At 32.2% G+C, this 101,591-nt stretch carries 84 protein-coding genes and 2 tRNA genes (1 of these 86 running past the window's edge); 61 read left to right on the plus strand and 25 right to left on the minus strand.

Going from position 1 to position 101,591, the window contains the following annotated elements:
- The 3 genes in view from ACEQT4_RS03300 to odhB are tightly spaced (at most 33 nt apart) and all read left to right on the plus strand, a layout consistent with a single transcriptional unit that may run on beyond the window.
- Positions 1–1,183: the 3' end of a 2-oxoglutarate dehydrogenase E1 component gene (locus ACEQT4_RS03300; protein ID WP_370226001.1), read on the plus strand. 1,574 nt of this gene lie to the left of the window's left edge; 1,183 of the gene's 2,757 nt are visible here — the last part of the coding sequence; the start codon falls outside the window, past its left edge; the stop codon is at positions 1,181–1,183.
- 18 nt (positions 1,184–1,201) lie between these two features.
- Positions 1,202–1,573: a DUF3887 domain-containing protein gene (locus ACEQT4_RS03305; RefSeq protein WP_370226003.1), complete on the plus strand. Its 372-nt coding sequence runs from the start codon at positions 1,202–1,204 to the stop codon at positions 1,571–1,573.
- Between the two features lie 33 nt (positions 1,574–1,606).
- Positions 1,607–2,854 (plus strand): 2-oxoglutarate dehydrogenase complex dihydrolipoyllysine-residue succinyltransferase, encoded by a 1,248-nt coding sequence (odhB, locus tag ACEQT4_RS03310; protein WP_106677385.1) that lies wholly within the window; start codon positions 1,607–1,609, stop codon positions 2,852–2,854.
- Between the two features lie 706 nt (positions 2,855–3,560).
- Here the strand turns inward: odhB and ACEQT4_RS03315 are convergent.
- From ACEQT4_RS03315 to ACEQT4_RS03340, 6 genes are all read right to left on the minus strand, one after another.
- Positions 3,561–4,202 carry a response regulator transcription factor gene (locus tag ACEQT4_RS03315; RefSeq protein ID WP_027879502.1) on the minus strand — a complete coding sequence of 214 codons (642 nt, stop codon included), beginning with the start codon at positions 4,200–4,202 and terminating at the stop codon, positions 3,561–3,563.
- Between the two features lie 39 nt (positions 4,203–4,241).
- A complete protein-coding gene (locus tag ACEQT4_RS03320; protein WP_106677388.1) occupies positions 4,242–4,694 on the minus strand; it encodes a retropepsin-like aspartic protease in 453 nt (150 codons plus the stop codon).
- Positions 4,678–7,233, minus strand: coding sequence for a CHAT domain-containing protein (locus ACEQT4_RS03325; RefSeq protein WP_370226004.1), 2,556 nt, complete (start codon positions 7,231–7,233; stop codon positions 4,678–4,680). The genes ACEQT4_RS03320 and ACEQT4_RS03325 overlap by 17 nt, the downstream gene beginning before the upstream one ends.
- A 22-nt stretch (positions 7,234–7,255) precedes the next feature.
- The gene (locus ACEQT4_RS03330) at positions 7,256–9,214 is read right to left on the minus strand and encodes a PKD domain-containing protein (protein WP_370226006.1); all 1,959 of its coding nucleotides are present in this window, start codon (positions 9,212–9,214) and stop codon (positions 7,256–7,258) included.
- Between the two features lie 105 nt (positions 9,215–9,319).
- Positions 9,320–10,309 (minus strand): hypothetical protein, encoded by a 990-nt coding sequence (locus tag ACEQT4_RS03335; RefSeq protein ID WP_370226007.1) that lies wholly within the window; start codon positions 10,307–10,309, stop codon positions 9,320–9,322.
- A gap of 74 nt (positions 10,310–10,383) precedes the next feature.
- Positions 10,384–10,824, minus strand: a complete 441-nt coding sequence (locus tag ACEQT4_RS03340) for a hypothetical protein (RefSeq protein ID WP_370226009.1) — start codon at positions 10,822–10,824, stop codon at positions 10,384–10,386.
- A gap of 138 nt (positions 10,825–10,962) precedes the next feature.
- Here ACEQT4_RS03340 and ACEQT4_RS03345 point away from each other — a divergent pair, with 138 nt between their 5' ends.
- The 10 genes from ACEQT4_RS03345 (at position 10,963) to ACEQT4_RS03390 (ending at position 17,541) form a co-directional block, all read left to right on the plus strand.
- Positions 10,963–11,544, plus strand: coding sequence for an RNA polymerase sigma factor (locus tag ACEQT4_RS03345; protein WP_106677396.1), 582 nt, complete (start codon positions 10,963–10,965; stop codon positions 11,542–11,544).
- A gap of 4 nt (positions 11,545–11,548) precedes the next feature.
- Positions 11,549–12,298 carry a tetratricopeptide repeat protein gene (locus ACEQT4_RS03350; protein ID WP_370226010.1) on the plus strand — a complete coding sequence of 250 codons (750 nt, stop codon included), beginning with the start codon at positions 11,549–11,551 and terminating at the stop codon, positions 12,296–12,298.
- A 64-nt stretch (positions 12,299–12,362) separates the two neighbouring features.
- Positions 12,363–13,130, plus strand: a complete 768-nt coding sequence (locus ACEQT4_RS03355) for a TatD family hydrolase (protein ID WP_370226012.1) — start codon at positions 12,363–12,365, stop codon at positions 13,128–13,130.
- 20 nt (positions 13,131–13,150) lie between these two features.
- On the plus strand, positions 13,151–14,182 hold the full coding sequence (locus ACEQT4_RS03360) for an asparaginase (RefSeq protein ID WP_370226013.1): 1,032 nt from the start codon (positions 13,151–13,153) through the stop codon (positions 14,180–14,182).
- Positions 14,183–14,257: 75 nt separating this feature from the next.
- A tRNA-Ser gene (locus ACEQT4_RS03365) sits at positions 14,258–14,345 on the plus strand.
- A gap of 73 nt (positions 14,346–14,418) precedes the next feature.
- Positions 14,419–15,198, plus strand: coding sequence for a MotA/TolQ/ExbB proton channel family protein (locus ACEQT4_RS03370; RefSeq protein WP_027879492.1), 780 nt, complete (start codon positions 14,419–14,421; stop codon positions 15,196–15,198).
- A 34-nt stretch (positions 15,199–15,232) separates the two neighbouring features.
- Complete coding sequence (locus tag ACEQT4_RS03375) at positions 15,233–15,664, plus strand: hypothetical protein (protein ID WP_027879491.1); 432 nt, start codon at positions 15,233–15,235, stop codon at positions 15,662–15,664.
- Between the two features lie 3 nt (positions 15,665–15,667).
- Positions 15,668–16,279 (plus strand): ExbD/TolR family protein, encoded by a 612-nt coding sequence (locus tag ACEQT4_RS03380; RefSeq protein WP_370226014.1) that lies wholly within the window; start codon positions 15,668–15,670, stop codon positions 16,277–16,279.
- 9 nt (positions 16,280–16,288) lie between these two features.
- On the plus strand, positions 16,289–16,762 hold the full coding sequence (locus ACEQT4_RS03385) for an ExbD/TolR family protein (RefSeq protein WP_370226016.1): 474 nt from the start codon (positions 16,289–16,291) through the stop codon (positions 16,760–16,762).
- Between the two features lie 86 nt (positions 16,763–16,848).
- A complete protein-coding gene (locus ACEQT4_RS03390) occupies positions 16,849–17,541 on the plus strand; it encodes a porin family protein (RefSeq protein ID WP_370226017.1) in 693 nt (230 codons plus the stop codon).
- A gap of 2 nt (positions 17,542–17,543) precedes the next feature.
- On the opposite strand, the gene ACEQT4_RS03395 is transcribed toward ACEQT4_RS03390, so the two are convergent.
- From ACEQT4_RS03395 to rplM, 11 genes are all read right to left on the minus strand, one after another.
- Complete coding sequence (locus ACEQT4_RS03395) at positions 17,544–18,149, minus strand: hypothetical protein (protein WP_027879487.1); 606 nt, start codon at positions 18,147–18,149, stop codon at positions 17,544–17,546.
- Positions 18,149–19,609 (minus strand): RNA polymerase factor sigma-54, encoded by a 1,461-nt coding sequence (gene rpoN / locus ACEQT4_RS03400; RefSeq protein ID WP_370226018.1) that lies wholly within the window; start codon positions 19,607–19,609, stop codon positions 18,149–18,151. Before rpoN ends, ACEQT4_RS03395 begins: the two co-directional genes overlap by 1 nt.
- Before the next feature lie 74 nt (positions 19,610–19,683).
- Positions 19,684–21,114, minus strand: a complete 1,431-nt coding sequence (gene asnS / locus ACEQT4_RS03405) for an asparagine--tRNA ligase (RefSeq protein WP_370226020.1) — start codon at positions 21,112–21,114, stop codon at positions 19,684–19,686.
- 36 nt (positions 21,115–21,150) lie between these two features.
- A complete protein-coding gene (locus tag ACEQT4_RS03410; protein ID WP_370226022.1) occupies positions 21,151–23,559 on the minus strand; it encodes an RND family transporter in 2,409 nt (802 codons plus the stop codon).
- 144 nt (positions 23,560–23,703) lie between these two features.
- Positions 23,704–24,993: a DUF5686 family protein gene (locus tag ACEQT4_RS03415; RefSeq protein WP_370226024.1), complete on the minus strand. Its 1,290-nt coding sequence runs from the start codon at positions 24,991–24,993 to the stop codon at positions 23,704–23,706.
- A 79-nt stretch (positions 24,994–25,072) separates the two neighbouring features.
- On the minus strand, positions 25,073–25,627 hold the full coding sequence (frr, locus tag ACEQT4_RS03420) for a ribosome recycling factor (protein ID WP_106677414.1): 555 nt from the start codon (positions 25,625–25,627) through the stop codon (positions 25,073–25,075).
- A 65-nt stretch (positions 25,628–25,692) separates the two neighbouring features.
- Positions 25,693–26,400 (minus strand): UMP kinase, encoded by a 708-nt coding sequence (gene pyrH, locus ACEQT4_RS03425; RefSeq protein ID WP_027879481.1) that lies wholly within the window; start codon positions 26,398–26,400, stop codon positions 25,693–25,695.
- Positions 26,401–26,556: 156 nt separating this feature from the next.
- Positions 26,557–27,528 carry a translation elongation factor Ts gene (gene tsf / locus ACEQT4_RS03430; RefSeq protein WP_036227106.1) on the minus strand — a complete coding sequence of 324 codons (972 nt, stop codon included), beginning with the start codon at positions 27,526–27,528 and terminating at the stop codon, positions 26,557–26,559.
- A gap of 89 nt (positions 27,529–27,617) precedes the next feature.
- A complete protein-coding gene (rpsB, locus tag ACEQT4_RS03435; RefSeq protein ID WP_106677418.1) occupies positions 27,618–28,388 on the minus strand; it encodes a 30S ribosomal protein S2 in 771 nt (256 codons plus the stop codon).
- 161 nt (positions 28,389–28,549) lie between these two features.
- Positions 28,550–28,936, minus strand: coding sequence for a 30S ribosomal protein S9 (rpsI, locus tag ACEQT4_RS03440; RefSeq protein ID WP_027879478.1), 387 nt, complete (start codon positions 28,934–28,936; stop codon positions 28,550–28,552).
- A complete protein-coding gene (gene rplM, locus ACEQT4_RS03445; protein ID WP_027879477.1) occupies positions 28,936–29,391 on the minus strand; it encodes a 50S ribosomal protein L13 in 456 nt (151 codons plus the stop codon). Before rplM ends, rpsI begins: the two co-directional genes overlap by 1 nt.
- A 265-nt stretch (positions 29,392–29,656) precedes the next feature.
- Here rplM and msrB point away from each other — a divergent pair, with 265 nt between their 5' ends.
- From msrB to ACEQT4_RS03460, 3 genes are all read left to right on the plus strand, one after another.
- A complete protein-coding gene (msrB, locus tag ACEQT4_RS03450) occupies positions 29,657–30,106 on the plus strand; it encodes a peptide-methionine (R)-S-oxide reductase MsrB (RefSeq protein ID WP_370226026.1) in 450 nt (149 codons plus the stop codon).
- A 4-nt stretch (positions 30,107–30,110) separates the two neighbouring features.
- Positions 30,111–30,650: a peptide-methionine (S)-S-oxide reductase MsrA gene (gene msrA, locus ACEQT4_RS03455; RefSeq protein ID WP_370226028.1), complete on the plus strand. Its 540-nt coding sequence runs from the start codon at positions 30,111–30,113 to the stop codon at positions 30,648–30,650.
- Between the two features lie 119 nt (positions 30,651–30,769).
- A complete protein-coding gene (locus tag ACEQT4_RS03460) occupies positions 30,770–32,719 on the plus strand; it encodes a YgiQ family radical SAM protein (RefSeq protein ID WP_370226030.1) in 1,950 nt (649 codons plus the stop codon).
- Between the two features lie 11 nt (positions 32,720–32,730).
- Here the strand turns inward: ACEQT4_RS03460 and ACEQT4_RS03465 are convergent, their stop codons facing one another.
- Positions 32,731–33,687 (minus strand): bile acid:sodium symporter family protein, encoded by a 957-nt coding sequence (locus ACEQT4_RS03465; protein WP_370226032.1) that lies wholly within the window; start codon positions 33,685–33,687, stop codon positions 32,731–32,733.
- A gap of 21 nt (positions 33,688–33,708) precedes the next feature.
- Positions 33,709–36,570, minus strand: coding sequence for a DNA polymerase I (gene polA / locus ACEQT4_RS03470; protein WP_370226034.1), 2,862 nt, complete (start codon positions 36,568–36,570; stop codon positions 33,709–33,711).
- Between the two features lie 208 nt (positions 36,571–36,778).
- Here polA and ACEQT4_RS03475 point away from each other — a divergent pair, with 208 nt between their 5' ends.
- Both ACEQT4_RS03475 and ACEQT4_RS03480 read left to right on the plus strand, forming a co-directional pair.
- Entirely contained in the window at positions 36,779–38,005 is a 1,227-nt protein-coding gene (locus ACEQT4_RS03475; protein ID WP_106677430.1) for a metallophosphoesterase, read from the plus strand.
- Positions 38,006–38,059: 54 nt separating this feature from the next.
- Complete coding sequence (locus ACEQT4_RS03480; RefSeq protein WP_106677433.1) at positions 38,060–38,356, plus strand: co-chaperone YbbN; 297 nt, start codon at positions 38,060–38,062, stop codon at positions 38,354–38,356.
- Here ACEQT4_RS03480 and ACEQT4_RS03485 read toward each other — a convergent pair.
- Positions 38,353–39,000 (minus strand): polysaccharide deacetylase family protein, encoded by a 648-nt coding sequence (locus tag ACEQT4_RS03485; protein ID WP_106677435.1) that lies wholly within the window; start codon positions 38,998–39,000, stop codon positions 38,353–38,355. The genes ACEQT4_RS03480 and ACEQT4_RS03485 overlap by 4 nt on opposite strands.
- A complete protein-coding gene (locus ACEQT4_RS03490; RefSeq protein ID WP_370226036.1) occupies positions 39,001–42,297 on the minus strand; it encodes a protein O-mannosyl-transferase family in 3,297 nt (1,098 codons plus the stop codon).
- 151 nt (positions 42,298–42,448) lie between these two features.
- On the opposite strand from ACEQT4_RS03490, the gene ACEQT4_RS03495 reads away from it, so the two are divergent.
- Positions 42,449–42,521, plus strand: a tRNA-Gln gene (locus ACEQT4_RS03495).
- Positions 42,522–42,575: 54 nt separating this feature from the next.
- On the opposite strand, the gene ACEQT4_RS03500 is transcribed toward ACEQT4_RS03495, so the two are convergent.
- Positions 42,576–43,400, minus strand: coding sequence for a universal stress protein (locus tag ACEQT4_RS03500; RefSeq protein WP_370226037.1), 825 nt, complete (start codon positions 43,398–43,400; stop codon positions 42,576–42,578).
- Between the two features lie 159 nt (positions 43,401–43,559).
- On the opposite strand from ACEQT4_RS03500, the gene rimP reads away from it, so the two are divergent.
- From rimP to infB, 3 genes are read left to right on the plus strand one after another with little or no spacing between them, the layout of a single operon-like run.
- Positions 43,560–44,021: a ribosome assembly cofactor RimP gene (gene rimP / locus ACEQT4_RS03505; protein WP_027879465.1), complete on the plus strand. Its 462-nt coding sequence runs from the start codon at positions 43,560–43,562 to the stop codon at positions 44,019–44,021.
- Between the two features lie 15 nt (positions 44,022–44,036).
- Positions 44,037–45,269 (plus strand): transcription termination factor NusA, encoded by a 1,233-nt coding sequence (gene nusA, locus ACEQT4_RS03510; protein ID WP_106677443.1) that lies wholly within the window; start codon positions 44,037–44,039, stop codon positions 45,267–45,269.
- Positions 45,270–45,305: 36 nt separating this feature from the next.
- Positions 45,306–48,092 (plus strand): translation initiation factor IF-2, encoded by a 2,787-nt coding sequence (infB, locus tag ACEQT4_RS03515; protein WP_370226039.1) that lies wholly within the window; start codon positions 45,306–45,308, stop codon positions 48,090–48,092.
- Positions 48,093–48,168: 76 nt separating this feature from the next.
- Here the strand turns inward: infB and ACEQT4_RS03520 are convergent, their stop codons facing one another.
- Entirely contained in the window at positions 48,169–48,567 is a 399-nt protein-coding gene (locus ACEQT4_RS03520; RefSeq protein WP_370226040.1) for an SPOR domain-containing protein, read from the minus strand.
- A 213-nt stretch (positions 48,568–48,780) separates the two neighbouring features.
- Between ACEQT4_RS03520 and ACEQT4_RS03525 the strand changes: the two genes are divergently transcribed.
- From ACEQT4_RS03525 to queG, 11 genes are all read left to right on the plus strand, one after another.
- Positions 48,781–50,076 carry a c-type cytochrome gene (locus ACEQT4_RS03525; protein ID WP_027879461.1) on the plus strand — a complete coding sequence of 432 codons (1,296 nt, stop codon included), beginning with the start codon at positions 48,781–48,783 and terminating at the stop codon, positions 50,074–50,076.
- Positions 50,077–50,108: 32 nt separating this feature from the next.
- On the plus strand, positions 50,109–53,213 hold the full coding sequence (locus ACEQT4_RS03530; RefSeq protein ID WP_370226041.1) for a TAT-variant-translocated molybdopterin oxidoreductase: 3,105 nt from the start codon (positions 50,109–50,111) through the stop codon (positions 53,211–53,213).
- Positions 53,214–53,242: 29 nt separating this feature from the next.
- On the plus strand, positions 53,243–54,994 hold the full coding sequence (gene nrfD, locus ACEQT4_RS03535) for an NrfD/PsrC family molybdoenzyme membrane anchor subunit (RefSeq protein WP_106677451.1): 1,752 nt from the start codon (positions 53,243–53,245) through the stop codon (positions 54,992–54,994).
- A 9-nt stretch (positions 54,995–55,003) separates the two neighbouring features.
- The gene (locus ACEQT4_RS03540; protein WP_027879459.1) at positions 55,004–55,534 is read left to right on the plus strand and encodes a DUF3341 domain-containing protein; all 531 of its coding nucleotides are present in this window, start codon (positions 55,004–55,006) and stop codon (positions 55,532–55,534) included.
- A 9-nt stretch (positions 55,535–55,543) separates the two neighbouring features.
- A complete protein-coding gene (locus ACEQT4_RS03545) occupies positions 55,544–56,101 on the plus strand; it encodes a cytochrome c (protein ID WP_223075984.1) in 558 nt (185 codons plus the stop codon).
- Positions 56,102–56,127: 26 nt separating this feature from the next.
- Positions 56,128–57,528 (plus strand): quinol:cytochrome C oxidoreductase, encoded by a 1,401-nt coding sequence (locus ACEQT4_RS03550; protein WP_370226043.1) that lies wholly within the window; start codon positions 56,128–56,130, stop codon positions 57,526–57,528.
- Positions 57,529–57,558: 30 nt separating this feature from the next.
- Positions 57,559–58,632 (plus strand): cytochrome c oxidase subunit II, encoded by a 1,074-nt coding sequence (locus ACEQT4_RS03555; protein WP_027879456.1) that lies wholly within the window; start codon positions 57,559–57,561, stop codon positions 58,630–58,632.
- A 45-nt stretch (positions 58,633–58,677) separates the two neighbouring features.
- A complete protein-coding gene (locus ACEQT4_RS03560; protein ID WP_027879455.1) occupies positions 58,678–60,468 on the plus strand; it encodes a cbb3-type cytochrome c oxidase subunit I in 1,791 nt (596 codons plus the stop codon).
- Between the two features lie 67 nt (positions 60,469–60,535).
- Positions 60,536–61,558, plus strand: a complete 1,023-nt coding sequence (gene ruvB / locus ACEQT4_RS03565) for a Holliday junction branch migration DNA helicase RuvB (RefSeq protein ID WP_027879454.1) — start codon at positions 60,536–60,538, stop codon at positions 61,556–61,558.
- Between the two features lie 16 nt (positions 61,559–61,574).
- A complete protein-coding gene (locus tag ACEQT4_RS03570; RefSeq protein ID WP_370226045.1) occupies positions 61,575–62,903 on the plus strand; it encodes a cytochrome P450 in 1,329 nt (442 codons plus the stop codon).
- 2 nt (positions 62,904–62,905) lie between these two features.
- Positions 62,906–63,826, plus strand: a complete 921-nt coding sequence (gene queG / locus ACEQT4_RS03575; protein WP_370226046.1) for a tRNA epoxyqueuosine(34) reductase QueG — start codon at positions 62,906–62,908, stop codon at positions 63,824–63,826.
- Here queG and ACEQT4_RS03580 read toward each other — a convergent pair.
- On the minus strand, positions 63,810–64,841 hold the full coding sequence (locus ACEQT4_RS03580) for a LacI family DNA-binding transcriptional regulator (protein WP_336068237.1): 1,032 nt from the start codon (positions 64,839–64,841) through the stop codon (positions 63,810–63,812). The two genes, queG and ACEQT4_RS03580, sit on opposite strands and share 17 nt — an antisense overlap.
- A gap of 155 nt (positions 64,842–64,996) precedes the next feature.
- Between ACEQT4_RS03580 and ACEQT4_RS03585 the strand changes: the two genes are divergently transcribed.
- From ACEQT4_RS03585 to tsaB, 27 genes are all read left to right on the plus strand, one after another.
- Complete coding sequence (locus ACEQT4_RS03585; RefSeq protein WP_370226047.1) at positions 64,997–67,612, plus strand: TonB-dependent receptor domain-containing protein; 2,616 nt, start codon at positions 64,997–64,999, stop codon at positions 67,610–67,612.
- A 75-nt stretch (positions 67,613–67,687) separates the two neighbouring features.
- On the plus strand, positions 67,688–68,041 hold the full coding sequence (locus ACEQT4_RS03590; protein ID WP_370226048.1) for a glutaredoxin family protein: 354 nt from the start codon (positions 67,688–67,690) through the stop codon (positions 68,039–68,041).
- A 5-nt stretch (positions 68,042–68,046) separates the two neighbouring features.
- Positions 68,047–69,345, plus strand: a complete 1,299-nt coding sequence (locus ACEQT4_RS03595) for an MFS transporter (RefSeq protein WP_027879449.1) — start codon at positions 68,047–68,049, stop codon at positions 69,343–69,345.
- 3 nt (positions 69,346–69,348) lie between these two features.
- Positions 69,349–70,512 carry a glycoside hydrolase 100 family protein gene (locus ACEQT4_RS03600; protein WP_027879448.1) on the plus strand — a complete coding sequence of 388 codons (1,164 nt, stop codon included), beginning with the start codon at positions 69,349–69,351 and terminating at the stop codon, positions 70,510–70,512.
- 1 nt (position 70,513) lies between these two features.
- Positions 70,514–71,425 carry a carbohydrate kinase family protein gene (locus ACEQT4_RS03605; protein ID WP_027879447.1) on the plus strand — a complete coding sequence of 304 codons (912 nt, stop codon included), beginning with the start codon at positions 70,514–70,516 and terminating at the stop codon, positions 71,423–71,425.
- Positions 71,426–71,571: 146 nt separating this feature from the next.
- A complete protein-coding gene (locus tag ACEQT4_RS03610) occupies positions 71,572–73,869 on the plus strand; it encodes an NADP-dependent malic enzyme (RefSeq protein WP_106677469.1) in 2,298 nt (765 codons plus the stop codon).
- Positions 73,870–73,920: 51 nt separating this feature from the next.
- Positions 73,921–74,502, plus strand: a complete 582-nt coding sequence (ruvA, locus tag ACEQT4_RS03615; RefSeq protein ID WP_027879445.1) for a Holliday junction branch migration protein RuvA — start codon at positions 73,921–73,923, stop codon at positions 74,500–74,502.
- 6 nt (positions 74,503–74,508) lie between these two features.
- On the plus strand, positions 74,509–81,741 hold the full coding sequence (gene sprA / locus ACEQT4_RS03620) for a cell surface protein SprA (RefSeq protein WP_370226050.1): 7,233 nt from the start codon (positions 74,509–74,511) through the stop codon (positions 81,739–81,741).
- A 62-nt stretch (positions 81,742–81,803) separates the two neighbouring features.
- Positions 81,804–82,184, plus strand: coding sequence for a glycine cleavage system protein GcvH (gene gcvH, locus ACEQT4_RS03625; RefSeq protein WP_304141888.1), 381 nt, complete (start codon positions 81,804–81,806; stop codon positions 82,182–82,184).
- A complete protein-coding gene (locus ACEQT4_RS03630; protein WP_146131293.1) occupies positions 82,177–82,542 on the plus strand; it encodes a VanZ family protein in 366 nt (121 codons plus the stop codon). Before gcvH ends, ACEQT4_RS03630 begins: the two co-directional genes overlap by 8 nt.
- 57 nt (positions 82,543–82,599) lie before the next feature.
- A complete protein-coding gene (locus tag ACEQT4_RS03635) occupies positions 82,600–83,322 on the plus strand; it encodes an energy transducer TonB (protein WP_027879441.1) in 723 nt (240 codons plus the stop codon).
- A 110-nt stretch (positions 83,323–83,432) separates the two neighbouring features.
- Entirely contained in the window at positions 83,433–84,245 is an 813-nt protein-coding gene (locus tag ACEQT4_RS03640) for an energy transducer TonB (RefSeq protein WP_370226052.1), read from the plus strand.
- Between the two features lie 114 nt (positions 84,246–84,359).
- The gene (locus tag ACEQT4_RS03645; protein WP_370226053.1) at positions 84,360–86,492 is read left to right on the plus strand and encodes a gliding motility protein RemB; all 2,133 of its coding nucleotides are present in this window, start codon (positions 84,360–84,362) and stop codon (positions 86,490–86,492) included.
- Between the two features lie 108 nt (positions 86,493–86,600).
- Positions 86,601–87,494, plus strand: coding sequence for a heme o synthase (gene cyoE / locus ACEQT4_RS03650; RefSeq protein ID WP_370226065.1), 894 nt, complete (start codon positions 86,601–86,603; stop codon positions 87,492–87,494).
- 3 nt (positions 87,495–87,497) lie between these two features.
- Entirely contained in the window at positions 87,498–88,082 is a 585-nt protein-coding gene (locus ACEQT4_RS03655) for a cytochrome c oxidase subunit 3 (RefSeq protein WP_027879437.1), read from the plus strand.
- Between the two features lie 109 nt (positions 88,083–88,191).
- Positions 88,192–89,196, plus strand: coding sequence for a cytochrome c oxidase subunit 3 (locus tag ACEQT4_RS03660; protein WP_370226054.1), 1,005 nt, complete (start codon positions 88,192–88,194; stop codon positions 89,194–89,196).
- A 21-nt stretch (positions 89,197–89,217) separates the two neighbouring features.
- A complete protein-coding gene (locus ACEQT4_RS03665; RefSeq protein ID WP_027879435.1) occupies positions 89,218–89,598 on the plus strand; it encodes a cytochrome C oxidase subunit IV family protein in 381 nt (126 codons plus the stop codon).
- A gap of 90 nt (positions 89,599–89,688) precedes the next feature.
- Positions 89,689–90,408: a hypothetical protein gene (locus ACEQT4_RS03670; protein WP_370226056.1), complete on the plus strand. Its 720-nt coding sequence runs from the start codon at positions 89,689–89,691 to the stop codon at positions 90,406–90,408.
- The gene (locus tag ACEQT4_RS03675) at positions 90,401–91,147 is read left to right on the plus strand and encodes an SCO family protein (protein ID WP_370226057.1); all 747 of its coding nucleotides are present in this window, start codon (positions 90,401–90,403) and stop codon (positions 91,145–91,147) included. Before ACEQT4_RS03670 ends, ACEQT4_RS03675 begins: the two co-directional genes overlap by 8 nt.
- 55 nt (positions 91,148–91,202) lie before the next feature.
- Positions 91,203–91,748 (plus strand): DUF420 domain-containing protein, encoded by a 546-nt coding sequence (locus ACEQT4_RS03680; protein WP_370226058.1) that lies wholly within the window; start codon positions 91,203–91,205, stop codon positions 91,746–91,748.
- Positions 91,749–91,784: 36 nt separating this feature from the next.
- Entirely contained in the window at positions 91,785–92,012 is a 228-nt protein-coding gene (locus tag ACEQT4_RS03685) for a hypothetical protein (protein WP_027879431.1), read from the plus strand.
- A gap of 110 nt (positions 92,013–92,122) precedes the next feature.
- Positions 92,123–92,824, plus strand: coding sequence for an ABC transporter ATP-binding protein (locus ACEQT4_RS03690; protein WP_027879430.1), 702 nt, complete (start codon positions 92,123–92,125; stop codon positions 92,822–92,824).
- The gene (locus tag ACEQT4_RS03695) at positions 92,817–94,046 is read left to right on the plus strand and encodes an ABC transporter permease (RefSeq protein ID WP_027879429.1); all 1,230 of its coding nucleotides are present in this window, start codon (positions 92,817–92,819) and stop codon (positions 94,044–94,046) included. The genes ACEQT4_RS03690 and ACEQT4_RS03695 overlap by 8 nt, the downstream gene beginning before the upstream one ends.
- A 1-nt stretch (position 94,047) precedes the next feature.
- Positions 94,048–95,289, plus strand: coding sequence for an ABC transporter permease (locus ACEQT4_RS03700; RefSeq protein WP_027879428.1), 1,242 nt, complete (start codon positions 94,048–94,050; stop codon positions 95,287–95,289).
- 30 nt (positions 95,290–95,319) lie between these two features.
- Entirely contained in the window at positions 95,320–96,441 is a 1,122-nt protein-coding gene (locus tag ACEQT4_RS03705; protein ID WP_304141863.1) for an efflux RND transporter periplasmic adaptor subunit, read from the plus strand.
- Positions 96,425–97,762: a TolC family protein gene (locus tag ACEQT4_RS03710; RefSeq protein WP_370226060.1), complete on the plus strand. Its 1,338-nt coding sequence runs from the start codon at positions 96,425–96,427 to the stop codon at positions 97,760–97,762. The genes ACEQT4_RS03705 and ACEQT4_RS03710 overlap by 17 nt, the downstream gene beginning before the upstream one ends.
- A gap of 4 nt (positions 97,763–97,766) precedes the next feature.
- Entirely contained in the window at positions 97,767–98,438 is a 672-nt protein-coding gene (gene tsaB / locus ACEQT4_RS03715; RefSeq protein ID WP_370226061.1) for a tRNA (adenosine(37)-N6)-threonylcarbamoyltransferase complex dimerization subunit type 1 TsaB, read from the plus strand.
- Here the strand turns inward: tsaB and ACEQT4_RS03720 are convergent, their stop codons facing one another.
- Positions 98,439–99,248 (minus strand): mechanosensitive ion channel family protein, encoded by an 810-nt coding sequence (locus tag ACEQT4_RS03720; RefSeq protein WP_370226062.1) that lies wholly within the window; start codon positions 99,246–99,248, stop codon positions 98,439–98,441. It abuts the gene before it with no gap.
- A gap of 199 nt (positions 99,249–99,447) precedes the next feature.
- Between ACEQT4_RS03720 and ACEQT4_RS03725 the strand changes: the two genes are divergently transcribed.
- Positions 99,448–101,591, plus strand: a 2,144-nt coding sequence (locus ACEQT4_RS03725) for a choice-of-anchor L domain-containing protein (protein ID WP_370226064.1), incomplete at its 3' end; no start/stop codon positions are given.

Raw genomic sequence — 101,591 nt, forward strand, 5'->3', positions numbered from 1 at the left:
AGTAATGATGCAAACTGTAGATACAACTACAAGTAAAGAGAAGCTTGCAGATATAACCAAAGTAATATCAAACTTGCCAGAAGATAAAAAGTTTATCAGAAAAATAGAAAGATTAATCCAATCTAGACAAACCATGTTTGACGAGAACAGGTTGGATTGGGCTATGGCAGAGCATTTAGCTTATGGTACTTTACTAGCCGAAGGTTACGATGTACGCATAACAGGACAAGATGTAGAACGTGGTACTTTCTCTCACAGACATGCAGTTGTAAAAGTAGAAGATAGCGAAGAAGAAATAGTATTACTAAATAATTTAGATAATAATCAAGGTCATTTTTATATTTATAACTCATTATTATCAGAGTATGGAGTTGTAGGTTTTGACTATGGTTATGCTATGGCTAGCCCAAAAACATTAACCATATGGGAAGCTCAGTTTGGAGACTTTAGTAACGGAGCGCAAATAATGTTAGACCAATATATATCTTCAGGAGAAGATAAATGGAAAACACAAAACGGACTAGTAATGCTTTTACCTCATGGTTATGAAGGTCAAGGAGCAGAGCACTCCTCAGCTCGTATGGAGCGTTACTTACAATTATGTGCAAAAGACAATATGTTTGTTGCCGATTGTACTACACCTGCAAATATGTTCCATTTGTTAAGACGTCAAATGTTATCTAATTACCGTAAACCATTAATAGTGTTTACACCAAAAAGTTTGTTACGTCATCCAAAATGTGTTAGTACGGTAGAAGAGTTTGCTAACGGAAGTTTCCAAACGGTAATCGAAGATACTTCAGTAAAAACCGAAGATGTAAAAACATTAGTATTTGTAACAGGAAAGTTCTATTACGATTTAGATGAAGAAAGAGAAAATCTAAACCGAAACGATGTAGCTATAGTAAGGATAGAACAGTTGTTCCCGTTACCTGTAGAAAAAATAAGAGAAATTTTAGATAAATATAAGCATGTAGAAGATGTGGTTTGGGCACAAGAAGAGCCAAGAAACATGGGCGCATACATGCATATGATGATGCACTTAGAAGAGGCTAAAAACTTTAGAGCAGCATCTAGAAGACCTTACGGTGCACCAGCAGCAGGAAGTTCTGTAAGATCTAAAAAACGTCATAAAGAAGTTATAGATTTCGTTTTTGACAAAACAAAAAATAACCAGCGATAAGCTTTTAATTCAATAAAGATGAAAAAAGGAATAGTATTAATTGTAGCTATGTTAAGTTTTGCAATAGGGTTTTCTCAAGATACAGAAAAGACTAATTATAAAACAACGGTAGATATCTTTACAAAACATTACAATAATGATAATTACAGAGCTATTTATAACATGTTAGATGATAATTTTAAAAAAACGTTTACTTTAGAAAAAGTAAACACTTTTTTTAAAAATGAAATTAATGCTGAAGCTTTAGGTAAAATAAAAAGTAGAGAGTTAAAAGATATAGTACGAACAGGACATACCTATATAGTAACATTTGAAAACGGAACTGGCGAAGCGTTTTTTCTTCTAGATGAAGTAAACAAAATCAAAGGATTCCAACTTAGTAAAAAATAAAAAAACAAAACACAAGCATAAAATTATATTACAATGATTTTAGAAATGAAAGTGCCTTCTCCAGGCGAATCAATCACAGAAGTTGAAATAGCAGAATGGTTAGTTCAAGATGGTGATTATGTAGAAAAAGACCAAGCAATTGCAGAGGTAGATAGCGATAAAGCTACCTTAGAACTACCAGCAGAAGCAAGTGGTATTATTACCTTAAAAGCTGAAGAAGGAGACGCTGTAGAGGTAGGACAAGTTGTTTGTTTAATCGATACTAGTGCAGAAGCGCCAGAAAGTACAACCTTTAAAGGTGGTGACGAAGGTGGAAATAGTAATGCAGAAAAAGATGTAGCACAAGATCAAAAATCTACACCTAATACAGAAGAAAAAGCACCAAACCCAGCAAAAGAAACTTATGCATCTGGTACAGCAAGTCCTGCTGCAAAGAAAATTTTAGCAGAAAAAGGTATAGAAGCAAGTGCTGTGCAAGGTACAGGTAAAGATGGTCGTGTTACAAAAGATGATGCAGTAAAAGCAGTTCCATCTATGGGTACTCCAACAGGAGGAAATAGAGGACAATCTCGTAGCAAAATGTCTATGTTACGTCGTAAAGTAGCAGAACGTTTAGTAGAAGCTAAAAACACAACAGCAATGTTAACTACATTTAACGAGGTTAACATGACACCAATTTTTGAATTACGTAAACAATACAAAGAAGAATTTAAATCTAAACACGGAGTTAGTTTAGGGTTTATGTCTTTCTTTACATTAGCAGTTGTAAGAGCATTAAAAATGTATCCTGCTGTTAACTCTATGATAGATGGTAAAGAAATGATTTCTTACGATTTTGTAGATGTAAGTATTGCAGTATCAGGTCCAAAAGGACTAATGGTACCAGTAATAAGAAATGCAGAAAACCTTTCCTTTAGAGGTGTAGAAGCAGAAGTAAAACGTTTAGCTTTACGCGCTAGAGATGGACAAATTACTGTTGATGAAATGACAGGTGGTACATTTACAATTTCTAATGGAGGTGTATTTGGAAGCATGTTATCGACACCAATTATTAATCCGCCTCAAAGTGGTATTTTAGGAATGCATAATATTATTGAGCGTCCAATAGCTGTAGATGGAAAAGTAGAAATTCATCCAATGATGTACGTTGCATTATCTTACGATCATAGAATTATTGATGGTAAAGAAAGTGTTGGTTTCTTAGTAGCTGTAAAAGAAGCTTTAGAAAATCCTTCTGAGTTATTAATGGATAACGATATTAAGAAAGCATTAGAACTTTAAAAAAGTAAATAGGTTATAAAAAAAAGAGCTACTATTTAGTAGCTCTTTTTTTATGCTTTAAAGGCAGTATAAGTTAAATGCAACCACTGCAACTGCTAGTAATATGATACATAATATAAACATACTACTGTATTTTGATCTGCTTGTGTCCATTTTGTTGTTTTTTTAATTTAAAATTAAAACCCTGCACCATTATATGATGCAGAGTTAAAAATATAATTCTCCCTAAGAACTAATTAATAGCATTGTAAAGGTAATTGTAATGTTTATTAAATAAAATACGTACTACTACGTATATTTACGAAAAAATAACGAAACTTCTAGTTGTAATAAGTAGAAAAGCCCTAAACAAAGAGGCATGAATAGGGCTTTTAATCAATTCTCCCAAAATTGATTTTAATAGCGAGGCTAAATTATATGATATAAAATTCTTACAAAATACGTAGGTCTACGTATATTTACGAAAACATTACGAAAACCTTTTTTAATAAAAAAGCCCCAAACCTTGGTTAAGTGGTTTAGAGCCTTTTTCAGTTTTCCCAAAATTGATTAATAGCAATGCTAAAGTAATGCATAAATACATTCTGTGAAATACGTAGGTCTACGTATATTTACGAAAATGTTACGAAAACTCTTAAAAAATAAACCCAAAATAATTGTATTACTTTGGGTTTGCTTAGTTTCTTTTAAATATTTAGACATTGTATTAAGTGTTTTTTATAAACTCTTTGTTTAACTGTGCCCAAATGGCTAGTGCGTTTTGAGAAGCTTTTAAATCTAGTTTTTTTACAATATTGCTTCTGTGCTTTTCAACTGTCCTAATAGAAGAGTTAAGTGTTTCAGAGATTTCTAAGCTTGACATTTCATTAGAAACCAATTTTAAAATTTTTAATTCTGTCGGCGTTAAAAGTTTATTTAAGTTTTTGCTAGAATAATTAATTTTTGAATTTAAATATGAAGCAATTTCTTGGCTAAAATAAGGTTCACCTTTTATAGCGCTATTTATGCATTGTTCAATTTCTTCTATAGCAAATTCTTTTAGTATATAACCATAGACATTGTATTCTTTAGCTTGATCAAAAAGGTGTTCTTCATTATCAAAAGTTATAAGTATTACCTTTGTAGGTAAATTGTTTTTATAACATGCTTTTGCAACTTCTAGTCCAGTCATACCTGGCATTCTTATATCTAAAAGCGCTAAATCTGGCTTAAGTTTTACAATATGGTTGTAGGCTGTTTTTCCGTCTTCTGCACTACCTATTATATTAAATCCTTTTGAAGAAATATAATCGGATAAACCTCTTAACATTAAAGGATGGTCATCTGCTATGACAATAGAAACACTCATTTATTGTAGATTTAGTTAATTTAAAGTTATAAAAAATGTTTACTTAAACTTCTTCAGGTAAAGATATTTTTTATTGTAGTCTATAATGGCTTTTATTTTTTTTAAAATATCTGCACCGATAATTCCATCAACAGGTTTAGAGTTATGATTTGTTAAAGCTATATTTACATGACTTAAATCAAATAGAACAAGAGATACTTTGTCTATTTTAAGTCGTCCAATTTTTATTTTATTTTTTTTTGAAATTTGAGTAGCCATATCTATTGCTCCCGCACCTGCAGCTAATATTTTGGAATCTTTAACTTTTTTTAAGTCAAATTTTTCTGCAGCTTCAAATCCTACACAGCTATTAGAAGCACCAGTATCAAGAATAAACAATCCTTTAACTCCGTTTATGGTAGCTTTAATTTCAAAGTGATTAGTTTTAGTAAGTTTTAACTTTACACGAACATAATCTTGTCCTAATAAAAAATCTTTAAGCTTGTCTTCCATGTTTTTGTTTTCTAATAACAGACCATAAAAGTAATGTAATAGCTAAACCAATAAAAGTAAAAAGTAAGTAAATTAATATAGATGATTTTCCTTTAAACGTGGTTGTTCCATAATAGACAAAAGCACTCCAATAATAAGGCGATTTTTTTGCGTTAGTTATTGACTTATCATCTAAATATTGCTGTTTAGATTTTTGATTTGCTATAGCTACAGATTCAAATTTGTTATAGTTTTTGTAAAAGTTATGCATAATTTGGGATGTAGATTTGTCATTAACTTTCCAAAGAGAAAATATTAATTGATCAATGCCTGCATATTGAAATCCTCTGGCTAAACTCATACTGCCTTCACCCTTGTTTAGTTTACCAATGCCAGTCTCGCATGCACTTAAAACAACTAAATTATTATCTAATTGTTTTGTGTATAATTCATTTAAGTACAGATTGTCGTCTGCAAACTGGATATTTGCGGGTATACTAAAGCTACCTGCATCTGCATGTGTAGAAAAATGTAAAATCCCATAATTATCCGCTTGTATAAAAGCGTCTTTTTTAGTTGCATTAGTGTACATTAAAAACTTGGCATCTGTAAATTGATCTATACTTTTTGCTTCGTCTTCAGAAAAAGTTAATGCCTTTTTAGTGTTTTTAAACACAGGAAATATTCCTAATACATGATCATCAAATTCTGGTTGCTTTCCTTTTAAGAATATTTCTGCGCTTGTGTTATAAACAATGCATTGTTTTTTTATTAAAAAAGGCATTTTGCTATAATTGGTTGTCTTTGTTTCTTTTGAAAGCAAACTTTCAAAAGGAATAAAATTTAAAAAACCATCTGGTATTACTATAAGGTCATTAGAAGCTTTTACACGATTTAATTTTAATTGTTGATACATGTTAAATGAATCTATTGTAAACTTAGATACATCATTGTTTATGGCGTTTGGCGAATTAAAATAACCTATAAAATTAGAAATTGAAGTATCAAAAGATTTGTCTCTTTTTAGTTTGAAAAACTGCAAAGATTTATCTGAAATGATGAAGGTGTAAATATCATTTTCACCATAAAAATATTCGACTAAAGACGCTTTTTCTTTTTTTAGTTTTTGTTTTAAATCATCAATAAAGTTTTCATTTTTATCGTTGGGGTAACTTAAGTCAATTTTGTTTTTTAGTACTTTTAAGTCGTTGCTTATTTTGGATAATTTATAGCTTAGGTCATTAACTGTTTCAGATTTTTTTTCAAATTCAGCTTTTATAAGTTGATTGGTTAAATCTGCTTGTTTCGTTAATAAAACTTGTTCTCTTAATAGCAAAGTATCTTTTGGGTGAAGTTGTAAAAGACTTTTTTTAGCAATAGTTTCTTTTAAAATTGATGCTTTGTTTTTTTCGGCATAAGCCAAAGCTTTTACAATAATATTTGGCGTTTTTAAGGTTTTAAAATCTTGATAAAGTATGGCTATACAAGCCTCACTTCGTTTTCTGTTTTTATCTGCATGACGCAATTTTGCTTCTTGAGAAGTAATATTTTCTGTTAATAAATTGGAGACATAAAAACTACGGTCGTAACAATCTAAAGCATTTATACTGCTAATTTGAATATTGCCAAGTAAATCAAAAATATCAATAAACGTATTTTCTGCATATAAATCTTCGTATTTGGGTAAGATATTTGCGTCATGGTTTGGTAATAAAACGTTTAAAGCATTTTTTAGCTCTAAAGCACAAGCATTTTTATGGTCTAATTTTAAATGAAGTTGCGCATTAAGCACGTGTAATTTGGCAATTGCTCTGGCAGAGAATTCAGGCTTACTATATTCCTCTGTAATTATTTCGCGTAAGTGCAATAATGCCTGTTTGTAGTCTTTGTTTTTTAGGGCTAGATTATATTTTACTTCTGGATTTTTGGTATTTATGGTAGTGACTTCAGATTTGTTTAAAGCAATCTGACTGTTGTTTTTTATGGCTAATAATTTTTCTTTTTTAGAAGAAGTTAAGCCAGAAACTTGAAGTACGTTTTCTGAAGTTTTTATGGCTTCATCAAATTTTCCTGCTGTAAAATATAATTGTGCTAAATTGATGGCGCCTGCAATACGTTGTGGATTATTTTTGTTTTTTTCAGCGATAAAAATGTATTGCTTTATTGTGTTTTCTGCATTGGTGTAATCGCCAACTTTATTATATAAAATACCTAATGGTTTTAGACAATAGTCTATTACGTCATAGTTTGTAATAGTGCTTAATTGGTATTTGTTGTAAATATTCCAAGCAGTTTGATAAGCCAAAATAGCTTGTGGTTGTTTGTTTATATTGTCTAAATAATGTCCTTTATTAATCAATAAAAAGAAATACGCTAACTGCTCATCAATAGTTTTGATTTTTGGTCTAAAATCTGTTTCTTTTTTTAGTAAAGTTGAAAAACTTTCAGCAGTTCTATTAGTATTAAAATTTTCTGTAGCCACATAAATAGCCTCTTCTAAATCTTGAGAAAAAGCAGTAGAAAAGCAAAATAGAAGAAGGAAAATGAGGCTGTATTTCATTTATAAGTTAATTCGTTTTTTATCAAAATTTCCAAATCGCATAAAACTGCATATAGTTGTAATTGTCTTTAAAATTAAAAATGTATCTAGCACCAATGCTTGGTCCGATTCTGGCAAAACCAGCTGTAGCTTCAACTAAAAAACCACTTCTAAAATTGGTAAAAGATGCTTTGTTTTCAGTAGATATAGTTTCGCTACTAATCAAAGCTCCAGGAACCGTATTTATGTTTTCGTAATCTTCTATGGTTGTTGTTGTGCTTTCTTTTTGACTTACCGAAATCATACCTTGTAAACCAGCACCCAAACCAATGTAATTATTAACGTTATACCTTAATAAAACAGGAACTTCCCAATCTATATTGTTATAGCTGGTAGATGTTGTTGTGCGTCTAAAAAGTAATTCGCCAGTAGCACCATTATCTGTAAACTGCTCTGAAATTTGAGTGCTACCATCAAACTCATGCAAACTATTTAATAACTCGACTTGCCAATAAAATCGATACGATTTGTAAGGTGAAAGTGTTGCGCCAACAAAATAACTTTTAGAATTGTCTAAATCAAAAAAGTAATTATAACCAGCTTTTGCACCAATAGAAATACCAGGCATAAATCGAGTAGTGGAGTAGTTGGTTATTATAGGTTCGTTTTTATCAAATATGATTGCTGTTCTTGATTTGGTTTTAATTTTATGAAAGTTTTTACCAAACTTAATTCTGTATTTTACAAAACCTTTTGTCGAGTCGTATTCTTTGACATTTTTTTGCTCGCTACCAGGTAAGTAAATGTTTTTAAAGGTGAAAATGGCTTGTTTTTGCGTATACGTAGTATCTAAACAACTGTATTCTACATCGTATTTTGGGCAAATTTTAACCTTAGGGTACATGTCTAAAACCTCAATAGTTGATTTGTCGAAAATCTCTGGAATATCAGTTTCTAAACGGATTGTTCTTGCAGGTCCTTCGCCATTATTTTGAAATTTGATTTTAAATTTTGGCTTTTTATAACGTACCAATCTATAATTCATTAAAAAAGCGCTGGTAGACATTTTGTTTGGATCATGAGAAGTGACTATTTCCATTTCCATGTCTTTAACGTTGTGATTATCGTAATTTTCATCTGGTACGTAAATACCTCTAACGCTAACAATAGCGCTAGTATCTTTAATCATTTCTGGTGTTGTTTTTATGGTGTAAAATACGTTGCGCTCTTCGTTTGGTTGCATGTTTTTAAAGGTAAACGCAGTGCTGTTGTTGTATTTAGCTTTAGATTCTTCCAAGGTTAATGGTAGGTTTTGTTTTTCGGTAGAATCTTGAAGTTTAGATTGTAGTTTAAGTATTTTGTTTTCCGCGGAAGCGTAATAATTATCTGTATCTAATTTGGAAGTGAATACTAAATCTTCGGTGCTAATTTCATTTTCATTATGGTACATTCTGCTTTCTGAAATTTCAAAATTGTCTGCTTTAAATTGTTTTTCGTTATAAAACAGAAAAACTTTACCGTTGGTTACATAATCTTTGGTGTTTTTGTACTTAACAATAATGACAAATTCTTCTTCTGGCACAGGCTCGCGATTGCGTTGTAAATCAAAATTTGTAGTCATACTAGCTTCCTCATTATAGCTTTTATCTACATTGGTAACTTTTATTTTTTTAGGTCTTGAGGTTGGTGTTTTGCCAGTGTCGTAATTGTTGGTTGCCCATAAACGGACTTCGTACTCACCTGGCTTTTTATAGGTTTTTGTAGGGTTGTTTTCTTTGCTGTAGGTGCCATCACCAAATTCCCAGTAATTAGTATAAAACGCTTTAGGTGCTCCAGCAATTTGATTTAATTCTGGCGCGTTTGGTGTAAACTTTACTTGGTTTCCTTCAAATTTATGCTCTATTGTAGCTATGCGTTGCGTGGTGTCTTTTGCAATATTTTCTTGAGAATAGCACAAAACAACAGCAAAGACAGATAGGATTATAGCGATTAAATGTTTCATGACTCTGTGAATTAAGTAATTAAATGTAACGATAATTATTTTGATTTGGTAAAACACAAAAACCAGAAACGTAAATTTCTGGTTTTTGCTAAGTAGGTAAATTGATTATGGTAGCGCATTTATGATTGAAATTAAACTAGCTTCTGAGGTTACTGAAGTGTCTTCAAAACTAAATGTGATTATATCATTTTCTGCAATCGTAACTGCTTTAATAGCATACCTCCATTGACCATTATCTTCGGTTACAAAAATAACATGACACTCTAAACCAATTGGGATTTGTCCATAATGCTCACTGAATAAATTTAGTTCGCCATCATAAGTGTCTAAGGCTGCAAGACCAGTATCTTCTCCGTCATACGATAAATATATAGCACTGTTTGTAAAGTTATATCCTACTGGTGCTTGTGCTTGTATTTGAGTTTTTGGTCTAGGATCACTATAAAAACGATCTACGTTAGACCATCCAAAGTTGTTTAAAAAGGCATAATATTGTCCACCTTCTACAAAAACGCCACCTTGTCCAGTTGCATCTTCAACTTCATCCCAAGTTAGATTATCATCTTCATCAATTGTACCTTCCCAAAGTACCATTTCTGGGTCTGCTCCACCAGTTAAACTTGCTGGTATTGATAAGTTAAATGCGCAGTTTGTATCTAAAATTTGACCGTTTTGAGTCGCTTCGATAAAAAATTCGCCACCAGTTAAAAGCATAGCTTTATCGCCATTAGGCATTGTACCCATTGTAGGTTTGTTAGTGGTTAGCATGTTACCTTTTTCAAAAATTTCAACATACTCAATATCTACGTTACCTGTAATTTCGTTTCCGTTAAGGGTTAAACAATCTCCGTTTATTCCTAATTGCACACCGTTTTCTGAAGTTAATGTAATATATCCGTCGTCAGAATTAAAACTGAAGTTTTGAGTAATATCTGCTAACGCTTCATCTTTAATGTTTTTAAACTCTTGTGCAGTTGCTGGATTTGCTTCAAACGGAGGTAAATCGTTGTCGTCTGTTGTTTTACAACTACTAAATAATAATGTAGTTAATAATAAAGATCCTAAAATTTGTTTTGTGTTAATTAAAGTTTTCATGATTTCTAATTTTTATGTGTTACACGTTTATATAAACAGGGTAATGATTTTGTTACCCTGTTTTTTTATTAATTTTATTTTAATCGTTTACTAGCTATGATTTTATAAGAGATTACGTCTCCTTTGGCAACTAATTGAATCATCTTTTTTGCTGAAACTTCTGAAGTTGAAAATCCTTTAGCTTCACCTTTTTCGCTCTTTACTTCCCAGAAGTACAGTCTGCTTTCTTTTTTATTTAATTCACTTTTTAAAATGAAATAGTTGCTGATTTTTTGTTCTAATACTACTTCGTTTTGTCCAACTAAATTGGCGCGTCTTTTAGCGTCAAATAATGTTTTTGCTGTGCCTCTAAATTCACCAGTAGTTGTTTTTACATACCAATCATAGACTTTTACTAAATCGTCTTTGGTCATTGTTGCAGTTGTTACACTGTTAGGCTCTGTTGTTATTGTTGTAGCGTTAAGGTTTAATAATCCAAATACTACTGTTGCGATAATTAAAATTGTACGTTTCATAATTTCTAATTTTTAAATTGTTGTTTTGTTTTAAGTTGTGTTGCCTTTTTGGCTTATTCACCTTTATATCAAATCCATTTAAAAATTGTTACCCTATTTTGTTCAACTTTTTTTAAATTCGTTTAAAACAAAGGGCTTATGAGTAATAAAAAAGTACACGAAGACCAGAAGTATATAGATGGATTGGTCAATAATAATTCCTTTATCATACAGACTATATATGACAAGTTTGTGCCTAAAGTAATTAACTATGTGAAGCAAAATAGTGGTGACGAAGAGTATGCGCAAGACGTAGTACAAGACACCATTATTACCATTTATAACCAAGCAATACAGAAAAACTTACAGTTAACTTGTCCTTTTGATGCGTACTTTTTTTTATTGTGTAAGCGTAAATGGTTAAATACTTTAAAAAAAATTAATAATAAGGAGGTAACAATTAACGAAGAGGTGTTATCTAAAGATGACGATGCAGCTCAATTTGTGTTTGAAACGTCCATTTTTGAAAACAAGCAAAACCTATTTAATCAAATGTTTGACCAATTAGGAAAAGCTTGTAAAGACTTACTTAATGCAACTTTTAAAATAAAATCTATGGAAGAAGTCGCAGCAAGTCTTAATGTAAGTTACGCTTATGCGCGAAAGAAAAAATCGTTATGCATAGGACAACTAACAAAAATGGTCCAAGAGTCGCCAACGTTTAATCAGCTAAATTATTAATTTTATGGAAGAACAAGATTACATCCTTTTTGAAGATTATTTGTCAGGCAATTTAGATGAAAATGCTACAAATGCATTTGAAACTAGATTAGAAACCGACAAAGCTTTTAAGAAGTCTTTTAGTATATATAAAGATATTTCTGCGCACTTAGATCACGAAATTGGTAACGAAGAAAAAACAATGGATTTTAGAGCTAATTTAGACAGTATATCTCATAATTATTTTTCAAAACTAAATGCGCAACAAGAAGAAGTAAACGTGAAAAAATCATCTGGTTTTTACAAGTTTGCAATAGCTGCAAGTGTTGTGTTGTTACTTGGTTTCTTTGTGTTTAATCAATTTTCGGGCGATCCAAGTTATTCAGATTTTGCTAATTACGATCAAATTAGTTTAACGGTAAGAGGCGATAATGATGCAGTATTAAAAGAAGCTGAAACTGCATTTAATACTAAAAACTATGAAGAGGCAGAGTTGCTTTTTAATCAAATTTTAGAAGAAGATTCTGGTAATACCGAAATTCAACTTTATAAAAGCATCACGTTAATAGAAACCAATCAATTTAGTGAAGCAGATGAATTATTAAAAGGATTATCAGAAGGTAATTCAATCTATAAAAATAAAGCGATGTGGTATTTAGCCTTAAGCAAATTAAAACAAGATAATTTAGAAGCTTGTAAAAACATTTTGAAAAGCGTTCCTAAAGATGCCGAAGATTATAAGCAAGCACAAAAATTACTCAATAAGCTAGATTAAAAATCAATTTTAAATAAGCCTTAAAAAGTCATCTTAAACAAGATGACTTTTTTACTTTTGCAACATGATAATTACAGATACCCATACACATTTATATAGTGAAGCTTTTGACGAAGACAGAGATCAAATGATGCAACGTGCTTTGGACGTAGGAGTGACACGTTTTTTTGTGCCAGCAATAGATAGCACTTACACAGAAGGTATGTTAGCTTTAGAAAAAGATTATCCTAACAATGTGTTTTTAATGACAGGTTTGCATCCAACACATGTAAAAGATAATTATAATAAAGAATTAGAGCATGTAGTAGACATGTTGGATAAGCACAAGTTTTATGCAATTGGCGAAATAGGAATAGATTTATATTGGGATAAATCTACATTATCAATTCAGCAAGATGCCTTTAGACAGCAAATACAATTGGCAAAACAGCACGAGTTACCAATAGTAATCCATTGTCGTGATGCATTTGATGAGGTGTTTGAAATTTTAGAAGAAGAAAAAGCAGATAAATTATACGGTATTTTTCATTGCTTTACAGGTAATTTTGAACAAGCAAAACAAGCGATTAGCTATAATATGAAGTTAGGAATTGGTGGCGTAGCAACGTTTAAAAACGGAAAAATAGATCAGTTTTTAAATCAAATCGATTTAAAACATATCGTCTTAGAAACCGATGCTCCTTATCTAGCGCCAACACCATTTAGAGGTAAACGTAATGAAAGCAGTTACATTACCAAAGTATTAGAAAAATTATCGGATATTTATCAAGTTTCAGAAGAAAAAATAGCAGAGATTACTACAGAAAATTCAAAAGACGTTTTTGGTATTTAATCTAAAAATCATAAATCGAAATGACTAAAACCATACCTAACATACTTTTAATCTACACCGGTGGAACCATTGGTATGATAAAAGACCCAGAAACTGGAGCGTTACGAGCTTTCGATTTTAACAATCTTCTTAAACGCATTCCAGAGTTAAAGCTATTAGACTGTAATATAGAAACCATATCGTTTAAAGATCCAATAGATTCTAGTAACATGCAACCAAAATATTGGACGCAAATTGCTGAAATTATTGAAGACAAATACGAAGATTTTGATGGTTTTGTCGTGCTTCATGGTAGTGATACCATGAGCTATACAGCATCAGCTTTAAGTTTTATGTTAGAGCATTTAGCAAAACCAGTCATTTTTACTGGATCACAATTGCCAATAGGAGATTTACGCACAGATGCTAAAGAAAATTTAATTACATCCATTCAAATTGCATCCCTTCAATATTATAATAAACCCATAATTAAAGAAGTGTGTTTGTATTTTGAATATAAATTGTATCGTGCCAACCGTACTACAAAAATTAACGCAGAACATTTTGAAGCTTTTGCAAGCCTAAATTATCCAGATTTAGCAGAAAGCGGTGTACATCTTAAAATTAATAATGAATACTTGTGGAAGCCAAACCCAAGAAAAGACTTAATTGTACATAAAAATTTAGATGAAAATATTGCGCTTGTAAAACTATTTCCAGGTATCACAAAACAAGTTTTAGAGTCAATTTTTAAAAGTGAAGGGTTAAAAGGTGTCATATTAGAAACTTATGGGGCAGGAAACTGCTCTACAGAACCATGGTTTTTAGATTTATTAAGAGAAACCACAAAAAAAGGAATACATATAGTTAATGTTACCCAATGTTCTGGAGGAAGTGTAATTATGGGAAGATACGAAACTAGCGAAAACCTTAAAAGAATAGGTTTAATCTCTGGAAAAGACATTACTACAGAAGCTGCTTTAGTAAAAATGATGTATTTATTGGGGCAAAATATTTCTCCTAACTTATTCAAAACCATATTTGAAACGTCCTTAAGAGGTGAAATGACCTAAAATTAACGTCTAAAATTTCAGCTTTAGAATATTTTTTTGTTATTTGCCGTGCTGTAAGAACAAATAAGTAATTACAGAGAGGTGGCCGAGTGGTTTAAGGCGCACGCCTGGAAAGTGTGTATATGTTAATAGCGTATCGAGGGTTCGAATCCCTTCCTCTCTGCGTAGTTTTTATTTCAGATTACATAATTTTTTATATCTTTAACACTTTAACTAATAAAATTAAGAAGAACAAAATGAAAAGATTATTTTCTATCCTAGCTATAGCATGTATTATGGCTTTCGGAACAGCTAACGCAACTGCAAATGCTGCAATGACAACTGCAACAACTGTAGTCTTAACTCAAGAAGATTCTAATGAAGCTGCAGATGCGCCAGCTGAAGAATTAGGATTCCACCAAGAACTTAAAAAACGTTTTATAGAAGGTGGACCAGGATTTATGGGGATTGTATTATTATGTTTAATTCTTGGTTTAGCAATTGCTATTGAAAGAATTATCTTTTTAAACTTATCTACTACAAATTCTAAAAAATTAACTCAAGATGTAGAAGACGCTTTACAATCTGGAGGAATTGAAGCTGCAAAAGAAGTTTGTCGTAATACAAAAGGACCTGTTGCTTCTATCTTTTACCAAGGTTTAGATAGAGCAGATGGAGACTTAGAAGCTGCAGAAAAAGCAGTAGTAGCTTACGGAGGAGTACAAATGGGACAATTAGAGAAAAACGTTTCTTGGATTTCTTTATTTATCGCATTAGCACCAATGTTAGGATTCATGGGTACGGTAATTGGTATGATCCAAGCTTTTGATAAAATTGAAGCAGCTGGAGATATGCAACCATCATTAGTGGCAGGAGGTATTAAAGTAGCCTTATTAACTACAGTATTTGGTCTTATCGTAGCAATTATCTTACAAATTTTTTATAACTACATTATTGCAAAAATTGATAGCATCGTTAATGACATGGAAGATTCTTCTATCACTTTAATCGATATGTTATCTAAGTACAAGAAATAATTCACTCAATTACTAACTTTAAAAATTAAAGATTATGCACAAGATTTTAAAAATAGTTGCTTTAGTATTGAGTTTAGCTGGTATAGGTTTATTAATTGGTATTTTAGCAACAGGAGACGAAGCTATTAAAGCAGGAGACAATGCTGTTGTAGACTACATGTCTTATGTAGCATACATAGTACTTTTTATTATCCTTTTATCAGTAATCATTTTTGTATTTAAAAATTTATTTTCAAATACTGGATCTCTAAAAAATACGTTAATAGGTGTAGGAGCATTCTTAGCAGTGCTAATTGTATCTTATGCTGTATCAGGAGGAGATACGATGGTTTACAAGTACGGAGGTAACCCAGCTACAGAAGGAGAATCTCATATGGTTGGAGCAGGATTAATCGCATTTTATGTGTTAATACTAACTGCAGCAGGAGCAATGTTATTCTCAGGTATCAAAAAATTAATAAAATAAATTATGGCAAAAAGATCAGCACCAGAAGTTAATGCAGGCTCTATGGCTGACATTGCCTTCTTATTATTAATATTCTTCTTAGTAACAACGACTATAGAAGTGGATTCTGGTATTAACTCTAAGTTACCACCAGATATTCCGCCACCAGAAGTTAAAATTAAGCAGAAGAATATCTTTACAGTTGAGCTTAACAAGAGCAACCAGATGTTGGTTGAAGGAGATTTAATGGAGATTAAAGATCTTAAAGCTGCTGCATTAAAGTTTATTGATAACGGAGGCGGGCAAAGCGCAGAAGGAGAGAGATGTGATTACTGTAGTGGAGAACGTAATCCAGAATCATCAGATCATCCTACAAAAGCGATTATTTCGATAACTCACTCTAGAGCTACAGATTATGAGACGTTTATTACAGTTTATGATCAACTAGTAAGCGCTTATTCTGAGTTAAGAGAAAGATTATCTCAAAAGCTTTACAACCGTTCTTTTAAAGAAATGGAAGCAACTTATGATGACTCTAAGTCTTCAGAGTTTAAAAGCGAGAAACTAAAAGATAAGATAGAGAATATTAAGAAAAAATATCCTAGAATCATATCTAAAGCAGAACCACAATTTTAATTTAAAACTATGTCAAAATTTAAAAAGAAAGGTAGTAATGAGCTACCAGCAATTTCTACAGCATCTTTACCGGATATTGTATTCATGCTATTATTCTTTTTCATGGTAGCAACCGTAATGAGAGACAGTAGTTTGAAGATAAAAAACAATTTGCCGTCTGCTGCAGATACTGAAAAATTAGGTCAGAAAAATTTAATCATGTTTATTTATGCAGGTCCACCTAGTGACAGTTATAAAGACAGATATGGTACAGAAGCAAGAATTCAGTTAAATGACAAGCTTGCCAATATAAACGATATAGGTGTTTTTGTTGCTGCAGAACGTGCTAGTAAACGTGAAGAAGAAATTCCTAAGTTAATTACTGCTTTAAAAGTAGATAAATCAACAAATATGGGATTAGTTTCTGATATAGAACAAGCTTTACGTAAAGCTGGACAACTTAAAATTAATTACACTACTAAAAAAGGTAGTGCACTTAAATAAGAATACTCTTAATTTTATAACAAAAGGTGTTTTGATTTTCAAAACACCTTTTGTTTTTTATACCTTTATACTTATTAGTTTTAAAAATGAAGTTTAGGTTAATATTATTTTTTATACTTAGTTATACGTCTCTTTTGGCACAAGAAGAAGAATCTCCATTTCCTAACGTAACAGATTCGCTTTATAGAGAAGATCAGTTTTATTTAGGTGTTACTTATAACCTACTAAACAATAAACCCAATGGAGTTAATCAAAATAAGTTTTCAAGCGGGTTTCACTTTGGTTTTATAAGGGATATGCCAATTAATAAAAAACGAAACAAATCAATAGGAGTTGGTTTAGGTTTATCTTTTAATAGTTATAACCAAAATCTGTTAATCACTGAAAATAATAAGGAGATAAATTTTTCTGTAATTAATGATGATGTTAATTACTCTAAAAATAAGTTTTACACTTCAATAGTTGAATTACCGATCGAGTTTAGATGGCGAACATCTACAGCAAAAGAATATAATTTCTGGAGAATTTATACTGGAGTTAAATTTGGTTATGTTTTTTCTAACTCTTCTAAGTACGAAGGAGAGCCTGAAAACATAAGAATAAAGCAAATAGATAGCTTTAATACGCTTCAATATGGGTTAACCTTAAGTGCAGGTTATAGTACTTGGAATTTTCATTTATACTACGGATTAAACCCAATTTTTGACAATAGTAATGTCAATAACAATCCTATTGATATGACTGATATCAAAATAGGTTTGATGTTTTATATTCTTTAAATTTATAGCCAATAATTTTCTACTATAATTTGTGGTATAGCGCCTATCATTAAGCCTATTATAAGTTCTTTAAGAGTATGAGCTTTTAAATATAGCCTAGAAGTAGCAATAGCGCCTGTAATAATAGCCATTAGTGCCAACGTGCCATTTATATTTTTGCTAAAGTGAATAGCAAATCCAATAAAAAACATAAAAACACCACCAACAGCAGTCATGTGTAAACTAACTTTAAATTTAGTTATGTTTAAAACTAAAGCGGTAATATTAGATATTAATACACCAATAAAGAAGTAGTATAATTCTATTATTTGATACGATGGAAATACACGGTATATAATTAAACCTATTATAAAGATATTAATTAGTAAAGGGAAAATTCTTTCTTCAGTACTTTTAAGATAAATACTTTCTGCTTTTCCTAAGGTTTTTAATAGATAATAAATTAATATAGGTAAAAATACAGAAAGAATAGTAAGGGAAATAATTTTAGCATCAACCCATTGTTCTGGTATAAATCTTGGTGTTTTATGAAAGTAAAATACTACTGCAATTAAAGGCATTACAATAGGATGGAAAATAAATGATATGCTTTTTATTAACCACTTCATTAAATGGTCTTTCTTAACCTTGCTACAGGTATATCAAGCTGTTCTCTATATTTTGCTACAGTACGTCTTGCTATAGGGTATCCTTTTTCTTTTAAAATTTTAGATAAAGCTGCATCTGTTAAAGGTTTTTTCTTGTCTTCTTCTTCAATAACAGTTTCTAATATTTTTTTAATTTCTCTAGTAGATACTTCTTCACCTTGATCATTAGTCATTGATTCTGAGAAAAATTCTTTAATCAATTTGGTACCATAAGGTGTATCTACATATTTACTATTTGCAACGCGTGAGACTGTAGAAACATCCATATCAATCTCGTCAGCAATATCTTTTAAAATCATTGGTTTTAGCTTACGCTCGTCACCTGTTAAAAAGTATTCTTTTTGATAATGCATTATCGCACTCATCGTAACAAAAAGTGTTTGTTGACGCTGTTTTATAGCTTCTATAAACCATTTTGCAGCATCTAATTTTTGTTTTATAAATAACACTGCATCTTTTTGCTGTTTGCTTTTATCTTTAGACTCTTTGTAGCCTTTAAGCATGTTATTGTATTCTCTAGATACATGAAGTTCTGGAGCATTACGACCGTTTAAAGTAAGCTCTAATTCGCCATCAACTATTTTGATAGCAAAGTCAGGTACTACATGCTCTACAATACGATTATTGCCAGCATAAGAACCGCCAGGTTTAGGGTTAAGACGTTCAATTTCATGAATAGCTTCTTTTAATTGCTCTTCATTGACATCAAACTTTTGCATTAATTTTTTGTAATGCTTTTTTGTGAATTTTTCAAAAGCTTGATCTATAATTTCAATTGCAAGCTCAACATCTGGATGTTTTTCTTTACGATGTAATTGAATACTTAAACATTCTTGAAGACTTCTTGCTGCAACACCAGCAGGATCTAATTGTTGTACTTTTTTAAGTATGTTTTCTACTTTTTCTTCATCCGTATAAACGCTTTGTGTAAAGGCTAAGTCGTCTACAATATCTGATAAGTTTCTTCTTATGTAACCGCTTTCGTCTACACTTCCAACTAAAAATTCTGCAATATCTCGTTCTTCGTCAGATAGTCTAAACGTGTTTAATTGATTTATTAAATGTTGGGTAAATGTTGTTCCTGATGCATAAGGGACACTTTTTTCGTCATCATCTGCACTGTAATTATTTGCGCTTGTACGATAATCTGGTATCTCGTCATCACTTAAATAATCATCAACATTAATATCTTCTGCTTCAATCTTATCGTTATCTTCATAATCATCTTGACTGTTGTCAAAATTATCATCAAAATCGTCTTTTCTTTCTTCTTTACCAGTTTCTAGTGCTGGATTTTCTTCTAATTCTTGCTTTAAACGTTGTTCAAAAGCTTGTGTAGGCAACTGTATCAATTTCATTAATTGAATTTGTTGCGGAGACAATTTTTGCGATAATTTGAACTGTAAATATTGTTTAAGCATAAAGATTATGATGAATTATAAAAATAATAAAAAAATCCTACAAGAATTTAAATAGTTGTAGGATTATGATTTATTTAAAACTCTGCGTTTTGAGGTGTTCTTGGATAAGGAATAACGTCTCTAATGTTTGTCATACCTGTTGCAAACATAACTAAACGCTCAAACCCTAAACCAAATCCAGAGTGTACTGCAGTACCATATTTGCGTAAGTCTAAGTACCACCATAATTCTTCTTCTGGAATATCTAACGCAGACATTTTTTCTTTTAAAACGTCTAAACGCTCTTCACGTTGTGATCCTCCAACAATCTCTCCGATACCAGGGAATAAAATATCCATTGCTCTTACCGTTTTTCCGTCTTCGTTTAAACGCATGTAAAATGCTTTGATATTTGCTGGATAATCAAATAAAATTACAGGACATTTAAAGTGTTTTTCAACTAAAAAACGTTCGTGCTCAGATTGTAAATCTGCGCCCCATTCTTCTATAATATATTTAAATTTTTTCTTCTTGTTTGGTTTACTATTACGTAAAATATCTATTGCTTCTGTATAGCTTACGCGCTTAAAGTTGTTTTCTGTTACAAACTTTAATTTTTCTATTAGGCGCATATCGCTACGTTCTGCTTGTGGTTTTGTTTTTTCTTCGTTAAATAAACGATCATCTAAAAACTGTAAATCGTCTTGGCAATTTTCTAAAACGTAAGTGATCACACTTTTCATAAAATCTTCTGCCAAATCCATGTTACCTGCAAGATCCATAAAAGCTACTTCAGGCTCAATCATCCAAAACTCTGCTAAGTGACGTGATGTGTTAGAGTTTTCTGCTCTAAATGTTGGTCCAAACGTGTACACTTTACCTAAAGACATTGCGTAAGTTTCGGCTTCTAATTGACCAGAAACTGTAAGGTTAGTTTCTTTACCAAAAAAGTCTTCTTTATAGTTTACGTCTCCGTCTTCTGTTAATGGTGGATTTTTAGGGTCTAATGCGCTTACGCGGAACATTTCTCCTGCACCTTCTGCATCACTACCTGTAATAATTGGCGTGTGCATGTAGTAAAATCCGTTTTCATTAAAATATTTATGAATGGCAAAAGATAATGCAGATCTTAAACGCATCACTGCACTAAACGTGTTTGTTCTTGTGCGTAAGTGTGCATTTTCTCTTAAAAACTCAAACGTGTGTTTTTTAGGTTGAATAGGGTAAGTTTCTGGATCAGAATCTCCTAAAATTTCAATATTTGTTACAGCAATCTCTACTTTTTGGCCTTTACCTTGACTTTCTACTAAATCTCCAGTAATGGCAACAGCAGCACCAGTTGTAATGCGTTTTAAGATGTTTTCATCTGTATTTTCAAAATCAACTACACATTGTATATTATTAATTGTAGAACCGTCGTTTAAAGCTATAAAACGATTTGCTCTAAAGGTACGTACCCAACCTTTTATATGTACTTCTTGAAATTTAGTTTCTTCTAATAATGTAGCGACTGTATATTGATTCATTTTAAAAAATTTTAATTCAAAAATAGAGTTTTTTATTTATTCTTTATCTGAAATAGATGCCTCTTCATCGTCTTCTTCGGGAATAATATTTATTGAAGGTTCTTTTAATACTTCTTTATTGGCAATATTTCTTTCTAAAGATAGTAGTAATGATGGTAACAATAGTAAGTTAGATAGCATGGCGAATAATAGCGTTACAGATACTAAAGCACCAAGTGCAACGGTACCACCAAAACTAGAAATGATAAATACTGAAAATCCAAAAAATAGTACTATAGATGTATAAAACATACTAACGCCAGTTTCGCGTAAAGCGCCATAAACCGACTTTTTAATTTTCCAGTTATTGGCTTGTAACTCTTGTCTATATTTAGCTAAAAAGTGAATGGTATCGTCCACAGATATACCAAAAGCAATACTAAATACTAAGATTGTAGATGGTTTTATAGGTACACCTAAATAACCCATTAAACCTGCTGTTACTACTAAAGGTAAAAGGTTAGGAATTAGCGACACTACTATCATTCTGAATGAACGGAACATATATGCCATAAATAATGAGATTAATAAAATGGCTAAGCTTAACGAAATAGCTAGATTTTTGACTAAGTATTTTGTTCCTTTTTGAAATACCAACGCTTTACCAGTCATAGTTACATTGTAACGTTCTTTAGGGAAAGTGTTATCTATTTTTTCTTGTAAATTTTCTTGAATACGCTCCATTCTATCAGTACCAATATCTTTCATAAAGGTGGTAATGCGTGCATATTGACCTGTACTATCTACAAAATTTGAAAGTAAATCTACGTCTGATGACGAATTTTTAGCATAGCTTAAAATAAAGCTGTTTTCTTGACTAGTAGGTAATTGATAGTATTTTGGATTTCCGTTGTAATATGCTTGTTTTGAGTATTTAACTAAATCTACAACTGAAATTGGTTTTGATAATTCTGGAGTTTCTACAATAAACTCTTCAATTTTATCCATGCGTTTTAAAGTAGACAGCTTCATAACGCCTTTTTTACGTTTGGTGTCTACCATAATTTCTAATGGCATAATGCCATTAAATTCTTCTTCAAAAAAACGAATGTCTTTAAAGAATTGTGCCTTTTTTGGCATGTCTTCTATTAAACTTCCAGAGATACGTATTTGATAAATACCTATTATACAAACTACTAAAAGCACTAAGGACGTAATGTAAATGGTAATACGTTTTTCTCTAACCATATGTTCCATCCAATTTACAAAACCACCAATCCAACGTTTGTTTAAATGTTCTAAATGTCTCTCTTTTGGATAAGGTAAAAAGGTGTAAATTATAGGAATTATAAGCAAACAGAGTATGAAAATGGCAAGTATACTTAACGATGCTACAACACCAAATTCTTTTAATAACGTACTTTCTGTTAAAATAAATGTTGCAAACCCAGATGCAGTGGTAACATTAGTCATTAACGTGGCGTTACCAACTTTGGTTATAACACGTTGTAAACTTTTTACTTTATTACCATGAGATTTTACTTCGTGTTGGTATTTATTGATTAAGAAAATACAGTTAGGTATACCAATAACGATAATTAATGGTGGTATTAATGCAGTAAGTACTGTAATTTCGTATTTAAGCATTCCCAGAAATCCAAGTGTCCACATAACACCAATACAAACGACCACTAATGAAATTAAAGTAGCTCTAAAAGATCTAAAGAATAAAAAGAAAATTAAAGATGTAACAACAAGAGCTGCTATTACAAAAAGATTAATCTCATCAACTATGTTTTGAGCATTTAATGTTCTAATATATGGCATACCAGATACGCGTACTTGCATATCATTTAAGCTTTCAAATTCTTTAATTTTTTCTTCAAGATTATTTAAGACAAAGTCTTTTCTTGCAGGTGTGTTTACAATATCCTTTTTAAGATAAATAGCTGTTCTTACTGTTTTACTTTCTTTATTAAATAAAAAATTGTCGTAAAAAGGATATTTATTAAAAAGTTCGTCTTGCAAAGTTTCAATTTGAGCAATAGACTTTATAGAATCTTTTATAAAAGGCTCTAATTTAAATTGTTCTTTATCTGTGTCTTTTACAAGTTTTTGAAGATCTTTTATAGAAATTACAGTCTCTACCTCTGGAGCAGATTTAAAACTTTCTGATAAGTTATTCCATGCATTAAGTTTTTCAACAGTAAAAAGTTTAGTGTCTTTTATACCTAAAACAATCAAATTACCTTCCTCACCAAAGACTTTTAAAAACTCGTTATACTTAATGTTTACTTCGTGGTCGTCTGGTAAAAGGTTAGCTTCTGTGTATGTAAAACGCATGTATTTCCATTGCGTACTTAATAGAATGGTAATGACAATAATGCCTAATAGAATACCAATTTTGTTACGCAAAATTTTACGTGCTATAAAATCCCAGAAGTTATTTGAAAAAAGTTTTAACATATTGCTTCAAAAAATCATGCAAAGGTATGTAAAACCAATGTATTTACTAGGCAATCAAGGTTAAAAATGTTTTTAATATTGTTTGCTTTATAATTTTTAAAATATTTTAAAAGCTTTACATTATTTAAAAGTATTCAAATAAGTTTACAGAGTAATATTGAAAGTGAATTTGACAGCAATATTATCTTCTTCTTTTGGTAGGTGATAGGCACCATATCTATAAGTAGCACTTAAGCCAAAACCAAAAAGCAATTTGTTAATTTCAAATCCGGTTTCTGTGTAACCTTTGTCAAGCGTATTAAAATCAAGATTTTGATGCCTGTCAATATTACTCATATTACCTAATGCATATCTAGAAATTAAAACTAATTGTGGCTGATAACGTTCTGTAATTTTAAAAGGAGAAAAATAATGCTTTACAATAAATGTGGTAAACTTATCTGAGAAAAACTCGTTAAAAAACATAGTTTCAAAACTATTTATGCCTGCTACAGAAAAACGTTGTAAAATGGTTTCTTTTCTGATATTATTCGGGTAAGCATGGTATAAATGAGTTAAAGGCGTATCACCATGAGCAAAACCAGCAGTAAATGTTAGTAATGTATTAGCATTATTCTTATGGTTAAACTTTTGAATTGTTCTAAAATCTACTTTAGAAAAGTTAAAGTCTGCACCAAAGACGTCTTTAAAACTTTTAGTGTATTGTAAAGTAAATTTAGGAAAACCACTTTTAACCAATGTTTGTTTGTTACCTTTTACATCAAATTTATCAAACGGATTATATTGAAAAGCTATCTTAGCAAGTGATACTTCAAACGCATGGTAGATAGAATTATTAGCAATAAAATTATAACTGTAAGTTGGGCTAATATTACTTGTTGAAAATTGAGTCTCGGTTAATAATTTAGGTGAAATTTCATGCTCGACAGATAGTTTTGTAGTGATGTGCTTATGAAATAGGTCTATGTTTAATAATCGAGGCTCAAAAAACTGAAAAAAGCGTTTGTCTAAAATAAATTGCGTGCTTCCTGTTTCTTGTAAATCATCAGTATACGAAAGGTTAATCCATGTATTGGTTTTTGGAGCAACTCTAACACCGCCACCAATACTATATTTAGATTTTTTATCTACAAAACCATAAACTAAGTAAGCATTGATTCGGTATTTATCCGAAAATTCATTGCTTGTCTGTCCGCCAAGCCCAGATCTTAATCCTTCGTATTGGTTAAACTTGACTAAGTATCTTAGATCAATATCTAAAAATTTGGTAGGGAAAAAACCATTACCTAAACGGTTTAAAAAGTTGGCTTTTTTAATTGAATCATTAACCGCAGCAGTACTATCTTTTGGTGTTTGAGAAAACGCAAAACTTACACTAAACAAAAATATTGTAGTGCATAAAAATAGGGTAGAAGTGTATTTGTGTTTTAACATTCAAACTAAAAACGATCCAAAATAAAATATATTAAAAAAGAAGAAATAAAAAAAGCGACTTTAACAGTCGCTTAAATCATTAAACGGTCATAATTTCTTTTTCCTTAATCGCTAAAATTTCGTCAATTTTTTTAACGTATTTATCGGTAAGATCTTGTACGTCTGCCTCAGCATTTTTTTGTACATCTTCAGAAGCATCATCTGTTTTTTTAATGTCGTTATTAGCTTCTTTTCTTGCGTTTCTTACTCCAATTTTAGCATCTTCTGCTTCAGCTTTTGCTTGTTTTGCTAAATCACGTCTGCGTTCTTCAGTTAATGGTGGTACGTTAATAATTATAAAATCACCATTATTCATTGGGTTAAAACCTAGGTTAGCATTCATAATTGCTTTTTCAATTTCTTGAAGCATATTTTTCTCCCAAGGTTGAACACTAATGGTTCTTCCATCAGGAGTGTTTACGTTTGCAACTTGACTTAATGGTGTTTGAGATCCATAATAATCAACCATTACACTACCTAACATTGCAGGACTAGCTTTACCTGCGCGAATGTTCAAAAATTGTTTTTCTAAGTGTTTTACTGCTTTATCCATTGCTTCTTTAGCAGTATCTATAATAAATGTAATTTCTTCCATAGTATGTATTTATTATCGAAGCTCTTTCAATAATTGAGCCAATTTTTAAAATTGAAATATAAAAATTATAAATTAACCTCTGTTCCAATGTTTTCACCAGAAACTACTTTTAGTAAATTACCTCTTTTGTTCATATCAAAAACTATGATTGGTAATTTGTTTTCTTGGCTTAAAGTAAACGCTGTAGTATCCATTACTTTTAAACCTTGTCTAATGACATCATCAAAAGTGATATGGTCAAATTTTATAGCAGATTTGTCTTTTTCTGGGTCTGCATTATAAATTCCGTCTACTCTTGTTCCTTTTAAAATGACATCTGCTTCAATTTCGATTGCTCTTAAAACTGCTGCAGAATCTGTTGTAAAGTAAGGGTTACCAGTTCCTCCACCAAAAATAACAACTCGTCCTTTTCTTAAGTGGCTTAAAGCTTTTCTTCTAATAAAAGGCTCGGCAACTTCATTAATTTTGATGGCTGTTTGAAGTCTAGTTTTTACATCGGCGTCTTCTAAAGCACTTTGTAAAGCTAAACCGTTTATTACTGTGGCAAGCATACCCATGTGGTCACCTTGTACACGATCCATACCATTACTTGCTCCTGCAACACCTCTAAAAATATTACCGCCACCAATAACTATGGCAACTTCAACACCTTTGTCGGTTAGTTGTTTGATATCTTCTGCATATTCTGCTAATCGTTCTGGATCTATACCGTATTGGCGCTTACCCATAAGAGCTTCACCAGATAGTTTTAGTAAAATTCGGTTGTATTTCATTTTAATTTTGAAAGTTTAGCAAAGCTACATAATTTTTTGAAATCAAATTATTAAAATTTTTGTTTTGTCTTTTTTGACTTCAAGGCATTAAAAAAAGCCATTACTAAGTTGTAATGGCTTTTTATATTTATGTTTTATTGCGTTTACAATAAAAGACTATCCTACGCTTACACGTTTAAATCCTGTGATTTCAACATCACCATAAGATTTTACGTATTCTGCAACAGTCATTTTTTCGTCTTTGATAAACTTTTGATCTAATAAACATTGTTCTTGATCTAAAGTTGTGTTATCAGAGATAAAACGTTCCATTTTACCTGGTAAGATTTTGTCCCAGATTTGTTCTGGCTTACCTTCAGCTTTTAATTGCGCTTTAGCATCTTCTTCAGCTTGAGCTAAAACTTCTGGAGTTAATTGAGACATTGAAATGTATTGTGGTACATTTTTTAATGTTTTTCCTAAACGCTCTAACTCTTCGTTTTCTTTTTCAATTGCAGCAATTCTTGCTTCAGTTTCGCTAGCTACGTATGCTGGATCAAAATCTTTGTAAGATAAGATTGATGCACCCATAGATGCAATTTGCATAGCAACGTCTTTTGCTAAAGTTTCTACGTTATCTACAGCAGCAGAAAAACCAACGATAGCAGCAATTTTGTTAATATGTACGTAAGAACCAACGTAAGGTGCGTTTACTTTTTCAAAAGCATTGATGTCTAATTTTTCACCAATAACACCAGTTTGTTCTACTAATTTTTCTGATACTGAAATACCATTAAAGTCAGAAGCTAAAAATTCTTCTTTGTTATCAAAGTTGATAGCATTATCTGCCATTTCGTTAGCTAAAGCAACAAAAGATTCGTTTTTACCAACAAAGTCAGTTTCGCAACCTAATACAATAGCAACACCAGTTGTGTTATCATCGTTTACTTTAGCGATAGCAGCACCTTCAGAAGAGTCACGATCTGCTCTTTTTTCAGCAACTTTTTGACCTTTTTTACGTAAAACGTCAATTGCTTGATCAAAGTCTCCACCAGCTTCTACTAATGCTTTTTTACAGTCCATCATACCTGCACCAGTAGCTTTTCTTAGCTTGTTTACTTCTGCTGCAGAAATTTTTACTTCACTCATAATAAGTTATAATTTAAAAAAAAGTCGTTCAATTAATTTTCAGTAAAGAAAAGAACTAAACGACTTATTCATGTTTGAAAATTGTTAATTTATTCTTCTTCCTCTTTTGAAGCTTTTGCTTTTTTAGGAGCCGATTTTTTGTCTGCTTTTGCAGCGTCTTTCTCAGCTTTTTCTGCTTTACGCTCGTTAAGACCTGCTGTAATAGCTTCTGTAACGTGCGTTAAGATTTTATCAATAGATTTAGAAGCATCATCGTTTGCTGGTATTACGTAGTCTACCTCACGTGGATCAGAGTTAGTATCTACCATAGCAAAGATAGGAATGTTTAATTTTTGTGCTTCTTTAATTGCAATGTGCTCACGCTTAATATCTACAACAAATAAAGCTCCTGGTAAACGTGTCATATCAACGATAGATCCTAAGTTTTTCTCTAACTTAGCTCTTAAACGGTCAACTTGTAAACGTTCTTTTTTAGATAACGTATTAAATGTTCCGTCTTTCTTCATTCTATCAATAGTAGCCATTTTTTTAATCGCTTTTCTGATAGTAACAAAGTTTGTTAACATTCCACCAGGCCATCTCTCAGTAATGTAAGGCATGTTTATACTTGCCGCTTTTTCTGATACGATGTCTTTAGCTTGTTTTTTTGTAGCAACAAATAAAATTTTACGACCAGATGCTGCGATTTTTGCTAACGCTGCACCAGCTTCGTCTATTTTAGCTGCTGTTTTATATAAGTTTATGATATGGATGCCATTACGCTCCATGTATACGTAAGGAGCCATGTTTGGGTCCCACTTACGTGTAAGGTGTCCAAAGTGTACACCTGCTTCAAGTAATTCTTTTACTTCTACTGCCATTTTGTAATAGTTTACGTTCTGTTGAATTAGCAATAATTAAGTGGTCATTAAAATAAATTCGCCTTAATTATTTAGATGCTAAACTATACTTGCCTTTTGGGCTAAGTACAACAATAACTAGTTTAATTTTTTGTTTTGTGCTAAAAATTTTAGCAATAATATTAACGTTTAGAGAACTGGAATTTCTTACGAGCTTTCTTCTGACCGAATTTTTTACGCTCTACCATTCTTGGGTCTCTTGTTAATAATCCTTCAGGTTTAAGAATACCTCTGTTTTCAGCATCTAATTCGCACATTGCACGAGAGATTGCTAAACGTACAGCTTCTGCTTGTCCTGTAATACCACCTCCAAATACATTTACTCTAATATCAAAGTCACCTTCGTTTTCTGTTAACATTAAAGGTTGTTTTACTTTGTACTGTAATGTACCTGTAGTGAAGTAGTCATTTAAATCTTTTTTGTTAATCGTGATGTTTCCTTCTCCTTTAGATAAGTATACACGAGCAACTGCGGTCTTACGACGACCAATTTTGTGAATTACTTCCATTACTTGAATTCGTTTAAGTTAATTGTTTTTGGTTTTTGAGCTTCGTGAGCGTGCTCTGTACCAACAACAACAGTTAAATTACGGAATAAGTCTGCTCCTAATTTGTTTTTAGGTAACATCCCTTTTACTGATTTCTCTACTAATCTTGCTGGATCTTTTCCAAACATTTCAGTAGCAGTTAAACTTCTTTGACCACCTGGGTAACCTGTGTGACGTAAGTAAGTCTTATCGTTCCACTTGTTTCCTGTTAAGTTGATTTTTTCTGCGTTAACAACAATTACATTGTCTCCACAATCAACATGTGGTGTAAAGCTAGGCTTGTGTTTTCCTCTTAAAAGTTTTGCAACTTTAGAAGCTAAACGACCTAATGTCTGACCTTCAGCATCTACTAAAACCCACTGCTTATCTACAGTAGCTTTGTTTGCTGAAATCGTTTTGTAGCTTAATGTGTCCACGTTATTAATTATTTTTTATTAAACATTCCTCTCTCAAAAAGAGTTTGCAAATTTACGATTATATATTTGATTACCAAATAGTGGGCTTACTTTTATTTGATAACTCTGTTGATATCTTTTTTTTAGCTCTTTTTTTAGATAAAAAAACAACTAACATTTTAACTATAAGAAGTTAAGAATATATTATTTTAGTGTTTTATTTAAGTTGAAAGGATAGCTTTATTAACACGACTTAATGTATAACATTTAATAGGAAAAGAAAACAATGCTAACTTGGAAAGATATTATAAGTTTTACTGTAAACGGAAATCCAACTCCAGATACACGTGTTGAGAAAACAGACGAGCAATGGAAGGCACAATTAACACAAGATCAATATAGAATTACAAGATTAAAAGGAACTGAAGCGCCACATAGTGGTGCGTTATGTAGTGCTTTTGAAGCTGGACAATATAATTGTGTGTGTTGTGGTTCGCCATTATTTGATTCTACAATTAAATTTAGTTCAGGTTCAGGTTGGCCTAGTTTTACGCAGCCAATCCAAACTAATGCAGTCAAATATGAAAAAGATTCGTCTTTTGGGATGATCCGTGTAGAAATTATGTGTAATACTTGCGATGCACATTTAGGACATGTTTTCCCGGATGGTCCAGAACCAAGCGGTTTGCGTTATTGTGTAAATTCAGAATCTTTAATTCTTAATAAAGAAGGGTGATTTAATGACAACAAAAAAGTTAGAAGTCGCTACCGTTGGTGGTGGATGTTTTTGGTGTACAGAAGCAGTGTTTAATCATGTAAAAGGTGTAGAAGAAGTAATTTCTGGTTACACAGGTGGTAATGCGCCAGGTAAACCAACTTATCGCGAGATTTGTTCTGGGTTAACTGGTCATGCCGAAGTGGTTAAAGTAACTTTTGATGCTAATATTATTAGTTATAAAGATATTCTTGAAATCTTTATGACAACACATGATCCTACAACTTTAAATAGACAAGGTGCAGATGTTGGGACGCAATATCGATCTGTGATATACTATTATAATGATAAACAAAAGGAAATTGCTAATCGTGTTTTAGAAGAATTAAATCCTTTATATAGCAATCAAATAGTAACAGAAGTAAGTCCAATGGGTGTTTTTTATGAAGCTGAAAAAGAACACCAAGAATTTTATCAAAATAATCCAGATTATGGGTATTGCACCTATGTCATAGATCCAAAACTGAATAAGCTAAGGCAATTACATACAGACAAATTAAGATAAAAATTTCTAACTACCTCATAATGAGTTGTTGTGTTGTTTAGTGAGTATGGGTAACCATAACTAATAATTCCTTTTAAAAAATCTATTATAGTTTAATTTTTGATTAATTTTGCAGCGTTATGCAAGAAGAATTGAGACTTTCTAGTTGGTTACCTACCACAAATAAAGAGGTGAAAATTCGCGGATGGGAAGAACTTGATGTTATCCTATTTAGCGGTGATGCCTATGTAGATCATCCAACCTTTGGTCCAGCAGTAATTGGACGTTTGTTAGAAAGTATGGGTTTACGAGTTGCTATCGTTCCACAACCTAACGTTAACGATAACCTTCAGGATTTTGTCAAGTTGGGTAAACCACGTTTATTCTTCGGTGTTACAGGTGGTTGTATGGATCCTATGATTAGTAACTACAACGCCAACAAAAAGCGTCGTGATAAAGATGCCTACACGCCAAATGGCGAAATAGGTTTTAGACCAGATTATGCATCTACCGTTTATAGTAAAATTTTAAAAGAAAAATGGCCAGATACACCAGTTTTAATTGGTGGAATTGAAGGCTCCTTACGTCGTGTGACGCATTACGATTATTGGAGCGATCAATTAATGCCAACCATTTTAGAAACCTCTAAAGCTGATATGTTGGTCTACGGAATGGGTGAACAACCACTTCGTGAAATTGTACGTTTGCTAGAACGTGGTGTACCTTTTAATAGTATAAATACTGTTAACCAAACAGCGATTCTTATTAATGATGAAAACGATATCCCAAAAAATAAAAATTGGGAAGATGTTGAAATCGCGTCGCACGAAACCTGTTTAAAAGATAAAAAGGCTTACGCGTCTAACTTTAAAGTGATAGAGCAAGAGTCTAATAAATTGGCTGCAAGACGAATATTTCAAAAAGTAGGTAATAAGATGCTGATGATAAATCCACCTTATCCTACAATGACGGAAGCCGAAATTGATGCGTCTTTCGATTTGCCTTATACGCGTTTACCGCATCCAAAATACAATAAGCGTGGGCCAATTCCTGCTTACGAGATGATAAAAACGTCTATAAACATTCACCGTGGATGTTTTGGTGGATGTAGTTTTTGTACCATTTCGGCACATCAAGGAAAATTTATAGCGAGTCGTAGTAAAGAGTCCATATTAAGAGAAGTTGATAAAGTGGCGAATATGCCAGATTTTAAAGGCTATTTATCTGATATTGGTGGACCAAGCGCGAATATGTATCAAATGAAAGGTAAAGTACAATCTATTTGCGATAAATGTGTTGCACCAAGTTGTATTTCGCCAGTAATTTGTAGCAATTTAGATACGTCTCACAAACCGTTAACCGAGTTATATCAAGCAGTTGATAGTCATCCGAAGGTGAAAAAATCCTTTATCGGTTCTGGAATTAGACACGATATGTTGGTGCCAGAATTTAATAAAAACGCCGACCCAAAAGAGTTAGACGATTATACAGAAGAAGTGATGACAAAGCATGTTTCTGGTCGACTTAAAGTAGCGCCAGAACATACCAGTGATCCGGTATTAAAATTAATGCGAAAACCATCGTTTAGTTACTTCCATAAGTTTAAAGAACGTTTTGATAAAATCAATATCAAGAATAAACTGAACTTACAGTTAATTCCGTATTTCATCTCAAATCATCCTGCCTGCGAAGTTGAAGATATGGCAAATCTTGCTGCCGAAACTAAAGATATGGGCTTTCAGCTTGAGCAAGTTCAAGGTTTTACGCCAACACCAATGACGGTTGCAACGGTGATTTATTACAGTGGTTACCATCCGTATACGCTTAAAAAGGTAAATACGCCAAAAACCAGAAAAGAAAAAGACGAACAACATCGTTTTTTCTTTTGGTATAAAGATGAAAACAAAGCTTGGATTAAAAACACGCTTAATAAATTAGGAAGACAAGATTTACTTGATGTTTTATTGCCTAAAAAAGATGAAAAATGGCGTAAAAATAAACCTGGTAAAACTAAAAACACCTTTAACGATGCTGTACCTTTTAACCAACGAAAAAATAAGGTAAAGTATAAGAAAAAAAAGCGAAAGTAATTCCTTTGCTTTTATAAATCCCTTCTACCATGCTTAGCGGCAATAACACTAATTGCTACAATTTGAAATGCATGAAACATCATAATTGGCAATAAAATAATGCCTAAAAATGAAGCGTTTTGAAATAGTATTTTAGAAAATACTGTACCGTGTACTAAAGACTTTTTAGTGCCGCAAAACTGTGCTGTAATTCGGTCTTCAATAGAAAAATTAAACCGTTTTGCGACAAAACCTATAAAGAAATATGCTATCCAAAAGATTAATATAGCAACAGCTAAAACGGCTAGTAATTTTAATGGACTTAAATTTTCAAAAATGCGATCTAAAAAGGATTTAGAAAAGCTTTTGTAGATAATCAACAAAATCACACTTTTATCAAATAGTGTAATTTTTTTGCTGTGTTTTAATGCAAAAGCTCCTAAAAAGCGTCGTAACAATAAACCTAAAATAACTGGTGCTAAAATTTCTAACAATAACTTTTGATAGACTTCGATTAAGCTATAATCTGTTCCAGTAGAGGTCATAAAAAGACCAATCCACAACGGTGTAAGAATCACGCCAATTAATCCCGAAATACTCGCATTAAATATAGCTGCAGGAATATTTCCTTTGGCAATAGATACCATAACTACAGATGAAGATACTGTTGAAGGTAACGCTGCTAAAAACATAAAAGCCAGCCAAATAGCTTTGTTATCTTTAGTGATTAAAGGGTAAGCAGTCAATACAATTAAAGGAAAAACAATAAATGTTGTCGCCTGAATTAAAACATGTAGTTTCCAGTTTTTTAAGCCAATTTTAATTTGTTGCGGACTTAATTTTAGTCCGTAGAAAAAGAAAATAAGCGATATACCAATACTGCTCAAAGTATTTAAAACTTGTGCACTTTCACCTTTACCCAAATCAGGATAAATGTATGCCGCTATTACGGTAATTATAATAGCAATGACGAATTTGTCTATTTTCAAAACTCGATAGAGATTTTAAATTTAATGCGCTTCTAACCAGTTATCACCAAGACCAATTTCAACATCTAAAGGAACCGATAATGTAAATGCATTTTCCATTTCAGTTTTTATCAATTTTGAAATCTCATCTAGTTCTGGTTTATAGACATCAAAGACCAATTCATCATGGACTTGTAGTAGCATTTTGGTTTTATAATCACCAGTTTCTAGTTTCTCGTAAATATTAATCATTGCTAGTTTAATGATATCTGCAGCACTACCTTGAATTGGCGCATTTACCGCATTTCGTTCTGCTGCACCACGAACAACCGCATTTCTAGAATTGATATCTTTTAAATATCTACGTCTGCCTAAAACCGTTTGCACATAACCATGATCACGCGCAAAATCCACTTGCTTACTAATGTAGTTTTTCAGCTTTGGATAGGTTTCATAATACGTGTCGATTAGTTCTTTAGCTTCGCTACGTGATAAATCAGTTTGGTTACTTAATCCGAAAGCCGACACACCATAAATAATTCCGAAGTTAACTGTTTTCGCATTGCTACGTTGTTCTCTAGTCACGTCTTCAATAGCAACATTAAATACTTTTGAAGCGGTTGACGCGTGAATGTCTTCACCATGTTTAAAGGCTTCAATCATCGTTTCTTCTTCACTTAACGCTGCGATGATGCGCAGTTCAATTTGAGAATAATCGGCAGCTAATAAGGTGTAGTCTTCGTTACGAGGCACGAATGCTTTTCGTACTTGTCTTCCACGTTCGGTACGAATAGGAATGTTCTGTAAATTAGGATTATTACTACTTAAACGACCTGTTGCAGCAACAGTTTGCATATAATCTGTATGTACGCGACCTGTAGCTTCTTCAACTTGAAGCGGTAAGGCATCTACATATGTGCTTTTTAGTTTGGATAAGCCTCTAAAATCAAGAATGTTTTGGATAATTTCATGGTCTTTTGCCAAGTAACTCAATACATCTTCTGCGGTAGAATACTGTCCAGTTTTGGTCTTTTTTGGCTTGTCTACCAACTTCATTTTTTCAAATAAAATAACACCTAATTGCTTTGGTGATGCAATGTTGAATTCTTCGCCAGCAGCTTCGTAAATGCTTTTTTCTAAGTTGGCAATATCAGTATTTAATTGCTCTGATAAGCTATTTAAAAAGTCTTTGTCAAGGTTAATGCCTTCCAATTCCATTGCGGCTAACACGCGTAGTAATGGGATTTCTATCTCATCAAACAATTTTTGTGTGTTGGCTTCGCCTAACTCTTTTTCAAAATGTTCTTTAAGTTGAAGTGTGATATCGGCATCTTCTACAGCATACTCGGTTTGTTTATCTAATGGCACATCGCGCATTGATAATTGGTTTTTACCTTTTTTACCAATCAAGGTTTCAATGGAAATAGGCGAGTAGTTTAAATACGTTTCTGAAAGCACATCCATGTTGTGACGCATGTCTGGATTAATCAAATAGTGCGCTAACATGGTATCGAATAATGGTCCTTTAACTTCGATACTATATTTGGCTAAAACCTTAATGTCGTATTTTAAATTCTGACCGATTTTCTGAATGTTTTCAGCTTCAAAAAACGGACGTAATTCTTCAATTAATTCTTGTGCTTCATCTTTATTTTCAGGAAAAGGTAAATAGAAACCTTTGCCAGTTTCCCAAGAAAACGCAATACCAACCAATTCTGCAGTTAACGGATTTAATCCTGTAGTTTCGGTATCAAAACACACCGATGTTTGGTTAAGCAGGTTTTTTACAAAAAGTTTAGTTGCCATTCCGCTAGCAACACTTTGATAAAAGTGACTTGTGTTTTCGGCGGTATTTCTTGTGAAAGTTGTGTTTGCTTTTGTTTGCGAATCATCATCGCCGCCACCAAATAAAGAGAATTGTCCTGCGCCAGCAGATGCTTTTTCTTTTGTTGATTGAGACTTCTCGACTGCGCTCGAAGTGATATTTTGATTTGTTGTTGTAGCTGAATTATCGCTTTCTGAAGTAAACGTTTTAATGAAATTGTCTGTAAGACGTCTAAACTCTAACTCTTGAAAAATTTCTTTTACTTTTTCAATATCTGGATGATCTAACTCGAAATCTTTCGCGTTGAATTCTACTGGAACATCAAGCATGATTCGCGCTAATTCTTTTGAAAGTCTTCCTAATTCGGCATTTGCTTCAACCTTTTCTTTCATCTTACCTTTTAGCTGGTCTGTGTTGGCTAAAAGTCCTTCCATACTACCAAATTGCTTGATGAATTTTTTGGCGGTTTTCTCGCCAACACCAGGCAAACCAGGTATGTTATCACTAGAGTCGCCCATCATTCCTAAAAAGTCAATGACTTGTTCTGGTCTTTCGACTTCAAATTTTTTCTGAACTTCTGGAATTCCCCAAGTTTCATATCCGCCACCAAACGATTTTGGGCGATACATAAAAATATTTTCGGTAACTAATTGTGCAAAATCCTTATCTGGCGTGACCATATAGGTTTTGTAACCTTCTTTTTCCGCTTGACGGGAAAGTGTCCCAATAACATCATCTGCCTCAAAACCTTCCTTTACCATAATTGGGATGTGCATAGCTTCCAAAATGTTACAAATGTGAGGAATAGCAGTGCGAATGCCTTCTGGTGTTTCGTCACGATTGGCTTTGTAGTCTTCGTACATTTCTACACGATCTACACTTCCGCCTTTATCAAAACATACTGCTAAATGGTCCGGTCTTTCGCGTTTGATAACATCTAAAAGTGAGTTCATAAAACCCATAATGGCTGAAGTATCTTCACCTTTAGAGTTAATTCTTGGGTTTTTTATGAATGCATAATATCCACGAAAAATAAGCGCGTAAGCATCGACTAAAAAGAGGCGTTTTTGTTCTGACATGTTTTGAATTTTAATCTTATAAAAAGTTCTTGACTGCGCTCGAACAGACAAGAACATCAAAATTACGAAACTTAACTCAGCTTTACTTAGATTTTTTAAAACCTTATTAGCAATAATTTAATTTTTGACTAATGTGATTAATGTTAATCTTCCCTTAAATTAAAGTAGATATGATTTTTAAGACTGTAATTTTGTTAAAATTATAGATATGTTACGCTGGATTATAATAATAGTTTTATACGGAATTTTTAATTTTTATGCTTTTCAATCGGTAAAGACTTTAACAAGTAAAAAATGGATTTATTTCTTGTTTTTTGCGCTTACAATAATGGTGTTAGTAAACTTAGTTTACCAATTTATAATACCAACCCAAGGTCGTGTGCTTACACCAGCTAAGAGTTATGCTTTAGGTTTTTTTCTAACTGTTATTGCCTTAAAAGTAGTACTGATTTCTTTTTTATTTACAGAAGATGTAATTCGTATTTTATACGGAGCATATCAAAAAGTGTTTGGAGATAAAGAAACCTTTTATTTGCCTTCTAGAAGGAAATTTATAAGCCAAATAGCTTTAGGTATTGCAGCAATACCATTTGCATCCATGCTTTATGGAATTTATAAAGGAAGATATAATTACAAAGTGTTAACTTATACTTTAGAATATCCAGATTTACCAGAAGCTTTTGATGGTTATCAAATCACACAAATTAGTGACGTGCATTCTGGAAGCTTTGATAATAAAGAAAAAATCGAATACGCAATAGATTTAATTAATAAACAGCAATCTGATGTAATATTATTTACTGGAGACTTGGTTAATAATGAGGCTTCTGAGATGGAACAATGGAAAAGCACTTTTTCAAAATTATCAGCAAAAGATGGTGTGTTTTCAGTTTTAGGAAATCATGATTATGGAGATTATATGAACTGGCCAAACGAAACTGCTAAGCAAGAAAACTTAGAGTATCTTTTTGAAATTCAAAAAGAAATGGGTTTTGATTTGTTGAAAAATGAAAATAGATTTTTAGAACGAAATGGAGAAAGAATAGCTTTGATAGGTGTTGAAAATTGGGGAGCAGGTTTTAAACAAGTTGGAGATTTAGATAAAGCTTCTGAAGGCGTAAATCAAGATGATTTTAAAATTTTAATGTCTCATGACCCAACACACTGGGAAAAAGTTGCTGTCACCCATCCTTTACACTATCACTTAACATTAAGTGGTCATACACATGGTATGCAGTTTGGAATAGAAATACCAGGTTGGATAAAATGGAGCCCAGCAAAATGGCGTTATAAATATTGGGCTGGTTTATATGAACAAAACAAACAAATAATAAACGTAAATAGAGGATTTGGTTACTTGGCTTTTCCTGGTCGAGTAGGTATTTGGCCAGAAATAACGGTTATTAAGCTTAAAAAAGGACTTCAAGAGGCTTAAATTAAACTAAATGTTTTATTTTTAAAGATACGTTAATACAAAAGCTTTAATCAAATGTCAAAATTTGGAGAATTAATTGATGTAGAAATTCCTGTGCTTTTAGATTTTTTTACAGAATGGGATGAAACATCTAAAAACATGCATGCGGTCTTAAGGGATGTTGCAGCTGCATTGGGAGATAAAGCAAGAGTCATTAAGATAGATGTGGATAAAAATAAAGAGCTGTCTGAGGCTTTACGAGTTAAAGGTTTACCAACCTTAATTATTTATAAAAATGGAGAGATGAAATGGAGGCAAACAGGACAGCTTGATGCAAACTCTATAATTAATGTTGTAGAACAGTTTATTTAAAGACTTTTGAAACTGTAGCCTCTATCAGAGTAATAAGATAGTACTTTTGGTAACGTGTATTGTAATTTTTTTTTAGCCTTAATACTATCGTGAAACACGATTATATTACCATCTTTAGTATGTTTTAAAACATTGTTTAAGCAATCCTTACCGCTTAAGTTTATATTCCAGTCGTAACTAATTACAGACCACATTACAATTTGGTAGCCTTTTTTAATTAGTTGTCTAGCTTGCTTATTTTTAATCTTTCCATATGGTGGTCTAAATAATTTTTTAGTTGAAAAATATTCTAAACCTAACTCTTTTTCTAAAGTGTTTTGAGCTTTTTCTGTGTTGTTGACATAAGAGTTGGTTTTGTTAATCCAACCGTTTATATGATTAAAAGTATGATTGCCTATACTGTGACCTTCTTGATTTATTTTATGAAGTATATCTGGGTATTTTTTTACATTGTCTCCTATACAAAAGAAGGTTGCTTTTGCATTAAATTGTTTTAATGTGTTTAATGTCCATTCTGTAATTTCAGGAGTTGGACCATCATCAAAGGTTAGGTATAATGTTTTATTAGAAAACGTCTTTTCCCATATGTATTTAGGAAAAAGACGTTTAATTATTATTGGAATTTTTACAGGAAAAGCTAACATTTATTCAGCTTTTAAAACAGTATCAAATTCTTTTAAGAACTCTTCTTCAGACATTGGTTTTGCTGTAGGTTCTTCTTCGTAAAAGTGTTTAAATAAATCAAGGTAGTTATTAAAAGCTTTTGTTTCTTGTTCTGCAAACTCTTTGTCGTAACTTCTAAGAACATCTACTAAAGCCTTATAACGTTCAATATTAGTTAGGATTTCTGTAAAGTTATACTCTTGATTTTCTATCGTTAAATTACCATAGTATCTTAAATATTCTTGGTATTTTGTTGCAACCTCTTTAAACAATTGTCTTGCTTTTTCTTTATTATTTACCTCATAATATGTGCTAATGTATGGTTCTAAAAGCGTGTAGAATCCGTATTTATCAACAGGCATATTTTCCATAGCAATATCTGCAATTTCTTCTGCTTTGTCTAGTTTGTTTTCGTTTAATAAAGCTTCTATTAAACGAGCTAAGTTACCGCGGTAAGTGATCGAGTTTTTTCGTGTTTCTGGGTCATGATAGATGTCTCCGCCACTATTTCCCCAATCCCAATTTACGACTTTATTATACATAAAATCGGTGTCAATACGTCCCATATCGTATGGGTTTGCTCTAGATACAGGAGTTTTTATTGGTACTAATTTGTAAACCATTCCGTTTAATTGCAGATAATCTTTAAGCCAAATGTAATCATCATCTCCAAATGCGCCACCTGTAAAGTAGATTGGACGTTGCCAATTGTTGTTTGCTACAATATCTAACATTAGTAATCTGTTTTTATATATAGCACTATCGTCTATTGTTATATAAAGATTATCTTCTATTAAGGCACTATCTTTAGCTTTAACAATTCCGTTTTTAATTACTTCTTTTTTGTCTACGGGAATACGGACATGTTCTGCAGGGAAATAATTTGAGTTAATTAATTGACTTGGATAAGAAGATACATCATCTCCTTCTTGCTGCATTATGTGTTTTAGCTTAGTTTTTGGATTGTCGCTTGTTATAAAGGTCATAAACTCCTTTATAGCTAATGTATCTTTAGTACGTAAACGCTTCATTATATAGTCTCTTGTCCCGTGTTTGTATTTGTCATGTGTAAGAGCAGATGGTATTGGCTCGCTCTCGTAAGCTTGACGTTTCATTTGATCAATGTACCAATCTGTTTGGAATAAACTTGTATTGACAACACGCACATCGGTACGATATTTTTCAATTTCTTGAGCATACCAAAGCGCAAAGGTGTCGTTATCACCAATTGAAAATAAAATACCGTTTTCATCACAAGAATCTAGGTATTTTTTAGCCATAGCTAAAGCAGTGTACTTGTCAGAACGATCATGATCATCCCAATTTTGAGTAGCCATAATTAATGGGACTAAGGCTAAACAAAGCACTGTTATAATTGGAGCTAAGATTTTACCAGAAAGATATTTTTTTAGCATATCAAAGATGGCATATACCCCAAACCCAATCCAAATAGCAAAGACGTAAAAGCTACCAACAACAGAATAATCTCTTTCTCTAGGTTCAAAAGGTCTTACGTTTGTGTAGACTTGAATAGCAATTCCTGTAAACAAGAAAAACACTAGCATAATCCAAAATAATTTTTTGTCTTTATTAAAAAGAAAAAATAGTCCAATTAACCCTAATATAAAAGGAAGGAAATAATAGGTGTTTCTTGCTTTGTTGTTTTTCACATCACTTGGTAGATTATCTTGAGATTGCCCTAAATGAAGCTCGTCAATAAATTGAATGCCACTAATCCAATTACCGTGTTGGTCTAGTTTACCTTGTATATCATCTTGTCTACCAACAAAATTCCACATAAAGTAACGCCAATACATATAACCTAATTGGTACTCGAACATGAAAGCAAGGTTGTCTCCAAAAGAAGGTTTTTCTACATCTAAAAATTGACCAAATTGCTTTAAAAAATTATGGTAATCTTCATAATCAATTCTCCCTTTAACAACATCATTTTTAAAGTCTAAAATGGATTGTTCTAAACGTGGTTCTCCTTGGTAAGCAGGTTTTATTCTAAAATCTAAAAAACCAGTAAAAAGCATATAGTTTTCTGCGTTTTCTGCGCTCCACATACGAGGTAATACCGCAGCGTGTTTAGAGTTGTAGTTTTGCTTAGCGTTTTTATAATCGTTAACTATAATGTATTTGCCAGTAGTTTCATCTTTTTCATATTTAGGCTTGTCGTCAACATATGGTTCATTTTCATCTAAACCAGAATATTGGTCAGTAAATAAAGGTCCGTAAAATAGATGTGTTTCTGGATATTGCTCTAAGTTATAATAGGCTAAAAGTTCTCTAGCGCTTGAAGGGTTATTTTCGTTAATTACTACATTAGCATTAGCACGTATAGGTAACATTAACCATGATGATGAACCTATTAAAATGAATAATAAGCAAAGAATACCAGTGTTAAAATCATAAAGTTTTTTAGCTCTAGTATATTTTAATCCATAATAAAAAGCCGCTATAAGTAAAATACCAGCAATGATAGAACCTGAATTAAAAGGTAGACCTATTTGATTTACAAAAAACAACTCTAAAGCACTAAAATACCTAAGTACATTAGGAAACATTAATTTGAATATAAAAAGTAGAACGGCTACAGAAGCCACATTAGCTATAATAAAATTCTTAACAGTTATTTTTTTATAATTTTTGAAATAATAAATTAGACCAATAGCAGGTATGGTTAATAATCCCATAAAGTGAATACCAAACGATAAACCTATAACAAATGCAATTAAGATTAGCCATCTATTGCCACGTGGTTTGTGCATGTCTTTTTCCCAACGTAAGCCCAAATAAAACATTATAGACATTATAAGTATTGCCATAGCATATACTTCTGTCTCAACAGCATTAAACCAAAACGAATCTGTAAATGAAAAAGCTAAAGATCCAACTAAAGCGCTTCCTAAAACAGCTATTTGTTGACCACTTTTAAGAGTCTTGCCTTCTCCTAATATTTTTTCTAAAATTAAAACAATAGTCCAAAACATGAATAAAATGGTAAAAGCACTAGATACGGCGCTCATCATATTCATTAAAAGTCCAATTTGATCTGGGTTTAAAGCAAAAACAGAAAATACAGCGCCAAGCATTTGATATAAAGGTGCTCCTGGTGGATGACCAACTTGTAATTTAGAAGCAGTTAAAATATATTCTCCAGCATCCCAAAAACTAACTGTAGGTTCTACAGTTAAAGAATAAGTAATTAATGCAATTAAAAAAGCGAACCAACCTAAAATTAGATTCCATTTTTTAAAACTTAAGGACATCATATGTTTTGTTTTATTTACGTGGGCGAATTTAGTAATTATTATGTTATAAGTAAGGTTTTTAAGTTAACGTTAAGTTTTTATTGATAATTTTTTTAAAAAATATTTGTACAAATAAAAGAATGTTTTAAATTTGCACGCTCAATAAGGTTATTGGCCTATGGTGTAACTGGCAACACGTCTGGTTTTGGTCCAGAAGAGTCTAGGTTCGAGCCCTAGTAGGCCAACAAAAAAAGCTTCCTAATTTTAGGAAGCTTTTTTATTTTAAGATATTTAGTATTTTAAATTTTAAATGTGATTACAGGTCTATTGGCATGATTAACCAAATCTTCACTTATACTCCCGTTAAAAAAGTGAGCTATACCTTGTCTACCGTGAGTGCTAATGCCAATTAAGTCTGCGTTTATAATTTTAGAAAAGTTTAAAATGCCTTTTTCTACAGTTTCATCATTGTAAATATTAATAGTGTAGTTGTTATAGTTTTGTCCTTCAATAAAGTCAAAAATTCTAACTTTTGAAGTAGCAGTAGTCACAAAATTACTAGGTGTATTTACGTATAAGAGGTGAATCTTAGCATCAAAAAGTTGGGCTAACTTAACCGCTTGGCTATATGTTTCTTTATTGTCATTTTTGAAGTCAGAAGCAAAAACAAATTCTTTAATATCAAAATGTTCATGCTTGTTTTTAATAACTAAAACAGGTGTTTTAGAGTGTCTTACTACTTTTTCTGCGTTAGACCCAATAAAGAGCTCTTTTAATCCTTCTGCGCCATGCGATCCCATTACAATAAGATCTATAGATTCTTTTTCGCAAGTTTCGAGAATACCTTTAGTGATGTCATGAAAATCTACAGTTTCGGTAACAGTAATATCTCTTAGGTAATCTTTTTTTAAAACATCTTCAAACTGCTTGTGTGCAAGTTTCATAAAGTACATAGCCTCAGGTAAATCTGCAGGAGCGCTTCCTGTATTAAGTTGTTGTATAGGTAAATCAAGCATATGTAGTAATACAATTTCAAAATTGTGCTTCCTGGCTAATTCTGCAGCCACTTTTACAGCATTTTCAGCTTCGTTAGAAAAATCTGTTGGTACTAATATTTTTTTCATAAAAAAGATGTTTTTTTGGGTGGATAGTCTTATAAATTTATGAATAAAATTTGATAATCAAAATATTATGTAAATCAATAAAAATGTGTATATTTGCAGCGTTGAAAGAAAAAAGATTAATTGAGGGGACGGAAATGTCCCCTCTTTTTATACTTACACATGTTTACAGATATAGTCAAGAATTTATTAAACAAAGCATTAGAAGAACGTCAAGATTTATTTTTGATAGATTTTAAAATGTCTAATGATAACGCTATTAAAATTATAATAGATGGAGATAAAGGTGTTACTGTAGAGGATTGCATTTATATTAGTCGTGCAATAGAGCATAATATAGATCGAGAAGAATATGACTTTTCTTTAGATGTAATGTCAGCAGGCGCAGCAGCACCGTTTAAATTACCAAGACAATTTGCTAAACATGAAGGAAGAACACTTGAAGTTAAGACCGAAAACGGTAAGTTTGAAGGAAAGTTAACATCTGTATCAGAAGACGGAATAACTTTAGAGTGGAAAGCGAGAGAGCCTAAACCAGTTGGTAAAGGCAAAGTAACAGTTCAAAAAAAAGAAAATATTGCTTTTAAAGACGTTTTAGAGGCTAAAGTGATTATAAAATTTTAATTCAGTAATAGAGTTATGGAGAATATAGCATTAATTGAATCTTTCTCAGAATTCAAAGACGATAAGTTAATAGATCGTGTTACACTAATGGCTATTTTAGAAGATGTATTTAGAAATGCATTAAAGAAGAAATTTGGAGATGACGATAATTTTGATATAATTATAAACCCAGATAAAGGAGATTTAGAAATTTGGAGAAATAGAATAGTTGTTGCAGATGGAGAAGTAGAAGAACCAAATCAAGAAATTTCATTATCCGAAGCTCGTAAAATAGAACCTGATTTTGAAGTAGGTGAAGATGTATCTGAAGAAGTAAAATTAATAGATCTTGGTCGTCGTGCAATTTTAGCATTACGCCAAAACTTAATTTCAAAAATCCACGAGCACGATAATACAAATCTATACAAGCAGTTTAAAGAATTAGAAGGCGATTTATATACAGCAGAAGTTCACCACATACGTCACAGAGCTGTAATTTTATTAGACGATGAGGGAAATGAAATTATCCTTCCAAAAGACAGACAAATACCATCAGATTTCTTCAGAAAAGGAGATAATGTAAGAGGTATTATTGATAGTGTAGAGTTAAAAGGGAACAAGCCTGCAATTATCATGTCAAGAACATCGCCAAAGTTCTTAGAAAAATTATTTGAATCAGAAATCCCTGAAGTATTTGACGGATTAATTACAATTAAAAACGTAGTCAGAATACCAGGTGAAAAAGCAAAAGTAGCTGTAGATTCTTATGATGATAGAATAGATCCTGTTGGGGCTTGTGTTGGTATGAAAGGATCTCGTATTCACGGAATTGTACGCGAGTTAGGAAACGAAAATATAGACGTAATTAACTATACAAACAATTTACAGTTGTATATTACGCGTGCATTAAGCCCAGCAAGAGTAACATCTATAAAAATAGATGAAGAAAATAAAAGAGCAGAAGCCATCTTAAAACCAGAAGAAGTAAGTAAAGCAATCGGTAGAGGTGGACACAATATACGTCTAGCAGGTCAATTAACAGGATATGAAATTGATGTGTTACGTGAAGGTGCAGAAGAAGATGTAGAATTAAGAGAATTCTCGGACGAAATCGAAGAGTGGATCATAGACGAATTCTCTAAAGTAGGTCTGGATACAGCAAAAAGTGTACTAGAACAAGACGTAGAAGATTTAATAAAAAGAACAGACCTAGAAGAAGAAACAATTTTAGATGTTATCAGAATTCTTAAGGAAGAATTCGAAGATTAACATATATTTGAAAAAAAACAAGGTTAAAGGCAATTTATGGCTGAAACAATTAGATTAAATAAAGTATTACGCGAGCTTAACATCTCTTTAGATCGTGCTGTAGAATTCTTGGATTCTAAAGGTATCGAAATAGAGAAGCGTCCTACTACAAAAATTTCGCAAGACACTTACAATATTCTTTCTGACGAATTTGAGACAGATGCAAATAAAAAAATCAAGTCTCAAAAAGTAAATGAAGAAAAGAATAAAGAAAAAGAAGAACTTAGGCTAAAGCGCGAAAAAGAATTAGAGGCAAAGCAGAAAGCAGAAGAGGCAGAAAAAGCAGCAAAAGCAGCAAAAGAAGAAGCTCTTAAAAAAGAGCAAGAAGTTGTTAAGGCTTCAAAAACACTTTCTGGTCCTAAAACTGTCGGTAAAATCGACTTAGACCAAGGTAAAAAGGCTAAAAAAGAAGAAAAGCCAACCGTAGAAAAAGCCAAAGAAGCGCCTAAGCCAAAAGAAGAAAAAGTCTCAAAAGAAGTTTCTAAAAAGGAAGATGTTGCTGCTCCTAAAATAGAAAAGTCTAAAGTTGAAGCTGAAAATAAACAAGAGCCTAAAAAAGAACAGCCAAAAACTGAAGAGACAAAAGCTGAAGAAGTAAAATCAGAACCAGCAGAAGAAACCATAAAGACCCAATATAAAAAGCTTTCTGGTCCAAAAATAGCTGGAGATAAAATAGATCTTTCTCAATTCAATAAGCCTAAGAAAAAGAAAGACGATAAAAAATCTAACGATTCTTCAAACAAAAAGAAAAGAAGACGTATTTCTAAACCTGGAGATAACAACAACTCTGGTAATAACAGAAATAATAACAATAATAAAAAAGACAGCAGGTTTAAAGGTAAAAAAGGACGTAAAAGCGCTCCTGTAAAAGAAGAACCAAGCGAAGAAGAAGTACAAAAGCAAATCCGCGAAACCTTAGAAAAACTTCAAGGAAAGTCTAACAAAGGTAAAGGTGCTAAATATAGAAGAGAAAAAAGAGAGCAGCACAGAGAAAAAACCGAAAAAGACTTACAAGCAGAACAAGCAGATAGTAAAATTCTTAAAGTAACAGAGTTTGTTACAGCAAGCGAAGTTGCAACAATGATGGATGTACCTGTAACATCTATTATCTCAGCATGTATGTCTCTTGGTATGATGGTAACAATGAATCAGCGTTTAGACGCAGAAACATTAACTATTGTAGCAGAAGAATTTGGTTATGAAGTAGAATTTGTAACTGCAGATATAGAAGAGTCTATTGAAGAAGTAGAAGATAAACCGGAAGATTTAAAATCTCGTGCACCAATCGTAACTGTTATGGGTCACGTAGATCACGGTAAAACATCTTTATTAGATTATATTCGTAAAGAAAATGTAATAGCAGGAGAATCAGGAGGAATTACTCAGCACATTGGAGCATATAGTGTAGAGCTCGAAAATGGACAAAAAATAGCCTTTTTAGATACACCAGGTCACGAAGCCTTTACAGCAATGCGTGCTCGTGGTGCACAAGTTACAGATATTGCAATAATTGTAGCAGCTGCTGATGACGATATTATGCCTCAAACAAAAGAAGCAATTGCTCACGCACAAGCTGCAGGAGTACCAATTGTTTTCGCAATTAACAAAATAGATAAACCTACAGCTAATCCAGATAAGATTAAAGAAGGTTTAGCAAACATGAACTTACTTGTAGAAGATTGGGGAGGAAAAATTCAGTCTCACGATATCTCTGCAAAAGTAGGAACAGGAGTAAAAGATTTATTAGAAAAAGTATTGCTTGAAGCAGAATTATTAGAGCTTAAAGCAAATCCAAATAAACCTGCAGTTGGTACAATTGTAGAAGCGTTCTTAGATAAAGGACGTGGTTATGTCGCAACCGTTTTAGTACAAGCAGGTACATTAAGAATTGGAGATTACGTATTAGCTGGTAAACATAGTGGTAAGATTAAAGCAATGCATGACGAAAGAGGTCATGATGTAGAAGTTGCTGGGCCATCAACACCAGTATCAATCTTAGGATTAGATGGCGCACCACAAGCAGGTGATAAGTTTAATGTCTTTGAAGATGAACGTGAAGCTAAACAAATTGCAAACAAGCGTATGCAATTACAACGTGAGCAAGATGTAAGAACAACTAAGACATTAACATTAGATGAAATTGGTCGTCGTATTGCCTTAGGAACATTTAAAGAGTTAAATATCATTCTTAAAGGAGATGTGGATGGTTCTGTAGAAGCATTAACAGACTCATTCCAAAAGCTTTCAACTGAAGAAATTCAAGTTAAAATCTTACACAAAGGTGTCGGTGCAATTACAGAAAGTGATGTGTTATTAGCATCAGCTTCAGATGCCATCATTATTGGATTTAATGTTCGTCCAGTTGGTAATGCAAGAACAATTGCAGATCAAGAAGAAGTAGATATCAGAACATACTCAATTATCTATGATGCTATTAACGATCTTAAAGACGCTATGGAAGGTATGTTATCTCCAGAAGTTAAAGAAGAAGTTACAGGTACTGTAGAAATTAGAGAACTGTTTAAAGTGTCTAAAGTTGGTACAATTGCAGGATGTATGGTAACTAATGGTAAAATCTTAAGATCATCTCAGGTTAGAATTATTAGAGATGGAGTTGTGGTTCATACAGGCGAATTAGCTTCTCTAAAACGCTTTAAAGATGATGTTAAAGAAGTGTCTAAAGGATACGATTGTGGACTTCAGATTAAAAACTATAACGACATTCAAATTGGAGATGTTATAGAAGCATTCCATGAAGTAGAAGTAAAAAAGAAGTTAAAGTAATTTTAACTTAAATCATAAAAAAAAAGCGATTCTAATATCTTTAGAATCGCTTTTTTATTTTAGTTAAAAAACAGCCTTAATCTTTGTCTTTTTTAGGTTTAAAAATGAATGCTGAAGGGAATTTTTTTTGAATCTCAATAAGCGCTCTATCAGCCTCTAATCTGCTTCTAAAACGACCTATCCATACCTTGTAATTTGGCGTTTCATAAACTAACTCACAAGACCATTTTTCATAAGAATTTATGAATTTCGATTTCTCTTTTTCAGCTGCTGCTAATGAGCCTGAGAAAATCTGAATTTTATATTTATTAAAATCTGTATTCTCCTTATTTAGATCTTTTTTAATCTCGATAACTTTAGTCAATTTATCGTCTTCATTAACGGTAATGTTTCCATTTTGAGCAAATATTTCATTACTAAATAGAATAATAACAGTTGTTAACAATAAGGTTTTTAAGGTATTAATTTTATTCATTTTTATCTTTGTTTAATGCAAATGTAAATTTTATAAACTTATTTATTAGTTAATTTATTATTTAGAATTACTCTAAATTACCAATTAACAGTTCGCTAACATTTCTAAAATCGACTTTAAATATTACTTTTGCATAGCGCATTTTATAACTGTGTTTGTAAAATATAGATGAAAAAATCATACCAAAGTCAAGAAGTAAATTCAATATATAATATGAAACAGGTGATTCACCGTAAGTTAGGCATTAATTCCCTTCGTTTAAGCTTAATTTTTTTACTAACTTTTTCTACCTCGCTTTTCGCTCAAGATGGCGATCCTGTAGCAGGAAAATCATTGTTTAATGCTAATTGTGCGGCTTGTCATAAGCTTGATAAGAAAATGACCGGTCCGGCGCTACGTAATGTAGAGCAGCGTCTTTCTGAAGAAGAAGGCTTAGATAGAGAGTGGTTATACACTTGGATTAAGAATAGTCCATCAATGATTAAGTCTGGAGATGCTTATGCTAATAAAATCTATGAAGAGTATGGTGGTGCAGCAATGACTCCATTTCCTCAATTATCTAATGCAGATATAGATAATATCTTAGCATACACTGCTACAGAAGCAGCTCCGCCACCAGCGCCAACTCCTGGAGCAGAAACAGGAACAGCTCAAGTAGAAGGTGGTATTTCAAACGATATTATTTTAGGTGCTTTAGGTTTGTTGTTTGCTTTATTAGCAATCGCATTATTTTTAGTAAACAAAACATTACGTCGCTTTGCTGAAGCAAAAGGAGTTGAGCTAGAATCTACAAAACGCACACCGATTTGGAAAGCATTTATTCAAAATCAATTTTTAGTATTGGTAAGTGTAATTGTGTTGTTGTTAGCTTCGGCATATTTTGTCTACGGTTACTTTATGCAAGTTGGTGTTAATCAAGGTTACGAGCCGGTACAGCCAATTCACTATTCTCACCGTATTCACGCTGGAGAAAATGGTATAGATTGTAAATATTGTCACTCTTCAGCAAGAGTTAGTAAGCATTCTGGTATTCCTTCGTTAAACGTTTGTATGAATTGTCATAAATCAATTTACGAAGTGGCACCAGAAACCCAACAAGAAGGTTTAGCTGAATATGGAGTTGATTACAATGCAGAAATCAAAAAGCTTTACGCTGCTGTTGGTTGGGATGATGCTGAACAAAAATATACAGGAGAAACTTCTCCAGTTAAATGGATAAGAATACACAACTTACCAGACTTTGCATACTTTAACCATTCACAACACGTAACTGTTGCAGGTGTAGAGTGTCAAACATGTCATGGTCCTGTTGAAGAAATGGAAATTATGAGTCAGCATGCACCATTAACAATGGGATGGTGTATTAACTGTCACAGAGAGACCAATGTAAAAGTTAAAGACAATGCTTATTACACAAAAATCCACGAGCAATTATCTAAAAAGTATGGTGTAGAAAACCTTACTGCTGCTCAAATGGGTGGATTAGAATGTGGTAAATGTCACTATTAATTATTAATAAGAAATAAATTCAATTATATAATATGTCATCAAACAAGAAATACTGGAAAAGTGTTGAGGAGCTAAATGAGAATAGCTCTATTGTTGAGACGCTAAAACAAAACGAATTTGTTCAAGAAATTCCAACTGACGAGTTTTTAGGAGATAAAGATAAGTTAGAGAGTTCTTCAACAACACGTCGTGATTTCTTAAAGTATGTTGGTTTTAGTACAGCTGCTGCTTCTTTAGCGGCTTGCGAAGGACCAGTTGTAAAATCAATTCCTTACGTAGTTCAGCCAGAAAGAATCGTTCCTGGTGTAGCTAACTATTATGCTACTGTAATTGCAAATGGTTTTGATTATGCTAGTGTTTTAGTAAAAACTCGTGAAGGTCGTCCAATTAAAATTGAAAATAACACTTTAGCACCAACACACGGTAGTGCTAATGCAAGAGTGAATGCTTCAGTTTTAGATTTGTATGATAGCTTAAGACTTCAAGGACCAAAAAAAGGAGGTAATAATATCTCTTGGTCTGATTTTGATGCTGAAACCTCAAAAAAATTAAATGAAATTAAAGCGTCAGGAAAGCAAATTGCTTTGTTGACTCAAACATACTCTAGTCCATCAACCAACAAATTAGTAGCTGAATTTACTGAAGCTTATGGTAATGTAAACCATGTGGTTTATGATGCTGTTTCAGAATCTGCTGCTTTAGATGCTTTCCAAGCTAAATACGGAGAGCGTGGTTTAGCTAATTATGATTTTTCTAAAGCGATGACCATAGTTTCTGTTGGTGCAGATTTCTTAGGAGATTGGCAAGGTGGAGGATTTGATGCAGGATATGCGCAAGGACGTATACCAAAAGACGGTAAGATGTCTCGTCATATCCAATTTGAATCTAACATGTCTTTGTCTGGTGCAAACGCAGATAAGCGTGTTCCTGTTACACCAACTAACCAAAAATTAGTATTAGCGCAATTACATAGTTTAATTGTAGGTGGATCTGTAAATGCTAATGCACTACCAGCAAATGTAAAAGAGGCTGTTCAAAAAGTAGCTTCAGAATTAAAAAGAGCAGGAAGCAATGGTGTGCTAGTATCTGGTATTCAAGATGTAAACGCTCAAACAGTTGTTTTAGAAATTAACGAAGCTTTAAATAGTAAAGCATTTGATGCTAAAACACCTATAAAAACACGTCAAGGTAATGCAAAAGCTGTTCAAACTTTAATATCAGATATGAAAGCTGGTAAAGTTGGAGCGGTAATTATGAGTGGTGTAAACCCAATGTATACTTTACCTAACGCTAAAGATTTTGCTGAAGCAATTAAGAAAACAGATCTTTCAATTTACTTTACAATGAAAGAAGATGAAACTGCATCTGTTTCAGAATATCTTGCTGCAGCACCACATTATTTAGAGTCTTGGGGAGATGTAGAATTCAAAAAAGGACACTATGGTTTAATGCAACCAACAATTCGTCCTTTATTTGATACAAGACAATTTCAAGAAGCATTATTAAAGTGGAACGGTAACGATTCTTCTTTAAATGAATATATCAAAACTACGTGGAATGCAGGTGTACTTAATGGAAGTTCATTCAACAAAGCATTACACGATGGAATATTTGTAGGTTCAATTAACTCAGCTGAAGTTTCAGAAACTGAAGAAGTTGAGCAAGATGAAACACCTGCAAGTAATGCTGCAAGAGCTTTAGCGTCTTCAGCTAAATCTAACGGTACTGAATTAGTGCTTTACACTAAAACAGGTATGGGAGATGGACAACAAGCTAATAATCCATGGTTACAAGAGTTTCCAGATCCAATATCTAGAACATCTTGGGATAATTATTTAACAGTATCAAAATCAGATGCTGAAGCTTGGGGATTAGTAAATGAACATGAAGCTACAGGTGCTTTAAATGGTAGTTATGCTACTGTAAAAGCCAATGGAGTAAGTGTTACAGTTCCTGTAATTATTCAACCTGGGCAAGCAAAAGGATCTGTTGGTTTATCTTTTGGATACGGTCGTACAGCTGGTTTAAAAGAAGAAATGCAAACAGGTGTAAACGCTTATCCTTTATATAAAGACTTTAACAATGTGCAATCTGTATCAGTAGAAAAAGCTACTGGAATGCATGAGTTTGCTTGCGTACAATTACAAAACACCTTAATGGGTCGTGGTGATATTGTTAGAGAAACAACTTTAGAAATATTTAATACTAAAGATAAACATTATTGGAACCCAATTCCAGAAGTATCATTAAACCATGAAGAAACTCCGGTGACTTCACCAGAAGTAGATTTATGGGATGAATTTGATAGATCAATAGGTCACCACTTTAATTTATCTATAGACTTAAACGCTTGTACAGGATGTGGAGCATGTGTTATTGCATGTCATGCTGAAAACAACGTTCCTGTAGTAGGAAAAGAAGAGATAAGACGTAGTCGTGATATGCATTGGTTACGTATTGATAGATACTATTCTTCTGAAGAAACTTTTGAAGCTGATGATGAAAAGAAAGAAGGTTTCTCTGGACTATTTGGAGATAACGGATCATTAGGTGGATTTGGAGAATTAGAACATCCAGCGGATAATCCTCAAGTGGCTTTCCAACCAATAATGTGTCAACATTGTAATCATGCACCTTGCGAAACTGTTTGTCCAGTTGCAGCAACAGCTCATGGTAGACAAGGTCAAAACCATATGGCATATAACCGTTGTGTAGGTACAAGATACTGTGCTAACAACTGTCCATATAAAGTACGTCGTTTTAACTGGTTCTTATACAATGGAAACGATGAGTTTGATTATCACATGAATAACGATTTAGGTCGTATGGTTGTTAATCCAGACGTAACAGTACGTTCTCGTGGTGTAATGGAAAAATGTTCTATGTGTATTCAAATGACACAAAAAACCATTCTTGATGCTAAACGTGATGGACGTGAGATTAAAGATGGCGAGTTCCAAACAGCATGTTCTGCAGCTTGTAGTAGTGGAGCGATGATTTTTGGAGATATCAATGATAAAGAAAGTAAAGTTGCAAAACTTACAGAAGATAATAGAATGTATCACTTACTAGAGCATGTAGGTACAAAACCAAATGTGATGTACCATACTAAAGTAAGAAATACTACAGAATCATAAATTAACTAAGAAACACTTATATAAGGATTATGGCGTCTCATTACGAAGCACCTATTAGAAGACCTCTAGTTACCGGCGAGAAATCGTATCACGATGTAACAGTAGATATCGCTGCTCCTGTAGAAGGTAAAGCAAATAAACAATGGTGGATTGTTTTTTCAATTGCTCTTGTTGCTTTTCTTTGGGGAATAGGTTGTATTATTTATACCGTATCAACAGGAATTGGTACTTGGGGATTAAACAGAACAGTTAACTGGGCTTGGGATATTACTAACTTCGTTTGGTGGGTTGGTATTGGTCACGCAGGAACACTGATTTCAGCAGTACTTTTATTATTCCGTCAAAAATGGAGAATGGCAATTAACCGTTCTGCAGAAGCAATGACAATTTTCTCTGTTGTTCAAGCTGGTTTATTCCCGATTATTCACATGGGTCGTCCATGGTTAGCATATTGGGTATTACCAATTCCAAACCAATTTGGATCGTTATGGGTTAACTTTAACTCGCCATTACTTTGGGATGTATTTGCAATTTCTACGTATTTGTCAGTATCATTAGTATTCTGGTGGACTGGATTACTACCAGACTTTGCAATGTTACGTGATAGAGCAATAAAGCCATTTCAAAAGAAAATATATAGTTTATTAAGTTTTGGTTGGACAGGTCGCGCAAAAGACTGGCAACGTTTTGAAGAAGTATCTTTAGTACTTGCAGGTTTAGCAACACCATTAGTACTTTCGGTACACACCATTGTATCGTTTGACTTTGCAACGTCTGTTATACCAGGATGGCATACAACAATCTTCCCTCCATATTTTGTTGCTGGAGCAATTTTCTCTGGTTTCGCAATGGTAAATACACTTCTTATCATTATGAGAAAAGTGTGTAATATGGAAGATTATATTACAGTACAACACATCGAATTAATGAACATCGTAATTATGATTACTGGTTCTATTGTAGGTGTGGCATATATTACGGAGCTTTTCGTAGCTTGGTACTCTGGAGTAGAATTTGAGCAATATGCATTCTTAAACAGAGCAACTGGACCTTACGCTTGGGCATATTGGATGATGATGTCTTGTAACGTATTCTCTCCACAGTTTATGTGGTTTAAAAAGCTACGTACAAGTATTATGTTCTCATTCTTTATTTCTATTGTTGTAAACATAGGTATGTGGTTTGAGCGTTTTGTAATTATTGTTACATCATTGCACCGTGATTACTTACCGTCTTCATGGACAATGTTCTCTCCAACTTTTGTAGATATAGGTATTTTTGTAGGTACAATAGGATTCTTCTTTGTATTATTCTTATTATACTCTCGTACGTTCCCTGTAATAGCACAAGCAGAGGTTAAAACAATCTTGAAATCTTCAGGACAACGCTATAAAAACATAAGAGAAAGAGGTGACAGTTTAGTAGGAACAGGCGCAGACAAAAGAACTTCTGTTTATAATAAAGTAGAAGCACCTAAAGTAGAGGCAGCTCCAACAACAGAAGCATTACCAAAACCTGAAAACACTGAAAAAGTAAGTAATTTACTTTCAGGAATAGGAACATTTGACCCAGCAACACAAACTGCTGATGATTTAAAGAAAATCAATGGTATTGGTCCTAAAATGGAAGAAGTACTTAACAGTATAGGTATTTATACTTACCTTCAAGTAAGTAAGATGACAAAGAAAGAATACGACTTGTTAGATGAAATTACAGGTTCTTTCCCAGGAAGAGCAGAACGTGATGATTGGTCAGGACAAGCTAAAAATTTAATAAACTAAAAGTAGCATATGGAAGCTTCAAAAGTAATTCACGCTATTTATAACGACGATGATGTTTTAATGAACGCAGTAAAAAAGGTTAAAGCTGCAAAACATCATATAGAAGAAATTTACACTCCTTTTCCTGTACACGGACTAGATAAGGCAATGGGATTAGCACCAACACGTATAGCAATAACAGCTTTTTTATACGGTTGTGTAGGTTTAACAGTTGCAGTTTTAATGATGAATTTTATCATGATTGAAGACTGGCCTCAAGACATTGGAGGTAAGCCAAGTTTTAGCTACTTAGAAAACATGCCAGCATTTGTACCAATTATGTTTGAGCTTACAGTATTTTTTGCAGCTCATTTAATGGTAATTACATTCTATTTAAGAAGTAGAATGTGGCCTTTCAAAAAAGCTGAAAACCCTGATCCTAGAACTACTGATGACCATTTTTTAATGGAAATACCTGTTAGTGGAAACGAAAACGAATTACATAACTTGTTAGTAGAAACTGGTGCAGTAGAAATTAACGTAGTTGATAAAGCTCATTAATTAGATACAATGAAACATTTAATTAAAATAACAATAGTAGCCTTAATTGCAGTATCGTTTACGTCTTGTAATAAAAAGACAAGACCCAATTACGAGTACATGCCAAATATGTATGAATCTGTAGCTTACGAAACTTATCAAGAGTCTGATGCTTTTGCAAACGGTAAAGAAGGACAATTGCCTGTTGAAGGAACAATCTCAAGAGGATATATGCCTTTTGATTATGCAGGAGACACTGATGGATACAATCTAGCTAAAGCTGAATTAACAAGTCCATTAGATTCTACTCAAGTTGATTTAAATAGAGGTAAAGAACTTTACAATATTTATTGTGGTATTTGTCACGGTAATAAAGGTGCAGGACAAGGACAATTAGTAAAGAGAGAAAAAATACTTGGAGTTCCTAGTTATGCAGATGCAGGTAGAGCGATAAATGAAGGTAGTATTTACCATGTTATCTATTATGGTAAGAATGCAATGGGTAGTTATGCTAATCAACTAAATGAAGAAGAGCGTTGGCAAGTTGTAGCTTATGTATTAAGCTTAAAAGCAAATTTAGAAAAATAAGATTTAGATAAAGTTTATATAAAGATATGTACACGTTTTCAAATAGACTAAAGATTTTTGCTGGTATCTTAATTGTTTTAGGACTTTTAGGGGTAACCTATGGTTTTATGAATTCTCATAAAACATTAGACCAAGTAAAAGAAATGTTAGCGGCAGAAGCAAGTCATGGAGGTCATGGCGATTCTCATCAAACAGAAGAGCATGTTGTTAAAGGAGGTAATGACCATTCAGACAATCCACATGATACAAACTCGCATGGAGCACTAGAAGATGCTGGACATCACTCAAGTACAGATGCTCATCACGGTGACGAGCATGCAAAACATGTTCAACATCAAATACATAACAGACCATGGTCAGCATTATATGTGGCTGCATTTTTCTTTATGATGATAGCATTAGGTGTATTAGCATTTTATGCAATTCAATTTGCAGCACAAGCAGGTTGGTCTCCTTTATTATTTAGAGTAATGGAAGGTATTACGTATTACCTTTTACCTGGTGCAATAATTGTTCTAGCTATTGCAATGATGGCAGGAGATCATATTTTTGTTTGGATGAATCCAGACATGGTTAATCCAGAAAGCGAACACTTTGACAAATTAGTAGCAGGAAAATCTGGTTGGCTTAATTCTACAGGATTCTTAATTAGAGGTATTATTTTTATAGCAGGTTGGAGTATATACCGATTCTTTGCTCGTAAATTCTCTTTAGCTCAAGATGAAGCAGCAGCTGGAGATAACTCTAATTTCAAAAAATCATTCCGTATTGCAGCTGGATTTTTAGTATTCTTTATTTATACTGAATCTATGATGTCTTGGGACTGGATTATGAGTGTTGATCCTCATTGGTTCTCTACATTATTTGGATGGTATGTATTTGCAAGCATGTTTGTAAGTGGTATTACTGTAATAGCATTAATTACAATTTACTTAAAATCTAAAGGTTTATTACCACAAGTAAATGATAGTCACATTCATGATTTAGCAAAATTCATGTTCGGTATAAGTATTTTCTGGACTTATTTATGGTTCTCTCAATTTATGTTAATCTGGTACTCAAATATTCCAGAAGAGGTAACATACTTTGTAACTAGAATAGAAGATTATAAATTACCATTCTTTGGTATGGTAGCAATGAATTTTATTTTCCCACTATTATTATTAATGAATAGTGATTACAAACGTATTCCTTGGTTTGTAGTAATGGCAGGAGTAGTAATATTAGCAGGTCACTATCTTGATATATTTAATATGATTATGCCTGCAACAGTAGGAGATAGATGGTTTATTGGTGTACCAGAAATAGGTTCAATATTATTATTTGCTGGATTATTCTTATTGTTAGTATTCTATGCAATATCAAAAGCACCTTTAACAGCAAAAGGAAATCCTTTTGTAAAAGAAAGTGAACATTTCCATTATTAATAAAAAAACAAATAAAGAAGAACGACAACAATGACGGCTTTAATATCAATTTTAGTTTTAATATTTATTTTCGTTGCCATTTGGCAAATGGTTAAAATCTTTGATTTGACTCAAACGGGTAAATCTACAGAGAACAACCAAATTGCTAATGATAATGACAACAAAGTAAACGGTTACTTAATGATAGGTTTTTTAATCTTCATTTATGCAATAACTATTGTTTGCATCGCAAAATATGGTGATTTACCGTTACTTTCTAATTCTGCATCAGAGCATGGACCAAGTGTTGATAGGTTAATGATAATCTCTTTACTTGTTATCTTCTTTGTTCAAACAGTTACACAATTCTTACTACACTACTTTGCTTTTAAATACAGAGGTCAAAAAGGAAGAAAAGCTTTATTCTTTGCAGATAACAACAAATTAGAAGCTATATGGACAATCATTCCGGTTATAGTTTTAGCAGGTTTAATCATTCAAGGTTTATTTACTTGGACTAGCATCATGAATGTTGATGAAGAAGCAGATCCTATGGTTGTAGAGCTTTATGCACAACAATTTAACTGGAAAGCAAGATATGCTGGAGCAGATAACGCATTAGGTAAAGCTAACGTAAGATTGATTGATTTAGATAAAGCTAATATCTTAGGTGTTGATGAATCTGATCCTAATGCCCAAGATGATGTTATTGTAACAGAATTACACTTACCTGTAGGTAAACCAGTATTATTTAAAATGCGCTCTCAAGACGTACTTCACTCAGCTTATATGCCTCACTTTAGAGCACAAATGAACTGTGTTCCTGGTATGATTACTCAGTTTAGTTTTACTCCAACAAAAACTACTGCTGAAATGAGAGAAGTACCTGAAATTAAAGATAAAGTTGCAAATATTAATAAGATAAGAACTGAAAATAGTAAAGAACTTATTGCTAATGGTGAAGAAGCTTTAGAACCTTACGAGTTTGATTACTTACTTTTATGTAATAAAATTTGTGGTACATCTCACTACAATATGCAAATGAAAATTATTGTAGAAACTCAAGAAGAGTTTGACGCTTGGATGAAAGAACAAAAGCAGTTCAAAAATTCATTAAATTTGTAATTCTAGAAAAAGAAAAATTTTAATTAAAGAAAAGATTATTAGATTATGTCAGCACACGTAGAAGCACATGCACATGACGATCATGGTCATCACCATAAAGAAACATTTATAACTAAATATATATTTAGTCAAGACCATAAAATGATTGCCAAGCAGTATTTAATTACTGGGCTTATAATGGGAATTATTGGAGTTGTAATGTCTTTAATGATGCGTATGCAAATTGCATGGCCTGGAGAACCAAACGCTTTCCTTCAAACCTTTTTAGGTAAATGGGCTCCAGACGGTGTAATGAGCGCAGATATTTACTTAGCTTTAGTAACAATTCATGGTACCATCATGGTATTTTTTGTGTTAACTGCAGGTTTAAGTGGTACTTTTAGTAACTTATTAATACCATTACAAATTGGAGCAAGAGATATGGCTTCAGGTTTTTTAAACATGGTATCTTATTGGTTATTCTTTGTGTCTTGTGTAATAATGGTTGCTTCATTTTTTGTTGAAGCTGGACCAGCAGCAGCAGGTTGGACTATTTATCCTCCATTAAGTGCTTTACCTATGGCTCAAGGTGGATCTGGTCTTGGTATGACATTATGGTTAACCTCTATGGCTATTTTTATTGCCTCTTCTGCTTTAGGATCATTAAACTACGTTGTTACAGTATTAAACCTTAGAACAAAAGGTATGTCTATGACTAGATTACCTTTAACAATTTGGACATTTTTCGTAACTGCAATTATTGGTATTGTTTCTTTCCCGGTATTATTATCTGCAGCTTTATTATTAATAATGGATAGAAGTTTTGGAACATCATTCTTCTTATCAGATATATTTATTCAAGGTGAAGTTTTACATTACCAAGGAGGATCTCCTGTATTATTTGAACATTTATTTTGGTTCTTAGGTCACCCAGAAGTTTATATCGTATTATTACCAGCATTAGGTATTACTTCAGAAATTATTGCAACCAACTCACGTAAACCTATATTTGGATATCGTGCTATGATTGCTTCAGTTTTAGCAATTGCATTTTTATCGACAATTGTATGGGGTCACCACATGTTTGTATCAGGTATGAATCCATTCTTAGGTTCAGTATTTACCTTTACAACATTATTAATTGCAATTCCTTCTGCAGTAAAAGCATTTAACTATATTACCACATTGTGGAAAGGTAACTTACAGCTTAACCCAGCAATGTTATTCTCTATAGGTTTAGTTTCTACCTTTATTACAGGTGGTTTAACAGGAATTATTTTAGGAGATAGCGCATTAGATATTAACGTCCACGATACATATTTTGTAGTAGCTCACTTCCACTTAGTAATGGGTATTTCTGCACTTTATGGTTTCTTTGCAGGTGTTTATCACTGGTTCCCTAAAATGTTTGGTAGAATGATGAACAAAAACTTAGGTTACGTTCACTTCTGGATCACTGCAGTTTGTGCTTATGGTGTATTCTTCCCAATGCACTTTATTGGTATGGCAGGATTACCAAGACGTTATTATACAAACAGTGCATTCCCATTATTTGATGATTTATCAAATGTGAACGTTGTTATTACTGTATTTGCTTTAGTAGGTGGAGCTTTCCAAATCGTATTTTTCTATAACTTCTTCTCTAGTATTTTCTACGGAAAGAAAGCAGAACAAAACCCATGGAAGTCTAACACTTTAGAATGGACTACTCCAGTAGAGCATATACATGGTAACTGGCCAGGAGCAATCCCAACTGTACACAGATGGGCTTACGATTATAGTAAACCAGGACATGATGACGACTTTGTTCCTCAAGATGTACCTTTAAAAGAAGGAGAAGAAGAGTTACAACACTAATCATCACTCTAAAATATTTAAAAAGCCTTTCTAAACAGAAAGGCTTTTTCTTTATATTTGCTTTTGTATGAATGAAAACCTAGATCCAACAAACGATAATTTTTCTCCTGAAGAATTTGATATCGAAAAAACTTTAAGACCTCTAAATTTTAGCGATTTTACAGGTCAAGATCAGGTATTAGAAAACCTCCAAATATTTGTACAAGCAGCCAATAAAAGGTCAGAAGCATTAGACCATACGCTTTTTCATGGTCCACCAGGTTTAGGTAAAACGACATTAGCAAATATCTTAGCTAATGAGCTTAATGTTGGTATTAAAGTGACTTCTGGACCAGTTTTAGATAAACCAGGTGATCTTGCAGGACTTCTTACTAACTTAGATGAAAGAGACGTTCTTTTTATAGATGAAATTCATCGTTTAAGTCCAATCGTAGAAGAGTATTTATATTCTGCTATGGAAGACTATAAAATTGATATTATGATTGAGTCTGGACCAAATGCAAGAACCGTTCAAATCAATCTAAATCCGTTTACTTTAGTTGGCGCTACAACGCGTTCAGGATTGCTTACAGCACCTATGCGCGCTCGTTTTGGTATTCAAAGTAGATTACAATATTATAGCACCGAATTATTAACAACAATCATACAACGTAGTGCAGACATTTTAAATGTACCAATTTCTATGGAAGCTGCAATAGAAGTTGCAGGTCGTAGTCGTGGTACACCAAGAATTGCTAATGCATTATTGCGTCGTGTTAGAGACTTTGCGCAAATAAAAGGTAATGGATCTATAGATATCAAAATAGCTAAATATGCTTTAGAAGCTTTAAATGTTGATGCTTATGGTTTAGATGAAATGGATAACCGAATCCTTTCTACTATCATCGATAAGTTTAAAGGTGGACCAGTCGGTATAACAACCATTGCTACTGCAGTTAGTGAAAGTTCAGAAACTATTGAAGAAGTTTATGAGCCATTCTTAATTCAGCAAGGTTTTATCATTCGTACGCCACGAGGAAGAGAAGTAACCGAACTAGCCTATAAGCATCTTGGAAAAATAAAAGGACCAACACAAGGCGGTTTGTTTTAAGAAAAGAATAAAATTTATGAAGCAACAAACACATATTCCTGAGGTTTCATTGCTTCAGTTTATAAAACATTCTTTCAAAATTCTAAAAAATCCGTTACCATTTCATCATAGAAATTTTAATAAATATGGTGATATTTTTAGGCTTAATATTGGCGCAAAAAATCATATTTTCTTTTCCCGTGATGCACAATTAGCTATTCATGTACTTCAGAAAAATCAAAAAAAATATACAAAGTCAAAAATTCAAACTAAAGATTTAGCAAAATATGTTGGTAAAGGACTATTAACTGCAGAAGGAGATCATTGGAAAACGCAGAGAAAACTTATTCAACCTGCATTTCATAAAAAAAATCTTCAACAGTTATTAGATACGATTCAGTCTGCAATTAATACTGAGTATGATAAAATCGAAACCAACAAACCTATAGATGTCTTTCCTATTTTTAATGATTTAGCGTTTCAAACTGTAGTTAAATCTTTATTTAGTAGTGCCGCAAATGAAGACGAGATAAATAGACTACAACACATTACTGAAGAAGTTCAGAAAATGTTGGTCAAAGAGCTTAGACAACCGTACCTAGGTTGGTGGTTTAAAATAAGTGGTACATTACAAAATCACTTAGATTTAGGTCAAGAGTCTAAAGATATTTTAAAACGAATTGTAAACCAACGCCAACAATCTAATATCAAGTACAACGATTTATTAGATATGTTGTTGTCTGCAAGATATGATGATGGTTCTTCAATGGAAGAGAAGCAGCTGTTAGACGAAATTTTAATACTATTTGTTGCAGGTCATGAAACCACATCAAATGCATTAACGTTTACTCTACAGCTATTAGCGTTACATCCTGAATGGCAAGACAAGATTTATGTTGAAATAAAAGCGAATGAAGATGAGCAAGACTTGATGAATCTTGTCATGAAATCAAAAATTTGTCAGCAAGTTATTGAAGAATCTATGCGTTTGTATCCGCCAGTTTATTTTATAGACCGAGTGAATATTGAGGACGATAATTTTAAGGATTATCATTTTAAAGCAAATTCAAATCTGTTGTTTTCGGTTTTCGAAATTCATCGTCATCCAAAACTTTGGGATCAACCAAATAAGTTTTTACCAGAACGATTTGAAGATGGTGGTAGGCAATTTTCTTCACAATATTTTCCTTTTGGAGCTGGACCAAGAAAATGTATTGGTAATAATTTTGCAATGTTTGAAATGATTATAGCAATAAACGAAATTATAAAACGCTACAAAATCAAACCAGAATTTAAATCTATAGATATTTTGCCTCTTATTACTTTAAAACCAAAAAATGCTATCTTAAATTTTGAAGCTAGATAATATTGAATACTAAAACTAAATACACGCAATTAATTAAAACCGAAGCAAAACGTCTCGGTTTTTTGTCGTGCGGAATTAGTAAAGCTCAATTTTTAGATGAAGAAGCGCCACGTTTAGAAAAATGGTTAAATAAGAATATGCATGGTCAAATGTCGTATATGCAAAATCATTTTGATAAGCGTTTAGATCCAACAAAATTAGTAGAAGATTCTAAAAGCGTCATTTCGTTATTACTTAATTATTATCCAGAACAAACGCAAACAGAAGACAGTTATAAACTATCAAAATACGCTTACGGTACAGATTATCATTTTGTAATAAAAGATAAATTAAAGCAGCTTTTAGCGTTTATAAATGAAGAAATAGGAGAAGTCTATGGTCGTGCTTTTGTAGATTCTGCACCAGTTTTAGATAAAGCTTGGGCAGCAAAAAGCGGGTTAGGTTGGATAGGTAAACATAGTAACCTATTAAGTCAAAAAACGGGCAGCTTTTATTTTATTGCAGAATTAATTATAGATTTAGAGTTAGATTACGATAACCCAACAACTGACCATTGTGGGACATGTACAGCTTGTATAGACGCGTGCCCAACACAAGCAATTGTAGAACCTTATGTGGTAGACGGAAGTAAATGCATTAGCTATTTTACTATCGAGTTAAAAGACGAATTACCGTCTAATATGAAAGACAAATTTGACGATTGGATGTTTGGATGTGATGTGTGTCAAGATGTTTGTCCATGGAATAGGTTTAGTAAACCTCATAATGAACCATTATTTAATCCGCATCCAGAATTGTTATCTATGACTAAAAATGATTGGCAAGATATTACCAAGGATGTTTTTAATAAACTATTTAAAAAATCAGCGGTTAAGCGTACAAAATTTTCTGGTTTACAAAGAAATATTAACTTTTTAAAATAGGTTTAGTAGAGTTTCTAACTATTAAATCTGTATCTAGTACAACCTTTTTATATCTAAATTCCTCATTTTTCTTTTTAGCTTTAATCTCTTTATATAAAACTTTAAAAGCTTCTTTACCCATTTTAAATCCAGGTTGATTTATGGTTGTTAGAGAAGGAGATACAACTGTAGACATAAACCAATTACTAAATCCAACTATAGAAATATCTTCAGGAACTTTTATATTCATTTCATTAAAAGCAGTAATTGCTCCGATAGCAACTAAATCTGTATTTACAAAAATACCATCAACATTTTTATGTTCTTCAACTAATTTTTTTGCATAATATTTCCCTTCTTCAAAACTAACATCATTTAAAACATAAACTAGTTTAGAATCGTAAGGTATGTTAAAATCTTCTAGTGCTTTTTTGTATCCTAAAAATCTATCAATTGAGTTTTGAGGTAGCAATGGACCTCTAAAATGGGCAATTTTTTTACAACCAATTTCAATTAAATACTTTGTAGCTTCATAAGCAGCTTTTCTATCATCAATAATTACCTTCGAGCAGTCAATAATTTTTGCAATTTTATCAAACATAACCAAAGGTGTATCATTATCTATAACCTCTTTAAAATGATCAAATTTAGAAGTGCCATTAGCTATCGAAACTAAAATCCCATCCACTCTTTTGTTTTGTAATAGCTCTAGTTGTTTCTTCTCTAACTCATAAGACTCGTTAGACTGTAAGATTATAACTAAATACCCTTTTTTTTCTGCCTGAGCAATAATACCCTTAATAACACTAGAGAAAAAATGATGTACAATTTCAGGAACTATTAACCCAATAGTTTTAGACTCTTTAGTTCTTAAATTTACTGCAAAAGAGTTTGGTTTATAATTCATCTCTTTAGCAGTTTTAAGAATAAGCTTTTTGGTTTCAGGATTTACATCAGCGTATCCTTTTAAAGCTTTAGACACAGTAGATACAGAAACATTAATTTTTTCTGCAATTTCCTTTAAAGTAGTTGGCATTTTATATGTTTTTGTAAAAGTAACTAAAATTTACGAAAACGTTTTTGTTATTTTCGAAAACGTTTTCGTTTAGAAATTTATATTTTTATTAAGATCTAGTTATAAATTTGACAACAAACAACTAATAATTTTGAATATTTAAAACTCATTGCATGATGAACACGATTAAAACAAAATGCTTTTTAGCAGTTTCTTTTTTCTTTTCATTATCGTTTGTATTGGCTCAATCAACGATAAAAGGAAAAGTTAAAGACCTTAGCGGTACACCAATACCAGGTGTTAATGTAATTTTAGATGGAACAACCAAAGGATCTCAAACAGATTTTGAAGGTAATTACACGATTTCTAACGTAGAAAATGGTACTTACATTGTAAAGGCGTCATATTTAGGGTATGCATCCCAATCTAAAAATGTTTCAGTTAATAATGCAGATGTAACATTAAATTTTGATTTAGAAGAAGATACAGAATCTTTAGATGAAATTATTATAACAGGTGTTACTAATCCTAGATCAAAAATTGAATCTAGTGTATCTGTAACAAGTATGAAGCCTAAGGTTATTGCTCAGTCAGCGCCTCGTACAACTGCAGAAATTTTTAGAACGATACCAGGTATTAGATCTGAATCTTCTGGAGGAGAAGGTAACTCCAATATTGCTGTTCGTGGTGTACCAATTTCTTCAGGTGGATCAAAATATGTCCAACTACAAGAAGATGGATTACCAGTGTTGTTATTTGGTGATATTTCTTTTGGTACCGCAGATATTTTTACAAGATTTGATTCTAATGTAGCGCGTATAGAAGCAATAAGAGGTGGATCTGCATCTACATTAACATCAAATGGACCAGGTGGAATTATAAACATCATTAGTAAAACCGGAAAAACAGAAGGTGGTAACTTAGCAACAACAGTTGGTTTAGATTATAATTCTTTTAGAGCAGATTTTGATTATGGTACTAAAGTAGGAGAAGACTTATACTTGCATACAGGTGGTTTTTATCGTGTAGGAGAAGGTGTGAGAGAGACAGGTTTTACGGCTAATAATGGAGGACAATTAAAATTAAGTTTAACAAAAGAATTTGAAAAAGGTCAAATTAGAGTTTATGCTAAATATTTAAATGATAAAGCTGCAGCTTACTTACCAATGCCAATGAAGGTAACAGGAACAAATAGTAATCCAGATTGGAGTAATGCGCCTAATTTTGATGCAACAACAGGATCTTTACACTCGTCAAATTTATTACAAACAGTAGGTTTAGGTGCAGATGGACAGTTAAGAAGAGGAGATGTAAGAGACGGTATGCACCCTAAATCTACATCTGTAGGTATGGAAGCAAAATTTGATATAGGTGAAGGTTGGAAAATTAAAAACAACGCAAGATTTTCTGCAAATAGCGGAAGCTTTGTGTCTCCATTTCCAGCAGAAGTTGCTTCAGCATCTTCAATAGCAGATAGTTTTGGAGCAGGATCAACATTACAATTTGTAGATGGGACAGCAGTCCCTACAAACAGTTTAGTAGCTAGAATACATATGTTTGATGTAGAGTTAAACAACTTTAACAACTTTATGAATGATTTTAAACTTCAAAAATCTTTTGAAGGTGTAGATTTAACTGTTGGTTACTTTAAATCTTTACAAAATGTGTCAATGTCTTGGTTATGGAATTCATACTTACAAGAAGTTAATGATGATAACGCAAGATTAATAAATGCATTTGACGCATCAAATAATCCATTAAGCGAAAACGGATTGTATGCTTACGGAGTTCCGTTTTGGGGTAACTGTTGTACAAGAAACTACGATACACAATACAATGTTTCTGCACCATATGCTAACGTAACAGTAGAAGCTACAGATCAATTAACTTTTGATGCAAGTGCAAGGTATGATAAAGGTAGAGTAGATGGTTCTTTTGCAGGCGCAGTAACAACTCAATTTGATATTAATAATGATGGAGTTATTTCTGTACCAGAACAAAGCGTAGCTGCAATAGATAATGCTAATGTAACACCAGTAGATTATGATTACGATTATTTTTCATACTCAATAGGAGCAAACTTCAAGATTAAAGAAAACCAAGCAGTTTTTGCAAGATATAGTAAAGGTGCTTCAGCAAAAGCAGATAGAATTTTATTTTCTGGATTAAACTATACAGACGGAGATAGAATAAACGCTTTAGACTTTATTAGACAAGCAGAATTAGGTTTTAAACAAGGATTTAAAAACGGAGCTTTGTATGCAACTTTCTTTATGGCTAATACAGCCGAAGAAGGTGGTTTTGAGGCTTCTACAAATAGTATCATAGAAAATGATTATAAATCTAAGGGATTAGAAGTAGAAGGTTTTTACAACTTTAATAACTTTAACTTACGCGGTGCTGTAACTTACACAGATGCAGAAGTAGACTCAGGTGCTAACGAAGGTAATACACCAAGAAGACAACCAGATTTTATTTATAACATAATGCCATCTTATAACTTTGGTGAAACAAAACAAAACTCTATAGGATTAAGCTTTACTGGTCAAACAGAAGCTTATGCACAGGATAATAACGAGTTAGTAATGCCAGGCTTTGTTATAGTAAGTGGTTTTGCTAACGTTAAGATTACAGATTCACTTTTTGCTAACATTTCTGCTAACAATATTTTTGATAGTATAGGTGTAACAGAGGTAGAAGAAGGAAGCATTGTAGAAAATCAAGACAACTATGTTAGAGCTAGACCTTTACCAGGAAGATCTATGACACTTGGTTTACAATATAAATTTTAAAATTTATTTGATTTGATTGATAAAAATAGGTTGGTATTTAAAAAAAGTATCAGCCTATTTTAAATAAAGCTTACTGTGAAAACAATAATTCTAAATACTTTTTTTTCATTAATATTTCTTTTCAATACAAGTGTAATTAAAGATCAAAATCAATTTAAAAATAATAATATTCAAGATGTAATAATAGTTTATGGAAGTGATACTTGCCATTACTGTTTGGATGCAAAAACATTTTTAAATAAAAACAATATTAAGTATACGTACTATGATATTGATAAAAATGAAAAAGCATTAAATGAAATGCTTACTAAATTAAGAGCAAAAAAAATAAGTGTTTCAGATTTAAAGATACCGGTAATAGATAAAAACGGAAACATCTTTACAAATAACATTAAGTTTGAAGATTTTTTAAATAAGATAAAAGAATAAACGTAATGCTAAAAAAACCAAAATTAAGTTTCTGGCAAATACTAAATATGAATGTTGGGTTTTTCGGAATCCAATACAGTTTTGGTTTACAACAAAGCGCAGTTACACCTATTTACGATTTTCTAGGAGCAAGTCCTGATCAAATCCCAATACTACATTTAGCAGGACCGGTTACAGGTTTAATTGTACAACCATTAGTTGGTGCTTTAAGTGACAAGACTTGGCATCCTAAATTAGGTAGACGTAAGCCTTTCTTTTTAATAGGAGCAATATTATGTAGTATAGCTTTGTTAGCTTTCCCGTTTAGTAGTTCATTATGGATGGCTGCTGGTTTATTATGGATTTTAGACGCAGGTAACAATACTGCTATGGAGCCTTACCGTGCTTTGATTGCAGATAAATTAAGCGAAGAGCAACAACCACTTGGTTTTCAAATGCAAAGCTTTTTTACAGGATTTGGACAGACATTAGCTAATTTATCTTTATTTATTTTTCCTTTAATTATAGTTGGTACCACAGGTTCATTACCTTCATGGGTATATGCATCTTTCTTTTTAGGATCTATATGTTCTATCGGATCTATTTTGTGGAGTATGAGTAAGACTAAAGAAGATCCACCAACAAAAGAAGAGTTAGAGTTAATAAGAAGCAATGATAAAGGAATTTTTCATCCATTATTAGAGATAATAGAAGCTATCAAAGATATGCCAAAAGTAATGTGGCAATTAGCTTTAGTATATCTATTTCAGTGGTATGCATTATTTTGTTATTGGCAAAACTCTTCAAAAAGTGTAGCGCTTTCTGTCTGGAATGCTACACCAAGTTCTAATCCAGATGCATATGCAGAAGCAGTTGGTTGGACAGGATTAATTAACGGTTGGTATAATATTATCACATTTTTAGTTGCTTTTGGTTTAGTATATCTAACAAAAAAAATAAAACCAAAACATGTACATGCTATCTGTTTACTTGTAGCAGCAGTTGGTTTTTTTGCATTTCCAATTATAGAGAATAAAAATTTATTGTTTGTAGCAATAACAGGATTTGGTATTGGCTGGGCAAGTATGATGGGTATTCCTTATTTAATTGTTGTTTCAGACATACCAAAAGAAAGATACGGAGTTTATATGGGAATTATCAATATGATGATAGTTATACCAATGATTATTCAAACATTGTCGTTTGGATACATACTTAAACACTTTTTAGGTAATGATCCAAGAAACGCAATAACTTTTGCAGCAGTACTATTGGTTATCAGTGCTGCACTAACATTAATTATTAAAACAAAAAATAAAGCTTAATATATGCACTACGAAAAGTCCATAGAGTTACTTTTAAAATGCAGTACAGAAAAAGGATTTGTTGCAAGCGCTCAAGATATTTCAAATTATAAACGTGTTTGGGCTAGAGATGGAGTAATATGTGGTTTATCTGCTTTAGCTTCTGGACATAGAGAGTTAATAAAAACATTTAAAAACACATTACTTACACTAGCAAAGCATCAACACGAAGTAGGTACAATACCATCTAATGTAGGTGTTTCAGAAAAAGATGAATCTGTAAGTTATGGTGGATTAGCAGGTCGTGTAGATGCTGCTACTTGGTTTGTAATTGGTGTTTGCCAATACGCTAACTATACTAATGATTTTGCTTTTTTTAATGATTTAAAACCAAAAATATACAAAGTATTACAGCTTTTAAATGCTTGGGAATTTAATAATAAACACCTAATGTATATTCCGTTATCGGGTAATTGGGCTGACGAATATATTACCGACGGATATGTCTTATACGACCAACTATTAAGGTATTGGGCAATACAATCTTTTAATTATTTAGAAAACGATCAAAGCTTAAGTAATAAGCTTATTCAAATAAAAAATCAAATTAAAGCAAACTTTTTTCCTAATTCTAATAAAGAAAAATTTCATGATCGTGCCTATAATGCAATAAAGATAGATTCATTTTTACCGTGCTCATTCTCACCATCAGGATATAAAACTAACTACGACGCGTTTGCAAATGCATTGCTGTTAATTTTAGATTTTGGAGATAAAAAATTTAAAAACAAACTAATAGATTACAGTTTAGAATTAGCAGAATCTACAAAATTAGGTTTGCTACCTGCTTTTTGGCCAGTTATAAAACCAAACGATCAACATTGGGATTTACTCAAAGACAACTGTAAATATGAATTTAGAAATTACCCATACGAGTTTCATAACGGTGGTAGTTGGGCAATGGTTAATGGTTTTTTTGGATTAGGACTACTTAAACAAGGAAAAACAGAACAAGCAAAAAAAATACTTAAAAATATAGATAAAGTTAATCAAGTTGAAGATTATAAGTTTTACGAAAACTTTAATACTAAAACAACAGAACCTAACGGAGTGCCTTATTGCGCATGGAGCGCAGCAGCATCTGTGCTACTTACTCAGTCTATAAAACAACAAATAAAATTTATTTAAATTGAAAACTATAGATATTTTATGCGTTGGTGAAGTATTGTTAGATTTTATTGGAGAAGAAGCTAATAAAACAGTACAAACAACAAGCGCATATAAAAGATACTTAGGAGGATCTCCTACAAATGTTGCAGTAAATGCAGTAAAGCTAGGCTTAAAATCTGCATTAGTTGCTACTTGTGGTAATGATGGATTAGGACGTTTTGTAGAAGATAAATTAACCAAAAGCAATGTAGATGTAAGTGCACTAAATAAAACTGAAGAGTATCCAACATCTATCATTTTAGTGTCAAAATCTACAGAAACTCCAGATTTTTTACCATTTAGACAAGCAGATTTTCATATAAATGAAAGTCAAATTTCAGAACAATTAATAGAGTCGTCAAAAATTTACCATACAACTTGTTTTGCGTTAAGTAAAAATCCGGCAAGAACAACAATTCTAAATAAAGCAAAAAAAGCAAAAGAAAAAGGATTGTCACTTAGTATAGATATAAATTATTCTGAAAAAATTTGGCCAAACACAGAAGAGGCAATTTCTGTAATTAAAGAATATTTAAAATTAGATCCTTTAGTAAAATTAAGTTTAGATGATTGTAAGCGATTATTTAAAGAAGATAAAAAAGACCAATTTATTTTTGATTATTTTCATTCTTTAGGTGCATCAGTAGTATGTTTAACAAAAGGAAGTGAAGGAGTTGTGGTATCTGATAAGTCTGGAGAGTTAGTAGAAAAAGCAAGCTTAAAAATAGAAAATATTAAAGACGCAACAGGTGCTGGTGATGCTTTTTGGACAGGTTTTTTATATAGTCAACTAAATAATAAAAATTTAGAGGATAGTGTTGATTTTGCTCAAAAAATAGCAAAACAAAAACTTCAACACGTTGGAGGTTTACCTAATCATGTTAAGTTTTAAAATAATTATTCATAATTTTATGAAAAGCTACCTATTAAAGGTGGCTTTTTTTATACACTAATTTTAAGCAAACAATTATATAGCTTACATTTGTAATTCAATTTAAACTTAAAAAAATTCCGCGTAAGCAGAAACATTATATCCTTATGAGTAAACAAAGTAGACGTCGCGAAGCTTTAGTATATCATGCAAAGCCAACTCCAGGAAAAATAAAAGTAGTACCAACAAAAAAATATGCAACACAAAGAGATTTGTCTCTTGCATATTCACCAGGTGTTGCAGAGCCTTGTTTAGAAATAGAAAAAGATAAAAATAATGCCTATAAATATACTTCTAAAGGAAATTTAGTAGCAGTAATATCTAACGGGACAGCAGTTTTAGGATTAGGAGATATTGGTCCAGAAGCTTCAAAACCAGTAATGGAAGGTAAAGGTTTATTATTTAAAATCTTTGCAGATATTGACGTATTTGATATAGAAGTTGATACAAAAAATGTAGAAGAATTTATCCAAACCGTAAAAAATATAGCTCCAACCTTTGGAGGGATTAATTTAGAAGATATTAAAGCACCAGAAGCTTTTGAAATAGAGCGTAGATTAAAAGAAGAACTGGATATTCCAGTAATGCATGATGACCAACATGGTACTGCTATTATATCTGCAGCAGCATTATTAAATGCTTTAGAATTAGCAGAAAAAAAGATAGATGAAGTTAAAATTGTAGTAAGTGGTGCAGGTGCTGCTGCTATCTCATGTACAAGACTATATCAAGCTTTTGGAGCAAAACGCGAAAACATTGTCATGTTAGACAGTAAAGGTGTAATTAGAAGCGATAGGGATAACTTAACAGCTCAAAAAGCAGAGTTTGCAACCGATAGAAAAATAAATACATTAGAAGAAGCAATGCAAGATGCAGATGTCTTTATTGGCTTATCAACGTCAGATATTGTAAATCAAGATATGTTACGTTCAATGTCTGTAAACCCTATTGTATTTGCTATGGCAAATCCAGATCCAGAAATAGCCTATGATTTAGCAATAGCAACTAGAGAAGATATTATAATGGCTACAGGACGTAGTGATCATCCTAACCAAGTAAATAACGTATTAGGTTTCCCATTTATTTTTAGAGGTGCTTTAGATGTTCGAGCAACAAAAATTAACGAAGCTATGAAAATGGCAGCAGTTAAAGCTTTAGCAGATTTAGCTAAAGAGCCAGTGCCAGAACAAGTAAATATAGCTTATGGCGAAACGCGTTTAGCATTTGGTAAAGATTATATTATACCAAAACCATTTGACCCAAGATTAATTTCTGAAGTACCACCAGCAGTAGCAAAAGCAGCTATGGAAAGTGGCGTAGCAAAAGAACCAATTGAAGATTGGGAAAAATATAAAGACGAATTAATGCAACGTCTTGGATCTGATAACAAATTAATGCGATTATTATTTAATCGTGCTAAGATGAATCCAAAGCGTGTTGTATTTGCAGAAGCAGATCAGTTAGACGTACTAAAAGCAGCTCAAGTTGTATATGAAGAAGGTATTGCACATCCAATTTTGTTAGGTCGACAAGAAGAAATAGAGCGTCTTAAAGAAGAAATAGAGTTTGATGCAGAAGTGCCTATTATAGACCCAAAATCAGATGAGCAGTTAGAGCAAAAAAATAAATATGCTCAAGTCTATTGGGAACAACGTCAAAGACGTGGCGTAACTCTTTTTAATGCACAAAAGATTATGCGAGAGCGTAATTATTTTGCAGCTATGATGGTTAACGAAGGAGATGCAGATGCTGTAATTACAGGATATTCTCGTAGTTACCCTTCTGTTGTAAAACCAATGTTAGAACTATTTGGTTTAGCACCTGGTTCTTCAAGAATAGCTACAACAAACTTAATGATGACACAGCGTGGACCATTATTTTTAAGTGATACGGCTATAAATGTAGATCCTTCTGCTAAAGATTTAGCTAGAATAGCTCAGATGACAGCAAAAACCATGAAAATGTTTGGTTTAGAGCCTGTAATGGCAATGACCTCATATTCTAATTTTGGATCATCAACAAATCCAAGAGCATCAAAGGTAAGAGAAGCTGTAAGTTACCTACATAGAGCCTATCCAGATTTAGTAGTAGACGGAGAGTTACAAACAGATTTTGCTCTTAATAGTAAAATGCTTCAAGACATTTTTCCTTTTTCAAAATTAGCAGGACGTAAAGTAAATGCATTAATATTTCCTAATTTAGATGCAGCTAATATTACTTACAAGCTTTTAAAAGAATTGAATAAAGCAGATTCTATAGGACCAATTATGATGGGTATGAAAAAACCTGCTCATATACTACAATTAGATGCAAGTGTAGACGAAATTGTAAGTATGGCAGCTATAGCTGTAATAGATGCTCAGCAAAAGCAAAAACTAGAAGAAAGTCTAAGGAATAAGAAGTAATTTTGAGTAAGAATAATTTTATTACATTTGAGGGTTTAATAGGGCTATTTTATGATTACTCATATACAAGGTAAATTAGTAGAAAAAAATCCTACAGATGTTGTAATAGATTGCAACGGTGTAGGATATTTGTTAAATATATCACTTCATACTTATTCTCAAATACCAGACCAAGAAGCATTAAAACTGTATACACATCTTCAAGTTAGAGAAGATGCACATACGCTTTTTGGATTTGCGTCATTGGCAGAAAGAGAAGTATTCAGGTTATTAATATCTGTAAGTGGTATTGGTGCAAATACAGCAAGAACGATGTTGTCTTCATTAACTCCAAAGCAAATTAGAGAAGGTATTGCAACAGAAGATGTAGCTTTAATTCAATCTATAAAAGGAATTGGAGCAAAAACAGCACAAAGAGTAATCATAGATCTAAAGGATAAGATTCTTAAAATCTATGATATAGACGAAGTTTCTGTTAAAGAAAGCAATACAAATAAAGAAGAAGCGTTATCTGCATTAGAAGTTTTAGGTTTTGCTAAAAAGCAAGCCGAAAAAGTTATAGATAAAATAGTGGCTCAACAACCAGATGCCAACGTAGAAACTATAATAAAACTAGCACTAAAAAATTTATAATTTATTTTGAATACAGCTCAACATAGTTTTTATAAATCCACACTAACTAACCTATTTACCACTTTTTTATTATTATTTAGTGTTGTTATTGTAGCTCAAGAAACTCCAGAAACAGAAACCGATAGTACCAAAACAGGCTTTAATTTAGGGCAAATACAAATGCCTAATCCAAGCAGTATTGATTCAAAATATACTTATGATGCTTTAACAGATAGATATATCTATACAGAATCTGTAGGAGAGTTTAATATAAATTACCCAATAATTTTAACACCACAAGAGTATCAATCTTTAGTAGATAAAGAAAACATGCAATCTTACTATAAAGAAAAGATTGATGCTTATGATGGAAAGAAAGAAAACTCAGAAGAAGCTCAAAAAAATCTATTGCCAGAGTTTTATGTAAATTCAGGTTTTTTTGAAAGCATTTTTGGAGGAAATACTATTGAGTTTATCCCTCAAGGATCTGTAGAAATGGATTTAGGTATCCTTTTTACAAAGCAAGATAACCCTTCATTTTCACCAAGAAACAGACGTAACTTTACTTTCGACTTTGACCAACGTATTAGCTTAAGTATGTTGGGTAAAGTAGGAACACGTTTACAAGTAAATGCAAATTACGATACACAGTCTACGTTTGATTTTCAAAACGTAATAAAATTAGAATATACACCAACAGAAGACGATATCATTCAAAAAATTGAAGTTGGTAACGTTAACATGCCTCTAAACAACTCATTAATTTCAGGAGCTCAAAGTTTATTTGGTGTTAAAACACAACTTAAATTTGGTAAAACAACAATTACAGGTGTGTTTTCGGATCAAAGATCAGACACAAAATCTGTAGTTGCTCAAGGTGGCGGAACTTTAGATGAATTTGACTTTTTTATTAGAGATTATGATGAAAACCGTCACTTCTTCTTAGCACAATATTTCCGTAACAACTATGATAAAGCATTAGAAAATTACCCGTTTATAAATAACAATATTCAGATTACAAGAATTGAAGTATGGGTAACAAACAGAAGTAATCAAACGCAAAATGTACGTAACGTTGTAGCGTTTCAAGATTTAGGAGAAACAGGTGTTATAGGTAATGCTGGTGTAAATGTTTATCAAGGTCCAAACGCATTTCCGGATAACGGAAACAATGGTTTAGATCCAACAATTATTGGGCAGCCAATGTCTCAATTAACAGATGCAGTAAGAGATATTGCTACCGTACAAAACGGAATTTTAATACCTGGTTTTAACGAAGGTTTCGACTTTGCAAAACAAGAAAATACCAGAAAGTTAATAGAAGGACAAGAATATAAAGTAAACACACAATTAGGATATATTTCTTTAAATCAAAGACTTAATAACGATGAAGTTTTAGCAGTAGCTTATCAATATACTGTTGGTGGGCAAGTATTTCAAGTAGGAGAATTTGCTAACGATGGTCTTGATGCAACAGATGTTAATACCAACTCTCAAGGTCAAGTAACTAATGTAACTAACAACGCATTAGTTTTAAAACTTTTAAAAAGTAGTATTACTAGTGTACAGCAGCCAATTTGGGATCTAATGATGAAAAACATTTACGATACCGGAGCTTATCAATTAAGTCAAGAAGATTTTAAGCTTAATATTTTTTATAACGAAGCTGCACCACTTAACTATATCACACCAGTAGAAGGGACTTCTTTTCCTACAGTAGATTTAGATAATAATCCAACAACAGATGATGAGGTTATACAAGAAACTACGCTGCTAAGATTATTCAATTTTGATAAACTAAATTTTAATAATGATCCTCAAATAGGAGGAGACGGATTTTTTGATTTTGTATCAGGAATAACTGTAATACCAGAAAACGGTAAAATAGTTTTTACTAAAGTAGAACCGTTTGGACGTTATTTATTCGACTTATTAGATGATGATGGTAACCCAGGTGATAATGCTGCAGATTATGAAGCAGATACTTACACTAACCCAAACCAAGAAAAATATGTATATGACTTGTTATATAAAGCAACAAAAACAGCTGCTTTAGACGAGTCTGAAAAAAATAAATTCCAAATAAAAGGACGTTACAAATCGTCTGGTGGTGATGGTATCCCGATTGGTGGGTTTAATGTGCCAAGAGGATCAGTACGTGTACAAGCAGGAGGAAGAGTGTTAGTAGAAGGTGTAGATTATACAGTAAATTATCAGTTAGGTAGAGTATATATTATTGATGATGCTTTAAAAGCTTCAAACACACCAATACAAGTTTCTACAGAAAATAATTCAATCTTTGGGCAACAAACTAAACGTTTTACAGGAATAAATGTAGAACATCGTTTTAACGAAAACTTTGTGGTTGGCGCTACGTATTTAAACCTTAACGAAAGACCTATTACGCAAAAAGCAAACTATGCTACAGAGCCTATAAACAATACAATTTTAGGGTTTAATGGTAATTATTCTACAGAAGTTCCATTCTTTACAAGACTTGTTAATAAGTTACCAAATATAGATACAGATGCACCATCAAATTTTTCTGTTCGTGGTGACTTTGCATACTTACTACCAGGAGCACCAAAAGGAACTAATTTTAATGGAGAAGCTACTGCATATATAGATGACTTTGAAGGTACTCAAAACGGAATTGATCTAAAATCACCGCAAGCTTGGACACTATCTTCTAGACCTTTAAATTTAAATAACACGACAGCTTTTGATGCTGTAGGTATAGAAAATGGTTATGGTAGAGCAATGTTAAATTGGTACTCTATAGATCCTATTTTCTACGGAAGTCAAAGACCATCAGGTATCTCAGATGATGATATGTCAAGCCTTTATACAAGCCGAGTATTTGTAAACGAACTTTTTCCGCAGCAAGATATAGCTCAAGGACAAACTACGGTTATTAATACTTTAGACTTAGTCTATTATCCAGATGAACGTGGTCCCTACAATTTTCAACCAGGTTCTGAGAATGGAAATACAGTAAACCCTGAAGAGAGTTGGGCTGGTATAACTAGACAAATAACATCTACAGATTTTGAGCAATCTAATGTTGAGTATATCGAGTTTTGGCTTCAAGATCCATTCCAAGAAAATCCATCTAATCCAGGAGGTAAATTATTTATAAATCTGGGAAGTATTTCAGAAGATATCTTAAAAGATGGTCGTAAACAATATGAAAACGGTTTGCCACAAGACGGTAATATTAGTTTGTTGCCTCAAACAGCTTATCAGTCTGTAGTGCCACAAAACCAAGCGTTAATTTATGCATTTGATACGACAGGAGAAGAAAGAACTAATCAAGACGTTGGATTTGATGGTTATAATGACGCAGAAGAAGCAGCTAATTTTCCAGCAGCATTTTCAGGAATAGCAGATCCAGCAAAAGATAACTACAACTATTATTTAAATGCTGAAGGCGATTTATTTGAGCGTTACAAACAATATAATGGCGTAGAAGGTAACTCTCCAGATTTCTTTAGTGATACTAACAGAGGATCAACAACACAACCAGATGTAGAAGATGTTAACCGTGATAATACTATGAATACTATTGATAGCTATTATCAATATGAAATAGAAATAACGCCAGCTACATTAAACTTAGATAACGAGTTTATTGTTGATACTAAAAATGTTAACGGAAACAGTAATCCAAGAGTTTTACCAAACGGAGATACCGCTTATCCAAAATGGTATCAATTTAGAATACCAGTAAGTTCTGGTGAAGCTGTAAATGGTATTACAGACTTAAGATCTATAAGGTTTACAAGACTATTCTTAAATGGCTTTGAGCAACCTACAGTATTTAGATTTGGTACATTAGATCTAGTAAGAAGTGATTGGAGAAGATTTAGATTAGCATTAGATGGCGGTCCAACAGATCCAACATTTGAAGATACAGATTTTAGCGTAGGTGCAGTAAGTACACAAGAAAACGAAGGTAGCTATGTGTCGCCACCAAGCGTAGTGCCAGAACAATTAAATAATAACAATACCATTGTTAGGCAAAATGAGCAGTCTTTAGTCGTTAAAGTATGTGATTTAAAAGCTAAAGATGCTAGAGCTGTATTTAAGAATATTGCAATAGATATGCGTCAATATAAAAAGTTGCGTATGTTTATGCATGCACGTCAAGGCGAAACACCTGGCTTAGGTGATAATGAAATGGTAGGCTTTATAAGAATGGGTAACGATTTAACCCAAAACTATTATCAAATAGAAATTCCATTAGAAGTTTATAACGGAGGCGGTACAGCAGAAGATTTTTGGCCAGAAGTAAATGAAATAAACTTAAAACTTGAAGTTTTACAACGCTTAAAAGCTTTAGCAATTAGTAACCAAACATTAACAAGTGGTCAGGCTAATTTTTATGATGTTGTAGGAGATGATTTAGTAGAGGTTCCTTTTTCTGAACAATTTGAAGGTTATGTATCTGGTCAACATCGTGTGGCAATAAAAGGTAATCCTAATTTTGGAGATATTAGAACCTTAATGGTTGGTGTAAAAAACGCAACTAATAGTAATTTATGTGGAGATGTTTGGTTTAATGAGCTAAGACTTTCAGACATGAATAACGAAGGTGGTTGGGCTGCAGTAATGAGTGTAGATACTAATTTAGCAGACTTTGCAACAGTAAGTGCTACAGGTAGAATGAGCACTTCTGGTTTTGGAGACATCAACCAAGGACCTAGCGAGCGTAGCTTAGAAGATGTAAAACAATATGATGTTGTAACTAATGTTAATATTGGTCAATTATTACCAGAAAAATGGGGATTACAAATACCATTTAATTATGGTCAAGGAGTAGAAGTGGTAACACCAAAGTTTGATCAACAATACGAAGATTTAGAGCTTCAAACACGAATGGACGAAGCTGCAGACGATGCAGAACGTGATCAAATTTTAGAACAATCCGAAGAGTATACTAAAAGAAAAAGTATCAACTTTATTGGAGTTAAAAAAAATAGAACAGGAGAAGCAAAACCACGTTTTTACGATGTAGAAAATTTAACACTTAACTACTCTTACAACAAAACAGAACATAGAGATTTTGAAATTAAAAACTCTGTAGACAAACAAGTAAGAGCAGGCGTTAATTATGCTTATAATTTTGAGCCAAAAGTAATTGAGCCATTTAAGAAAAATGATTCTTTATTTACAGGAGAATATTGGAAGCTATTAAAAGATTTAAACTTTAATGTGTTACCTGCTAGTTTTACTGTAAACACAGATTTAAACCGTCAGTATAATAGACAAAAGTTTAGAGACATAGATTTAGGAGGTAATAATATTGGATTAGAAGAACTATATAGAAGAAACTATACCTTCGACTATCAATACAATATCAACTGGAATCTTACAAAATCACTTCAACTTAATTTATCTGCTTCAAATAACAATATTGTACGTAATTATTTTAAAGACAATATTATTAACGGAGAACCAGATCCTATGCTAGATGTTTGGGACGGTTTCTTTGATTTTGGAGATCCAAACCGTCAACAACAACAAGTTGGTATTAATTATGAAATTCCTTTTGCTAAAATCCCAACCTTAAACTTTATAAAAGCAACTTATAGTTACTCTGGGTTATACCAGTGGCAAAAAGGATCTGATTTATTTGGTAATCTTACAGCAGATGATGGTAATACATACGATTTAGGTAACTCAATTTCTAATGGTAATTCACACAATATTAATTCAACTTTAGACATGAATAAGTTGTATAAATATTTAGGTATTGCAAAAAAGAGAAGTCCAAGACGTAGTAATAGGGTTAGTAGGGCACGTGGTGCTCAACCACCAGCTGTTACCAATAAAGATGAAAAAGCAAAGCAAAAGAAAAGCGGAGATGGTTTTGGAGCCAAACTAGGCAATTTTGGTATAGGAATATTAACATCGATAAAACGTATACAAGCTGTTTATAGCGAAACTAATGGGACATATTTACCAGGATACTTACAAACTCCAGGTTTTTTAGGTACATCTAAACCAACACTAGGTTATACTTTAGGTAGTCAAAGAGATGTGCGTGATCTTGCAGCAAGAAATGGATGGTTAACCATATTCCCAGATTTTAACCAACAGTATACGACTAACCAAACTAAACAGTTAGATTTATCTGCAAACTTAGAGCCGGTTAAAGATTTAAAAATTGATTTAATTGGATTTAGGACTTATGCTGAAAATTATACAGAAAACTACCGTATAGAAAATGACGAGTATGTGTCCTTAACACCAAATACGTACGGTAATTTTAGTATATCTGCATTTACATTACCAACAGCATTTAGTAAAAGTGATGAGAACGGATCTCAAGCATTTGATGATTTTAGAGCAAATAGAATTGAAGTTGCAAAACGTTTAGCCACGCAAAGAGGAATTGATGTGACAGATCCTGCAAATTTAGATGCAGAAGGTTATCCAAAAGGGTTTGGTAAAACAAGTCAACAAGTATTATTGCCATCATTTGTAAGTGCATACACAGGAAGAGGAGCTAACAAAACACCATTAGATGCATTAAGAGATATACCAATTCCTAACTGGGATTTAAAGTATACAGGTTTTATGAAGTTTAATTGGTTTAAAAAACGATTTAAACGTTTCTCTTTAACACACGGTTATCGTTCAACATATACCATTCAACAGTTTAGAACAAACTTAGATTATACACCAATAGATTTTACAGTAGATTATGATTCTCAACCAAATGAAGCTTTAGATCAAGCAGGAAACTATAAAGCAAAAAGTTTATTAAGCGGTGTAACTTTAACAGAAATGTTCAGCCCATTATTCCGTTTTGACATGGAGATGAAAAACTCAGTAAGAGTCCTTTTAGAAATGAAAAAAGACCGTATGCTATCATTAAGTTTTGATAATAATCTAATGACCGAAATTGCAGGAAACGAGTATACAGTAGGATTAGGTTACCGCCTTAAAGATGTACGCATAAAATCAAAATTAGCAGGACCAAGACGATCAATAGTATCAGATTTAATTATGTCTGCAGACTTGTCTGTAAGAGATAACAAAACAATAATTAGATATTTAGATGTAGATAACAACCAAATAACAAACGGTCAAACCATTTGGGGATTAAAATACAATGCAGAATATGCTTTTAGTAGAAACTTAACAGGTATTTTTTACTTCGATTATACCTTCTCAGAATATGCAATTTCAACAGCATTTCCTCAAACAACAATTAGATCTGGTTTAACCCTTAGATATAATTTCGGAAATTAGTAATTCTTTATTTGAAATTATTACTCATTTAAATACATTTGTAGCAACTTAAAAAATAAAAGATGAATATTCCAGCAGATTTAAAATATACTAAAGACCATGAATGGGTTAAAATTGAAGGTGACCAAATAACAGTTGGTATTACAGATTTTGCTCAAAGTGAGTTAGGAGATATAGTTTACGTTGAGGTTGAAACTTTAGACGAAACTTTAGATGCAGAAGAGGTTTTTGGAACAGTAGAAGCAGTAAAAACAGTATCAGACTTATTCTTACCTGTAGCAGGAGAGATTGTTGCTTTTAATGATTCTTTAGAAGACGAACCAGAAAAAGTAAACACAGATCCTTACGGAGAAGGTTGGATGATTAAAGTAAAAGTATCTGATGTAACATCATTAGACAGCTTACTTTCTGCAGAAGATTATAAAGCCATAATTGGTGCGTAAATTATTAGTATTACTTAGCATAGGTTACTCAATTGTGCTTACAATATTAAGTTTATTGCCACAAGTAGGACCAAGTAATATGCCAAGTAATAGTGATAAAGTATTTCATGCGGTTGCTTATATGTTTTTTACCATGATTTGGTATCTAACACTAAAACAAAGTTATTTTTTAAAAAAAGCTTTAAGTAAAGCAGTTGGATTAGCCATAGTTTTTGGCATAATTATTGAAATATTACAACACACATTAACACAGCACAGAGAAGCAGATATTAAAGATGTAGTAGCCAATATAATAGGAGCTCTTTTAGCTGTATTGATTATTAAATTAGCGTTAAAAATGAAAGTTAAAAACAACTAATACCTTGTTTTTTTAGTAAATAAATAGTTATTTTAGCATTCAGTAAAAATCACAAACATGGAACCAAAGAAAAATCCAGAAGCAAATGTAGGTCGTAACAGTAGTCTATATTTAGCAGTAGGTTTAGCACTTATGATGTTTATATCATATACAGCGATCAATCATAAAACATATGACAAAGAAGCAATTGACATTGGTCAATTAGATCTTGGTGAAGAAATAGAAGAAGAAATTCCAATTACTGAAATACAAAATACACCACCGCCACCGCCACCGCCACCAGCAGCTCCAGAAGTTATCGAGGTTGTGGAAGATGAAGAAGAAGTGGAAGAAACAGTAATCGAGTCTACAGAAACAACTCAAGAAGAAGTAATCGTAGAGGTTGAAGAAGTAGAGGTAGAAGAGGTAGAAGAAGTTATCGAAGATGTACCATTCTCAATTATCGAAAATGTGCCAATCTTTCCTGGTTGTGAAAGTGGTAACAACGATGCTAAGAAAAAATGTATGTCTGATAAAATCAATAAATTTGTACAACGTAACTTTAATACAGATTTAGCTCAAGATTTAGGTTTAGATTCAGGTATTAAAAGAATATTTGTATCATTTAAAGTAGATACACAAGGTAACATTGTAGGAATTAGATCAAGAGCTCCTCACCCAAGATTAGAACAAGAGGCAGCAAGAGTAATTCAAAAATTACCTAAAATGAAGCCAGGTAAGCAAAGAGGTAAACCAGTAAATGTACCTTACTCTTTACCAATTACATTTAGAGTAGAATAGTTAAATAACTATCATATATTAAAAATCCCGTTACAATTGTAACGGGATTTTTGTTTTTGGTATGTTTATTGTGACATTTTCATAATATTAACATTTAAACTTTATTAATTATGAAAAATCTTAAAAAAGAGCACAATCTCACTCGCCAAAATGAGAGTAAAGTGCAGCATTCACAAAAACATGATGCAAATTTACAAAAAAACTCCACGTTGTATTTTCAAGTAGGATTAATACTATGCTTATTGGCTGTTTATGGCGCTTTAGAGATGCGTTTTGAATCTACTAACTTAGCTATAATCGAAGATTCAGTAGAGCCTGTATTTGAAGAGTATACTTTAGATCAAAAGCAGTACAAAATTATAAAAGATGCTGTTAAGGTTGAAGATCCTGTAAAAAGGCAACCTAAACATGTTTTAGAACCTGAAATTATTGAAAATGACGAACCTGATGCAGAAGAAACTACAGATTTAATAACCGAAATGACTAAACCAAAAACAGAAATTGATGTTACTAAAGTTGATCTTAAAGACATTACGGTTGAAGTACCAGAAGATCCTATAGAAGATGTCCCTTTTGTAAGGATAGAACAAGTCCCTGTATATCCAGGATGCGAAGGAGAAACTACTAACGATGGTCGTAAAAAATGCTTCTCAGAAAAGCTATCAGAATTAGTAAGAAAAAAATTTGACACAGATTTAGGAAATCAACTAGGTTTAAAGGAAGGTATTCAAAAAATCTATGTTAATTTTAGAATAACTAAAACAGGTAACGTAGAAGTGTTAAGGACAAGAGCGCCTCATCAAGTATTAGAAAAAGAAGCTAATAGAGTAGTAAATACAATTCCTAAGGTACAACCAGGAAAACAAGGTGGGCAAGAAGTTTCGGTGTTATACACATTACCAATCATGTTTCAGGTAAGGTAATAAAAAAATACTATCACTTATTTAAAGTCGTTATTGTGATATATAGCGACTTTTTTTGTTCAAAGCTGTTATAAAAAAAGCATTATCTTTCAGCAAAATTTAAACCCAAAATAAATGAAGTCATTCATTTTAACCTTATTCACTCTATTAACGTGTCTATCCTATGGACAAAACAACACTTTTATAAGTAAACCACCAGTTTTCGAAAATTGTAAAAACCAAGAAGATAGTACTCAACTTAATTGCTTTAATCAAGAGGTTTTTAATTTTATATTTAAAAATTTTCAAACACCAAAAGAAATTGATTCAAGCTATAAAGGCGAAATAGTTGTGGTTTTTGAAGTAACAGAAAAAGGAGTGTTTAAAACCATTTTTATTGAAGCAAAGCACAAATCGTTAAAGGAAGAAACACAACGTATATTTGATCTATTTCCTCAAATAGAACCAGCAACTTATAACGGTAATCCTACGTTTAGACAATATTCTATGTCTATTTATTTACCATTAAATGAAGCTAATAAACCTTCAGAAGTTGAAGCTTTTGTTCTTGATCATAATAATCAATCTAAAACCAATCAGGTTGTACAGTTAACAGATTTAGAAAAGAAGGCTAAAGCCGAATTTGATAGCGTACAAAAAGCAGTAACAAAATATCAAAATAAAGAATATAAGAGTCAAATAAATATTCCTTTTAGTCATGAAAACTATTTTCGTTTTGACCGTTCAATGAATTTAGTAGGTACCAATAGTCACACAGCATCAAAGCCATTTATGTATGAAGATGTTGAAAATTATTACGATTTTGAAGCAGAAAATGAAGCCTTAAAACAAGATAGACAGACTTGGGCAGGACAAAAATTATGGAATGAGCATTTAGTGCAATTACAAGGAAAAGATTATTGGTTTACTGTAGATCCTGTTTTTGATTTACAATTAGGTAAAGATACTGATGCAGGTTTTGATTACACATATAACAATACTCGTGGTGTTTATATACAAGGTGGATTAGGTAATAAATTTAGCTTTTCTGCAACAGTTTACGAAAATCAAGGTCGGTTTGCACAATACGTTAATCAATATGCAGAAAGTTTAAAGGCGTTTGGTCCTGATCCTGCCATAATACCTGGTCGTGGTATTGCAAAACGATTTAAAGATGATGCTTATGATTATCCTGTAGCAGAAGGATATTTGTCATATTCACCTGCAAAATTTATTAATGTTCAGTTTGGACATGGCAAACAATTTATTGGCGACGGTTACCGTAGTTTACTACAAAGTGATGTAGCAAGTCCTTATCCTTTTTTAAAGTTGAATACTAAATTTTGGAAAATTAAGTACACCAACACTTGGACCTGGTTAAAAGATGTAAGACCAGAAGCGGTAGTAGATGATGCATTTAGAACAAAATATATAGCAAATCATTACTTAAGCTGGAATGTCTCAAAAAAATTAAACATAGGATTATTTGAATCTGTTATTTGGGAAAACACTAACGATAGAGGCTTTGATGTTAACTATTTAAACCCAGTAATTTTCTTTAGAGCGATAGAATTTGAAACTGGTCAAGGTGCTGGTAATGCTATTTTAGGAGCCTCAGGAAAATATAAATTTAATGACAATGTAAATATTTATGGGCAATTTATTTTAGACGAATTTTCTTTAAATGATGTGAAAGCAGGAGAAAAAAGCTGGAAAAATAAGTTTGGGTTTCAATTAGGCGCTAAATATTATAATGCTTTTAAAGTAAAAAACTTAATGCTTCAAGCAGAATATAACCAAGTAAGACCGTATACATATTCTCATAATACAATTGTGCTAAATTACGCACATAACAATCAACCTATGGCTCATCTTTGGGGCGCAAATTTTAGAGAGTTAGTTTTGATTGGGCGTTATCAAAAACAACGTTGGTTTGGAGAAGTTAAGGTTATTACTGGTGTTAGAGGTTTTGATTACAATAACGAAACAGATAACTTTAGCTATGGTGGCGATATTTATAGAGATTATAATGACAGACCATTTGATACAGGTGTAGAAATAGGTCAAGGTATAAAAACAACATCTATAAATGCAAGTGCTCAATTAGGGTATTTAGTTAATCCAGCTTCTAATTTAAAAGCATTTGTTAATGTAAACTACAGAAATTTTAATCCAGAAGCAGAAACATTAAACGTTTATAATAACAGTACTGTTTGGTTTAACTTTGGTTTAAGAACAGACTTATTTAATTGGTATTTTGATTACTAAAAACAATTAAAACCATCATATTAAAGCCTCAAGTTAAAAACCTTGAGGTTTTTTTATGCTAAATAATCAATTAGCAGTATCTTTGCGCAAGCAAAAAAGTAAGCTAAAATTTTGAGTACAACAACTACGGTCGTAAAACATACAGCAATTTCAGATTTTAAAGAAATTACAAAAATGCGTTTGTCTCTAAGCGTAGTATTTTCATCTATTGCAGGTTATTTACTTGGTGCAGATACAATAAGTGTAAAAGTCTTAATTTTATTAGCTCTTGGCGGTTATTTTATGGTTGGAGCAAGTAATGCTTTTAATCAAATTATAGAAAAAGATTTAGATGCTTTAATGCATCGCACAAAAAATAGACCAGTTGCTTCAGGAAGAATGACTGTAAACACAGCATTTATAATTGCTTGTGTTTTTACTATTTTAGGTATAGTTATTCTTTATACTATTAATCAGCAAACAGCAATGTTTGGTGCTATTTCAATATTTCTTTACACAAGTGTTTACACACCTTTAAAAACAAAAACACCTTTATCGGTATTTGTAGGAGCTATTCCAGGAGCTATCCCATTTATGTTAGGTTGGGTAGCAGCAACAGATCATTTTGGTATAGAACCAGGAACTTTGTTTGCACTTCAATTTTTTTGGCAATTCCCTCATTTTTGGGCAATAGGCTGGTTTTTATTTGAAGACTATAAACGTGGTGGTTTTTTTATGTTACCTACAGGAAAACAAGATAAAGGAACAGCAATTCAAGTCATATTATACACTATTTGGACTATTTTAGTTTCAATAATTCCAGTTTTTGGTTTTACAGGAAAATTAGAATTATCGATAGTAGCAGGAATTATCGTTTTTGCATTAGGTTTAGTAATGTTATACTACGCTATACTTCTTTATAAGAAAATGACCGAAAAAGCGGCAAAACAATTAATGTTATCTAGTGTACTTTATATAACAATTATTCAAGTTATTTACGTCGTAGACAAATTTTTAAGATAAACAATGGATTTAACCGAAGGAACAATTCAAGAAAAACACAGAAGATCAAGAAAAATGATGCTATACTTTGGTATAGGAGCATTAATTATGTCTTTTGCAGGTTGGACTAGTGCATTTATAGTAAGTAGTTCTAGACCAGATTGGTTATCAGATTTTGTAATGCCTCAGCCTTTTTGGACTAGCATTATAATTATGATAATTAGTAGTGTAACTTTTATAATAGCTAGAAAAGCTTTAGAAAAAAATAATAAATCATTAACAACTGTAATGCTAGTAGTTACATTTGTTTTAGGGCTATTATTTGTTTTAAATCAAATTAAAGGATTTAATCAAATTATAGACATGGGATATAATTTTACAGGACCAACAAGTAATGTAACGGTAAGCTATATCTATCTTATAGCAGTGGTACATATTATTCATGTTCTTGCAGGATTAATACCAATTTTAGTAGTAATAGTAAATCATTTAAGAGGAAAATATACCTCAGAAAATTATACAGGTTTTGAATTAGCCGAAATATTTTGGCATTTTGTAGACCTATTATGGCTTTATTTATTCTTCTTCTTATATTTTTTCTTAAGCTAAAAATTGGCGTAAAACCTTATTTAGACGCGTTAAAATTTAGCTGAAGCAATTTTTTTAAGTCAATAAATTGATTATTTTTGTCACACTTTTTAACAACTAATTTAACACTATGAGCACGACAGTTGCAACTACCAATACAGAAGGTAAAACTTGGAGTGGTGGAAATGAGCCACTTAAAGCAAGTTATGGTAAAATGATGATGTGGTTTTTTATCGTAACAGATGCCCTTACTTTTTCTGCGTTTCTAGCAGCTTACGGATTTTCAAGATTCAAATTTATAGACTCTTGGCCAATAGCAGATGAGGTTTTTACTCACGTACCTTTCTTACACGGTCAAGAATTACCTATGATTTATGTGGCGTTTATGACGTTTATATTAATCATGTCTTCTGTAACAATGGTATTAGCGGTAGATGCTGGTCACCATATGAAAAAGAATAAAGTAACTTGGTATCTTTTCTTAACAATTATTGGAGGTATCATCTTCGTTGGTTCTCAAGCTTGGGAATGGGCAACATTTATAAAAGGAGATTATGGTGCTGTTCAAACAAAAGGAGGAAACATTTTACAGTTTGGAGAATATAAAACAAACGAAAACGGAGAGCAAGAATTTAAAAGAGTAGCAGTTAAAGATTTTGTTATAGTATCTCCTACAGATAGAACTAATCACGAGCGTAAAAACGGACTTTGGTTTGTAGATGAAGGTACATTACCTCCTTATCAAATCAAAGATGTCGTTGCTGGTTTAGAAGCTAATCCTAATATTTTAGTAAGAACTCAAATTTTAAATGAAGAAAGACAAAAAACAGTACTTTCTCGTGAAGAGTCATTAGCAGCTATCAAAAATAACGGTAAGCGCGTTGTAGAAGGTGCAAACTTAGAAGTTAATGAATATGGATCGCCATTATTCGCAGATTTCTTCTTCTTTATTACAGGTTTTCACGGTTTTCACGTACTATCAGGAGTAGTAATTAATATTATCATTTGGTTTAATGTTATTTTAGGTACTTACGAAAGACGTAAAAGCTACGAAATGGTTGAAAAAGTTGGTCTTTACTGGCACTTTGTAGATTTAGTTTGGGTATTCGTATTTACATTCTTCTACTTAGTATAATTTAATAGAAAAAGATTTATCATGGCAGATACACATAAATTAGAAATATTTAGAGGACTTATCAAGTTTAAGTCTAACACTCAAAAAATTTGGGGCGTATTAATCTTACTATCTATTGTTACAGCTGTAGAAGTTGTATTAGGTATTTACAAACCAGAAGCTTTAGAATCTCATATATTAGGGATGAAAGGTTTAAACTGGATCTTTATCATTTTAACAATAGTAAAAGCATATTACATTACTTGGGACTTTATGCACATGCGTGACGAAACACCAGGGTTAAGACGTGCAGTTGTTTGGACAGGTGTATTCTTAATCTGCTACCTAGTATTTATTTTATTACAAGAAGGTGGATACGTTTATGATGTTTATGATAATGGTTTTATTAAAAGAGATTTCTAATATAGAAACTTAACATAAATTATAGTAAAAAAGGTGGCTTTATAAAGCCACCTTTTTTTATTTTTGCATAACTAAATACATTTCATAAAAATGACGAAGAAAAATATAAAAAAAGGAGCTATACTAAGTATTCTATTCTTTCTACCAGTTATTTTTCTTTTGTTTCTGTATCCATCTACAAATAATTATAATCCATTAGATGTAGTGCATGAAGATGTTTTAGATTTTTCTAATCTTTCTTCAGCAAAAACAGACATAATTCTTAAAGATCACATAACAGTTTTAGGTTTTTTAGGAGAAGATCCAGAATCAAAAATTGTAGAAACTTCAAATTTAAAAGAACTTATTTATGATAAGTTTCAAGGGTTTAAAAAGTTTCAAATTGTGATGATTGTAGCAGAAGGCACAGAAGAAAAAACAGAACGCTTATCTAAAGAGCTATCTAAATTTGAACCTTTAGAATATTGGCATTTCGTTTCATTAAACAATTCAGACATAAAAAAACTGTTTAATAGTTTAAGAACAAGTCAAATTTTAGACTATAATCAGGCTATTAGTAATGTTTTTATAGTAGATAAAGAACTAAACCAAAGAGGACGATTTGATGATAGGTCAAAACGAGAAATTAAAAGAGAAGAGAAGCCATATATTTTAACCTCATATAATGCAACAATGGTTTCTGAGTTAAAAAATAAATTAGCAGCAGAAGACTTGCGAGTACTTTTTACAGAGTACAGACAAAAACGTAAAGGAGAATTTAACTCAACAGTTAGAAGAGCAGAAGATTTAAAAGGAGAGCAAAATGAGTAAAAAAGCAAACTATTCATACGTAGGAATATCGTTTATTATTTTACTGTTTGGAATTATTTTTATTCCAAAAATTGTAGACAGAATAACTAACAAAGATGTAAATCGTACCTATGAAAGTAGATCAGGAAGTATATTAAAAAATCCTTCTGAAGTAGATAAAAAAGATCAAGCTTTAGAGTATTTGGTTATTAATGGTAAACGTAAAAAAGTGCCAGAATTTAGGTTTACTGATCAAAACGGAAACACGATTACTAATAAAGATTACTTAGGTAAAGTTTATGTGGTAGAGTTTTTCTTTACAACATGCCCAACTATTTGCCCAAGAATGAATAGAAATTTAGTCGAAGTTCAAAATACTTTTAAAAACGAAGATAACTTTGGTGTAGCGTCGTTTAGTATTATGCCAGAGACAGATACGCCAGAAAAATTAAAAGAATATGCCGAAAACTACGGAATAACAAATCCTAATTGGCATTTAATGACAGGAGATAAACAAGATATTTATAACTTGTCAAATATTGGATTTAATATCTTTGTAGATGTAGAAAATTTTGAACATTCAGGAGATTTTGCTTTAGTAGATAAAAACGGATTTTTACGATCTAGAAAAGATGACTTTGGTAACCCAAAAATCTTTTACAAAGGTGTAATTAGCGAGCAAGAAAAAGTTGATGAAGATGGCAATCCGCAAGAAATCTCAATGCTAAAAGAAGATATAGCCAAATTATTAAAAGAATAAACAAACGTCACTTCCAGTGATTTTGAGGTACGAAAAATTGTATCGAGAAGAAAACATGAGCACAGAAAACCTACAAGAAGAAAAAAAGTACAACAAATGGATTGTTGCACTTTCGGTAATTATCCCATTAGCTGTAGCAGCATTATTTGGTATAAAACTTAAAGATTTTGGTATAGATGTAGAACCATTAACCTTTTTGCCTCCAATTTATGCAGCTATTAATGCAGTAACAGCTATTGTTTTAGTATATGCTGTAATTTCTATTAAAAAAGGACAACGCAAACAACACGAAAATTTAATGAAGTTTGCAATTACACTTTCTGTATTGTTTTTAGTCATGTATGTTGCATATCATATGACTAGCGACTCGACCAAATTTGGTGGTGAAGGTGCTATAAAATACATCTATTACTTCATTTTAATTACTCATATTGTATTGTCTGTTGCGGTAATACCATTTGTGTTAATTACATATGTTAGAGCCATTACAAACAATTTTGAAAGGCATAAAAAAATAGCAAAAATCACTTTTCCGTTGTGGCTATATGTAGCAGTTACAGGAGTTATAGTTTATATAATGATTTCACCCTATTATGTTTAATTTGTCTGTTCGAGCGCAGTCGAGAACTAATTAATAATGAAAACAAAATTTCTTTTTATAATTATATCATGCTTTTTCTTCCTAAAAAGCAATGCGCAATGCGCAATGTGTCGTGCTGTTTTAGAAAACGAAGAAGGGCAATCTGCAGCAAAAGGAATTAATGACGGTATTATTTATTTAATGTCTATACCTTATATTTTAGTATTTGGTTTAGGCTTTTTTGTGTATTGGAAATATTTTAGGAAGAAAAAAGTAGAGGCTTAAAATCTCTAAATTAACTTTTAACAAAATATTTTAAAAAAAATTGTAACAAATCTTGTCCTTTGTAGTCTAATTGATAATGAGTAACTTAAATCAATCAAAAACCATCAATTATGCTCACCATAAAAAAACTACACAAGTCTTACCCAATTGGGGATTCTAGTCTACATGTTTTAAAAGGAATTGATTTACAAGTCGAAGAAGGCGAAATGGTAGCCATTATGGGTTCTTCTGGTTCAGGAAAATCAACACTACTTAATATTATAGGTATGTTAGACGAAGCTGATGAAGGAGAATATATTTTAGATGGTGTGCCAATTAAAAATCTTACAGAGAAAAAAGCAGCCATTTATCGTAATAAATTTTTAGGATTTATATTTCAGTCTTTTAACCTAATTAGTTACAAAAACGCTTTAGAAAATGTGGCGCTACCGCTATACTATCAAGGTCAAAAAAGAAAAGACCGTTTAGAAAAAGCATTATTTCACCTTGAAAAAGTAGGTTTAAAAGAATGGGCACATCACTTACCTAACGAGCTGTCTGGAGGGCAAAAACAACGTGTAGCAATTGCGCGTGCTTTAGCAGCTAACCCAAAACTATTATTAGCAGATGAGCCAACAGGAGCTTTAGACACCAAAACATCTCATGAGATAATGGATTTTATTCAGTCTTTAAACGATGAAGGAAAGACTATTCTTATGGTAACACACGAAGAAGATATTGCTAGTATGTGTAAGCGTATTGTACGTCTTAAAGATGGTGTGATTATGGAAGATACATTTGTAGAACAAGTAAGAGCTTCTCAATATGTTTGATATAGATCTTTGGCGCGAGATATTTCAAAGTATCAACAAAAACCGAACTAGAAGTTTGTTGTCTGGTTTTACGGTAGCGTTTGCTATTTTATTATTTGTCATACTTTTTGGGATTGCTAACGGACTTAAAAATACGTTTGCAGAAGCATTTGTAGATGATGCAGCCAATTCTATTTTTATCAATGCAGGTATGACTACTAAAGCCTATAAAGGATTGCAGTCAGGTAGACGTATTCAACTAAAAAATGAAGATCAAAACTTTATTGAAGACGAGTATGGTAATAAAGTTCAATACATCACTTCTAGAATTTATAAAAATGTCAACGCCTCTTTTCGTAACGAAAAAAACAGTTACAATTTAAGAGCAGTAAATCCTGATCATCAGTTTTTAGAAAAAACAATGATAAGAGATGGACGCTACATAAACCAATTAGATATAGATAATAAATCTAAAGTCGTTGTTATTGGTCGTTTGGTAGAAGAAGATTTATTTTTAAAGACAACTGCTTTAGGTAAATATATAAACCTAAGTGGTATACCTTATAAAGTTGTAGGAATTTTTACAGACGATGGTGGCGATAATGAAGAACGAATGATATATATGCCTGTATCTACCGCGCAACAAATTTATGGTAATAACGATTATATAGACCAGATTAACCTTGGCTACAATCCAGAATTAGATTACGATCAAGCTATAAATTTTGGAAGACAATTAGAAAACAAATTAAAAGAACGTTTTACAGTGTCTCCAAAAGATCAGCGTGCCATTAGAGTACGTAATATGGCAGAAGGGACAAAGCAAGTTGGTATGATGACTTTTGGACTAACTGTTATAATTATAGTTATTGGTTTTGGTACATTAATAGCAGGTGTTGTTGGTATTAGTAATATCATGATATTTATAGTTAAAGAACGTACTAAAGAAATAGGTATACGTAAAGCACTTGGGGCATCACCACGATCAATAGTTTCAATAATTTTAATAGAATCTATCCTAATTACAGCAATTGCTGGTTATGTAGGATTGTTAATTGGTGTTGGTGTTTTAGAATTTGTTGGACCAATTTTAGAACCTTACTTTATTAAAGATCCAGGTGTAAGTACCAGTTTGGTTGTAAGTGCAACCATTACGTTAATTATTGCAGGATCTATAGCTGGATATTTACCAGCAAAAAAGGCATCAAAAATAAAACCAATAGTAGCACTTAGAAACGATTAATATGAAGTTTTTATTCGAAAGAGATACTTGGCAAGAAGTGTACGAAAGTTTAAGCAAAAATAAACTTCGTACCATATTAACCATGGTTGGTGTTTGGTGGGGAATTTTACTCCTTATCGGGTTACTTGGTGCTGCACGCGGATTAGAAAATTCGTTTAACAGATTATTTGGTGACTTTGCTACAAACAGTGTATTTGTTTGGGGACAAAGTACAAGCAAACCATTTAAAGGTTTTCAAGAAGGAAGACAAGTACAATTACAATTATCTGACGCTAAAAAAGTAGAAGAAAATGTAGAAGGGATTGAGTTTGTTGTACCTCGTAATCAAAATCAAGCTCAAGTTGTTAGAAATTTTTTATCAGGAACATTTAGTTTAAATGGAGATTATCCTTTATTAGATAAAGTACAGAAGAAAAAATTAATTCATGGTAGATTTATAAATCAAAATGACATTGACAACAACAGAAAAGTCGTTGTAATTTCAGAAGAAGTCTATAAACAATTATTTGAAAAAGATGCTGAAATGATTGGCGAATACGTTCAAATAAACGACATGAATTTTAAAGTGATTGGTATGTTCCAAAACGGAAATGTAAATATGGGACCAACCAGTGATATGCATATACCATTTACAACATTTCAGCAAATCTATAATTTAGGAGATAGAATTGGTTGGATGATGATTACCGGTAAGCCAGAATATGATATCGCTCAAATAGAACAAGACGCAAAATTATTACTGCGTAACCTTAATAGAATTCACCCAGAAGATAATCGTGCGTTTGGTAGTTTTAACTTAGGTAAAGAGTTTAAAAAAGTAACAGGCTTTTTAGTTGGTATGCAGTTTTTAACTTGGTTTGTAGGTATAGCAACATTAATTGCAGGTGTTTTTGCAATTGGAAATATTTTACTAATTACAGTTAAAGAACGTACTAAAGAAATAGGTGTAAGACGCGCATTAGGGGCAACACCTTTTGAGATAAAACGACAAATTTTAGTAGAAGCCGTTTTCTTAACCATATTTGCAGGAATTTTAGGAATAATTTCTGGAGGATGGATATTAATAGCTTTAGATGCTGCTTTTGGACAAGGTGATGAAGCAGTTATTGTAAACGCTTCAGTCTCTATAGCAGTCGTATTTATAGCATTAATTATACTTGTTGTTTTAGGAACATTAATAGGACTAATACCAGCATTTAAAGCCACAAGTATAAAACCAATAGAAGCATTAAGAGAAGAATAAACTAAACAATCAAAATAAATAATCAATACAATGAGTAAAACAGCAAAAATCCTAATTAGCGTCATAGTAATAGTATTACTGCTAGCTGTAGTTTTAAAGTATTTTAATAACGCTAATTCTAAAGCTATTGAAGAGTTTAAGGTGGAAGAGCCATTTTATACCTCAATTAACACTAAAGTTGTCGCAACTGGAAAATTAAATCCAGAGGAAGAAATTGAGCTTAAACCTCAAATCTCAGGAATCGTAGATAAAGTTTTAGTAGAAGAAGGAGATATCGTAGAAAAAGGAGATTTAATTGCAAAAATTAGAGTCGTTCCTAACGAGCAAAATTTAGCAAGTGCAAGCAGTCGTATTTCATCAGCTAAATTATCTATGAATAATGCCGAAACACTGTACAACAGAAACAAAACTCTTTTTGAAAAAGGAGTGGTTTCTAAACAAGATTTTGAAAATAGCGAGCTGTCTTACAACCAAGCTAAAGAAACTTATAACCAAGCTTTAAACGATTATCAAATCATAAAACGCGGATCGTTATCTGGCGGAAGTAGCGCAAACACAAACATTACTGCACAAATTGCAGGAACAATTCTAGAAATCCCAATTCGTGAAGGAGATCAAGTCATTCAAAGTAACAACTTTAATGCAGGTACAACTATTGCTACTATTGCAGATATGAGTAAAATGATTTTTGAAGGAAAAGTGGACGAAGCTGAAGTTGGTAAAATAGAAGAAGGTAAAAAAATAAAAGTAGTTTTAGGAGCTTTAAACGAAAAAGACTTTCCTGCTACTTTAACCTTTGTGGCGCCTAAAGGAATAGAAGAAAATGGGGCAGTACAATTTACTATTAAAGCAGATGTAGATGTAGAACAATCTACAAGAATTAGAGCAGGTTATAGTGCTAATGCAGAAATAGAAATGGAAAGCAAAGACAGTATTCTTTCAATTAAAGAATCATTACTTCAGTTTGATAGAATTACAGAAAAACCTTTTGTAGAAAAGCAAAAAGAAGACGGCACTTTTGAAAAAGTAGATGTAGAAACTGGTATATCAGACGGTATCAATATCGAAATTACTGAAGGTGTAAGCGAAGGAGATAAAATAAAAGTGTGGAATAAAGCATCAAAAGATAATAATGATGGAGGTAACAACTAAGATAAAACAACTAACCTTAGCAGGACTGCTGTTAGTAGGATTATCTGCTTCAGCACAACAAAAAAAATGGAGTTTACAAGAGTGTGTAGATTACGCTCTTGAAAATAACATAACCATTTTACAAGGAGAAAATTCAATATTAAATAACGAGCAGAATATAGATGCTGCAAAAGGACAGTTTTTACCAAGCGTAAGTGGTTTTGTTGGGCATACATTGTCATTGGGTAACAGAGAGTTATTTCCTGGTCAATTTGTAGACCGTACAGATAACTCAACTAACGCATCGATTAGTTTAAATCAAACTGTTTTTAATGGATTTAGATTAACTAATCTTTACAAACAATCTCAATTAAATTTAGAAACATCAAAGTTAGAACTTAACAGAATTAAAGATGATATTTCTTTAAATGTGGTTAATGCTTATCTTAATGTATTATTTAATATAGAAAATCTAGAAATAGCTAAAGCGCAATACAGTTTTAGTAAAAAACAATTAGATCAAGTAAGAGATTTAGTAGATGCAGGTGTGCAACCACAAGCCAATGTTTATGATGCAGAAGCAACATTAAGTAGCGACTTACAAAGTGTTACAGTTGCAGAAAATAATTACGAGCTAGCATTACTTTCTTTATCTCAATTATTACAATTACCTTATGAAGGTTTTGAAGTAGAAGTTATAGAGTTAGATAACCCTTCATCAGAATTAATGTATAATAACGCTAGTCCTATAGTTTCTTATGCTCTTGATAATAGATACGAAATTAAAGTAGCTCAAAAAAACATTGAAAACTCTGCTTTAAATACAGAAATATCTAAGAGTGGATATTTACCAACAGTTTCATTTAACTACGCATTTGGATCTAATGTCTTTTTTACAAATCTTATAGACACAGAAGATTCTTTTTTCAATCAGTTAAATAACCAAAAAGGACATAGATTTTCTTTAAATGTAAGCGTTCCAATATTTTCGCAGTTTCAGAATAAAACCAATGTTGCTAAAGCAAAAATTCAAGAAGAAAATGCTCAGCTTAATCTTAAACAAGCTAAGTTAGATGTAGAAGCAAATGTACAACGCGCTTTTACAGACGCTAAAGCTGCTTTAAGAGCTTATGAAGCTGCAAAGTCTAGTTTGCAATCTCAAGAAATAGCATTTCAAAACTCACAAGATAGATATGATATTGGAGCAATGAATGCTTTTGATTTAGAACAATCAAGATTAAGATTGGTCAATGCAGAATCATCTTTAATTAATGCTAAATACGATTTTATTTTTAAAACAAAAGTGTTAGATTTCTACCTTGGTAAACCAATAACTCAGTAATACTTTGGCATACATTTTAAATATAGAAACTGCAACAACAAACTGTTCTGTTTCTGTTGCAAAAGACGGTAAAACTATAGCTTTAAAAGAAGACTATGACAACGGTTATAGTCATGCAGAAAAGCTTCATGTTTATATAGATGAAGTTTTAAAAGAAGCACAAATCGAAAAGCAACAATTAGATGCAGTTGCGGTTAGTAAAGGACCAGGTTCTTATACAGGTTTGCGTATTGGTGTATCAGCAGCAAAAGGATTATGTTTTGCTTTAGATGTACCTTTAATTGCGGTATCTACTTTAGAGGCTTTAGCACATCAAGTTGAAGCTGAAAGCGGCTTAATTGTACCAATGTTAGATGCAAGACGCTTAGAAGTGTATTCAGCAATTTTTAATTCAGATTATCAAGAAGTAAGAGCTATTGAAGCTCAAGTTTTAGATGAAAATTCTTTTTCAGAATATTTAAAAGAGAATAAAGTTTACTTTATAGGAAACGGTGTAAAAAAGACAATGGATTTAATTAAAAGTGAAAAGGCAGTTTTTATAGAAGAAAAACTACCTTCTGCAAATGAAATGAGTGCATTGTCTTTTGAAGCCTATAAAAAAAGCAACATACAAGATGTTGCTTATTTTGAGCCTTTTTATTTAAAAGATTTTATTGCTTTAAAATCAAAAAAGTAATTAATTTTCTTTGTGTATTTCTACTTGATGTGGATATGGTATTTCTATACCAGCAGCATCTAGTGCTTCTTTAGTGTTTTCCATAGTTTCAAAATATACATCCCAGTAATGTTCAGTCTTACACCAAGGTCTTACAGCAAAATTTACAGAGCTATCTGCTAATTCTAAAACATTAACTGTAGGAGCTGGTTGTTGTAGTACTTTTGGATTGTCGGTAACAACTTTCATTAAAATTTCTTTAGTTTTTTTAATGTCAGAATCATATCCAACTCCAAAAACTAAATCTACACGTCTTGTTCCTTCTGTAGTGTAATTAACAATGTTTCCATTAGATAATGCACCGTTTGGGATGATAATTTCTTTGTTAGATAATCCAGTAAGTTTAGTTGTAAATATTTCAATTTCTTTTACAACACCTATTTCACCTTGTGCTTCAATTAAATCACCAATTTTAATTGGTTTAAAAATCATTAATAAAACACCGCCAGCAAAGTTACCTAAAGATCCTTGTAAAGCCATACCTACAGCTAAACCAGCAGCTGCTAAAATTGCAGCAAAAGAAGTAGTTTCTACACCTAATTTAGATAGAATAGCTAGGATTAACAAGATTTTTAAAACCCAACCTAAAAAATTTACAAGAAACTTTTTTAAGCTTTCGTCATACTCTCTTTTTTCCATAAATTTTTTAGTAGAGCTTAGAAGTTTTTTAATAATCCATGACCCTACAACCCAGATAATAATTGCTGCGATTATTCTTAATCCATAATCAGTAGCGTACTTAATACCTGTATCAATCCATTCTTCTTTCATAAATAAAATTTTAATTGTTTAACTTTAAATTCAAAGTTAGGAATTTATTGCTCTAACTTGTTTTATATTTGATAAAACTATTCAAATAGTTAAAAAGCGATTTTTATCGATGAAATAGTTAAATTATCAGATTTATTAGGCAAAATTTATGCGATGTCGTAAATTCAAGCACATTTTTAACAAATTCTTTACAGTAAGCATGAAGAAATTTTTACTATCGTTATTCTCTTTTTTCTTGGTAATCTTAGGATGGGCACAAGACATTAATATGCAAAACGGAACATTTAACCAATGTTCGGGTGTTTTTTATGATTCTGGAGGACCTTCATCTAACTATGCAGATGATGAAGATTTTGTTATAACTATATGTCCAGATGGACCAGAACAATTTATTCAATTAGACTTTACTTTATTTAGTACTCAGGTTAGTTTAGACGTCATGACTATTTATGATGGAGACGATATTACAGCACCTGTAATAGGTAGTTATTCTGGTGGAGGAGCTGCAAATAACCCAGGTACTATTTCTGCCTCTCCAACTAGTACTACAGGTTGTATTACTATTCAGTTTACTTCAGATAGTGGAGCTAACACTTTAGGATGGGCAGCAAATATTTCATGCTTACAATCTTGTCAAACTATAACGCCTAGTATAGATTCAACAGATCCTGTTGCAGATGGAACTGGTGTTATTCAAATTCCCTTAGGAGGTACAGTGTTGTTTGATGGAAGTGCAACGTTTGAAGATGATGGTACTGGTGCTACTTATAACTGGAATTTTGGAGATGCAGGTGTAGCTTCAGGACAATCAGTTAGTCATACATATAATAACCTTGGGACTTTTACAGCTACGCTTACAGTAACAGATACAAATCCAACAGGATGTTCTGCTTCAACATCCGTTACAGTAGAAGTACTTAGTCCATACATTGATGTAGATCAAACAACTTATACCGTAGACCAATTAGTTACAGATGTGTTAATAGATAGTCCTTGTGCTGCAGTATCAAACATTAACTGGAGTACGGGATCAAATTTTGGTCAAGAAAACGGAATAGGTTATTTTTCTGCTATACCTGGTGCGTTTCCATTTGAGTCTGGTATTGTTTTAAATTCAGGAGATGCAATGGAAGCAGAAGGACCAGAAACCGGTACGCAAAGTAGTGGTGGATGGCCAGGAGATGCCGATTTGGAAAATGCAATTCCTGCTTTAAATGCAAATGATTCAAATGATGCTAGTTTTATCCAATTTGATTTCGTACCTATTGCTAATTCAATAAGCTTTGACTTTTTATTTGCGTCAGAAGAATATGGAGGTTTCCAATGTAGTTTTACTGATGCATTCGCTTTCTTACTAACAGATTTGACTACTGGAGTAACTACTAATCTTGCATTAGTACCAGGTACAACAGATGTTGTATCTGTATTTACAGTTCGTGATAATACTTATAATGGTGGATGCCCATCTGTAAACCCAGGATATTTTGATTCTTATTATGGCCCAGGTGGAGAACCTCTAAATAATGACCCTATTGACTTTAGAGGCTACACTAGATCAATGACGGCTTTTTCAAACGTAACACCTAACAATAATTATCGTATTAAATTAGTTATTGCAGACGCGTTTGATAGTGCATATAATGCTGCTGTATTTTTAGGAGCAGGTTCTTTTGACCTAGGAGGAGATTTAGGTGATGATGTAACAATTGATGCAGGTACTGCAATTTGTGATGGAAATCCTATAACATTGGATACAGGACTAACGACAGCTACGCATACTTGGTATTTTGAAGGAAATCCTATAGCAGGAGAAACAGGACCAAGTATAGATGTTTATCAAGAAGGAAATTATAGTGTAGATATTGTGTATTCAGCTTCTTGTCAAACTTCAGATTCTATTTATATTGAATTTTTACCTAGCCCTACTGTTGAAAATACAATAGACTTAATACAATGTGATGTGTTTTCTTCAGATGAAACATTTGATTTAACGGTTAATGATGCTGAAGCTATTGGTACTCAAGATGCTTCTTTGGTTAATGTTAGTTATCATAATTCTTTAACAGATGCTCAAAATGATACTAATCCAATTACGACGCCCGATAATTATATAACTTCAGGTCCTTACCCAGAAACTATATTTGTAAGAATAGAAGATAGTGCTTCTGAAAGTTGTGTAGGTACTGATAGTTTTACTTTAGATATTTATTCCTTATCAATCAATCCAGCGTCAGATATGGTAGTTTGTGATGATCCGAGTAATGATGGTGTAGAGCCATTTGATTTAGAGAGTCAGACGCTATTAATATTAGGGACACAGCCAGCTTCAGATTATGTAGTGAC

The sequence above is a fragment of the Mesoflavibacter sp. genome, assembly GCF_964226795.1.
GTDB classification, from domain to species: Bacteria; Bacteroidota; Bacteroidia; order Flavobacteriales; family Flavobacteriaceae; genus Mesoflavibacter; species Mesoflavibacter zeaxanthinifaciens.

Excerpts from the sequence above, each read along its gene's own strand:
- ACEQT4_RS03520 (WP_370226040.1), bottom strand. The coding sequence starts at position 48,567 with ATGAATAAAATTAATACCTTAAAAACCTTATTGTTAACAACTGTTATT.
- ruvA (WP_027879445.1), top strand. The coding sequence starts at position 73,921 with ATGATTACTCATATACAAGGTAAATTAGTAGAAAAAAATCCTACAGAT.
- ACEQT4_RS03700 (WP_027879428.1), top strand. The coding sequence starts at position 94,048 with ATGAAGTTTTTATTCGAAAGAGATACTTGGCAAGAAGTGTACGAAAGT.
- ACEQT4_RS03545 (WP_223075984.1), top strand. The coding sequence starts at position 55,544 with ATGAAACATTTAATTAAAATAACAATAGTAGCCTTAATTGCAGTATCG.
- infB (WP_370226039.1), top strand. The coding sequence starts at position 45,306 with ATGGCTGAAACAATTAGATTAAATAAAGTATTACGCGAGCTTAACATC.
- ACEQT4_RS03315 (WP_027879502.1), bottom strand. The coding sequence starts at position 4,202 with ATGAGTGTTTCTATTGTCATAGCAGATGACCATCCTTTAATGTTAAGA.
- ACEQT4_RS03610 (WP_106677469.1), top strand. The coding sequence starts at position 71,572 with ATGAGTAAACAAAGTAGACGTCGCGAAGCTTTAGTATATCATGCAAAG.
- ACEQT4_RS03350 (WP_370226010.1), top strand. The coding sequence starts at position 11,549 with ATGGAAGAACAAGATTACATCCTTTTTGAAGATTATTTGTCAGGCAAT.
- ruvB (WP_027879454.1), top strand. The coding sequence starts at position 60,536 with ATGAATGAAAACCTAGATCCAACAAACGATAATTTTTCTCCTGAAGAA.
- ACEQT4_RS03395 (WP_027879487.1), bottom strand. The coding sequence starts at position 18,149 with ATGAAGTGGTTAATAAAAAGCATATCATTTATTTTCCATCCTATTGTA.
- nusA (WP_106677443.1), top strand. The coding sequence starts at position 44,037 with ATGGAGAATATAGCATTAATTGAATCTTTCTCAGAATTCAAAGACGAT.
- odhB (WP_106677385.1), top strand. The coding sequence starts at position 1,607 with ATGATTTTAGAAATGAAAGTGCCTTCTCCAGGCGAATCAATCACAGAA.
- ACEQT4_RS03685 (WP_027879431.1), top strand. The coding sequence starts at position 91,785 with ATGAAAACAAAATTTCTTTTTATAATTATATCATGCTTTTTCTTCCTA.
- ACEQT4_RS03670 (WP_370226056.1), top strand. The coding sequence starts at position 89,689 with ATGACGAAGAAAAATATAAAAAAAGGAGCTATACTAAGTATTCTATTC.
- ACEQT4_RS03600 (WP_027879448.1), top strand. The coding sequence starts at position 69,349 with ATGCACTACGAAAAGTCCATAGAGTTACTTTTAAAATGCAGTACAGAA.
- ACEQT4_RS03380 (WP_370226014.1), top strand. The coding sequence starts at position 15,668 with ATGGCAAAAAGATCAGCACCAGAAGTTAATGCAGGCTCTATGGCTGAC.
- ACEQT4_RS03335 (WP_370226007.1), bottom strand. The coding sequence starts at position 10,309 with ATGAAAACTTTAATTAACACAAAACAAATTTTAGGATCTTTATTATTA.
- rimP (WP_027879465.1), top strand. The coding sequence starts at position 43,560 with ATGTTTACAGATATAGTCAAGAATTTATTAAACAAAGCATTAGAAGAA.
- ACEQT4_RS03655 (WP_027879437.1), top strand. The coding sequence starts at position 87,498 with ATGGATTTAACCGAAGGAACAATTCAAGAAAAACACAGAAGATCAAGA.
- ACEQT4_RS03570 (WP_370226045.1), top strand. The coding sequence starts at position 61,575 with ATGAAGCAACAAACACATATTCCTGAGGTTTCATTGCTTCAGTTTATA.
- ACEQT4_RS03665 (WP_027879435.1), top strand. The coding sequence starts at position 89,218 with ATGGCAGATACACATAAATTAGAAATATTTAGAGGACTTATCAAGTTT.
- ACEQT4_RS03705 (WP_304141863.1), top strand. The coding sequence starts at position 95,320 with ATGAGTAAAACAGCAAAAATCCTAATTAGCGTCATAGTAATAGTATTA.
- ACEQT4_RS03375 (WP_027879491.1), top strand. The coding sequence starts at position 15,233 with ATGCACAAGATTTTAAAAATAGTTGCTTTAGTATTGAGTTTAGCTGGT.
- ACEQT4_RS03460 (WP_370226030.1), top strand. The coding sequence starts at position 30,770 with ATGCAAGAAGAATTGAGACTTTCTAGTTGGTTACCTACCACAAATAAA.
- ACEQT4_RS03485 (WP_106677435.1), bottom strand. The coding sequence starts at position 39,000 with ATGTTAGCTTTTCCTGTAAAAATTCCAATAATAATTAAACGTCTTTTT.
- ACEQT4_RS03525 (WP_027879461.1), top strand. The coding sequence starts at position 48,781 with ATGAAACAGGTGATTCACCGTAAGTTAGGCATTAATTCCCTTCGTTTA.
- ACEQT4_RS03340 (WP_370226009.1), bottom strand. The coding sequence starts at position 10,824 with ATGAAACGTACAATTTTAATTATCGCAACAGTAGTATTTGGATTATTA.
- tsf (WP_036227106.1), bottom strand. The coding sequence starts at position 27,528 with ATGAGTGAAGTAAAAATTTCTGCAGCAGAAGTAAACAAGCTAAGAAAA.
- rpsB (WP_106677418.1), bottom strand. The coding sequence starts at position 28,388 with ATGGCAGTAGAAGTAAAAGAATTACTTGAAGCAGGTGTACACTTTGGA.
- ACEQT4_RS03360 (WP_370226013.1), top strand. The coding sequence starts at position 13,151 with ATGACTAAAACCATACCTAACATACTTTTAATCTACACCGGTGGAACC.
- ACEQT4_RS03490 (WP_370226036.1), bottom strand. The coding sequence starts at position 42,297 with ATGATGTCCTTAAGTTTTAAAAAATGGAATCTAATTTTAGGTTGGTTC.
- ACEQT4_RS03635 (WP_027879441.1), top strand. The coding sequence starts at position 82,600 with ATGGAACCAAAGAAAAATCCAGAAGCAAATGTAGGTCGTAACAGTAGT.
- ACEQT4_RS03675 (WP_370226057.1), top strand. The coding sequence starts at position 90,401 with ATGAGTAAAAAAGCAAACTATTCATACGTAGGAATATCGTTTATTATT.
- ACEQT4_RS03680 (WP_370226058.1), top strand. The coding sequence starts at position 91,203 with ATGAGCACAGAAAACCTACAAGAAGAAAAAAAGTACAACAAATGGATT.
- ACEQT4_RS03720 (WP_370226062.1), bottom strand. The coding sequence starts at position 99,248 with ATGAAAGAAGAATGGATTGATACAGGTATTAAGTACGCTACTGATTAT.
- ACEQT4_RS03550 (WP_370226043.1), top strand. The coding sequence starts at position 56,128 with ATGTACACGTTTTCAAATAGACTAAAGATTTTTGCTGGTATCTTAATT.
- msrB (WP_370226026.1), top strand. The coding sequence starts at position 29,657 with ATGCTAACTTGGAAAGATATTATAAGTTTTACTGTAAACGGAAATCCA.
- ACEQT4_RS03415 (WP_370226024.1), bottom strand. The coding sequence starts at position 24,993 with ATGTTAAAACACAAATACACTTCTACCCTATTTTTATGCACTACAATA.
- polA (WP_370226034.1), bottom strand. The coding sequence starts at position 36,570 with ATGTCAGAACAAAAACGCCTCTTTTTAGTCGATGCTTACGCGCTTATT.
- ACEQT4_RS03560 (WP_027879455.1), top strand. The coding sequence starts at position 58,678 with ATGTCAGCACACGTAGAAGCACATGCACATGACGATCATGGTCATCAC.
- ACEQT4_RS03385 (WP_370226016.1), top strand. The coding sequence starts at position 16,289 with ATGTCAAAATTTAAAAAGAAAGGTAGTAATGAGCTACCAGCAATTTCT.
- ACEQT4_RS03330 (WP_370226006.1), bottom strand. The coding sequence starts at position 9,214 with ATGAAACATTTAATCGCTATAATCCTATCTGTCTTTGCTGTTGTTTTG.
- ACEQT4_RS03320 (WP_106677388.1), bottom strand. The coding sequence starts at position 4,694 with ATGGAAGACAAGCTTAAAGATTTTTTATTAGGACAAGATTATGTTCGT.
- gcvH (WP_304141888.1), top strand. The coding sequence starts at position 81,804 with ATGAATATTCCAGCAGATTTAAAATATACTAAAGACCATGAATGGGTT.
- ACEQT4_RS03325 (WP_370226004.1), bottom strand. The coding sequence starts at position 7,233 with ATGAAATACAGCCTCATTTTCCTTCTTCTATTTTGCTTTTCTACTGCT.
- ACEQT4_RS03410 (WP_370226022.1), bottom strand. The coding sequence starts at position 23,559 with ATGTTAAAACTTTTTTCAAATAACTTCTGGGATTTTATAGCACGTAAA.
- ACEQT4_RS03660 (WP_370226054.1), top strand. The coding sequence starts at position 88,192 with ATGAGCACGACAGTTGCAACTACCAATACAGAAGGTAAAACTTGGAGT.
- ACEQT4_RS03645 (WP_370226053.1), top strand. The coding sequence starts at position 84,360 with ATGAAGTCATTCATTTTAACCTTATTCACTCTATTAACGTGTCTATCC.
- ACEQT4_RS03475 (WP_106677430.1), top strand. The coding sequence starts at position 36,779 with ATGTTACGCTGGATTATAATAATAGTTTTATACGGAATTTTTAATTTT.
- ACEQT4_RS03305 (WP_370226003.1), top strand. The coding sequence starts at position 1,202 with ATGAAAAAAGGAATAGTATTAATTGTAGCTATGTTAAGTTTTGCAATA.
- ACEQT4_RS03370 (WP_027879492.1), top strand. The coding sequence starts at position 14,419 with ATGAAAAGATTATTTTCTATCCTAGCTATAGCATGTATTATGGCTTTC.
- rpsI (WP_027879478.1), bottom strand. The coding sequence starts at position 28,936 with ATGGAAGTAATTCACAAAATTGGTCGTCGTAAGACCGCAGTTGCTCGT.
- ACEQT4_RS03710 (WP_370226060.1), top strand. The coding sequence starts at position 96,425 with ATGGAGGTAACAACTAAGATAAAACAACTAACCTTAGCAGGACTGCTG.
- ACEQT4_RS03480 (WP_106677433.1), top strand. The coding sequence starts at position 38,060 with ATGTCAAAATTTGGAGAATTAATTGATGTAGAAATTCCTGTGCTTTTA.
- asnS (WP_370226020.1), bottom strand. The coding sequence starts at position 21,114 with ATGAATCAATATACAGTCGCTACATTATTAGAAGAAACTAAATTTCAA.
- msrA (WP_370226028.1), top strand. The coding sequence starts at position 30,111 with ATGACAACAAAAAAGTTAGAAGTCGCTACCGTTGGTGGTGGATGTTTT.
- pyrH (WP_027879481.1), bottom strand. The coding sequence starts at position 26,400 with ATGAAATACAACCGAATTTTACTAAAACTATCTGGTGAAGCTCTTATG.
- ACEQT4_RS03355 (WP_370226012.1), top strand. The coding sequence starts at position 12,363 with ATGATAATTACAGATACCCATACACATTTATATAGTGAAGCTTTTGAC.
- ACEQT4_RS03640 (WP_370226052.1), top strand. The coding sequence starts at position 83,433 with ATGAAAAATCTTAAAAAAGAGCACAATCTCACTCGCCAAAATGAGAGT.
- ACEQT4_RS03585 (WP_370226047.1), top strand. The coding sequence starts at position 64,997 with ATGAACACGATTAAAACAAAATGCTTTTTAGCAGTTTCTTTTTTCTTT.
- ACEQT4_RS03690 (WP_027879430.1), top strand. The coding sequence starts at position 92,123 with ATGCTCACCATAAAAAAACTACACAAGTCTTACCCAATTGGGGATTCT.
- ACEQT4_RS03595 (WP_027879449.1), top strand. The coding sequence starts at position 68,047 with ATGCTAAAAAAACCAAAATTAAGTTTCTGGCAAATACTAAATATGAAT.
- ACEQT4_RS03540 (WP_027879459.1), top strand. The coding sequence starts at position 55,004 with ATGGAAGCTTCAAAAGTAATTCACGCTATTTATAACGACGATGATGTT.
- rpoN (WP_370226018.1), bottom strand. The coding sequence starts at position 19,609 with ATGCTTAAACAATATTTACAGTTCAAATTATCGCAAAAATTGTCTCCG.
- ACEQT4_RS03695 (WP_027879429.1), top strand. The coding sequence starts at position 92,817 with ATGTTTGATATAGATCTTTGGCGCGAGATATTTCAAAGTATCAACAAA.
- ACEQT4_RS03530 (WP_370226041.1), top strand. The coding sequence starts at position 50,109 with ATGTCATCAAACAAGAAATACTGGAAAAGTGTTGAGGAGCTAAATGAG.
- frr (WP_106677414.1), bottom strand. The coding sequence starts at position 25,627 with ATGGAAGAAATTACATTTATTATAGATACTGCTAAAGAAGCAATGGAT.
- ACEQT4_RS03555 (WP_027879456.1), top strand. The coding sequence starts at position 57,559 with ATGACGGCTTTAATATCAATTTTAGTTTTAATATTTATTTTCGTTGCC.
- ACEQT4_RS03500 (WP_370226037.1), bottom strand. The coding sequence starts at position 43,400 with ATGAAAAAAATATTAGTACCAACAGATTTTTCTAACGAAGCTGAAAAT.
- ACEQT4_RS03345 (WP_106677396.1), top strand. The coding sequence starts at position 10,963 with ATGAGTAATAAAAAAGTACACGAAGACCAGAAGTATATAGATGGATTG.
- ACEQT4_RS03390 (WP_370226017.1), top strand. The coding sequence starts at position 16,849 with ATGAAGTTTAGGTTAATATTATTTTTTATACTTAGTTATACGTCTCTT.
- ACEQT4_RS03580 (WP_336068237.1), bottom strand. The coding sequence starts at position 64,841 with ATGCCAACTACTTTAAAGGAAATTGCAGAAAAAATTAATGTTTCTGTA.
- nrfD (WP_106677451.1), top strand. The coding sequence starts at position 53,243 with ATGGCGTCTCATTACGAAGCACCTATTAGAAGACCTCTAGTTACCGGC.